Origin of the sequence: Bradyrhizobium archetypum, from assembly GCF_013114835.1 — a bacterium.
Taxonomy (GTDB): domain Bacteria; phylum Pseudomonadota; class Alphaproteobacteria; order Rhizobiales; family Xanthobacteraceae; genus Bradyrhizobium; species Bradyrhizobium archetypum.
This window is the reverse complement of the sequence record NZ_JAAVLW010000002.1, coordinates 743,256-852,583: the sequence shown is the minus strand read 5'-3', so window position 1 is coordinate 852,583 and position 109,328 is coordinate 743,256. Positions and strand designations below refer to the sequence as shown.

116 protein-coding genes and 1 tRNA gene (2 of these 117 cut by a window edge) are annotated in these 109,328 nt (G+C 63.0%); 60 read left to right on the top strand and 57 right to left on the bottom strand.

Features of this window, described 5'->3' with window-relative positions; all coding sequences use genetic code 11:
- Positions 1–435 carry the beginning of a hypothetical protein gene (locus HCN50_RS08480; protein ID WP_171709140.1) on the bottom strand. It extends 780 nt beyond the left edge of the window, so only the first 435 of its 1,215 coding nucleotides appear in the window; the start codon lies at positions 433–435; the stop codon falls past the left edge of the window.
- Positions 436–437: 2 nt separating this feature from the next.
- A complete protein-coding gene (locus HCN50_RS08475) occupies positions 438–1,811 on the bottom strand; it encodes an APC family permease (protein WP_171709139.1) in 1,374 nt (457 codons plus the stop codon).
- Positions 1,812–2,108: 297 nt separating this feature from the next.
- On the opposite strand from HCN50_RS08475, the gene HCN50_RS08470 reads away from it, so the two are divergent.
- Positions 2,109–3,419, top strand: a complete 1,311-nt coding sequence (locus HCN50_RS08470; protein ID WP_171709138.1) for an alpha/beta hydrolase — start codon at positions 2,109–2,111, stop codon at positions 3,417–3,419.
- Between the two features lie 18 nt (positions 3,420–3,437).
- Here the strand turns inward: HCN50_RS08470 and HCN50_RS08465 are convergent, their stop codons facing one another.
- Positions 3,438–4,610, bottom strand: coding sequence for an MFS transporter (locus HCN50_RS08465; RefSeq protein ID WP_171709137.1), 1,173 nt, complete (start codon positions 4,608–4,610; stop codon positions 3,438–3,440).
- 286 nt (positions 4,611–4,896) lie between these two features.
- Here HCN50_RS08465 and thrS point away from each other — a divergent pair, with 286 nt between their 5' ends.
- Together thrS and HCN50_RS08455 are read left to right on the top strand one after the other, a co-directional pair.
- Complete coding sequence (gene thrS / locus HCN50_RS08460) at positions 4,897–6,942, top strand: threonine--tRNA ligase (protein WP_171709136.1); 2,046 nt, start codon at positions 4,897–4,899, stop codon at positions 6,940–6,942.
- A gap of 82 nt (positions 6,943–7,024) precedes the next feature.
- Positions 7,025–7,588, top strand: a complete 564-nt coding sequence (locus tag HCN50_RS08455) for a nitroreductase family protein (RefSeq protein ID WP_171709135.1) — start codon at positions 7,025–7,027, stop codon at positions 7,586–7,588.
- Positions 7,589–7,700: 112 nt separating this feature from the next.
- On the opposite strand, the gene HCN50_RS08450 is transcribed toward HCN50_RS08455, so the two are convergent.
- Positions 7,701–8,771: an RgsD C-terminal domain-containing protein gene (locus HCN50_RS08450; RefSeq protein WP_171709232.1), complete on the bottom strand. Its 1,071-nt coding sequence runs from the start codon at positions 8,769–8,771 to the stop codon at positions 7,701–7,703.
- Positions 8,772–9,005: 234 nt separating this feature from the next.
- On the opposite strand from HCN50_RS08450, the gene HCN50_RS08445 reads away from it, so the two are divergent.
- Positions 9,006–10,064 (top strand): patatin-like phospholipase family protein, encoded by a 1,059-nt coding sequence (locus tag HCN50_RS08445; protein WP_376700261.1) that lies wholly within the window; start codon positions 9,006–9,008, stop codon positions 10,062–10,064.
- A gap of 54 nt (positions 10,065–10,118) precedes the next feature.
- Here HCN50_RS08445 and HCN50_RS08440 read toward each other — a convergent pair whose 3' ends face one another.
- Together HCN50_RS08440 and HCN50_RS08435 are read right to left on the bottom strand one after the other, a co-directional pair.
- A complete protein-coding gene (locus HCN50_RS08440; protein WP_171709133.1) occupies positions 10,119–10,547 on the bottom strand; it encodes a CBS domain-containing protein in 429 nt (142 codons plus the stop codon).
- 190 nt (positions 10,548–10,737) lie between these two features.
- The gene (locus HCN50_RS08435) at positions 10,738–11,535 is read right to left on the bottom strand and encodes a rhomboid family intramembrane serine protease (protein WP_376700271.1); all 798 of its coding nucleotides are present in this window, start codon (positions 11,533–11,535) and stop codon (positions 10,738–10,740) included.
- Positions 11,536–12,151: 616 nt separating this feature from the next.
- Between HCN50_RS08435 and HCN50_RS08430 the strand changes: the two genes are divergently transcribed.
- The 7 genes from HCN50_RS08430 (at position 12,152) to HCN50_RS08400 (ending at position 17,513) form a co-directional block, all read left to right on the top strand.
- The gene (locus tag HCN50_RS08430) at positions 12,152–12,706 is read left to right on the top strand and encodes a PAS domain-containing protein (RefSeq protein WP_171709131.1); all 555 of its coding nucleotides are present in this window, start codon (positions 12,152–12,154) and stop codon (positions 12,704–12,706) included.
- A 229-nt stretch (positions 12,707–12,935) separates the two neighbouring features.
- Positions 12,936–13,712, top strand: a complete 777-nt coding sequence (locus HCN50_RS08425) for a transporter substrate-binding domain-containing protein (RefSeq protein ID WP_171709130.1) — start codon at positions 12,936–12,938, stop codon at positions 13,710–13,712.
- Between the two features lie 21 nt (positions 13,713–13,733).
- The gene (locus tag HCN50_RS08420) at positions 13,734–14,396 is read left to right on the top strand and encodes an amino acid ABC transporter permease (protein ID WP_171709129.1); all 663 of its coding nucleotides are present in this window, start codon (positions 13,734–13,736) and stop codon (positions 14,394–14,396) included.
- Positions 14,397–14,399: 3 nt separating this feature from the next.
- Positions 14,400–15,050, top strand: coding sequence for an amino acid ABC transporter permease (locus tag HCN50_RS08415; protein WP_171709128.1), 651 nt, complete (start codon positions 14,400–14,402; stop codon positions 15,048–15,050).
- On the top strand, positions 15,037–15,765 hold the full coding sequence (locus HCN50_RS08410; RefSeq protein ID WP_171709127.1) for an amino acid ABC transporter ATP-binding protein: 729 nt from the start codon (positions 15,037–15,039) through the stop codon (positions 15,763–15,765). The genes HCN50_RS08415 and HCN50_RS08410 overlap by 14 nt, the downstream gene beginning before the upstream one ends.
- Positions 15,766–15,935: 170 nt before the next feature.
- Entirely contained in the window at positions 15,936–16,553 is a 618-nt protein-coding gene (locus tag HCN50_RS08405) for a PilZ domain-containing protein (RefSeq protein ID WP_171709126.1), read from the top strand.
- A 396-nt stretch (positions 16,554–16,949) separates the two neighbouring features.
- Complete coding sequence (locus HCN50_RS08400; RefSeq protein ID WP_376700260.1) at positions 16,950–17,513, top strand: transglutaminase-like cysteine peptidase; 564 nt, start codon at positions 16,950–16,952, stop codon at positions 17,511–17,513.
- A 130-nt stretch (positions 17,514–17,643) separates the two neighbouring features.
- Here the strand turns inward: HCN50_RS08400 and HCN50_RS08395 are convergent, their stop codons facing one another.
- The gene (locus tag HCN50_RS08395; RefSeq protein WP_171709124.1) at positions 17,644–17,961 is read right to left on the bottom strand and encodes a hypothetical protein; all 318 of its coding nucleotides are present in this window, start codon (positions 17,959–17,961) and stop codon (positions 17,644–17,646) included.
- Positions 17,962–18,097: 136 nt separating this feature from the next.
- Positions 18,098–18,553, bottom strand: a complete 456-nt coding sequence (locus tag HCN50_RS08390) for an Hsp20 family protein (protein WP_171709123.1) — start codon at positions 18,551–18,553, stop codon at positions 18,098–18,100.
- A 240-nt stretch (positions 18,554–18,793) separates the two neighbouring features.
- On the opposite strand from HCN50_RS08390, the gene HCN50_RS08385 reads away from it, so the two are divergent.
- Complete coding sequence (locus tag HCN50_RS08385) at positions 18,794–19,681, top strand: alpha/beta hydrolase (RefSeq protein ID WP_171709122.1); 888 nt, start codon at positions 18,794–18,796, stop codon at positions 19,679–19,681.
- Between the two features lie 155 nt (positions 19,682–19,836).
- On the top strand, positions 19,837–20,343 hold the full coding sequence (locus HCN50_RS08380; RefSeq protein ID WP_171709121.1) for a hypothetical protein: 507 nt from the start codon (positions 19,837–19,839) through the stop codon (positions 20,341–20,343).
- Between the two features lie 832 nt (positions 20,344–21,175).
- Here HCN50_RS08380 and HCN50_RS08375 read toward each other — a convergent pair.
- Complete coding sequence (locus HCN50_RS08375; protein ID WP_171708451.1) at positions 21,176–21,589, bottom strand: hypothetical protein; 414 nt, start codon at positions 21,587–21,589, stop codon at positions 21,176–21,178.
- Between the two features lie 110 nt (positions 21,590–21,699).
- Here HCN50_RS08375 and HCN50_RS08370 point away from each other — a divergent pair, with 110 nt between their 5' ends.
- Entirely contained in the window at positions 21,700–21,927 is a 228-nt protein-coding gene (locus HCN50_RS08370; RefSeq protein WP_171709120.1) for a hypothetical protein, read from the top strand.
- On the top strand, positions 21,924–22,088 hold the full coding sequence (locus HCN50_RS08365) for a hypothetical protein (protein WP_171709119.1): 165 nt from the start codon (positions 21,924–21,926) through the stop codon (positions 22,086–22,088). The genes HCN50_RS08370 and HCN50_RS08365 overlap by 4 nt, the downstream gene beginning before the upstream one ends.
- A 24-nt stretch (positions 22,089–22,112) precedes the next feature.
- Here the strand turns inward: HCN50_RS08365 and HCN50_RS08360 are convergent, their stop codons facing one another.
- Positions 22,113–22,643: a gamma carbonic anhydrase family protein gene (locus HCN50_RS08360; protein ID WP_171709118.1), complete on the bottom strand. Its 531-nt coding sequence runs from the start codon at positions 22,641–22,643 to the stop codon at positions 22,113–22,115.
- A gap of 73 nt (positions 22,644–22,716) precedes the next feature.
- The gene (locus tag HCN50_RS08355; protein WP_171709117.1) at positions 22,717–23,046 is read right to left on the bottom strand and encodes a DUF6949 family protein; all 330 of its coding nucleotides are present in this window, start codon (positions 23,044–23,046) and stop codon (positions 22,717–22,719) included.
- A gap of 279 nt (positions 23,047–23,325) precedes the next feature.
- On the opposite strand from HCN50_RS08355, the gene HCN50_RS08350 reads away from it, so the two are divergent.
- Positions 23,326–24,039: a hypothetical protein gene (locus HCN50_RS08350; protein ID WP_171709116.1), complete on the top strand. Its 714-nt coding sequence runs from the start codon at positions 23,326–23,328 to the stop codon at positions 24,037–24,039.
- A gap of 122 nt (positions 24,040–24,161) precedes the next feature.
- Here HCN50_RS08350 and HCN50_RS08345 read toward each other — a convergent pair whose 3' ends face one another.
- Both HCN50_RS08345 and cysE read right to left on the bottom strand, forming a co-directional pair.
- Entirely contained in the window at positions 24,162–24,380 is a 219-nt protein-coding gene (locus HCN50_RS08345) for a DUF3126 family protein (protein ID WP_171709115.1), read from the bottom strand.
- 124 nt (positions 24,381–24,504) lie between these two features.
- Positions 24,505–25,332 (bottom strand): serine O-acetyltransferase, encoded by an 828-nt coding sequence (gene cysE, locus HCN50_RS08340; protein WP_171709114.1) that lies wholly within the window; start codon positions 25,330–25,332, stop codon positions 24,505–24,507.
- 199 nt (positions 25,333–25,531) lie between these two features.
- On the opposite strand from cysE, the gene HCN50_RS34445 reads away from it, so the two are divergent.
- Positions 25,532–25,873 (top strand): hypothetical protein, encoded by a 342-nt coding sequence (locus HCN50_RS34445; protein ID WP_311967510.1) that lies wholly within the window; start codon positions 25,532–25,534, stop codon positions 25,871–25,873.
- Positions 25,874–25,916: 43 nt separating this feature from the next.
- The gene (locus HCN50_RS34440) at positions 25,917–26,321 is read left to right on the top strand and encodes a hypothetical protein (RefSeq protein ID WP_311967508.1); all 405 of its coding nucleotides are present in this window, start codon (positions 25,917–25,919) and stop codon (positions 26,319–26,321) included.
- A gap of 85 nt (positions 26,322–26,406) precedes the next feature.
- Here the strand turns inward: HCN50_RS34440 and HCN50_RS08330 are convergent, their stop codons facing one another.
- Together HCN50_RS08330 and HCN50_RS08325 are read right to left on the bottom strand one after the other, a co-directional pair.
- Positions 26,407–27,159, bottom strand: a complete 753-nt coding sequence (locus tag HCN50_RS08330) for an alpha/beta fold hydrolase (RefSeq protein ID WP_171709113.1) — start codon at positions 27,157–27,159, stop codon at positions 26,407–26,409.
- Between the two features lie 55 nt (positions 27,160–27,214).
- Positions 27,215–28,372 (bottom strand): hypothetical protein, encoded by a 1,158-nt coding sequence (locus tag HCN50_RS08325; protein WP_171709112.1) that lies wholly within the window; start codon positions 28,370–28,372, stop codon positions 27,215–27,217.
- A 249-nt stretch (positions 28,373–28,621) separates the two neighbouring features.
- On the opposite strand from HCN50_RS08325, the gene HCN50_RS08320 reads away from it, so the two are divergent.
- Together HCN50_RS08320 and HCN50_RS08315 are read left to right on the top strand one after the other, a co-directional pair.
- The gene (locus HCN50_RS08320) at positions 28,622–28,867 is read left to right on the top strand and encodes a zinc-finger domain-containing protein (protein WP_171709111.1); all 246 of its coding nucleotides are present in this window, start codon (positions 28,622–28,624) and stop codon (positions 28,865–28,867) included.
- 7 nt (positions 28,868–28,874) lie between these two features.
- Entirely contained in the window at positions 28,875–30,077 is a 1,203-nt protein-coding gene (locus HCN50_RS08315; RefSeq protein ID WP_171709110.1) for an FAD-dependent monooxygenase, read from the top strand.
- 220 nt (positions 30,078–30,297) lie between these two features.
- Here HCN50_RS08315 and HCN50_RS08310 read toward each other — a convergent pair whose 3' ends face one another.
- Positions 30,298–30,723, bottom strand: a complete 426-nt coding sequence (locus HCN50_RS08310; protein WP_171709109.1) for a twin-arginine translocation pathway signal — start codon at positions 30,721–30,723, stop codon at positions 30,298–30,300.
- 189 nt (positions 30,724–30,912) lie between these two features.
- Here HCN50_RS08310 and HCN50_RS08305 point away from each other — a divergent pair.
- The 5 genes from HCN50_RS08305 (at position 30,913) to HCN50_RS08285 (ending at position 33,124) form a co-directional block, all read left to right on the top strand.
- Positions 30,913–30,999: transfer RNA gene (locus tag HCN50_RS08305), tRNA-Leu, on the top strand.
- Between the two features lie 266 nt (positions 31,000–31,265).
- Positions 31,266–31,568 carry an ArsR/SmtB family transcription factor gene (locus HCN50_RS08300; RefSeq protein ID WP_171709108.1) on the top strand — a complete coding sequence of 101 codons (303 nt, stop codon included), beginning with the start codon at positions 31,266–31,268 and terminating at the stop codon, positions 31,566–31,568.
- Between the two features lie 304 nt (positions 31,569–31,872).
- On the top strand, positions 31,873–32,058 hold the full coding sequence (locus HCN50_RS33560; RefSeq protein WP_235976825.1) for an SRPBCC family protein: 186 nt from the start codon (positions 31,873–31,875) through the stop codon (positions 32,056–32,058).
- A gap of 18 nt (positions 32,059–32,076) precedes the next feature.
- The gene (locus tag HCN50_RS08290; protein WP_171709107.1) at positions 32,077–32,475 is read left to right on the top strand and encodes an MAPEG family protein; all 399 of its coding nucleotides are present in this window, start codon (positions 32,077–32,079) and stop codon (positions 32,473–32,475) included.
- A gap of 91 nt (positions 32,476–32,566) precedes the next feature.
- Positions 32,567–33,124: a TMEM175 family protein gene (locus tag HCN50_RS08285; protein ID WP_171709231.1), complete on the top strand. Its 558-nt coding sequence runs from the start codon at positions 32,567–32,569 to the stop codon at positions 33,122–33,124.
- Here HCN50_RS08285 and HCN50_RS08280 read toward each other — a convergent pair.
- On the bottom strand, positions 33,121–34,236 hold the full coding sequence (locus HCN50_RS08280) for a lysophospholipid acyltransferase family protein (RefSeq protein ID WP_171709106.1): 1,116 nt from the start codon (positions 34,234–34,236) through the stop codon (positions 33,121–33,123). The genes HCN50_RS08285 and HCN50_RS08280 overlap by 4 nt on opposite strands.
- Before the next feature lie 123 nt (positions 34,237–34,359).
- On the opposite strand from HCN50_RS08280, the gene HCN50_RS08275 reads away from it, so the two are divergent.
- Positions 34,360–34,506, top strand: a complete 147-nt coding sequence (locus HCN50_RS08275; RefSeq protein ID WP_171709105.1) for a hypothetical protein — start codon at positions 34,360–34,362, stop codon at positions 34,504–34,506.
- 87 nt (positions 34,507–34,593) lie between these two features.
- On the opposite strand, the gene HCN50_RS08270 is transcribed toward HCN50_RS08275, so the two are convergent.
- Positions 34,594–36,216, bottom strand: coding sequence for an ABC transporter substrate-binding protein (locus HCN50_RS08270; RefSeq protein WP_171709104.1), 1,623 nt, complete (start codon positions 36,214–36,216; stop codon positions 34,594–34,596).
- Positions 36,217–36,493: 277 nt separating this feature from the next.
- Here HCN50_RS08270 and HCN50_RS08265 point away from each other — a divergent pair, with 277 nt between their 5' ends.
- The 8 genes from HCN50_RS08265 to HCN50_RS08230 all read left to right on the top strand — a co-directional run bounded on the left by HCN50_RS08265 (position 36,494) and on the right by HCN50_RS08230 (position 46,860).
- Positions 36,494–37,624, top strand: a complete 1,131-nt coding sequence (locus HCN50_RS08265) for a M20/M25/M40 family metallo-hydrolase (RefSeq protein WP_171709103.1) — start codon at positions 36,494–36,496, stop codon at positions 37,622–37,624.
- Between the two features lie 240 nt (positions 37,625–37,864).
- Positions 37,865–38,806, top strand: a complete 942-nt coding sequence (locus HCN50_RS08260) for an ABC transporter permease (protein ID WP_171709102.1) — start codon at positions 37,865–37,867, stop codon at positions 38,804–38,806.
- 12 nt (positions 38,807–38,818) lie between these two features.
- Positions 38,819–39,709, top strand: a complete 891-nt coding sequence (locus HCN50_RS08255) for an ABC transporter permease (protein ID WP_171709101.1) — start codon at positions 38,819–38,821, stop codon at positions 39,707–39,709.
- A gap of 116 nt (positions 39,710–39,825) precedes the next feature.
- Entirely contained in the window at positions 39,826–41,466 is a 1,641-nt protein-coding gene (locus HCN50_RS08250; RefSeq protein ID WP_171709100.1) for an ABC transporter ATP-binding protein, read from the top strand.
- Positions 41,467–41,695: 229 nt separating this feature from the next.
- Positions 41,696–43,225 carry a M81 family metallopeptidase gene (locus HCN50_RS08245; protein WP_171709099.1) on the top strand — a complete coding sequence of 510 codons (1,530 nt, stop codon included), beginning with the start codon at positions 41,696–41,698 and terminating at the stop codon, positions 43,223–43,225.
- A gap of 5 nt (positions 43,226–43,230) precedes the next feature.
- Entirely contained in the window at positions 43,231–44,403 is a 1,173-nt protein-coding gene (locus tag HCN50_RS08240) for a M20 aminoacylase family protein (RefSeq protein WP_171709098.1), read from the top strand.
- A complete protein-coding gene (locus HCN50_RS08235; RefSeq protein ID WP_171709097.1) occupies positions 44,396–45,820 on the top strand; it encodes an amidase in 1,425 nt (474 codons plus the stop codon). Before HCN50_RS08240 ends, HCN50_RS08235 begins: the two co-directional genes overlap by 8 nt.
- A gap of 149 nt (positions 45,821–45,969) precedes the next feature.
- Positions 45,970–46,860, top strand: coding sequence for a crotonase/enoyl-CoA hydratase family protein (locus tag HCN50_RS08230; protein ID WP_171709096.1), 891 nt, complete (start codon positions 45,970–45,972; stop codon positions 46,858–46,860).
- 134 nt (positions 46,861–46,994) lie between these two features.
- Here HCN50_RS08230 and HCN50_RS08225 read toward each other — a convergent pair whose 3' ends face one another.
- On the bottom strand, positions 46,995–47,969 hold the full coding sequence (locus HCN50_RS08225) for an NADPH:quinone oxidoreductase family protein (RefSeq protein ID WP_171709095.1): 975 nt from the start codon (positions 47,967–47,969) through the stop codon (positions 46,995–46,997).
- On the bottom strand, positions 47,969–48,580 hold the full coding sequence (locus HCN50_RS08220) for a 2-hydroxychromene-2-carboxylate isomerase (protein ID WP_171709094.1): 612 nt from the start codon (positions 48,578–48,580) through the stop codon (positions 47,969–47,971). The genes HCN50_RS08225 and HCN50_RS08220 overlap by 1 nt, the downstream gene beginning before the upstream one ends.
- A gap of 313 nt (positions 48,581–48,893) precedes the next feature.
- Between HCN50_RS08220 and HCN50_RS08215 the strand changes: the two genes are divergently transcribed.
- Positions 48,894–49,916, top strand: a complete 1,023-nt coding sequence (locus HCN50_RS08215) for a methionine synthase (RefSeq protein WP_171709093.1) — start codon at positions 48,894–48,896, stop codon at positions 49,914–49,916.
- A 67-nt stretch (positions 49,917–49,983) separates the two neighbouring features.
- Here the strand turns inward: HCN50_RS08215 and HCN50_RS08210 are convergent, their stop codons facing one another.
- The 3 genes from HCN50_RS08210 to HCN50_RS08200 form a co-directional block, all read right to left on the bottom strand.
- Positions 49,984–50,598 carry a hypothetical protein gene (locus HCN50_RS08210; RefSeq protein ID WP_171709092.1) on the bottom strand — a complete coding sequence of 205 codons (615 nt, stop codon included), beginning with the start codon at positions 50,596–50,598 and terminating at the stop codon, positions 49,984–49,986.
- A 102-nt stretch (positions 50,599–50,700) separates the two neighbouring features.
- A complete protein-coding gene (gpt, locus tag HCN50_RS08205) occupies positions 50,701–51,219 on the bottom strand; it encodes a xanthine phosphoribosyltransferase (RefSeq protein WP_171709091.1) in 519 nt (172 codons plus the stop codon).
- Positions 51,220–51,246: 27 nt separating this feature from the next.
- A complete protein-coding gene (locus HCN50_RS08200) occupies positions 51,247–51,984 on the bottom strand; it encodes a competence/damage-inducible protein A (RefSeq protein WP_171709090.1) in 738 nt (245 codons plus the stop codon).
- 219 nt (positions 51,985–52,203) lie between these two features.
- On the opposite strand from HCN50_RS08200, the gene HCN50_RS08195 reads away from it, so the two are divergent.
- The 3 genes from HCN50_RS08195 (at position 52,204) to HCN50_RS08185 (ending at position 55,564) form a co-directional block, all read left to right on the top strand.
- Complete coding sequence (locus HCN50_RS08195) at positions 52,204–53,622, top strand: circularly permuted type 2 ATP-grasp protein (protein ID WP_171709089.1); 1,419 nt, start codon at positions 52,204–52,206, stop codon at positions 53,620–53,622.
- A gap of 16 nt (positions 53,623–53,638) precedes the next feature.
- Complete coding sequence (locus HCN50_RS08190) at positions 53,639–54,583, top strand: alpha-E domain-containing protein (protein ID WP_171709088.1); 945 nt, start codon at positions 53,639–53,641, stop codon at positions 54,581–54,583.
- A gap of 141 nt (positions 54,584–54,724) precedes the next feature.
- Positions 54,725–55,564, top strand: a complete 840-nt coding sequence (locus HCN50_RS08185) for a transglutaminase family protein (RefSeq protein WP_171709087.1) — start codon at positions 54,725–54,727, stop codon at positions 55,562–55,564.
- Positions 55,565–55,689: 125 nt separating this feature from the next.
- Here HCN50_RS08185 and HCN50_RS08180 read toward each other — a convergent pair whose 3' ends face one another.
- Positions 55,690–57,303, bottom strand: coding sequence for an ABC transporter substrate-binding protein (locus tag HCN50_RS08180; RefSeq protein WP_171709086.1), 1,614 nt, complete (start codon positions 57,301–57,303; stop codon positions 55,690–55,692).
- A gap of 280 nt (positions 57,304–57,583) precedes the next feature.
- On the opposite strand from HCN50_RS08180, the gene HCN50_RS08175 reads away from it, so the two are divergent.
- The 3 genes from HCN50_RS08175 (at position 57,584) to HCN50_RS08165 (ending at position 60,483) form a co-directional block, all read left to right on the top strand.
- Positions 57,584–58,342, top strand: coding sequence for a proteasome-type protease (locus HCN50_RS08175; RefSeq protein ID WP_171709085.1), 759 nt, complete (start codon positions 57,584–57,586; stop codon positions 58,340–58,342).
- Positions 58,343–58,355: 13 nt separating this feature from the next.
- Complete coding sequence (locus HCN50_RS08170; protein ID WP_171709084.1) at positions 58,356–59,120, top strand: SDR family oxidoreductase; 765 nt, start codon at positions 58,356–58,358, stop codon at positions 59,118–59,120.
- 112 nt (positions 59,121–59,232) lie between these two features.
- The gene (locus tag HCN50_RS08165) at positions 59,233–60,483 is read left to right on the top strand and encodes a NupC/NupG family nucleoside CNT transporter (protein ID WP_171709083.1); all 1,251 of its coding nucleotides are present in this window, start codon (positions 59,233–59,235) and stop codon (positions 60,481–60,483) included.
- Between the two features lie 97 nt (positions 60,484–60,580).
- On the opposite strand, the gene HCN50_RS08160 is transcribed toward HCN50_RS08165, so the two are convergent.
- Both HCN50_RS08160 and HCN50_RS08155 read right to left on the bottom strand, forming a co-directional pair.
- Positions 60,581–61,120, bottom strand: coding sequence for a cupin domain-containing protein (locus HCN50_RS08160; protein ID WP_171709082.1), 540 nt, complete (start codon positions 61,118–61,120; stop codon positions 60,581–60,583).
- Positions 61,121–61,329: 209 nt separating this feature from the next.
- Positions 61,330–61,617, bottom strand: coding sequence for an usg protein (locus HCN50_RS08155; protein ID WP_171709081.1), 288 nt, complete (start codon positions 61,615–61,617; stop codon positions 61,330–61,332).
- A 381-nt stretch (positions 61,618–61,998) separates the two neighbouring features.
- Here HCN50_RS08155 and HCN50_RS08150 point away from each other — a divergent pair, with 381 nt between their 5' ends.
- From HCN50_RS08150 to HCN50_RS08130, 5 genes are all read left to right on the top strand, one after another.
- Positions 61,999–62,313: a co-chaperone GroES gene (locus tag HCN50_RS08150; protein WP_171709080.1), complete on the top strand. Its 315-nt coding sequence runs from the start codon at positions 61,999–62,001 to the stop codon at positions 62,311–62,313.
- A gap of 91 nt (positions 62,314–62,404) precedes the next feature.
- Positions 62,405–64,045: a chaperonin GroEL gene (groL, locus tag HCN50_RS08145; RefSeq protein ID WP_171709079.1), complete on the top strand. Its 1,641-nt coding sequence runs from the start codon at positions 62,405–62,407 to the stop codon at positions 64,043–64,045.
- A gap of 419 nt (positions 64,046–64,464) precedes the next feature.
- Complete coding sequence (locus HCN50_RS08140) at positions 64,465–64,911, top strand: phasin family protein (protein WP_235976823.1); 447 nt, start codon at positions 64,465–64,467, stop codon at positions 64,909–64,911.
- Positions 64,912–65,122: 211 nt separating this feature from the next.
- Complete coding sequence (locus tag HCN50_RS08135) at positions 65,123–65,335, top strand: hypothetical protein (RefSeq protein WP_171709078.1); 213 nt, start codon at positions 65,123–65,125, stop codon at positions 65,333–65,335.
- Between the two features lie 52 nt (positions 65,336–65,387).
- Entirely contained in the window at positions 65,388–65,588 is a 201-nt protein-coding gene (locus HCN50_RS08130) for a hypothetical protein (RefSeq protein WP_171709077.1), read from the top strand.
- A 161-nt stretch (positions 65,589–65,749) separates the two neighbouring features.
- On the opposite strand, the gene HCN50_RS08125 is transcribed toward HCN50_RS08130, so the two are convergent.
- The 3 genes from HCN50_RS08125 to HCN50_RS08115 form a co-directional block, all read right to left on the bottom strand.
- The gene (locus HCN50_RS08125) at positions 65,750–66,526 is read right to left on the bottom strand and encodes a Crp/Fnr family transcriptional regulator (RefSeq protein ID WP_171709076.1); all 777 of its coding nucleotides are present in this window, start codon (positions 66,524–66,526) and stop codon (positions 65,750–65,752) included.
- Positions 66,527–67,015: 489 nt separating this feature from the next.
- Positions 67,016–68,158, bottom strand: coding sequence for a tlde1 domain-containing protein (locus HCN50_RS08120; protein ID WP_171709075.1), 1,143 nt, complete (start codon positions 68,156–68,158; stop codon positions 67,016–67,018).
- Positions 68,159–68,490: 332 nt separating this feature from the next.
- Complete coding sequence (locus HCN50_RS08115) at positions 68,491–69,276, bottom strand: DUF899 family protein (protein ID WP_171709074.1); 786 nt, start codon at positions 69,274–69,276, stop codon at positions 68,491–68,493.
- Positions 69,277–69,541: 265 nt separating this feature from the next.
- Here HCN50_RS08115 and HCN50_RS08110 point away from each other — a divergent pair, with 265 nt between their 5' ends.
- Entirely contained in the window at positions 69,542–70,069 is a 528-nt protein-coding gene (locus HCN50_RS08110; protein ID WP_235976822.1) for a FecR domain-containing protein, read from the top strand.
- A 12-nt stretch (positions 70,070–70,081) separates the two neighbouring features.
- A complete protein-coding gene (locus tag HCN50_RS08105) occupies positions 70,082–71,977 on the top strand; it encodes a CHASE2 domain-containing protein (protein ID WP_171709073.1) in 1,896 nt (631 codons plus the stop codon).
- 13 nt (positions 71,978–71,990) lie between these two features.
- Here HCN50_RS08105 and HCN50_RS08100 read toward each other — a convergent pair whose 3' ends face one another.
- From HCN50_RS08100 to HCN50_RS08090, 3 genes are all read right to left on the bottom strand, one after another.
- On the bottom strand, positions 71,991–73,490 hold the full coding sequence (locus HCN50_RS08100) for a glycosyltransferase family 39 protein (protein WP_171709072.1): 1,500 nt from the start codon (positions 73,488–73,490) through the stop codon (positions 71,991–71,993).
- 108 nt (positions 73,491–73,598) lie between these two features.
- Positions 73,599–74,729 carry a glycosyltransferase gene (locus tag HCN50_RS08095; protein WP_171709071.1) on the bottom strand — a complete coding sequence of 377 codons (1,131 nt, stop codon included), beginning with the start codon at positions 74,727–74,729 and terminating at the stop codon, positions 73,599–73,601.
- A gap of 314 nt (positions 74,730–75,043) precedes the next feature.
- On the bottom strand, positions 75,044–75,244 hold the full coding sequence (locus tag HCN50_RS08090) for a hypothetical protein (protein WP_171709070.1): 201 nt from the start codon (positions 75,242–75,244) through the stop codon (positions 75,044–75,046).
- A 392-nt stretch (positions 75,245–75,636) separates the two neighbouring features.
- Here HCN50_RS08090 and HCN50_RS08085 point away from each other — a divergent pair, with 392 nt between their 5' ends.
- Positions 75,637–76,119: a phasin family protein gene (locus HCN50_RS08085; RefSeq protein ID WP_311967476.1), complete on the top strand. Its 483-nt coding sequence runs from the start codon at positions 75,637–75,639 to the stop codon at positions 76,117–76,119.
- 160 nt (positions 76,120–76,279) lie between these two features.
- On the top strand, positions 76,280–77,104 hold the full coding sequence (locus HCN50_RS08080) for a DUF72 domain-containing protein (RefSeq protein ID WP_171709068.1): 825 nt from the start codon (positions 76,280–76,282) through the stop codon (positions 77,102–77,104).
- A gap of 7 nt (positions 77,105–77,111) precedes the next feature.
- On the opposite strand, the gene HCN50_RS08075 is transcribed toward HCN50_RS08080, so the two are convergent.
- Entirely contained in the window at positions 77,112–78,053 is a 942-nt protein-coding gene (locus tag HCN50_RS08075) for a Bug family tripartite tricarboxylate transporter substrate binding protein (protein WP_171709067.1), read from the bottom strand.
- Positions 78,054–78,221: 168 nt separating this feature from the next.
- On the opposite strand from HCN50_RS08075, the gene HCN50_RS08070 reads away from it, so the two are divergent.
- Positions 78,222–78,686: a DUF488 domain-containing protein gene (locus tag HCN50_RS08070; RefSeq protein ID WP_171709066.1), complete on the top strand. Its 465-nt coding sequence runs from the start codon at positions 78,222–78,224 to the stop codon at positions 78,684–78,686.
- A 92-nt stretch (positions 78,687–78,778) separates the two neighbouring features.
- Here the strand turns inward: HCN50_RS08070 and HCN50_RS08065 are convergent, their stop codons facing one another.
- The 6 genes from HCN50_RS08065 to HCN50_RS08040 all read right to left on the bottom strand — a co-directional run bounded on the left by HCN50_RS08065 (position 78,779) and on the right by HCN50_RS08040 (position 84,721).
- Positions 78,779–79,693 carry a PhzF family protein gene (locus HCN50_RS08065; protein WP_171709065.1) on the bottom strand — a complete coding sequence of 305 codons (915 nt, stop codon included), beginning with the start codon at positions 79,691–79,693 and terminating at the stop codon, positions 78,779–78,781.
- A gap of 12 nt (positions 79,694–79,705) precedes the next feature.
- Positions 79,706–81,013 carry an adenylate/guanylate cyclase domain-containing protein gene (locus HCN50_RS08060; RefSeq protein WP_171709064.1) on the bottom strand — a complete coding sequence of 436 codons (1,308 nt, stop codon included), beginning with the start codon at positions 81,011–81,013 and terminating at the stop codon, positions 79,706–79,708.
- A gap of 105 nt (positions 81,014–81,118) precedes the next feature.
- Positions 81,119–82,285 carry an ABC transporter permease gene (locus tag HCN50_RS08055; RefSeq protein WP_171709063.1) on the bottom strand — a complete coding sequence of 389 codons (1,167 nt, stop codon included), beginning with the start codon at positions 82,283–82,285 and terminating at the stop codon, positions 81,119–81,121.
- On the bottom strand, positions 82,282–83,226 hold the full coding sequence (locus HCN50_RS08050; protein ID WP_171709062.1) for an ABC transporter ATP-binding protein: 945 nt from the start codon (positions 83,224–83,226) through the stop codon (positions 82,282–82,284). Before HCN50_RS08050 ends, HCN50_RS08055 begins: the two co-directional genes overlap by 4 nt.
- Positions 83,223–84,008, bottom strand: a complete 786-nt coding sequence (locus tag HCN50_RS08045; RefSeq protein ID WP_171709061.1) for an HlyD family secretion protein — start codon at positions 84,006–84,008, stop codon at positions 83,223–83,225. Before HCN50_RS08045 ends, HCN50_RS08050 begins: the two co-directional genes overlap by 4 nt.
- Positions 84,005–84,721, bottom strand: a complete 717-nt coding sequence (locus HCN50_RS08040) for a TetR/AcrR family transcriptional regulator (protein WP_171709060.1) — start codon at positions 84,719–84,721, stop codon at positions 84,005–84,007. Before HCN50_RS08040 ends, HCN50_RS08045 begins: the two co-directional genes overlap by 4 nt.
- A gap of 707 nt (positions 84,722–85,428) precedes the next feature.
- On the opposite strand from HCN50_RS08040, the gene HCN50_RS08035 reads away from it, so the two are divergent.
- Entirely contained in the window at positions 85,429–86,382 is a 954-nt protein-coding gene (locus tag HCN50_RS08035) for a cyclase family protein (RefSeq protein ID WP_171709059.1), read from the top strand.
- Positions 86,383–86,511: 129 nt separating this feature from the next.
- On the opposite strand, the gene HCN50_RS34215 is transcribed toward HCN50_RS08035, so the two are convergent.
- The 5 genes from HCN50_RS34215 to HCN50_RS08015 form a co-directional block, all read right to left on the bottom strand.
- Entirely contained in the window at positions 86,512–86,634 is a 123-nt protein-coding gene (locus HCN50_RS34215; RefSeq protein ID WP_283812056.1) for a hypothetical protein, read from the bottom strand.
- Positions 86,631–86,843, bottom strand: coding sequence for a hypothetical protein (locus HCN50_RS08030; RefSeq protein ID WP_171709058.1), 213 nt, complete (start codon positions 86,841–86,843; stop codon positions 86,631–86,633). The genes HCN50_RS34215 and HCN50_RS08030 overlap by 4 nt, the downstream gene beginning before the upstream one ends.
- Positions 86,844–87,026: 183 nt before the next feature.
- The gene (locus HCN50_RS08025) at positions 87,027–87,392 is read right to left on the bottom strand and encodes a hypothetical protein (protein WP_171709057.1); all 366 of its coding nucleotides are present in this window, start codon (positions 87,390–87,392) and stop codon (positions 87,027–87,029) included.
- Positions 87,389–88,690 (bottom strand): sulfite oxidase, encoded by a 1,302-nt coding sequence (locus tag HCN50_RS08020; RefSeq protein WP_171709056.1) that lies wholly within the window; start codon positions 88,688–88,690, stop codon positions 87,389–87,391. Before HCN50_RS08020 ends, HCN50_RS08025 begins: the two co-directional genes overlap by 4 nt.
- 186 nt (positions 88,691–88,876) lie before the next feature.
- Positions 88,877–89,965 carry a TRAP transporter substrate-binding protein gene (locus HCN50_RS08015; protein WP_171709055.1) on the bottom strand — a complete coding sequence of 363 codons (1,089 nt, stop codon included), beginning with the start codon at positions 89,963–89,965 and terminating at the stop codon, positions 88,877–88,879.
- 549 nt (positions 89,966–90,514) lie between these two features.
- Between HCN50_RS08015 and HCN50_RS08010 the strand changes: the two genes are divergently transcribed.
- Positions 90,515–90,727, top strand: a complete 213-nt coding sequence (locus HCN50_RS08010) for a hypothetical protein (protein WP_171709054.1) — start codon at positions 90,515–90,517, stop codon at positions 90,725–90,727.
- A 93-nt stretch (positions 90,728–90,820) separates the two neighbouring features.
- On the opposite strand, the gene HCN50_RS08005 is transcribed toward HCN50_RS08010, so the two are convergent.
- The gene (locus HCN50_RS08005) at positions 90,821–91,687 is read right to left on the bottom strand and encodes an SMP-30/gluconolactonase/LRE family protein (protein WP_171709053.1); all 867 of its coding nucleotides are present in this window, start codon (positions 91,685–91,687) and stop codon (positions 90,821–90,823) included.
- 433 nt (positions 91,688–92,120) lie between these two features.
- Here HCN50_RS08005 and HCN50_RS08000 point away from each other — a divergent pair, with 433 nt between their 5' ends.
- Entirely contained in the window at positions 92,121–93,173 is a 1,053-nt protein-coding gene (locus tag HCN50_RS08000; RefSeq protein WP_171709052.1) for an MBL fold metallo-hydrolase, read from the top strand.
- A gap of 43 nt (positions 93,174–93,216) precedes the next feature.
- Here the strand turns inward: HCN50_RS08000 and HCN50_RS07995 are convergent, their stop codons facing one another.
- Together HCN50_RS07995 and HCN50_RS07990 are read right to left on the bottom strand one after the other, a co-directional pair.
- Positions 93,217–93,627 carry a DUF2000 family protein gene (locus tag HCN50_RS07995; RefSeq protein ID WP_171709051.1) on the bottom strand — a complete coding sequence of 137 codons (411 nt, stop codon included), beginning with the start codon at positions 93,625–93,627 and terminating at the stop codon, positions 93,217–93,219.
- Between the two features lie 127 nt (positions 93,628–93,754).
- Positions 93,755–94,636, bottom strand: a complete 882-nt coding sequence (locus HCN50_RS07990) for an AraC family transcriptional regulator (protein ID WP_171709050.1) — start codon at positions 94,634–94,636, stop codon at positions 93,755–93,757.
- Positions 94,637–94,996: 360 nt separating this feature from the next.
- Here HCN50_RS07990 and HCN50_RS07985 point away from each other — a divergent pair, with 360 nt between their 5' ends.
- Both HCN50_RS07985 and acmB read left to right on the top strand, forming a co-directional pair.
- Complete coding sequence (locus HCN50_RS07985; RefSeq protein ID WP_171709049.1) at positions 94,997–96,646, top strand: flavin-containing monooxygenase; 1,650 nt, start codon at positions 94,997–94,999, stop codon at positions 96,644–96,646.
- A 133-nt stretch (positions 96,647–96,779) separates the two neighbouring features.
- Positions 96,780–97,973, top strand: a complete 1,194-nt coding sequence (gene acmB, locus HCN50_RS07980; RefSeq protein ID WP_171709048.1) for a methyl acetate hydrolase AcmB — start codon at positions 96,780–96,782, stop codon at positions 97,971–97,973.
- Positions 97,974–98,069: 96 nt separating this feature from the next.
- On the opposite strand, the gene HCN50_RS07975 is transcribed toward acmB, so the two are convergent.
- The 9 genes from HCN50_RS07975 to HCN50_RS07935 all read right to left on the bottom strand — a co-directional run bounded on the left by HCN50_RS07975 (position 98,070) and on the right by HCN50_RS07935 (position 105,580).
- Complete coding sequence (locus HCN50_RS07975) at positions 98,070–98,459, bottom strand: DUF4189 domain-containing protein (RefSeq protein WP_311967576.1); 390 nt, start codon at positions 98,457–98,459, stop codon at positions 98,070–98,072.
- Between the two features lie 234 nt (positions 98,460–98,693).
- Positions 98,694–100,298, bottom strand: a complete 1,605-nt coding sequence (locus HCN50_RS07970; protein ID WP_171709046.1) for an NTP transferase domain-containing protein — start codon at positions 100,296–100,298, stop codon at positions 98,694–98,696.
- Positions 100,295–101,023, bottom strand: coding sequence for an XdhC family protein (locus HCN50_RS07965; protein ID WP_171709045.1), 729 nt, complete (start codon positions 101,021–101,023; stop codon positions 100,295–100,297). The genes HCN50_RS07970 and HCN50_RS07965 overlap by 4 nt, the downstream gene beginning before the upstream one ends.
- Positions 101,020–101,349, bottom strand: coding sequence for an XdhC family protein (locus HCN50_RS07960; protein ID WP_025589337.1), 330 nt, complete (start codon positions 101,347–101,349; stop codon positions 101,020–101,022). Before HCN50_RS07960 ends, HCN50_RS07965 begins: the two co-directional genes overlap by 4 nt.
- An 11-nt stretch (positions 101,350–101,360) precedes the next feature.
- Positions 101,361–102,566 (bottom strand): vWA domain-containing protein, encoded by a 1,206-nt coding sequence (locus tag HCN50_RS07955; RefSeq protein ID WP_171709044.1) that lies wholly within the window; start codon positions 102,564–102,566, stop codon positions 101,361–101,363.
- A 99-nt stretch (positions 102,567–102,665) separates the two neighbouring features.
- On the bottom strand, positions 102,666–103,574 hold the full coding sequence (locus HCN50_RS07950) for an AAA family ATPase (protein WP_171709043.1): 909 nt from the start codon (positions 103,572–103,574) through the stop codon (positions 102,666–102,668).
- Between the two features lie 49 nt (positions 103,575–103,623).
- Complete coding sequence (locus HCN50_RS07945) at positions 103,624–104,427, bottom strand: FAD binding domain-containing protein (protein ID WP_171709042.1); 804 nt, start codon at positions 104,425–104,427, stop codon at positions 103,624–103,626.
- A 45-nt stretch (positions 104,428–104,472) separates the two neighbouring features.
- Positions 104,473–104,952, bottom strand: coding sequence for a (2Fe-2S)-binding protein (locus HCN50_RS07940; protein WP_171709041.1), 480 nt, complete (start codon positions 104,950–104,952; stop codon positions 104,473–104,475).
- Positions 104,953–105,133: 181 nt separating this feature from the next.
- Positions 105,134–105,580, bottom strand: a complete 447-nt coding sequence (locus HCN50_RS07935) for an SRPBCC family protein (protein WP_171709040.1) — start codon at positions 105,578–105,580, stop codon at positions 105,134–105,136.
- A 160-nt stretch (positions 105,581–105,740) separates the two neighbouring features.
- Here HCN50_RS07935 and HCN50_RS07930 point away from each other — a divergent pair, with 160 nt between their 5' ends.
- The 3 genes from HCN50_RS07930 (at position 105,741) to HCN50_RS07920 (ending at position 108,503) form a co-directional block, all read left to right on the top strand.
- Positions 105,741–107,096 (top strand): 3-carboxy-cis,cis-muconate cycloisomerase, encoded by a 1,356-nt coding sequence (locus tag HCN50_RS07930; RefSeq protein WP_171709039.1) that lies wholly within the window; start codon positions 105,741–105,743, stop codon positions 107,094–107,096.
- Positions 107,097–107,221: 125 nt separating this feature from the next.
- On the top strand, positions 107,222–108,004 hold the full coding sequence (gene pcaD / locus HCN50_RS07925) for a 3-oxoadipate enol-lactonase (RefSeq protein WP_171709038.1): 783 nt from the start codon (positions 107,222–107,224) through the stop codon (positions 108,002–108,004).
- Positions 108,005–108,110: 106 nt separating this feature from the next.
- On the top strand, positions 108,111–108,503 hold the full coding sequence (locus HCN50_RS07920) for a carboxymuconolactone decarboxylase family protein (protein WP_171709037.1): 393 nt from the start codon (positions 108,111–108,113) through the stop codon (positions 108,501–108,503).
- A gap of 99 nt (positions 108,504–108,602) precedes the next feature.
- Here the strand turns inward: HCN50_RS07920 and HCN50_RS07915 are convergent, their stop codons facing one another.
- Complete coding sequence (locus tag HCN50_RS07915; RefSeq protein ID WP_171578229.1) at positions 108,603–108,764, bottom strand: hypothetical protein; 162 nt, start codon at positions 108,762–108,764, stop codon at positions 108,603–108,605.
- A gap of 276 nt (positions 108,765–109,040) precedes the next feature.
- Between HCN50_RS07915 and HCN50_RS07910 the strand changes: the two genes are divergently transcribed.
- Positions 109,041–109,328 carry the 5' end (the start) of an ABC transporter permease subunit gene (locus HCN50_RS07910; protein ID WP_161853718.1) on the top strand. 630 nt of this gene lie beyond the right edge of the window, so 288 of the gene's 918 nt are visible here — the first part of the coding sequence; it begins with the start codon at positions 109,041–109,043; its stop codon lies off the right edge, out of view.

The following is a 109,328-nucleotide window of genomic DNA, read 5'->3' as shown; positions in this document are numbered from 1 at the left end:
CTCGACGTTGTAGAGCGCCGACACCATGCCGCCGCGCGGCAGTCTCGTCAGGTCGGGAACCGAACCGACCGGCTCGAGCGCGCTCAGCACGTAGGTCGAAGCCTTCGAGTGAAAGGCATTGGCATAGAGAAAGTCAGGACCCGAGAACATGTAGAACATGGTCGGCTTCGGCGCCGCCAGATTGGTATCGGCCCAGGCGCGGATCCGTGACAGCTGGCGCTGCTCGAGTTGCCCGAATGCGGTGTCGAAGAATTTGGCGTGACGCTGCCAGGCCGGATCGTTGGTGAGTGGCACAAGTGGCGAAGCCGCCGACGGCATCATGCCCGCCAGGAATTTTGCGGTGTCATCGGCCGTTGCGGTTTGGGCATGAACGGTAGCCGCGGCCGCCAGCAGCATCAGCGCAGCAAGCGTCACCATTCTCAGGGAATGCAGCATATTCATTCCCGACTCGGAGACGCGGCCGCAGGGACATGATCTTCGCGCTTGCGGAAGACGGCGTAAATCAACAACCCCGAAAACATGATCAAAAGACCCAGCAGCGACTGCAAGGGACGTTCGGTCAAAAGGTAGTACATCATGAATCCGGTCACGAGCAGGAAAACCACAGGGGTTAGCGGGTATCCCCAGGCGCGGTACGGCCGCGGCATATCCGGATGCGTGATGCGCAGCTTGATCACCCCGAGCACGGTGAAGAACGAGCAGAACAGAAGCGCGAACTGGATGAAGTCGAGCACGGCCTCGAAGCTGCGCGTAAACAGCATCAGGCTTGCGACCGTGAGCTGAAACAGAATGGCATGGGCCGGCGCGCCGCCGGTCGACCTTCGGGCAAACGTCCGCAGCACCGGAAGGTCCTCGCCCATCGTCATCATGACGCGCGGCCCGATCCACATCATCGCGCTGATCGAGGAGATCAGCCCGACACAGATCATCGCGCCGACGATGCGGCCGCCGAGCTCGCCGAAAATGTAGCTGCCGGAAATGCGGGCGACGTCGAGCTGGCCCGCCAGCTTGTCGATCGGCGCGGTGTGCAGGAACACCGCGTTGAGTGCGACATACAACACCAGCACGATCAGCGTTCCGATCAGCATCGCTCGCGGCACGTTGCGTTCGGGCAATCTCACCTCGCCGATGATGTAGGTCGCCGCGTTCCACCCCGAGAACGAATACATTACGAACACAAGGCTGATCGCGAACGGTGCGCTGATGATGTGGGTGAAGTCTGAAGCTGAAGGCGCAAAGGATATCGGCTGCGCCGTGCCGATCACGAAGCCGCAGACCAGGAAGGCCACGATCAGCACCACCTTCAGGATGGTGGCGATGAGCTGAAAGGTTGACGAATGCCGGATGCCGGCGAGTTGCACCAGCGACACCAGCCAGACCACGCCGACCGCGAGCATCAGCGGCGGCGCATCAGGCAGCACCGACTTGCCATACTCACCGAATGCCATGGCGGCCAGCGCAACCGGCGCGGCGAAGCCGACGGTTGCCGACACCCAGCCCGCGACAAAGCCGAAGGCCGGATGATAGGCCCGGCCGAGCAAATTGTACTCGCCGCTCGAGCGCGGAAACATTGCGCCGAGCTCGCCGTAGGAAAACACGCCGCACAACGCGACGATGCCACCGACGGCCCACAGCAACAGGATCGAAAAGCCGGAGGGGATATCGTTGACCTGAAAGCCGAGGCTGGTGAAGACGCCGACGCCAACCATGTCGGCAACGACGATTGCAACCGCCACCAGAACCGAAACGGTGGAGCCGCTGCTGGAGAGCGAGCCGGGCCAAGCCGGGGTTCCCGTTTCTGATGCCGCCATCTTGGACCGTACCTTCAAGCGCCCCAGCCAAGAGTCGCATGGTGCAGGCTGGCGTCCCCCAATTCAAGCAGTGTTAACAAGGGTTTAAATTGAAGTGCAAAATAGGTCTTATAGTACCGCGACCGGCTACCGTGCCACTACTGGATTGCGAAAAGACGTGACGGTCCCACAATCGCGACACGATTGAATGGTCTCCTCAGGCTTCCGGATGTGGGGAGTTTTTCCGGACGCTTAGTGTCGCCTAACCGCGTGCGAGCTTGACCCCGGTTGATGGTGGATCTTGGGGAATTGGGGTGGATGGTCGGAGCTAATCCGAAATTCCAGGCAATTGATCGGGCCATCCGGCTGGCGTCAGCGGCCGTGCTCCGCCGCGCCTTGCCGCTCCGATGGCACTGGGTCGCGCTGGCTGCGCTGATCGTGCCGCTCTCCTTTGTAATCATTCAGTGCGGCAAGGCACCCGACGCCGGCATAGTGGCGGCGAACACGGAAGGCGCCAAATCCAAGGCCGCCGGGGCCTCGGTTGACGCTTTCGACGACCATGTCCCGGCACCGCAATTCGCCGACCGTTTTCCGAGCGCCAGTGAACGCCTGCCACAGATCGAGCACCAGGTGGCGCTCGCGCCGCAAGCGGAGCCGCGCACGGTGCGTACCGAGCCGGTGAGGGTCGCGTCGCTGACGCCCACGCTGACCCTGCCCCGCACCGAACGCGAAGAACTGACCAAGCTGGTCAGCATGAAGTCATCCGCCTTTCCCTATTTCGGCACCAATCCGCGCTCGGAAGAGCCGTTTCTCAACATCACCAAGGGCGATCGCAAGGGCCACCGCAGCCATAGCGGCCGGGTCTATTGGCAGGACGAGACCTACAACGACAGCCGCGTGCTGGTGCACGTCCCCGAGACGTTCGATGTCAAGAAGCCCGGCGCGATCGTGGTGTTCTTCCACGGCAACGGTGCGACGCTGGAACGCGACGTCCGCGACCGGCAACTGGTGCCGCAGCAGATCTCCGATTCCGGCACCAACACCGTGCTGCTGGCGCCGCAAATGGCGGTCGATGCCGCCGACTCCTCGGCTGGCAAGTTCTGGCAGCCGGGTGGCTTCAAGCGCTTTATCGAGGAATCGGCCAGCCACCTCGCCCGTCTCTACGGCGATCCGAAGTCCGCGCAGGCGTTCGCGAACATGCCGATCGTGATCGTCGGCTATAGCGGCGGTTTTCTGCCGACCGCCTGGAGCCTCGAGGTCGGCGGCCTTTCCAATCGCGTCCGCGGCGTGTTCCTGCTCGACGCCGTCTATGGCGAGCTCGACAAGTTCGCGTCCTGGATCGAGAAAAACCGGACCGGCTTCTTCGTCAGCTCGTACACCCGTTACACCAAGCGGCATGATCTGGAGCTGATGCAAATGCTCCGTGACCGGGGCATCACGTTTACCGAGAGCATGGACGAGCCGCTGCGTCCCGGCAGCGTCGTGTTCGTGCAGACGCCTGACGGCGTCACCCATCGCGATTACGTAACGCAAGCCTGGACCGAGCATCCGGTCAAGGATGTGCTGGTCAAGATGGCGGCAACCCCGGCGCTGACCAGGATCGCCAGCACGCCCTACGCAAACCAATAACCGGCCGCTCCGTCCCCGCTAGGCCTTCCTCGGTTTGGTCAGAATCACCGTCACCACCGCCAGCGCGACGAAGGCGGTGGCGACATAGCCCGAGGCGTGGAGCAGATCGCGCGCATAGAGAAAGCCGCCGGTCGCCGAGCCGATGGCCTGCCCGATGTAGAGCACTGAAGTGTTGAGCGACACCGAGGCCGACGCCAGCATAGGTGCGGCACCGACAAGCCTCACCTGCTGCATCGAATTGGTGGAAGCGAATCCAATGCCCCAGACCGCAACGGAAACAGCCATCAACGGATAGATGCCGGCGCTGAGCGCCCAGCCGCCGAGGCCGGCCAACAGCACCGACGTGAACAGCATGGACGTCTTCCAGGCCCCCCAGGAATCGACGATGCGGGTCGCGATCACCGTGCCGATCACGCCGCACACGCCGTAGGTCGCAAACACCAGGGCGATCGGGTCCGGGCCTGCTCCCGTCAACCGCGCCAGCAACGGACCCATATAGGTGAACACCACGAACTGGCCGGACATCTGCAGCGTCGTGATCAGCAGCAGCAGCAGGATCATCGGATTGCGGCCGATCGCTGCCCAGGTCTTGAGGTCGACCGGCGCGCCCATCAGCCCGCGCGGCAGGCGCCAGGCCAGCAACAGGAAGCTAACGCAGCTTGTCGCACCGATCGCAGCATAGACCCCCTGCCACCCATAGCGGCTGGCGATGAACGTGATCGCCGGCAGGCCAACTGCAGCCGCCAGCGACCAGCCGAGAAAGATGTAGGCGATGGTGCTGCCGCGTTTTTCTTCCGGCACGATCAGCGCAGCCGTTCCCGCCGCCTGCGGCGTGTAAAGCGCGCCGACCGCCAGCATGACCAGGCGAATGGCGAGCAGGCTCGCGTAGTCAGGCGCGAAGGCGGAAGCGATGTTGGTGAGCGCCAGCACAGCGAGGGTAGCGGTAAGCAGCGTGCGGCGCTCGATCCTGGAAGTCAGCCACGCCGTGACAGGCGAACCGATGCAGAGCACGATCGCGCCGAAGGTGATCAGGAGACCCGCGGTGCGGACCGAGACGTCAAGACCGGCGGACAATTCAACCAGCATGCCCGCCGGCGCCAGCACCGAGCAACCGGTGACGAGATTGCCGAGCATCAGGGCGGTGGGAGCGAAGCGGCGTTCGATTTGGACGGGCACGGGTACATGTTTCATGCACATGCATGTACGGTCCGCGCAGTGCCAAGAAAAGGACGCGATGCCGGATTATTTGTCATCGCTGTCATGAGTTTTATTGATTTGACGGCGCTGATATCCGTGCGCAGCCGTGACGGAGAACCGGTCTTCTTTTCCGTGCGATTGGGCCAGATGTAGCTCCCGCAGCCGCCCCCATCACGGCTATTTGGCGAAATTGCCCGATTGCAGGAGCCGAATCGCCTGCTATACCGCTGTTTCCCGCTTACCTGCGCTCGTTCGCAGGAGTGAGCTCAAGGAGATGCCAATGCCTGACAGCAATGCACCCGCATCGGGATTCCAATTTGGCCTTGCGAATTTGAAACCGGCCGAACCCGTGCACAAAGTCACCCTCACCTTCCCCGACGGCGCCAAGCGCGAATACGCCAAGGGGACCACCGGCTTCGATATCGCCAAGGGCATCTCGCCGTCGCTTGCCAAGCGCACGGTGGCAATGGCGCTCGACGGCGTACTCGCCGATCTCAACGATCCGATCTTGCACGATGCGAGGCTCGAACTCATTAGCCGCGAAGATCCCCGCGCGCTGGAACTGATCCGGCATGACTGCGCGCATGTATTGGCGGAGGCCGTGCAGTCGCTGTGGCCGGGCACTCAGGTGACCATCGGCCCGGTGATCGAGAACGGCTTCTATTACGACTTCTTCCGCAACGAGCCGTTCACGCCGGAAGACTTTGCCGCGATCGAGAAGCGGATGCGCGAGATCATCGCGCGCGACAAGCCCTTCACCAAGCAGGTGTGGGACCGCGAAAAAACCAAGCAGGTGTTCCGCGACAAGGGCGAGGCGTTCAAGGTCGAGCTGGTCGACGCCATTCCCGGCGACGAGCCGATCAAGATCTATTTCCAGGGCGACTGGTTCGATCTTTGCCGCGGCCCGCACATGAACTCGACGGGCAAGATCGGCAACGCGTTCAAGCTGATGAAGGTGGCGGGCGCCTACTGGCGCGGCGATGCCAACAACCCGATGCTGACGCGGATCTACGGCACGGCGTTCGCCAAGCAGGAGGAACTCGACGCCTACCTCAAGCAGATCGAGGAAGCCGAGAAGCGCGACCACCGCAAGCTCGGCCGCGAGCTCGACCTGTTCCACTTCCAGGAAGAGGGGCCCGGCGTGGTGTTCTGGCACCCGAAGGGCTGGACCATCTTCCAGGCGCTGATCGCCTATATGCGCCGCCGCCTGGCCGGCGACTACGACGAGGTCAACGCGCCGCAGATCCTCGACAAGGTATTGTGGGAAACCTCGGGCCATTGGGACTGGTACCGCGAGAACATGTTCGCGGCGCAATCGGCCGGCGACGAAGCCGAGGACAAGCGCTGGTTTGCGCTGAAGCCGATGAACTGCCCCGGCCATGTGCAGATCTTCAAGCATGGCCTGAAGAGCTATCGCGACCTGCCCTTGCGCCTTGCCGAATTCGGCGTGGTGCATCGCTACGAGGCGTCGGGTGCCATGCACGGCCTGATGCGCGTGCGCGGCTTCACCCAGGACGATGCGCATGTGTTCTGCACCGAAGCGCAGCTGGCGGAAGAGTGCCTCAAGATCAACGAGTTGATCCTGTCGACCTATGCCGATTTCGGCTTCGACGGCGAGCTGACGGTGAAACTCTCGACCCGGCCGGAGAAGCGCGTCGGCACCGACGAGATGTGGGAGCATGCCGAGCGCGTGATGGCGACGGTGCTTGCGGAAATTCAGGCCAGCGGCAGCAACCGTATCAAGACCGCGATCAATCCGGGCGAAGGCGCGTTCTACGGGCCGAAATTCGAATATGTGCTGCGTGACGCCATCGGCCGCGACTGGCAATGCGGCACCACGCAGGTCGACTTCAACCTGCCGGAACGGTTCGGCGCGTTCTACATCGATACCGACGGCTCCAAGAAGACGCCGGTGATGGTCCATCGCGCGATCTGCGGCTCGATGGAGCGCTTCATCGGCATCCTGATCGAGCACTTCGCCGGCAACTTCCCGCTGTGGCTGGCGCCGACCCAGGTGGTGGTCACGACGATCACTTCCGAAGGCGACGAATACGCCAAGGTGGTCGCGGCTGCCGCGCGGCGCGCCGGCCTGCGCGTCGAGATCGACCTGCGCAACGAGAAGATCAACTACAAGGTCCGCGAGCACTCGCTGGCGAAGATCCCTGCTCTTCTCGTCGTCGGCAAGAAGGAAGCCGAAACCCATTCGGTCTCGATCCGCCGGCTTGGCAGCGAAGGCCAAACCGTGATGCCGACCGACGAGGCGCTCGCCGCGCTGGTCGAGGAAGCGACCCCGCCGGACGTGAAGCGGGCGCGGGCGGCTGTCTGATCATAATCGGTCTAAATCGGCTTCCGCTGGACCGGCTGTGCCACTATCTGTGCCGCAGCCATCTCCGACGAACGAGAACGTTGTGCCCGACGCCATTGAACTTCTGAAGATCCGCCGCTCGGTCAAGCCCCGCGATATGAGCGGCCCCGGCCCTTCGGCTTCCGAGCTCGATACCATCCTGACGATAGGGGCGCGGGTGCCGGACCACGGCAAGCTGACGCCGTGGCGCTTCATCGTGTTCGAGGGCGATGCCCGGGCGCGGGCCGGCGACGTCATCGCGCGGGTGTTTGCGAAGAAGAACCCGTCGGCACCGGCCGCCGACATCGAGGTGGAGAAACGCCGGCTGATGGATGCGCCGTTGGTGATCGCCGTGGTCAGCTTCACCCGGCCGCATCCGAAGGTGCCGGCCTGGGAGCAGGAACTGTCCGCCGGCGCCAGCGCGATGAACATCGTCACTGCCGCGACCGCGCTCGGCTATGGCGCCGCCTGGCTGACCGGCTGGTTCGCGTTCGACCGCGACGTGCTGGACGGGCTGGGATTGAAGGCGGATGAAAAACTCGTGGGCTTCATTCACATCGGCACGGCGTCGAAGCCCGCCGAAGACCGCCCGCGCCCGGCGCTGTCCGATATCGTGACGCGGTTTTAGTCCCGTGACCGTCATTGCCGGGCTTGACCCGGCAATCCATCGACCCTGAGAAAACTCCTGCGAAGAGGATGGATGCCCGGGTCAAGCCCGGGCATGCCGATCGCGCGAAAACTCAGCGCGCGATGACCTCGACCTCGGCGTCGACGCCGTTGACAACGTTGAAGGGCCGCTCGAATACCTTGCCCTCGTTCTTGGCGATCGCGCGGTATTCGCCCTCGGACAGCACCACGCGCGGAAACGCGCCGATCGATTCCTTGATGACGTCGCCACCCGGCGTGATCACCGACCAGGCGGTATTGGCAAGCGCTTCCCCGCCCCGATCGCTGACGAGTTTCAGCGTAATCACCGCGGCACGGTGCGAAACCGTCACGTCCGTGAGCTTGCCGGCCTGGACGCGGATGTCAGAGCGTACGACCGAATTGGCATCGCCATAGTTGGAGATGATGTAGTAGGTCCCCTCCGGCAGCAGCGCGACATCGCCGGCGGGGACGTTCGGAAGCAGCGGGCTACGTTCGGAGCCCTCGAACTGGCTGCCCTTGTAGATCGCGAACGAAATCTGGTTCGGCGGAATCTTGCTGGAGCCGACGCGGCCTTCGATGCGCAGTCCGCCGGCGGGCAGCACGAAGGCCACGCGATCCGTCTCGGCCTTCAGGCTGACCGTGCGTACCGCGCTGACCAGGCCGAGCGCGACGTGGACGACGTAATTGCCGGGCGGCAACACGATGTTCGGGGTCGCGCCGCGTTCCTCGCGGACCAGCTTGAACGTGCCGGTATCGTCGGGCTTGTCGGCGAACACCCGCCATACCAGCCCGCCATTGATGACCGGCAGATCCTTGCCGTAGCGCGCCGTCAGCGACAGCACCGCCTGGTTTGCCGGTGAGGCGCCTGGCGGCGGCGCCACCGGTGGCACGGTTGTGAGCTGCGGCTGAACGAGGGTGGGCTGGGTCAGCGGCCCGGGAAGCGGCGGGATCGCTCCCGCTCCGGACGGCGGCGCCAGATTCATGGCGGGCCCGGTCTGGGCGTCCGGAACCGCGGCGGGCGGTACCGGTGGTGGCCGGTCCGAGAACCACTGGGCCGAGAGCGGGGCCGGAAGCAGCGTGACCAGCACCAAGGCGAGCATCAGCGCCGGGAAAGGCCATCCGCCCCGCCCGTATCTGCCGATACCGTCACCCCGCGCAATCATCGGCATGCTTTTCACCGAAAACGCGGCAAATTCAAGCCACCAACGGCCGGCTCGGCCCCCGGAAGGTTACGGAACCGGGAGTAACACTCGATATGTTGATCCCGAGGTCGCGGCCCGGTCATAATGCCTGTCTAGGCCGTCTTGGCGGGGCATAAACCATGCTTCCCAATCGGAATGGAATTTCTGGCGCGGCCACGCCGCGGCGAATATCCTTGCAGCCGCAGGAGACTTTGCGTGTTGGATAGTTGGATGGGCCGCGGCCAAAAGAGCTCCGATGCCGACGACAAGGTGGGGCTCGGTACTATCCGCCGGCCGGTGATCGGGCTGGCGCTGGGCGGCGGCGCCGCGCGCGGCTTTGCCCATATCGGCATCGTCCGGACGCTGGTGGCCCACGGCATCGTACCCAACGTCGTGGTCGGAACCTCGATCGGAGCCGTCGTCGGCGGGGCCTATGCCGCCGGACATCTCGATACGCTGGAAGAATGGGCGCGCAGCCTGCAGCCGCGAACCGTCCTCTCCTATCTCGATATCCGCCTGAACGGCTCGGGCCTGATCGGCGGCGCCAAGCTTGCGACCCAATTGGAGGCCGCGCTCGGCCAGAGCCTGATCGAGGACCTGCCGGTGAAATTCGCCACGGTGGCGACCGAAGTGCGCACCGGCCACGAGATCTGGCTGACCCACGGCCCGATGGTGGATGCGATGCGTGCCTCCTACGCGCTGCCGGGCATATTCTCGCCGATACTGGTTGGCGACCGCTGGCTGGTCGACGGTGCCCTGGTCAATCCGGTGCCGGTGTCGGCAGCCCGCGCGCTCGGCGCGGAGATCGTCATCGCCGCCAACCTTTCCAGCGACGTCTTCGCGCATTCCACGACGATCTATTCCCACGGCCCGACACCCGGCGTTTCGGTCACGGTGATGCCGGAAGCGGTGCCCGAACCCGAGCCACGGAAGCGCGGCATCGGAAAGTTCTTTTCCGCCGAGCGTACCATGAAGCGTGAGTTCTTCGGCGGCGGCGGACGGCCGGGCATCTCCTCGGTCATGGTCGATGCCTTCAACATCATGCAGGACCGCATCACCCGCGCACGGCTTGCCGGTGATCCGCCGGATCTCCTGATCTCGCCCCGCGTCGGCAAGATCGGCTGGTTCGATTTTCATCGCGCCGACGATCTGATCGCCCACGGCGTCAAGGCGGCCGAGCGCGCGATCGATTCAATCCAGGAGGCGATCCACATTCTGGCGCCGCCACCGGCAGGCAAAGCCGTCGGAGCGGTCGAAAAGGCCGAGAAGGAATAGTGAAACAGGGCCACCGCGGGATCGCACCTACGGTCGGTCACCGCGAATGCATCGTCAGGCCGTCTTGATGTAGTCGCGCAGCGCTTCCTGCTCGGCCTCGTATTCCTGGACGCGGCGCTTGACGATATCGCCGATCGAAATCAGGCCCACCACCTTGCCATCCTCGACCACGGGCAAATGGCGGAACTTGCCGAGCGTCATCATCTCCATGATCGCAGCGACGGTGTCGGCCTCCCGGCAACTCACGACCTTGCGCGTCATCACGGCGCTGACCGGCTCCTCGATCACCCTGGCGCCGCGCTCGCCCAATGCCCGAACGATATCGCGCTCCGACAGAATGCCCTCGAGACGTCCCTGATTCATCACCAGCACGGCGCCGATCTTGCGTTCGCCGAGGATCTTGATCGCAGCCGAAAGCTTGGCATCCGGCTCGATGCTCGTGATCTCGTGGCCTTTGGTGTCGAGAATCGAACGTACCGTCATTGTCGCCTCCCTGAATCCGTGCGTGCCACCAGGGCCCGACTTGTTCGCGAGTCTTCAATCAACAGTTCCGCGCCGGTTTCGTTTCAGGACGCGGTCTACAAGCGCGGCTGGCGTGGCACGGCAGCGGCGTTGGCTTGCGCTACAACTTGTGGGGATGATGAATTAAATCAACGCTCGCCGCAAGCGGCGATCAGACGCGGCCAGGTTCATCGGGCGATGAAGCATCCGCCGCATGCGGTATCCCGCGCCGCACCGGATCGAACAGCGAAAACAGCATCAGGCCGGCGAGAAATCCGCCGATATGCGCCTGCCAAGCGACGGTGGCGCCTTCAGCGCCGATCGAAATCGAGCCGAGGCCGAAAATGATGTTGACGCCAAACCACACCGCCAGAAATCCGAGCACGCGCGTGTTGCGCAGCGCCCGGCCAAGCGACAGCGCCGGAACCTTGGCAGCAGCGTCCGCATCGCCGCGTCTGAATGACAGAAAACTTCCCCGCACGAAGGCGAAGCGGATGGCGGCAGCCATGGCGCCCGATACCGAGGCCGAGGCGCCGATCATCGGCGCGATCGCATGCTCGTGGGTAACGAGATGCGCCAATGCGCCCGCCGCCGCTGTTACCGCCATGAACAAAAAAAACCTGATAGGGCCGAACCGGCGCGCCAGCGCGCTGCCAAACGGCAGCAGCCACAGCACGTTGAAGCCGATATGGCTGAGATTGGCATGCAGCAGCGAATAGGTGACGAAGGTCCAGACCTTGGCCCCGGTCCCGCCTGGAAACGCGATCTTGAGCAGCGTGGAATCGTAGCGTTTCGGAATGAAGCCGAAGACGTCGATGGTCCAGTTCTCCACCTCCACCGGCAGCAGCACCCGCAAATGAATCACAGCGATCAGCGCGATATAGGCAGTTAGCGCGCCCGGCAGCGTCAGGATCGGCTCACGCGGGGTGTCCGGCGGCTCGACCCGGTATGAGTAGGACTGGGATTCCAAAGGGTCCAGGACCTTGGCTGGCAGCTTCGCGGCGTATGGGCCCAGATAGGCGGCTTTACCCACCCTGTGCAAGTGCACAATCGTACCTATTCGCGTGTCCCGGACGCGGCGCGGCGCGGAGTGACGCGACGCTGAGCCGGGACCCAGGCGGCTGCAGTGAGTCCCGGCTCTGCGTCGCAACGCTTATGCGTTGCGCGTCCGGGACACGAAATCTGCACAATCAGCAACGAAACAATCAACAACGAAAAGGGAGAGCTCTGAGAAAGCTCTCCCTTGTCCTGCTGATCTTTTCGCGCCCCTGGAGGCAGGATCACATCCCCGCCCCTCCCCGCGCGATGACCAAACTGTTTGACGCCATCCGTGTACCAACTGCGCCGAGAACTCGGAGATAAACCGGCGCCGTCCGATGCGTTCCACACTATCCACGCCGCTCGGTCCTCGCCAACCTCATAGTTAATTTAAGGTTAACAACGCAAAGCCGCGCCGCGCGCGGCCAAAACGCGTTGGCGGCATGGACGCTGCAAAGCCTGTCCTGCACAACACGCCAGGGAAGGCGTGTTGCGCAAAAGCGGGACAGAAATGTCTCGCCAGGCAACCCGGGGGCGAGGATTAAGAGATGAAACACCCATCGAGCCGCGAGTTCTACGCCTATTGGGATGCGAAGCGCGGCGATGCGCGGGCGCCGGACCGCAGCGAGATCGAACCCGGTGCGGTGCGCGAACTGCTCGGCGATATTTTCGTGCTGTCCTACGATAGCGACGCCGGCTACCCGTTTCGCGTCGCCGGGACGCGGGTCTGCGCCCTGCTCGGCCGCGACCTGAAGGACACCAGCTTCTCCGCCCTCTTCACCCCGGACAACCGCCGCGAGATCGAAGACATCGTCACTTACGTCGCGGAAGAAATGCTGGCGGCGATTGCCGGTATCACCGCAACTTCGGAGGACGGAACGACGGCGCATCTGGAGTTGCTATTGCTGCCATTCAACAACCGCGCGCATGCGCCGATCAGCCTGACCGGATTGCTGGCGCCGTTTGAAGACGACCTCGGCGCGATCAGGGATTTCAAGATAACGTCGTGGCGCTATCTGCACCGCCCGCAAAAGCTGGTTCCTCGCGCCTTGCGCAAGCTCGCCATCGCGCGCGGCTTCATGGTGTATGAGGGTCTGCGGTAGTTACAAACCGCCGAGTATATCGAGCGCGGCGGCACAACGCATGGTCGCGTGATCATGCTCGAAAACGACCCACAAAAAGCCTCCAAAAAAAGCACGACCAAGCATTGCCTAAATGCGAGGCGTCAGGCAGGGTCGCTCCACGACGTGGAGCCGGGCCACATCAGGCGAATGAGACGCACCGAGAGAAATCCCGGAGGCGCGTATTTGCCGTAACCTCGGAGACCTAAGTATGCTGTTCAAGAGACTAATGCTTGCCGCCGCAATTGCCACTGCTGCGGTGGCGACGCAGGCCCATGCCGATGCGCTCGATTCGATCATGAAGTCCAAGGTGATCAAGATCGCGGTGCCGCAGGATTTTGCGCCGTTCGGTTCGGCCGGGCTCGACCTCAAGCCGCAGGGCTACGACATCGACATGGCGAACCTGATCGGCAAGGAGCTCGGGGTGAAGACCGAGATTATTCCGGTGACCAGCGCGAACCGCATTCCCTATTTGCAGACCAACAAGGCCGACCTCGTGATCTCCAGCCTCGGCAAGAACGAGGAGCGTGAAAAGGTCATCGACTTCTCGATCGCCTACGCGCCGTTCTTCTCCGGCGTGTTCGGTACCAAGGAGATCGCGGTTGCGAGCGCCGCCGACCTCAAGGGCAAGACCATCGGCGCCACCCGCGGCGCGATCGAGGAGCAGGCGTTGACCGCCATGGCACCGGACGCCACCGTCAAACGTTTCGAGGACAACAACGCCACCATTGCTGCCTTCGTGTCCGGGCAGGTCGATCTGATTGCCACCGGCAACACGGTCGCCGCCGCGATCGCCGAAAAAGTCCCGGCCCGCGCCCCAGCGCTGAAATTCGTGATCAAGGACAGCCCCTGCTATGTTGGGCTCAACAAGAACGAGCCGGCGCTGCTCGCCAAGGTCAACGAGATCATCACCAAGGCCAAGGCATCCGGCGAGATCGGCAAACTGTCGGAGAAGTGGCTGAAGGCACCGTTGCCCCCCGGCTTCTAATGTAACGCTGGGACGCCCGCAGTGTCTTACAAGCTGCAATTCGCCGAGCTGCTTCCCTACTGGAGCGTGCTTCTGTACGGGCTGGTCTTCACGATCGTGTTGACGATCGTGTCGACGGTGGCCGGCGTCGCCGTTGGCACGGCGGGCGCCGCGGCGCGCACCTTCGGTCCCGGCTGGCTCGGCCGCATCGTTGCGGTGTATGTCGAGCTGATCCGCAACACGCCGTTCATCGTGCAGTTGTTCTTCATCTTCTTCGGCCTGCCGGCTCTGGGGTTGAAGCTGAGCGAGACCACGGCCGCCTTCCTCGCCATGGTGATCAATCTCGGCGCCTACTCGACCGAGATCATCCGCGCCGGCATCGAGGCGGTCCCCAAAGGCCATATCGAAGCCGGGCTCAGCCTTGCCATGACCAAATGGGAAGTGTTGCGCCACGTCGTGCTCAACCAGGCTTTTCGCAAGATCTACCCGGCGCTGTCGTCGCAGATCATCATCGTCATGCTCGGCTCGGCGGTGGTGTCGCAGATCTCGGCGGAAGACCTCACCTACGCCGCAAACTATGTAGCGTCGCGAAACTTCCGCAACTTCGAGGTCTATCTGCTGGTCGCGCTGGCCTACCTCGCTCTGGCGATGCTGACGCGCTCGGCCTTGCGCGCGCTCGGCCGCGTCATCTTCAAGGCGAGGTGAACCGTGCTGCAGTTCAGCTTCTGGGACATCCTGTCGAACCTGCTGGTCGCCACGCAGTGGACCATCGTGCTGTCGCTGATCGCGTTCTTCTGCGGCGGCATCGTCGGGGTGATCCTGTTGTTCATGCGCACCTCGCGGATCGCGCCGCTGGAATGGTTCACCAAGATCTACATCGAATTCTTCCAGGGCACGCCGCTGTTGATGCAACTCTTCCTGTTCTTCTTCGGCATTGCGCTGTTCGGCGTCGAGGTCTCGCCGTGGATGGCCGCGACGCTGGCGCTGACGTTCTGGACCAGCGCGTTCCTCACGGAGATCTGGCGCGGCTGCGTGGAATCGATCCCCAAAGGCCAGTGGGAAGCTTCCTCCAGCCTTGCGCTGAGTTACATCGAGCAGATGCGCTACGTCATCCTGCCGCAGGCCTCGCGGATCGCGGTCGCGCCGACGGTGGGTTTTTCGGTGCAGGTCATCAAGGGCACAGCGCTCGCCTCCATCATCGGCTTCGTCGAGCTGACCAAGGCCGGCACGATGCTCAACAACGCGACCTTCCGGCCGTTCCTGGTCTACTCGCTGGTCGCGCTGATCTATTTCTGCCTGTGTTTCCCGCTGTCGTGGTGGGCGAAGAAAATCGAAGGCCGCCTCAATGTCGCTCGTTAGCATCCGTGACGTCAGGAAGAGTTTTGGCCAGAACGAGGTACTGAAAGGCGTCTCGCTCGACATTGCCAAAGGCGACGTGGTGGCGATCATCGGCCGCTCCGGCTCGGGCAAGAGCACCCTGCTCCGCTGCATCAACGGCCTGGAGACCTATCAGTCCGGCAGCATCGTTGCGGACGGCATCGAGGTCGGCGGCGCGGCTACCAATCTGCGCGAGCTGCGCCGCCATGTCGGCATGGTGTTCCAGCAGTTCAACCTGTTTCCGCATCTGACAGCGGCCGAAAACGTCATGCTGGCGCCGACCGTCGTCAACAAGGTGTCGAAGGCGGAAGCTCGCATCACTGCCGCCGAAGTGCTGGCCAAGGTGGGACTGTCGGAAAAGATGGACGCCTATCCGAGCGAGCTTTCCGGTGGCCAGCAGCAGCGCGTCGCCATTGCCCGGTCGCTGGCGATGCGGCCGAAGGTCATGCTGTGCGATGAAATCACCTCGGCGCTCGATCCCGAACTGGTCAATGAGGTGCTGCGTGTGGTCGAGCAATTGGCGCGCGAGGGCATGACGCTCATTCTGGTCACGCACGAAATGCGCTTCGCGCGCGACGTCGGCACCAAGCTCGTCTTCATGCACCACGGCAAGGTGCATGAGGAAGGCGTGCCGAAAGAGGTGTTCGCCGCCCCGCGAACCCCAGAGCTGCAGCAGTTCGTCGGCCAGGTCGGCTGATAGCGCGAGGGATTTGTCCGGACGCCTTGTCGTATCGCCATAGCGGAATGCGGCGATACGACCAATCCGCGGTGAATACCCGCTCTGCTGCAACCGCCGCTAACACATCGTTAACCCTGTCAGCCTTAGGGTCTTTCCGACGCCGAAAGACCGGCTGTCTGGTGGCGAAGATGTCGTTTGCGCAAAAGAAAACAGTTACTGTCCCGTCCGCAGAGGAGCGGCGGCGCTTTCAGCGCGTCAAGGTGCACCTGCTCGGCCGCTACATGCTGCCGGATCGGCGCGAATTTCCTTGCCAGATTATTAACATGTCGCCGGGCGGACTCGCGCTGCTGGCGCCCGGTATCGGCAATGTCGGCGATCGCGTGATCGCCTATCTCGACCATATCGGCCGCGTCGAGGGCAAGATCACCCGCATCATCGACAACGGCTTTGCCATGACGGTCGGCGCGACCGCGCGCAAGCGCGACAAGCTCGCCGCTCAGCTCACCTGGCTCGCCAACCGCGATATCCTCAACCTGCCGGAAGACCGCCGCCACGACCGTATCGTGCCGCGCAACCCGATTGCGCTGCTGACCCTCGAGGACGGCAGCAAGATGACCTGCCGCATCATCGACCTGTCGCTGTCGGGCGCCGCAATCGCCGCGGAGAACCGCCCGCCGCTGAAATCGCTTGTCATGCTCGGCAAGGTACAGGCCCGCGTGGTGCGAAACCTCGAGGAAGGTTTCGCGCTCGAGTTCGTCCACGAGCAGATTGCCGAGACGCTCGAAGAAGCAGTTACCGCGCGGTAAAGCGCCGACCGGCAAAAATCCCCGATTTTTCAGCCTCAAGAGGCGGTATCTGCATTGCCGGATGCCGCCTTTCGCCGTTCGGCGCCGGCCAAACTCGGTTAACGCGGGGCGTTTTTGTCGGCACATCCGCTGCGATTGCAGTGCCACACAGATTAATCGATAAAATTTGAATCGATTGCAGTTGTTTCAAATTTTATTCGAGTTCTATTCAAGTATAGATCGAATTAGCCGCAAGCTTTACTAGCATTCACCTCAAATGTACTTGCCTGACTTAGCTGCAGCGCAAATCCTTTGTGCGAAACGTGGTCCCAACAAGAAACGGGGGCCGCAATGTTGTTCAGGGGACAGGGAAAGGGACTGGCTGTTATTGCCGTCCTGTTGGGGATGAACGCTTCGATGAGCGTTTCGGCGAAAGCCGGTGACGCTCTCTACGCCAGCCTTGGCGAGGCCGCACGTTCGCCGATCGGCTGGGTCGAATTCTGCGCCGAGAACGCAAGCGAGTGCCGCGGCGGCGCCTCTCAGCCGCGCGACATCGTGATGTCGCAGACAGCTTGGCGGGATCTGCTGCGCGTCAACAAGTGGGTCAACGAGACGATCAAGCCGATCACCGACATGGATCATTGGGGTGTGATCGAGAAATGGTCGTTGCCGACGGACGGTTACGGTGACTGCGAGGATTATGTGCTTTTGAAGCGCAAGATGCTGATTGATGCCGGATGGCCGCGCGAGGCGCTGCTGATTACGGTGGTGCGCGACAAGAAGGGCGAAGGCCACGCGGTGCTGACGGTGAAGACCGACAAGGGCGAGTTCGTTCTCGACAACCAGAACGAAAACGTCCTGGCCTGGACCGAGACCGGTTACCGCTTCGTCAAGCGCCAGTCGCAGAGCGATCCTAATGTCTGGGTCTCGCTCGGTGATAGACGCCCCGCGGTAGCCACCGCCTCGTCACGCGACCGATAACGAGAGAAGGAATTTAGGAACCCGCGACCCGGTCACATCCCCACCCCTCCCCGTCCCAGACCGGTTCGCGCGCGGCCAGGCTTCCCCCAAAGCCTGGCCGCAACGTTTTTGGATAGGGGTAGCTTCAAGCCTACGCGGCGAGCGCCACGCGCGATGTCGATTTTTGCCGCATCGGCTTGCCGCCGGGCGGTCCGGGCGGTTTATGGTCGAGCATCGAGAGCGCGTCGAGCACCTCGTCGATCGTCACGATGCGTCTTGTGCCAGCCAGTTCGCGCAACGCGGGATTGGACGTCACCGCCGCCGCATCCGACGCCCAGGACGCCAGGATCGCGCGCTTTTCGGCGAGCGAAAGCGCAGCATCGGCGACCACGTCGCGCGGATGGTCGAACACGGTCGCTGGATGCAGCACAGCATTCAGATCAAAGACATTGTCTGCATCATCGATCATCATCTTTATCCTCCGCAAAGCTGGAAACGCTGCTCTTCTCCCTCGCCCCCATTGCGGAACAACCTTCTCCCCGTGAAGAACGGGGAGAAGGAGAAGAGCAACCTCTCACCTTGGTGCCTTTACGCGAGCAACGTGCTTACGCCGCCTTCGCCTCGATCTGCTGGACGTTGCTCGGCGTGACGCCGTTGATCGCGATCTGGCGCGGCTTCATGGCCTCCGGGACCTCCCGGAACAGCTCGATGCGCAAGAGGCCATCCTCGAACGAGGCGCCCTTCACCTGCACATGGTCGGCAAGGCTGAACTGGCGCTTGAACGGGCGCGCCGAGATGCCCTGATAGAGATATTCGCGCTGGCCCTTGTCGGCCTTGCGGCCTTCAATCGTCACCGTGTTCTGCTCGGCGGTGACGGAAATCTCATCGACCGAGAAGCCGGCGACGGCGAGCGAAATCTGATAGCGGTCTTCGCCCAGCCGTTCGATGTTGTAGGGAGGGTAGTTATCCTCGCCCATGCGTTGCGCAGTTTCAGCGAGGTCGAAAAGGCGGTCGAAGCCGATGGTCGAGCGCCAGAGGGGTGAGAAGTCGTATGTGCGCATAGCCAAATCCTCCAGAGAGCAAGTTGGTTACGAGCGGCACCGGACACGACCGGTGCCCGTCTCCCGACCGGGCCCATCAGGCGCCCGGACCGCTTTAGCGGCGGCAGCAAAAAAATTGGAAAACCGCGATTTGGTTTCAAGGGCATCCAAAAAATTTTTGCGCTTGCCTCGTCGCCGCTGCTTTTTGCACTGCAGGAACGATGCGATGATGGACGGCTTCATGGGAGGGAGGGCTGTGCCTTGGCCTACAGCGAAATCGACGCCATCCGCGCATTACTGGGCTCGAAGCCGCGACCGGTCGGCTGGTCGGAGCGGCGGCAGCGCCTCGACGAAGTCGGATCGACGTGGCCGGTCGCACCCGACGTAACCTGCGAAGCCATCGATTGCGACGGCGTACCGGGCGAATGGTCGGCCGTTCCCGGCAGCGAGCTTTCGCGCGTGCTGCTGTATTTCCATGGCGGAGGATACTGCTCCGGCTCGATTGTCAGCCACCGCCGCCTAGTGACGGAGGCCGGCCGGGCGGCACGCATGCGAACGCTTGCGATCGATTACCGGCTTGCCCCCGAACATCCCTACCCCGCCGCCCACGAAGACGCGCTCACCGCGTGGCGCTTTCTGCGCCGGCAGGGCGTTGCGGCGACAAGCATTGCGGTCGGCGGCGACAGCGCCGGCGGCAACCTGACGCTCGCGCTGATCAACCGGCTGCGGGCGTTGGGCGAGCCACTGCCGGCCTGCGCGTGGCTCGTCTCGCCCTGGACCGATCTCACAATGTCAGGCCGCACGCTCGCGACCAAGGACGCAGTCGACCCGCTGATTCACAAGACGTATCTCGCCGAACTGGCCGACGCCTATGCGCCAGCATCCATCGATCGCCGGGACCCGCTGATCTCACCGCTATTCGCCGATCTCGCAGGTCTGCCGCCGGTCCTGATCCAGGTCGGATCGGCCGAAACCTTGCTGGCCGATGCCGTGCGGCTTGCCGAGGCCGCGGGGTCGGCCGACGTCGATGTAACGCTGCAGATCTGGCCGCACATGATTCACGCCTGGCCGGTCTGGAATGCAAATCTCGAGGACGGCCGTCGCGCGCTGGCCTGCGCCGGGCAATTCATCTGCACCCACATCCGTTAGCCCGGCGTCCCGCCGGGCCTTTCAGTAGCTAACCCCCCGGCCGAGAAGCGGTTTTGCCCGCGATCCCAGGCTTAGGCCGGCAAATCCCCGGTTTTAGCAGCAGCGCGGCTGTGCTATCTGGGAACCCTTGGAATCACGTCCGGATTTGGAGTCGCATGATCGAACTCGCCCCCCGGAGTGCCAGCCCCATCGCGCGTCTCGGCGGACAGCCGATTGCGATCGCCGCTGCGGCCCTCGTCATTGTCGTGCTTGGAGTAAGCTCTATTGCCCTGTGGCGCGCCTATACCGGCAGCGCGCCTGAGACCGATCGCGCGGTCGCGGCCCGGCAGTTGCAGGCACGGGCCGCGCAGGCGTCCGAACAACTGGTCGAGAAGACCAAGGGCCTGGAAGCGACGCAGCAGGAATCGATCGATCAGCTGCAGCAGGTGCAGGATCAATTGCTGGCGGTGCGCCGCCTGCTCGCCACACAGCAGGCCGACACCAAAAAGCTTGCCGAGCAGGTCGGAACGCTGACGGAAGCGATCGACGGCCTGCGGCATTCCTTTGCCAGCGCGCAGGCCTCCGACTCCGCAGCCGATTCCGCCCCACGTAAGCGGTCAGGCAAGGCACAACCCCGCTCGAACAGGGCGGCAAACCGCGGCCGCGCCAGGACACGCGGCTAATCGGTCTGACGATGCTGGACGATCATCCCGTTCGGCGGGCTGATGCGGCTGACCGATGATCCGGGGGCGCCGGGCCTCCATAGATGGGAGCCCACAAATTCCGCCCCGCGGTGCGGCTTGGATTCCGGGATATTTTCCACCGTTGCGAGGCGGCTTGCCGCAACTTTTTTCCGTGTTTGTGAACTGGTTCACAAATGCCCGCGAGAATCCCGGGCATCCTGTAGTTCACCGGATGGCGTGAGCCGATTTCAATATCCGGGGCTGGCAAGGTCGTTGACGGTATACTGCGTCGACGGCCTTGTTTTTTTGTGCCCGATTTGGGATCTTGCCCGGCCCCGACCGGCCGGCACCCCAACGAGGTGATTTGCGTTCGTGCCGGCTTGCAAGTTGAAGAAGATACGCGATCGATGCTTGGCAGGCCGCGCGGGACATGAGCGCGTGATACTGTCGAAATCTGACTTATCCGACGCGATTGCTCTTGCGGTACGGCCTGGACACCTAGTGCAGCTTGGACATTCTCTGTTCGATCTCCCAGAACATCCAGACGAAGGCCGCACCCAAACCAACCACGATACAGATGAATAGCAACGTCAATGCCGGGACTGTGAGCATGTTCGACATCCCGTGATGCGATGCCAGCGCGGCATACCAGCGGAGGGGAATACGACTTCGGTTCTGGAGCGTATCGCCCCCGTGATTTGCCCTCGAAGTGCTCGACGCTTTCGGCGTCAGATCCTCGAGGATCCCGGCTCAAATCTAGAACGAGTTCTCGGAGATGGCTGGTGCTATTTTGCCCGCTGCCCTGCGACCGGACGTCGCTCGGACATGACCGTCAGCAGCCGCGGCAAATGCCCTTTATCTTGCGGTCGACGGTCTTGTTTTCTTCGTTGATCGCAGCGTCATCACCTGTTCTGCCCGATCTTGCAGAGCCCGTCGTCACTCCCCCGCCTGACGACTGGGCGGTGCCGGCAGAGTTGGTGCCGGGCGGAGGCGGCGCCGCAAGCCTGGACGGGTTCGCCCCGCCGCTTTGATCTCCGCCGGCATTGTTCAACCCGCGCGGACTAGTGGTATCGGACGGCGCGCCAGTAATGCCTTGCGCGCCCGTGCCTGCCGAGCCCGCGCCCGGAGAACCGGCGGTGCCGCCGCTGCTGGACGACCCGCCCGCGCTCTGCGCAAACGAAGTGACCGGGCATGTCAGGATTGTGATCGCCGTAAGTGCGGCGGCTGCTGTAGACGCCAGCTTCATCGGAAATCTCCTTTTCGAAGCAACGACAGCGCTCAGACCTTGTTCCTGCCGGAACGATTCCCCTGCCAGATCATTCAATCACATCCGCTCGATGCACGGAGTGGTCAAGCTTGCGCAAATTGATCGCCTTCGACGACGACACGCTCGACAAGCTGACCCAGCTTGCACGCGACCGGATGGCGACATTTCAGGAACTAGCCGACGAAGCCTTTGCCGACCTGCTCAAGAAGCACGGCATTCCCATCGACCTCAAGGATGCGCTGCGAAAGAGTGCAAGGGTTTCGAAGGACGCGACTTCGAAGAACACAAGATCGAAAACCGCAAGGGCGCCATCATGAATTCCGACCCGGATCCTTTCGAGCAAGGCCAGCGCGCCGCACGCGAGAATATTCCGGCGGAAGCCAATCCGTATCAGGCTGGCAGCGAGGAGTATGCGCTCTGGGCCGCCGGTCATGAAAAGGTCGCCGGCCCGCGCGAGGCGAATGAGAGCGGCCGATAGGGAACCAGAAGAAGGCTTGTGATTTCAGCCGATCTTCTTCAGCCCTTTTTTGAATCGGGGCCCGTTGAGCGCGTAGAATTTCGCGGCACTTCCCATCGCCGTCACCTGTTCGGGCGACAATGTGCGGATCACGCGCGCAGGCGAGCCGATGATCAGAGAATATTCGGGATACTCCTTGCCTTCGGTGATGACCGATCCCGCGCCGACAATGCTGCCGCGGCGTATCCGGGCGCCGTTCATCACGATCGAGCCCATCCCGACCAGCGCGTCGTCCTCGAGCGTACAGCCATGCAAGATGACGTTGTGGCCGACCGTGCAGTTCTTGCCAATCGTGAGCGGAAAGCCGCGGTCGGTATGGCAGGTGGAATTGTCCTGCACGTTGGAGCCCTCGCCGAGCTCGATCCACTCATTGTCGCCGCGCAGCACCGCACCGAACCACACGCTGGCCGAGTCCAGAAGGCGCACCTTCCCGATCACGACGGCGGTATCTGCGATGAAGTAGTTTCCGTTCGCGGGGAGTTCAGGGCCCTGCCCGTCGAGTTCGTAGATCGCCATGATACACAGGTCTCCGTTGGCGGAGACCTTGGCACAGCCGCTGGTACGGGATCAAGCGAGCAGGCTCGCCTTCTCAGACCAGCAAGCCCGCCGCACGCAGCGTCATCAGGAAGAACGTGCCGGACATCATGCTCCAGAAGCCGGAGAGCACGGTCGCCATCATCACGAATTCGAAGCGCCGGCGCTCGATCTTCGCGCCACGCAGGGTGTTGCGCATGATGATGAACGGTGCGGCGAAAACCAGAAACGGCACGGCCGCAAACGTCTTCGGCGCCACGCCTTCCCCGAGGAGCCCGAATCCCGCCGGTCGCTCTGCCATCGCCTGATAGCCGCTGGCGAGCGCGCCTGCGAACGCAAAGCCGATGCAAAGGGCAAACAGGGAATTCAACGCATCGGGCGACATGACACTTCCGCTACTCGACAAACCGAGCCCTGCCTTCGCAAAATTGGCCGGTGGCCGCCACAGCATCCTTAAGGAAGGGTTAACAACCGCGCGCCGGGACCTCGTTTGCGCATGGCTTTCTCGGCCGAACAACCGCGATATCATGCGGAAATCATCCGCCCCGTGGCATATTCGCGGGATGATTCGCCCAGTTCCTTCCTCGGAAACGATCCCGTCCGAAAGCGTCAGTCTGTCTTTCGGGATCGTGCCCGAGCCTCGAACTCGACTGATGCTTCGTTCATGACCTTGCTTTCGACCGCCCAGCACCTCGCCCGCGATACCCGCAGGGATCCGCGCTCGCACATGATCCTGATCATGGCAGCGGTTGCTATCGCCGCGGCCGCCATTGCACTGGTCGCTTATTTGCTGTGGCCGACCTGGGTCGCGCTTCCCGCAAGCGCTCCAGACAGGTTGCCGGTCAGCGTCGGCGCCACGCTCTTCAACGTGCCTACGGCCGCGATCCGCCGCAAGATCCAGCGCCACTCCGGTCCGCAGGAAAGGGTCGATCTCAGTTTCATCTTCCCGTCGCTTGAACCGCCGGATGCGCCGAAACACGTCAGCGCGGATACGATCGAGGAGAAGGCACAACCGATCGACCGGATCTTCATCTCGATATCAGCTCACCACGACGCACTGGCGCCGGACATGCGGACCCGCACGATCTATCCGCGCTACCTCGAGCAGGCCGCGACACCGATGGATGACGGATTGACGATGCGCGCCTTTCGCGACGGCTCGCCTTACGCCAACGAAGACCTGTTCTCCGCCCCGTCGCCGGGTCTCAACGCGCGCTGCACGCGCGATGGCCTGACGCCCGGCATGTGCCTGAGCGAGCGTCGCGTCGACGGCGCCGACCTGACATTTCGCTTTCCGCGGAGCTGGCTGTCGCAATGGCGCGACGTTGCGAATGCGATGGACCGCCTGACGGCGCAGATGCGCGGGCCGAGGGGATAGGCCCGATTCTGTGGGTGGGCAAAGGCGCGTTTGCGCCGTGTCCACCCCAACAACTCATAATACGGGAAAGACATTGGTGGGCACGATTGCTTTGCCCACCCTACGGCATCGTGGGGTGCGCCTTAGCCGATGTCCGCCAGATCTTCCTCGAGGATCGCCATCTGAAACTGGAACGAGCGATCGTCGTCCTCGTCATCGACGAACAGCACGCCAACGAACTCCTCACCGATATAGACCTCGGCGGAGTCGTCCTTTTTCGGCCGCGGCACGACGCGGATCTTGGGATTGCCGAATACACGCTTGAGATAAGCGTCGAGCTTCCTGACTTCCTGAACGTCCACGGCGGTCTCCAATCGGATTCTTTGAATTGCCGGGGGGTTTTTAGGACGAGACGGCGCAGACTACCAGCCGTAACTTCACAAATACGACTGGGAGAATGTGAGGAGAATCAAAGCCCGTGGAAAATCAAAGCCCGATTGCGCCGAGCATCTGATCCATGGTGCGCGATGGCTCCGCACAACCGGCTTCGCCGACGATCTTGGCGGGAACGCCGGCCACCGTGACGTTGTGAGGCACCGGCTTGACCACCACCGAGCCCGCGGCGATGCGCGCGCAATGGCCGATCTCGATATTGCCGAGAATCTTTGCGCCCGCCCCGATCAACACGCCGTGGCGAATTTTCGGATGACGGTCTTCGTTCTCCTTGCCGGTGCCGCCGAGCGTAACGCCGTGCAGGATCGAAACGTCGTCCTCAATCACGGCGGTCTCGCCGCAGACAAAGCCGGTCGCGTGATCGAGGAATATGCCGCGGCCGATCCTGGCAGCGGGGTTGATGTCGGTCTGAAACACCGCCGACGAGCGGCTCTGCAGATAGTAGGCGAAATCCTTGCGGCCCTTTTGATAGAGCCAGTGCGCCAGACGATGCGTCTGCAGCGCATGAAAACCCTTGAAGTAGAGCAACGGATCGATGAAGCGCGAGGTTGCGGGATCGCGATCGTAGACCGCGACCAGGTCGGCACGGAACGCATTGCCCATATCAGGCTCGTCGCGCAGCGCCTCATCATAGGTCTGGCGGATCAAGTCGCCCGATAGCGCCGAATGATCGAGCCGCTCGGCGAGACGATGCACGACCGACTCTTCGAGGCGATCGTGATGCAGCACGGTCGAATAGATGAAGGATGCGAGCTCTGGTTCGCGGCGCACGATGTCCTCCGCCTCGCTGCGGATGCGGTCCCAGATCGGATCGAGTGCGGCGAGCTTCGACGCTTGCGGATTGACTTGATGCACTGCCATGATTGCTCTCGCAAATTCACTGATGTAGTTGCTCTTATAGCACGGCGGGCGGACGGCTGTCCCCGGCAGGCTTCGGCAACGTACCCCCCGCCGGACGCCCCGTGGGGTCAAGGTGGTCAGCGAATTCGGGAAATCAAGCCGGCCGGCGTCCAACTATCGGTGAATTCGGCGGCCCCGCCGTTCGGTGGATGCTGCCCTGATGGGGGAAAGCCACAGCAGCACGCAAATATTGCGGGCGCGGACCGCTGCGGACTCGCGGTCTGCGTGGATCGCCGCCATCGCCATCCCATTGATGTTGCTGGCCCCCGCCCTGTGGAATGGCTATCCCCTGCTCCAGTGGGACACCGGCGGCTACCTGGCGCGGTGGTACGAAGGCTACCTGGTGCCGAGCCGCTCCACGACGTTCGGCCTCTATCTTCACTTCGGCGAGGATTCCAGCTTCTGGATCAACCTCGGCTTCCAGGCGCTGACAACTCTGTGGATCCTGCAGTTGACGCTGCGCGTGCTCGGCATGCCGCAGCCGTTGCGCTCCTGGCCATGAGCGCCGTGCTGGCCTGACCACCGCGCTGCCCTGGCTGGCCAGCATGCTGCTGACCGATATTTTCGCCGGCCTGTCGGTGCTTTCGCTTGTCATCCTGGTCGCGCATGGGAAATGGACTTCGATCCCGGACAAATGCCTGTTGTTCGGCCTCACCGCTTTCGCCGCAGCCACGCACAGCGCGACGCTCGCGGTGCTGCTCGGACTATGCTGCCTCGGCCGGATCGCACGTCCCTTTCTGCGCGGGCGAATTTCGGTTTCCGGACTGACGCAGGGCAGCCTCACGCTCGTCGCCGGAGCCGTGCTGCTGCTATCGAGCAATTTCGCGCTGTCCGGGAAACTGGCGTGGAGGCCCGGCGGTTACGGCGTCGCCTTCGGACGGATGCTGCACGGCCACGTCAGCCATACTCGGCAACGCGTTCATCTGCGCCGTGATATCAGGCCCACATGATCGCTACGGCGCGCGGATGGCGTGGCTTGCGACCATGGTGGTGCTGATCGCGGCGATCTGGCTCTTCACCGGCGAGCGCGATCGCTCATTGCCGGCGTGACAGGAAATCGGTGACGCCGACCTTATAAACCTTGTCGCCGACCGCGCGCATGTGATCGCGGTTCGGAATATCGAGCACTTCGGAGCCCGGAATGATCTTCCCCAGCGCGGCCGCGGAGCCTGCGATTTCATCCTTGGTGCCGACCGCGATCAAGACCGGCACGCCGATCCCGGCGGCCTCTTCCGTTGTCATCAGCCGCCGCGAGCCGCGCAGGCAGGCGGCAAGGGCGCGGCGGTCGGAGCGGGTCTGATCGGCAAATGCACGGAAGGTGCGCCCGACCGGATCGGTAACGTCCTCCAGCGACGGCGCTTCCAGCGCGATGGCCACGTTTTCGCCGGGGCCGCCGCCTTCGATCAGTCCGATCCCGATGCCGCCGAGAATAGCCGAGCGCAGGCGCTGTGGCTGCTCGCGCGCCAGTATCGCCGTCATGCGCGAGCCCAGCGAATAGCCCATGATGTCGGCGCGCTCGATTTCCAGATGATCCAGTAGTGCGATGACGTCACTTGCCATCGTCGCAATTTCGTAAGCGGCGGAATCATAGAGTTTTGCGGAATCGCCGTGGCCGCGATTGTCCAGCGCAATCACGCGGCGGCCGTCTTTCCTCAAGTCGGAAACCCAGGTCGGATACACCCAATTGACGTTCTTGCTGGAGGCAAAGCCGTGCACGAGAACGATCGGATCACCCTCGCCTTCGTCGAGATAGGCAATTTCGACAGCGCCGTTGTGAAAACTCGGCATCATCACTTCCACTTTTTCGGGGATCGGAACCGGCGGGCTTGCAATAACGGCAAGTCTAGCCCTGCGCTAGGGCACCTGCCAGAGCGGGACTGGGCGGCAGGCATGCCGCCGCCTGTGTTCTCAAACGCCGCGCCTTCTTGCGACGCAGCCACGCTTCGGTGGCGCGCTCGGTGGTCGCCTTGATCGATGAGAGAAAACCGAACAGCGCCAATATCGCTGCGAACACCCACATTGTCAGATTGAAGGCGCCGGCTGCCAGCAGCAGTGCGCCGCGGCCGAGCACCTTCAGAATGGCGCGGGTCTGGCCGCCCTTGGATTCGGCAAGCCGCGCGGCGCGGGCGACATCCTTGGGCCCCTGGGCGATGCGCAGCGTGTCGAGGGCTCCGCGTGTGCCGGCCTTCTCGCCGACACGCCCAACGTCTTTCGCCAGCCGTACCAGCGCGCCGGCCTTCTCAGCGCGGAACGCCGCCTTGATCGCGCTGATGGTCTCGCCAGGCCGCAACACCGAGCCCTTCGCGACCGCCTGCTGCAGCACCGGCGCATCGACGACCTCGCGCGCGGAACGGCCGGCCCATTTCGTCAGCCCCTCGCCCAGCCGCCCGACCTTGCGGGCATCCTTGACCACGGAAAGCCCGGCGCGCACCGGTCCGAGACCGCCGACGGATACGTAGGTCGCGGCGGTGACCGCAAGCCCGACTGTGGCCAGGCCCAGCACCAGCCGGTCCACCTCCTCGCCGGTCGCCATGTGCTTGCCTTCACGCACGACGTCCCTGATGTCGCCAAACACAAAGAGATCGCCGGCAACCGTGCCCGACAGGCTCGCGACGTCGTCAGCATTGCCGGTCACCAGACCGGCGGCAAAGCGCTTGGCAAAATGCGACGCCGAGCCTGCGTCGGCAACGGCATCGCCGACACGCTTCGCAAGTTCGTCGCTGATGGGAATGCCCTTGTCGCGGGCGAGCTCGACGAAGCTATTGGCGAGATCGGAATCGCCCTCCGCGAGTGCGGCCTCGATGTTGTCAGCCACCAGCGCCTGATTGCTCCGCAGGGCGGAATTGATGTGGAGATCGGACAGCACGGCCGGGTCGTCCTGCGCCGCCAGAATAGCGCCGGCCTCGCGGGCATGCGGCCACAGCGCGGCGGATACCGCCACGCTGAGCGCCAGGCACCCCAACGCGCCTGCCAGGGCCGAACCGAACCGCAATCGCCTCATCCAAAAAAGCCTAATGTTTTCGTCATTCTCAAGATGGTATGCCGTTTTTAAGACACAACTGCCCCGACGAAAGAAGGGCTTTTCTCCGACGACAAGATTGTGTCGAATTTGCATGAGCAAATGTGCGGCGGGGACATCCCGAATCGGCTCTAGGAATCATCGGCACCCCCCACTATGGTGCGCGGCATTTCGAAGCTGCTGCGTCGCGTTGATTGCGTGCGCCTATCGTTGCTATCCAAGGTGAAACTGATGTCCGACCATGTCGTCCCGCATTTTCAGAACGACGCCGGAGTCTCGGTAATCGAGATCGGCTCGCAGGAATTCATGTGTGTGGGCGCCAACCCTCCGTTCGACCATCCGCACGTGTTCCTTGACCTCGGCAACGACAACGAAATCATCTGCCCGTATTGCTCGACGCTGTACCGCTTTGCCCCCGACCTCGCCGCGGGCGAGGCCCGGCCGCCCGAATGTGTCCTGAGGGACAAGGTCGCCTGATCTTTCGGTGGCTGCCGCGCGCACCATCATCGTTGCTGGTGCCGGGATCGGGGGATTGACGGCGGCGCTTTCGCTCGCAGCGAAGGGTTTTCGCGTCATCATCCTTGAAAAGGCTGAACGGCTGGAAGAAGCCGGTGCCGGTCTGCAGCTCTCGCCCAACGCCAGCCGCATCCTGATCGATCTCGGCCTGCGGCCGCGGCTCACCCCGCGCGCCGTGACGCCTGAGGCCATCAACATCATGAGCGCGCGTGCAGGCGGCGAGATCGCTCGCATACCGCTCGGCGAAGCTGCCGGCCTTCGCGCCGGGGCGCCCTATTGGGTGATGCACCGCGCCGACCTGCAAAGCGCGCTGCAGGCAGCAGTCAATGATCATCCGGACATCGACCTGCGGCTCGGCTGTCAGTTTGAGGACGTGACCTCGCACGCCAAGGGGCTGACGGTGCTGCAGCGTCGCGGCAATGCACGGCAACAGGAGCTGGCGGCGGCGCTGGTCGGCGCCGACGGCATCTGGTCCGCAGTGCGGAACCATTTGTTCCCGGAGGTGCAGCCGCAGTTTTCCGGCCTGATCGCCTGGCGCGGAACCCTCGACGCAACGACGTTGCCGCGCGAATATACCGCACCGCGGGTCCAGCTCTGGATGGGACCGGGTGCCCATCTGGTCGCCTACCCGATCTCGGCGGCGCGGCAAATCAATGTGGTCGCGATCGTGCCGGGAACCTGGAACAGGCCGGGCTGGAGCGCGCCCGGCGACGCCAACGAACTCAAGACCGCGTTCGCCTCGCGGCGCTGGCCTGCGACCGCGCGGATGCTGATCGGCGCCGTGGACGAGTGGCGGCGCTGGGCGCTGTTCACGCTGCCCGATATCGGCGAATGGACCGAGGGCGCCGTCGCCCTGCTTGGCGACGCCGCGCATGCGATGCTGCCGTTTGCCGCGCAAGGCGCCGGCATGGCGATCGAGGACGCCGCCGTACTCGCCAAATGTCTGAGCGAGGCCCCGAGCAACAATATCGCGGGCATCCCGGCAGCGCTGAAGCGCTATGGCCGGCTGCGGCGCGGCCGCGTGCTTCGGGTGCAGCGCACCGCGCGCCAACAGGGACACATCTATCACCTCACCGGACCGCTGGCGCTGGCGCGCGACCTCGCCATCAAGATGATGGGCCCGCAGCGCATGCTGGCACGGCAGGACTGGATCTATGATTGGCGGGTGTGAGCCGGAATTTTGTAACCCCGCGACACCCTATTATTTTAGTATTTTAGCATGTTTCGGAAAACCGCTTCACACTTTTCCGGATCATGCTCTGGAGCATGATGAGATCAGGTTCGGCCCGCTGCTGCATTGAGCCCAAACAAAATATCAAAACAACCCCATGCAAAGTAGCCGTCAAGGGCCGGCGTAGCAGGCGATCGACTGAACCTAATCTCGTTGAACTCTAATTCGCCGCCCGCTTCGCCTTCGCGCGGCCGGCCTTGCCGGCCGGAGCCGCAGCGGTCGGTGGCGCCTCCGGCTTCGATTCCACGCACCTGTTCTTCTGCCAGGCTTCATCGGCCAGCTTCGATTGCCCTCGCAATGCAATGTATTCGTTGCGGTAGGCGAGTTCCGCCACCACGGGGCCGGCGACGCCGGTCTCGGCCTTCGTCATCAATCCCTGCAATTCCGCCGTACGGCCGGCGAGCGTCTTGCGCTCTGTTTCAAGCTGCTTGCAATCGTAGAGGTCGTATTTGGCGGGATCGGCGAAGGCGGGCGCGATCGTGTCGCTCATCCCGGCGCAGCCGGACAGGCCCGCCCCAAGCGCAACCAGCGTCAGCGCGGCAAGGCTCCGCGAAAATAACCGTCGATGGGACAGCGAGTTGGGCATCGGACCTTCGTTAAGTGGATAATCTTGAGATTGCCTAAAGCCCGCCGCAGGTAAACACCCCAAGTGTCCGCATTGAGGCTTTGCTTCTGAACCCGCGCTCACTTAAAGGTGGGGAGCGTTTCGGCCGGAGATCATCGCCAATTCCACTTCTCCGGAAAACGCGCTAAGTATCTGATCTTCTGAGACTAAGCGGACGTGGCGGAACTGGTAGACGCAAGGGACTTAAAATCCCTCGATGGCAACGTCGTGTGGGTTCGAGTCCCACCGCCCGCACCAGCCTTCGCGAAGCGCGTGAAGGCTGCCGCGCCGAAGTCCCCAGGGCGGAGGCGAGCCTGAGGCCGCGAGCTACGGCTGGGCAAGCAACGGGTCATCGCGTTTCGCAAATTGACAGACGTTGGTGGCCGCTTGCCTGTCCATCCCGGACGCAACAACGAAACCCGCCATTGTCGGCCAGTTCAATCCCATCCGACGCACTCGATGTACCAAAAAGGCAGCACGCACATCACGGTTTACATGCCATAAGTGTTCACTAATGATTAGTCATGGCTAATAACAATCAGAGAGCTATCACCGCGCTTGCCGATCCAACACGGCGTCAGATCTTTGAGCTTGTTGCCAAACGCCCGCAATCCGTTGCCGACCTAACGCGGGCGCTGCCCGTCAGCCAGTCCGCGGTCTCGCAACACCTCAAGATTCTCAAATCGGCGAAGTTGGTTCGCGCAGAAGCGGCTGGAGCGCGCAACATCTATCGCGTTGACCCGGCAGGGCTGGGCCAAATGCGGGCGTGGCTTGATCGCCAGTGGCGGGATGCACTGGACGCCCTCAAGATCGAAATCGACGATTAAGGAGCAAGAGTGATGCCGAAGATAAAGCCTCCGCCTGTTTGCCGTTCGGTGACCGTCACTGTTCCTCCGCACCAACCATTCAAGGTGTTTACGTCGGATATCGGCCTATGGTGGCCAGCGTCGCACAAGATCGGCAAAGCACCCCTCAAATCGGCCGTGATCGAACCAAGGACGGGCGGATGCTGGTACGAGGTGGGAGAAGACGGCAGCGAATGTTTGTGGGACGACGTGCTGGGCTGGGAGCCGCCCCTCACGGCTTGTGCTGGCGTGGCGTATCGGAGCTGACTGGCAATTTGATTCCTTGTTGCTGACCGAGGTGGAGGTGAAGTTCGTGCCAACAGAGAACGGCGGCACGAGGATAGAGCTGGAACATAGACTGCTCGAGAATATAGGAGAGAAAGCAGAAAGTATCCGGGATCGGTTTGAATCGGAGCATGGCTGGGCCGGCATTCTTGGTCGCTATGCAGCCGCCACCAAATCGGGCCATTGAAAACGCTGGGGACCCAAAATGCATTCCTATTTCCATGTTGCGATCGTCACACTATTGACAGCGCTGCTTTGCTTCGGAATGGCGGCACAAGTCGCCCGCACACGGGTCAAGGTTGGCATATTCGCGCCTGCCATGACCGGCGATCCACTGCTCGAGCGCACCATTCGCGCGCACCTCAACACGCTCGAATGGATGCCGATATTCCTTCCGTCCCTGTGGCTTTTCGCGCTGTACTGGAGCCCGCTGGGAGCGACCATTCTGGGAACAGTTTGGATCGTCGGCCGGATTGTGTATTTCATTGGCTATCGAAGTGCCGCAAAGAGCCGCTCTCCAGGCTTCTTTATCCAGGCCCTTGCCGCATTTGCGCTGCTGCTTGGCGCGCTCGGCCGCATTGTCTACCTTGCAGCGACGACCTAGATGAACGCCATAGTGGCTGCGACCAGACGTTCGCTTGGTCGCTGAACCGTCCGTACCCGGGGTGCATTTGCCGCAGATCGGCCTTTTCGAGATGCGTCGGCTGGAGATGCTGAGCAACACCATCTTCGGCGTTGCGATGACGCTGCTCGCCTATGATCTGCCGAAAGCCAGCAGCTTTGCCGGTGCGCCCGACTGGCACGATGTGGTTCGGGTCTATGCTCAGCCGGTGATCGCACTGACCATCAGCTTCGTCGTCGCCGGGCTGTTCTGGTTCAGCCATCACCGGCGGTTGGCGGTGGCGCCGGAAGCCGGACGCGGCGTGGTGTTTCTCAACCTGTTCTTTCTGCTCTCGATCATCCTCCTGCCTGTGACCAACGGTCTCTATGGCGCGTACCGGCTCGACGACGTGGTCGCGGTGATCTACGGCTTTCACCTGCTGGTGATTGCAACGCTGAACGCGGTGCTGTGGGTTCTGGCGCTACGCGGCCGCCACCATCCACAATTGTTGGCGCCGGCGCTGTTTCCCGTTTTCGTGTTTGCGCTCGGTATCTTTGCGGCGTTCGCCGCGCCGCAAATTGCGCAGTTTGTCTGGTGCCTGGCCTTTCTCGCGCCCTTTGCCGGCTGGCTCGCCGCGCGTCGCTCCGGCTAGCGCACCTTTGCTTGGCTGACCGTGAGCAGCCGGCTCGCCTCCTCCGCAATCATGCGCTCCATCTTTTCCTGAAATTCCTTGCGCGGCAGGCCCGGCGCGATTGGCGGCAGGAACGAAAGCGTGACAGTACCTGAATGCATGATCAGGGTCTTCTTGCCCCAGAACAGGCCAGAATTACATGCTGCCGGCACCACAGGGGTTTCGAGATTGGTGTAGAGCGCGGAGATGCCGGCCGACTGGAACGTCACGGGCTCATCGATCGCCTGCCGCGTGCCTTGCGGAAACAGCAGCACCTTGCGCCTCTCCCCGATCGCGCGCCTTGCTTCGTCGACCATCTGGCGCAGCGCATGGCGGCCCGCCGAGCGATCGACCAGGATCATCGGATAGCGCTCAAGAAACCACCCGACCAACGGCAGCTTCCTCAGCTCCTTCTTGGCGACGATACTGGCATCGGGGAAAATCGCGCACAGCGCCGCGGTCTCCCACAGCGATTGATGATTGCACGCAATGATGCAAGGGCCGTCGGGAACATGCTCACGCCCCTCGACGCGATAGTCCAGCCCGATCACGTACTTCATCAGAAACATGATGCCGTTGGCCCATATCTGAGAGACCGCACGCACCGTCGCGCTGCTGGCATTGAACAGCGCCATGAACGGCACCGACAACGAAACGACGACCGTCAGGATCACGACGGCGGCATCGAATAATATAGACCTCAGATAATGCAAACGTCCGTTCCCTCGGGGCCTCAGGTACGGGCTTCCAATAAGCACTTTTCCCGGGTTGCACAATTCCGCTCGTCGCGCCGAAATAGCTTCACCATGGATCGGCCCGATTGCCCCGTTCAGGATCGCCGCATGCCCGCCAGCGAACAAGTCGCGATTCCACCGCATCTCGTCTTTGATGCCATCACCGCCGGCCCGCCGGGAGCGCCGCTGGTGTTGTTGCTGCACGGTTTCGCGGAATCGATGCATTGCTGGCGCGCGCAGCCCACGGCGCTTGGTGTCTGGGGCGATGCCGACGATACCGTCGGCCGTACCGCCGCCGAAGGCACCGTCGATTTCATCGCCGCGCCCTATCGCTTCGAAGTATTGCGCGGCGTCGGCCATTTTGCAGCGGATCAGGTGCCGGAGCGGGTGTGCGAATTACTGTTAGAACATCTCGCAACGCATCCGGCGTGAGGAACGCATTCCGCTCGAAAATGTTGTCATGCACAAAATGGAGTATGACTGATGGCCAGTGAAGAAGCCTTGGACAAGCCTGCCGCAAACGGGCGCGAACCAACCCGAAATGAACACTCAGAGCAATCGCAGCCGCCACAGATCCAGCCGCCGCTGCTGAACGAAGGGCCGGAACTGGAGCGCGACAGCCACTGCTAAACGCCGACAGCCACTGCTGACGATGGAAACAAAAGCGCGACGGAGAGACAAACCTCCGTCGCGCCTTTTTGTTGCCTGAACCGCGCTCTACTCGCTCTTGTCGATGTTCCAGAACACCGGCGTTGCCGGGCCGTCGACGACGCCGGTGAGCGATTTGCGCCAGCCGCTCGGGATCAGGTACTGGCCGAGCGGGATGTAGATCACCTGTTCATAGGCCTGCTTCTGGATCTCGGCAGCGATCTTCTTCTGCTCGTCCGCAGAGGCCGAGCGCGCGAACTTGTCGCGGAGCTCTTCGATCTTGGCGTCTTCTGCCCAGCCGAACCAGCCACCGTTCTTGCCGCGGCCGCCGACTGAAGCGTTGGCCACGGGATTGGAGACGTCGGCGGCGACCCAGTTGGTGAAGAACATGTTCCAGCCACCTTCCTTCGGCGGCTTCTGACTGGCGCGACGGGTCACCACCGTCTGCCAGTCGGTGGCTTGCACGTCGACCTTGAAGCCGGCTTCACGGAGCAACTGCGCCGCGACGATCGGCTGCGCCTTCAGCGTCACCACGTCGCCGGGCGCCATGATCACGATCGGCGTGCCGTCATAGCCGGACTCGGCGAGCAGCTTCTTCGCCTCCGCCATGCCATTGCCCTTGACCAGGGTCTCGGCACCGACGTCGGTCTCCAGCGGCGTATCGCAGACAAAGATCGCGCCGCAGACCTTCTGATATTTGGCATTGCCGACCAGCGCGTCGAGCACGTCCTTCTGCTTCATGGCCAGGAAGGCCGCGCGGCGAACCTTGACATTATCGAAGGGCGGATAGAGGAAGTTCATCCGACCCAGCGTCTGGAAGCCGAACTTGTTCAGGACGTCGATCTTGATGTCCTTGTTCGCCTCCAGCACCGGCAGCAGGTCGAAAGGCAGATTCTCCATGAAGTCGATATCGCCCGACTGCAGCGCGTTCACCGCGGTCTGCGCGTCCGGCATCGTGATCCATTCGACACGATCGACCTTCACCACCTTGCCACCCGCGGTCCAGCTCGGCGGCTCCTTGCGCGGCACATAGTCCGGATTCTTTTCATAGACCGCCTTGACGCCCGGCTGGAATTCGGCCTGCACGAACTTGAACGGACCGGATCCGACCTGCTCCTTGATCTGCTGGCCCGCGGGGGTTTCGGCGAGCCGCTTCGGCATCATGAACGGGGTGTAGGACGACGGCTTGCCGATCGATTCCAGCACCAGGCCGTAGGGCTCCTTCAGCTTGAGCGCAAAGCTCTTGGCGTCGATCGGCTCGATGCTGGCGGTGAAGTCCATCAGCTTCTGGCCCATCGTGTCGTTGCGGCCCCAGCGCTTTAGCGAGGCGACGCAGTCCTCTGCCGTCACCGGCTGGCCGTCATGCCACTTCAAGCCGTCGCGCAGGGTAAAGGTATAGGTCAGCTTGTCATCGCTGACTTTCCAATCCGCCATCTGCGGCTGGATCTTGAAATTGGAATCGGTCGCCAGCAGCGTGTCGTAGACCATGTAGCCATGGTCGCGGGTGATGTAGGCGGTGGTGAAACCGGGATCGATGACGCGAAGGTCGGAATGCATCACCGCGGTGATGGTCTTCTTTCCGGCGGCAACCGCCTGCGAGCTAAGAGCTAGCGACGTCAGCGCCGCCGATAGCGCAAGCGCCGACAAAGCCGACACTATCGTGGGACGTTTCCAACGCATGATGTGGAACATTCGATCTCTCCTGACGTGAAACTGGTCAAAGTCCGCTGATTCATTATGCATGCGGTTCGTTATTTGGGCGAACTAACACGCTGTAAATCCTGACTATTTGAAGACTTGCATCAAGCGCGCGGCGCGTCAATCGGCTTTGACAGCGCAACACCCTGCGGATCCGACTCCGCCATGCGCTCATGTTTCACTTTACAAATCCGCGGCAGATCATTCTCGTAACGACACCGGGCCACGCCGGCTGTTCGATAATCAACCTAAGAACCCTCAAGAGAAATCCATGAACCCAGCCAATCTTCCCTTTGATTCCGAGGCCATGCTGCAGGGGCTGCGTAGCTGGGTGGAATGCGAAAGCCCGACCTGGGACAAGAGCGCGGTTGAGCGCATGCTGGACCTCGCCGCACGCGACATGGCAATCATGGGTGCGACCATCGAGCGCATCGCCGGCCGCCAGGGTTTTGCCGGCTGCGTCCGTGCCCGCTTCCCTCACCCCCGGCAAGGCGAGCCCGGCATCCTGATCGCCGGCCACATGGATACCGTGCATCCCGTCGGCACGATCGAGAAGCTGCAATGGCGGCGCGAGGGCAACAAATGCTTCGGCCCGGGCATCTTCGACATGAAGGGCGGCAATTACCTTTCGCTGGAAGCGATCCGGCAGCTGGCGCGCGCCGCTTTCACGACGCCGCTGCCGATCACCGTGCTGTTCACGCCCGACGAGGAAGTCGGCACGCCATCAACCCGCGACATCATCGAGGCGGAAGCGGCGCGCAACAAATATGTGCTGGTGCCGGAGCCCGGCCGCCCCAATAACGGCGTCGTCACCGGCCGCTACGCGATCGCGCGCTTCAATCTGGAAGCGATCGGCCGGCCGAGCCACGCCGGCGCGACGCTCTCCTCCGGCCGCTCCGCGATCCGCGAAATGGCACGCCAGATTATAGCGATCGACGGCATGACGACCGAAGATTGTACGTTCTCGGTCGGCATCGTGCATGGCGGCCAATGGGTCAATTGCGTCGCCACCACCTGCACCGGCGAGGCGCTGAGCATGGCCAAGCGCCAAGCCGATCTCGACCGCGGCATCGAGCGGATGCTGGCGCTATCGGGCACCAGCAACGACGTGACCTTCACGGTCACGCGCGGCGTGACCCGCCCGGTCTGGGAACCCGACGCCGGCACCATGGCGTTGTATGAAAAGGCGCGTGGGATTGCGGCAGAGATGGGCCTCAGTTTATCCCATGGCAGCGCCGGCGGCGGCTCCGACGGCAATTTTACCGGCGCGATGGGCATCCCGACGCTCGACGGGCTCGGCGTCCGCGGCGCCGACGCCCATACGCTGAACGAGCATATTGAGGTCGATAGCCTCGCCGAACGCGGCCGGTTGATGGCGGGACTCTTGGCGACGCTGGAGTAAGGATGGTCTATCTGCCGTCATTGCGAGGAGCGAAGCGACGAAGCAATCCATAGTCCCGCAAAGGAAGAATGGATTGCCGCGCTGCGCTCGCAATGACGGCTCCACTTTCCCCACCGCCTAGCTGCATCGCAAAAAACGCAGGCGCAATGGCACGGGACTTGCTGAAATGTTACGCTGGTGGCGCGGACATCACGTTTAGAACCGGCGCTGCCCAATTCACTTAACAACTAACGGATCAAGATGCTCGGATATCTGCTTCGCCGCATTCTCGCCGCCATTCCCGTGATGGGCGTGGTCGCGCTGTTTGTGTTTCTCCTGCTGCGGCTGACGCCTGGCGATCCCGCTGCGATTCTGGCCGGCGACAATGCGACGCCCGAACAACTCGAGCGTATCCGCACCACGCTCGGCCTCAATGAGCCGCTCTATACCCAGTTCTTCACCTGGATCGGCAAGCTGTTGCAGGGAGATCTCGGCACGTCGCTGATTTCCAACGTACCGGTGCTGACGATGATCAGCCGGCGTATCGAGCCCTCGATCTCAATCGCGCTTTCCACCATCGTCCTCGCCATTCTGGTTGCGGTGCCGCTCGGCGTGATCGCGGCGTGGAAGCACGGCACCTGGATCGACCGCTTCGTCATGGGCCTGTCGGTGGTCGGCTTCTCCGTGCCGGTGTTTGTGATCGGCTATCTGCTGATCCAGATCTTCGCGATCGACCTGCGCTGGGTGCCGGTGCAGGGTTTCCGCAGCATCACTGCGGGCTTTGGCCCGTTCTTCGAGCGCATCATCCTGCCGACCTGCACGCTCTCCTTCATCTACGTCGCGCTGATCGCACGCATGACGCGGGCGGCAATGCTGGACGTGCTGGGTGAGGATTATGTCCGCACGGCGCGCGCCAAGGGCATCAGCGAGACCGGCGTGCTCTTGCACCATGCGCTACGCAACGCCGCCGTTCCCGTCATCACCGTGATCGGCACCGGCTTTGCGCTGCTGATCTCCGGCGTCGTCGTCACCGAGAGCGTGTTCAACCTGCCGGGCATCGGCCGCCTCACTGTCGATGCGGTGCTGGCGCGCGATTATCCCGTGATCCAGGCGATGATCCTTCTGACGTCGCTGATCTATGTCACCGTCAATCTCCTGATCGACCTCGCCTACACCCTGCTTGACCCCAGAATCCGCTATTGAGGCCCGCTACTGATGGCGATCGAAACCCTTCCCGAACCGTCAATCCCGGTCACCACGCCGTTCCGGCCACGATTGGGATTCCTCACGGCGACGCCGATCATCGCGGTGGCGACCATTTGCCTTGGGCTGATCATCGCCATGGCGATCGCAGCCCCCCTGCTCGCGCCGCATGATCCGCAATTGCTGGCGCCGGCGCAGCGGCTGAAACCATCCAGCGTGCAATTCCTGCTCGGCACCGATGCCTATGGCCGTGACCTGCTGTCACGCATCATCTATGGCGGCCGGATTTCGCTTCTGATCGGCCTGGGAGCTGCGATCTTCTCGATCAGCATCGGGCTTGTGATCGGCCTCGTCTCCGGCTTCTTCAAATGGGTCGATGCCGTTATGATGCGGGTGATGGACGGCCTGATGGCGATTCCATCCATCCTGCTTGCGATCGCCGTGGTGTCGCTGTCCGGCGCCAGCCTGATGACGGTGATGGTGGCGATCACCATTCCCGAGATCCCGCGTGTGGCGCGGCTGGTGCGCTCCGTCGTGCTGTCGGCACGCGAGGAGCCTTATGTCGAGGCCGCGATCTCGGTCGGCACCAGCCTGCCGAAAATCATGTGGCGGCATTTGATGCCGAACACGGTGGCACCGCTGATCGTGCAAGGCACTTACGTCGCCGCCTCCGCCATTCTAACCGAGGCGATCCTGTCGTTCCTCGGCGCCGGCATCAGCCCGGAAACGCCGACCTGGGGCAACATCATGGCCGAGGGCCGCGCCTACTTCCAGGTCAAGCCGTCGCTGATCTTCTGGCCGGGCCTGTTGCTGTCGATCGCAATTCTGAGCGTCAATCTGATCGGCGACGCCGCCCGCGATGCGCTCGATCCGCGCATGAAGCAGCGGGAGGCGGGCAAATGACCAAGACCTCACCCCGTCCTTGCGAGCGAAGCGAAGCAATCCATCTCGCCGCACTGAGAAAGATTGGATTGCTTCGTCGCTGCGCTCCTCGCAATGACGCCTGAAAGAGCAGCAGCATGACCAACATCATCCTCGACATCGACAACCTCGTCGTTAGCCTGGGCAAAAATCCATCCGGCCAGCGCATCATCGACGGCGTCTCCTTGCAGGTGCGCGAAGGTGAGACGCTGTGCGTGGTCGGCGAAAGCGGCTCCGGCAAATCGGTGACCTCGCTGACCGTGATGGGCCTCCTGCAAAAGGGCGCGCTGGTGCCGACCGGCGGCAGCGTCAAGCTGGTCGGCGAGGAACTGCTCATCGCCACCGAACGGCGCCTGCGGCAATTGCGCGCCACAAGGATGGCGATGATCTTCCAGGAGCCGATGACCGCGCTCAACCCGGTCGTCCCTGTGGGGCGCCAGATCGACGAGGTGTTGCGCGCCCACACCGATCTCGACGCCCGCGCGCGGCGTCAGAAGATCCTGGCGATGATGGAGCATGTCCGGCTGCCCGACGTGGAGCGAATCTTTGCCTCCTACCCGCACCGATTATCCGGCGGACAGCGCCAGCGCATCATGATCGCGATGGCCTTGGTGCTCGAACCGAAACTCCTGATCGCGGACGAGCCGACGACTGCGCTCGACGTCACCACGCAGAAGCAGATCCTGACCCTGATCCGCGACCTGCAGCGGGATCACGGCACCGCGGTGCTGTTCATCACCCACGACATGGGCGTGGTGGCTGAAATCGCCGACCGCGTCGCGGTGATGCGCCACGGCCGGCTGGTCGAGACCGGCACGCTCGACACCATCCTGCGCACGCCGACGATGGAATATACCCGCAATCTGCTCTCGTCGGTGCCGAGCCTGGTGCCACGGGCGCCACGCGCGGAGACCGATGAGCCGGTTGTGCTGGAAGCCAACGAGCTCGGCAAGGTCTACCGCGAGCGTTCCTTCTTCGGAAAGGCGCGCGAAGTCGCCGCCGCCAAGGATGTTACCCTCACGCTGCGCAAGGGCCGCACGCTCGGCATCGTCGGCGAAAGCGGTTCGGGCAAATCGACAGTGGCACGTTGCATCGTCCGCCTGATCGATCCGACTTCCGGCGGCGTGCGGCTGGCAGGCCGCGAAATCTCCGACCTGTCGCGGCGGCTATTGCAGCCGCACCGCAAGAAGATCCAGATCATCTTCCAGGACCCTTATCGTTCGCTCAATCCGCGCGTCACCGTCGGCGAGACCATTGCCGAGGGCCCGATCAATTACGGCATGCCGCGTGCGGAGGCGCTGGCGAAGGCGCGCGAACTGCTCGAACTGGTTGATCTGCCGGCGGATGCGGTCTCGCGCTATCCGCATCAATTCTCCGGCGGCCAGCGCCAGCGCATCGCGATTGCACGCGCACTTGCGCTCGATCCTGACGTTCTGGTTGCGGACGAAGCGGTATCCGCGCTCGACGTCTCCGTGCAGGCGCAGGTGCTCGAACTGCTCGACGAAATCCAGAAGCGGCTCGGCATCGCGCTTCTGTTCATCACCCACGATCTTCGCGTCGCGGCGCAAATCTGCGACGACGTCGCTGTGATGCAGCATGGCCGGATCGTGGAACAGGGCCCGGCCGCGCAGGTGCTGACCCACCCGCAACAGGCCTATACCAAGGCGCTGCTCGATGCGGCCCCGGGTCGGGGCTGGGATTTTGCCAATTTCCGGCCGGTGGAAGTGGCGGCGGATTAGCGCGAAGGCTCTCCCCGTCATTGCTGAGGAGCGAATGCGACGAAGCAATCCATCTATCCGTTATGCCGAGAGATGGATTGCTTCGCTTTCGCTCGCAATGACAGGGCTAATTGCAGTGCAAGACAATTACTAACGCCCACGCGGCATGCAAAACGGAATTGCTTCAATCCTTGCACTTGCCACGATGTCCCGCTTAACGTCCCCCAACCAAAACACTGGCTGAGACACTATGACCCGCATCGCCGTCGGCGGCTTTCTGCACGAGACCAACACGTTCGCGCCGACCAAGGCGACCTACCAGGATTTCGTTCACGGCGGCGGTTGGCCGGCCATGGCGCATGGGCCTGACGTCCTCAAGGTCATGCGCAAGATCAACGTTGGCCTCGCCGGCTTCGTCGAGGCGGCGGAGGCCAATGGCTGGGAGCTGGTCCCGACCATCTCCGCAGCCGCCAGCCCTTCGGCGCACGTCACGAAGGATGCGTTCGAACGCGTCATGAAGGAGATGATCGACGGCATCGCCAATGCCGGGCCTATCGATGCCGTCTATCTCGATCTGCACGGCGCCATGGTGACCGAACACTACGACGATGGCGAAGGCGAAATCCTCGCCCGCGTGCGCAAGCTGATCGGCAACGACCTGCCGCTGGTCGCAAGCCTCGATCTCCATGCCAATGTTTCGCCCGAGATGATCGCCCATGCCGATGCGCTGATCGCCTACCGCACCTACCCTCACATCGACATGGCCGACACCGGCCGCGCCTGCGCCAGGCACCTCGCGCTGTTGTTGAAGAGCGGGCAGCGCTTTGCCAAGGCGTTCCGGCAATTGCCGTTCCTGATCCCGATCAGTTGGCAGTGCACCAGCGACCAGCCGACCAGGGGCATCTATGAAAAGCTCGCGGCGCTCGAAAATGATGCGGTGCCGACACTGTCGTTCGCGCCCGGTTTCCCGGCAGCGGATTTTCCCCATTGCGGGCCCAGCGTGTTTGCCTATGGAAGGACGCAGGCCGATGCCGATGCGGCAGCCGACGGGATCGTCGCGCTCGTCGAGGGCCATGAGGACGATTTCGACGGCCGCATCTATGCGCCGGACGACGGCGTGCGTCTGGCGATGGAGCTGGCGAAGGCCGCGCGCAAACCGATCGTCATCGCCGACACCCAGGACAACCCTGGCGCAGGCGGCGATTCCGATACCACGGGCATGCTGCGCGCGCTGGTGCGCAACAAGGCTTCCGCCGCAACCGGCGTGATCTACGATCCGGAATCAGCCAGGGCCGCGCATGCGGCGGGCGCCGGCGCCACGGTGACCCTGTCGCTGGGCGGCAAGTCAGGCATAGCGGGCGATGCGCCTTACAAGGAAACGTTCGTCGTCGAACAACTGTCCGACGGCAAGTTCGTGGCGCCCGGTCCCTATTACGGCGGCCGCGACATGGACATGGGCCCCTCGGCCTGCCTGCGCATCGGTGACGTCAGGGTCGTCGTCGGCTCCTACAAGGCGCAGCTCGCCGATCAAGCGATGTATCGCTATGTCGGCATCGAACCGACTGAACAGAAAATCCTGGTCAACAAGAGCTCGGTGCATTTTCGCGCCGATTTCGAACCGATCGCCGAAAAGCTTTTGATCTGCGCGGCGCCCGGCGCGATGCCGGCCGATACCGCGGCCCTTCCCTGGACGCGGCTGCGTCCGGGCATCCGCATCAAGCCCAACGGCCCGGCCTTCATGCCTTCAACCCAATCATTCAAATCGTCAGTCACGGGATAACAGACATGCCCACCATCGAACGCATCGACGGCTACGCCGAGGAACTCACCGCCATCAGGCGGGATCTGCATGCCCATCCCGAGATCGGCTTCGAGGAAGTGCGCACCTCCGGCATCGTCGCGGAGAAGCTGAAGGGATGGGGCATCGAGGTGCATCGCGGCCTCGGCGGCACCGGCGTGATCGGCGTGCTCAAGGGCAAGGGCAATGGCGGCAAGCGCATCGGGCTGCGCGCCGACATGGACGCGCTGCCGATGGAAGAGAATACCAACCTGAAATGGCGCTCGACCATTCCCGGCCGCTTCCACGGCTGCGGCCATGACGGCCACACCACCATGCTGCTCGGCACCGCGCGCTACCTGGCCGAGACCAGGAATTTCGACGGCACGGTGCATTTCATCTTCCAGCCCGCCGAGGAAGGGCTAGGCGGCGCGCGCGCCATGATCAAGGACGGCCTGTTCCAGAAGTTTCCCTGCGATGAGGTCTACGGCCTGCACAACGCGCCGGACCTGAACCACGGCGAGATCGCCATCCTGCCCGGGCCTGCGATGGCCGGCGCCGACTTCTTCGATATCACCATCCAGGGCTACGGCGCGCATGGCGCGATGCCGGAGCGCTCCAAGGACGCGGTGGTCATCGCGACCACGCTGGCGCAGGCGCTGCAGACCATTGTCAGCCGCAACGTCGATCCCTTGAAGGCGGCGGTGCTGTCGGTCACGCAGATCCATGCCGGCTCCGCCAACAACGTGATCCCTGGCGAGGCGAGGCTCGGCGGCACGGTGCGCGCCTTCGACGACGGCGTGCGCGCGCTGGTCCGCGACCGCATGCGCAAGATTTGCGCCGGCGTTGCCGCGACGTTCGAATGCGAAATAACCATCGACATCCGCGACACGTTCAGTGTCCTCGTCAACCAGGAAGAACAATCCAGGGTGGTCGAAGCGGCGGCCAAGACGATCGTCGATCCCGCCAGCGTCTTCACGCGCTCGATGCCGAAGATGGGCAGCGAGGACTTTGCCGACATGATGCAGGAGGTACCCGGCGCCTATTTCTGGATCGGCCATGACGGCTCGGTGCCGGTGCACAATCCCGGCTACGTCCTCGACGACAAGATCCTGCCGATCGGCGCCAGCGTATTCGCCCGCATCATCGAAACCCGTTTGCCGGTAGGTTCGCATGCATAAACCAGCATCCGAAGAAGAGATCACCTCGCTGCATGACCTTTCCGCGGTCGACCTGATCGCCGGCTATCGCGCCAAGCAGTTCTCGCCCTCGGAAGTGCTGGAGGAAGTCATCGAGCACGTCGCGGCGTGGGAGCCGCACATCAAGGCGCTCTATCTGTTCGACCCCGACGGCGCGCGTGCGGCCGCAACGGCATCGACCGACCGCTGGCAGCGGGGCGAGCCGACCGGCACGCTCGACGGCGTGCCTGTTACCATCAAGGACAACATCGCTACCAAGGGCCAGCCGATTCCGCTCGGCACCGCCAGTATCCGGCTGGTACCGGCTGAGCGGGATGCCCCGCCCGCCGCGCGCTTGCGCGAGTCCGGCGCGATCATCTTCTCCAAGACGACCATGCCGGATTACGGCATGCTGTCGTCGGGTCTTTCGAGCTTCCATCCCCTCACCCGCAATCCCTGGGACCTCACCAAAAATCCTGGCGGCTCTTCCGCCGGCGCGGGCGCCGCCGGCGCGGCCGGTTATGGCCCGCTGCATCTTGGCACCGACATCGGCGGCTCGGTGCGGCTGCCGGCCTGCTGGTGTGGCCTCGTCGCGCTGAAACCCAGCCTCGGGCGGGTTCCGATCGATCCGCCCTATGTCGGCCGCGTCGCAGGTCCGATGACCCGCACCGTCGACGATGCGGCGCTGATGATGTGCGTATTGTCGAAGCCGGATCGCCGCGACGGCATGAGCCTGCCGGCCGACAGTACCATTCCCTGGAAAGCGCTCGACAAGTCACCACGCAAGCTTCGCATCGGCCTGATGCTTGATGCCGGCACCGGTCAGGCGCTGGAAAGCGAAGTGCGAAGCGTTGCCGTCAATGCGGCCAAGGCGTTCGAATCAGCCGGCGCCGTCGTGACCGAAGTCGACGGCATCCTGACGCGCGAGATGCTCGACGGGCTCGATAATTTCTGGCGGGCGCGGCTGTGGGACGACCTCTCAAAACTTTCGCCCGAGGAGCGCGCCAAGACACTGCCCTACATCCACAAATGGGCGGAAGCCGGCGCAAGACTTTCCGGCGTCGACGTCATCAGGGGCTTTAACGCCACGATGGCGATCCGCGCCGCGGCTGCAAAGCTATTCCACGAACTCGATTACGTGATCTCGCCAGTATCGCCGGTGGTGAACTTTCCGGCCGAGTTTGCATCCCCCATCAACGATCCCGACAGACCGTTCGAGCACATCTGCTATACCGTGCCGTGGAATATGTCGGAGAATCCGGCCATCTCGATCAATGGCGGCTACGACAAGAACGGCTTCCCGATCGGCGTGCAGATCATTGGCCGACGCTTCGATGATCTCGGCGTGCTCGGCATGGCCAAGGCGTTCGAAGGCCTCCGCGGTGCGCAGCGGCCGTGGCCGTCGCCGCCGGGGAAGTAAATTCGCCTTGTCTCCGTCATGGCCGGGCTTGTCCCGGCCATCCACGTCTTTACGCTCGATGGACAAGAAAGACGTGGATGCCCGGCCCAAGGCCGGACATGACGATGCGTTAAGCAGCCAAACAAGAACACACAGAGGAAACCCAGTCCATGGCGTATGAGACCATCAAGTACGAGGTCGACGACCAGATTCTTACCATCACGCTGAACCGGCCCGACAAGCTCAACGCTTTCAACGCCACCATGCAACAGGAGCTGATCGCCGCTTTCGATGCCGCCGACAGGGACGACAACATTCGCGCCATCATCGTGACCGGCGCAGGCCGCGGCTTCTGCGCGGGAGCAGACCTCTCCTCCGGCGCCAATACGTTTGACCGCGACGCGCGACGTGGGCCGGTGAAGCGGCTTGCCAGCGGCGCGGTCGACTACAGCGATCCGCAGGTGCGCGACGGTGGCGGCCAGGTGACGCTGCGCATCTTCAAGTGCCTCAAACCCGTCATCGCCGCGGTCAACGGCCCGGCGGTCGGCATCGGTGTCACCATGCAGCTTGCGATGGATATCCGCATCGCCTCGGAAGCCGCGCGCTTCGGCTTTGTGTTCTCCCAGCGCGGTATCGTGCCGGAAGCCGCCTCGAGCTGGTTTCTGCCGCGCATTGTCGGCATCTCGCAGGCGCTGGAATGGTGCTATTCGGGCCGCGTCTTCCCGGCGCAGGAAGCGCTCGCCGGCCGCCTCGTCAGCAAGGTCGTGCCGCCGGATGATCTCCTGCCGACCGCCCGCGCGCTCGCCAGGGAATTCGCCGCCAAGACCGCACCGGTCTCGGTCGCGCTGATCCGGCAGATGATGTGGCGCATGCTGGGCGCCGACGATCCGATGGAGGCTCACAAGGTCGACAGCCGCGGCATCTATGCCCGCGGCCGCTCGGAGGATGTCAAGGAGGGCGTGGTCGCGTTCCTGGAAAAGCGCCCGGCGCAGTTCAAGAACAAGGTTTCCACCGATATGCCCGACTATTTCCCGTGGTGGACGGAGCGGCAGTATAAATAAGCGCGGTCATCCCACCTGACGCTGTCGTCACCCGCGAAGGCGAAGGCGGGTGACCCAGTAATCCGAGACCAGCGTGATTGAACCGATGAGCCGCCGCGTACTGGATGCCCCGCCTCGCGGGGCATGACGGGAAACTACCCCATCACCAACGCCACGCGCCCGATTGCCTTGCGCTCGATCAACAGCCGCATCGCCTTCGCATAATCTTCCAGCGGCAGGCGATGCGAGACGTTGGGGCGGATTTTTCCGGCTTCCGCCCATTCCGTCAGCGCCTTGATCCTGATCTCGCCGAGCGCGGGATTTCTCCGCACGGCTTCACCGGCGCGAACACCAAGTACGCTTGCGCCCTTGATCATCAAGAGGTTGGTTTTCGCAACACCGATGCCGCCGGTGAAGCCGATGATCAAGAGCCGCGCGCCCCAATTGATGCAGCGCATCGAGCTCTCGAACACCTCGCCACCGACGGGATCGAACACGACGTCGGCCCCTCGCCCATCGGTGACGCGCTTGACGGCTTCGCGAAACGGCTCGCGGTCGTAGCGGATGAGGTGATCGGCGCCCCTTGTCTTGGCGATCGCCAGCTTCTCATCGCTCGAAGCGGTGGCAATGACGGTCGCGCCCAGCAGCTTGCCGAGTTCGACGGCGGCAAGGCCAACGCCGCCGGCGGCGCCATGCACCAGCAGCACCTCGCCGGCTTGAAGCTGCCCGCGGTCGATCAGCGCGTGATAGGCTGTGCCGTGACCCGCCAAAAACGTCGCGCCCTCGGCATAGTCGAACGTCGATGGCAACTTCACGAGCTGCGAGGGTGTAACGACCACTTCATCGCAATAGGCGCCGTGGCGCATCTTGACGATCACCCTGTCGCCGACCGCAACGCCCTGCGCCTCACTCACTTCGATCACGTCGCCGGCGGCTTCGACGCCCGGCGTGAAAGGCAGCGGCGGCTTGAGCTGATATTCGCCCGCCGCCATCAATATATCCGGGAAATTGATCCCGGCGGCACGGATGGCGACGCGCACCTGCCCTGGCGCCAGCGGCACGGAAGCAAATGTTTCCAGGCGCAGCTTCTCCGGCGGGCCAAGTTCGCGGCAGACGACGGCCTTCGGCATCAGGCAGCCTGCGCCTTCAGACGCTCCAGCGCCTCGCGGATCAAGGGCATCCGGTCGTTGCCGAAATACATATCGGTCTTGCCGACGAAGATGGTGGGCGAACCAAAACCGCCGCGCGCCATCACCTCGTCCGTATTGGCCTTGAGCTGGTCCTTGATCGTCTGCTGACCGATGCCGTCGAAAAGCTTGACGTGATCGATGCCGACCTTCTTGCAGATCTCCGTCAGTACCGAATCCTGCGAGATGTCCTTGTCCTCGCCCCAATAGGCCTCGAACACCGCGCGCGCGAACGGCACCATATCCTTGCTACCGAGCCAAATGCAGCCACGCATTGCTTTGACGCTGTTCACCGGAAATACCGTCGGCGGCATCTTGATCGTGAGCCCGGCGGAGCGCGCCCAGTCGGCTAGGTCCTTCTTCATGTATCGCGCCTTCAACGGCACCGGCGTCTCGCGCGCGGCGTAGACGCTGGGGTTCACGGTATTGAAGATGCCGCCCACCAGTATCGGCCGCCAGATGATCTCGACGCCGAGCTCTTTGGCGAGCGGCTGGATGTTGTGAAAGGCGAGATAGGTCCAGGGGCTGGAGCAGTCGAAGAAGAATTCAAGCATGAGGTTTTCCTTTGCGTTGCCCCTGATCCTGAGGAGCCGCGCGGCGGCGTCTCGAAAAATGCAGGCCCGTCTTTGGCCTCATGGTTCGAGACGTGCTTTGCGCTCCTCACCATGAGGGGATAGATTATTTCCTTCCCTAGGGAAGCTCGAGATCTTTCAGTCGTTCGGCGTCAGCGCGTAGTGCAGGTCGATCATGGCTTCCCCAGCTGCCGAAGTGCGGGATATCCCCGGCAGTGGCGACTTTCGTTGTTCTGTACCTTGACCATAAGACATGGCAAACAGGCGCTCAATCAGAACCCATCGGGAGGCTCCCATGCTGTTTCCAACCACCATTGCAGGCTCTCTGCCGAAGCCGGAATGGCTGGCCGAGCCCAACATGCTGTGGGCGCCCTGGAAGTCGAAGGGCGATGAGCTGGCCCGCGCCAAGCGCGACGCGACCATGCTGGCGGTAAAGCTGCAGGAGGATGCCGGCGTCGATATCGTCACCGAGGGCGAGCAGGCCCGCCAACATTTCGTCCACGGCTTCCTGGAGAAGGTCGAGGGCATCGATTTCGCCCACAAGGTCGAGATGGGCATCCGGAACGACCGCTACAAGGCGATGGTGCCGCAGGTGACAGCGCCGCTGACGCTGAAGGGCCGCGTCCATGCGGACGAGGCCCGCGTCGCCCGCACCCACACCACCCGCAAGCTGAAATTCACCCTGCCCGGCCCGATGACCATCGCCGATACCGTCGCGGACAAATATTACGGCGACAAGGTCAAGATGGCGTTCGCCTTCGCCGAACTGCTCAACACCGAGGCCAAGGCGTTGCAGGCCGACGGTGTCGATGTGATCCAGTTCGACGAGCCAGCCTTCAACGTTTTCATGGACGAGGTCTCCGACTGGGGCATCAAGGCGCTCGAGCGCGCCGCCGAAGGGCTGACCTGCACCACCGCCGTGCACATCTGTTACGGCTACGGCATCAAGGCCAATACTGACTGGAAGCAGACGCTCGGCAACGAGTGGCGGCAATATGAGGACATCTTCCCGGCGATTGCGAAAAGCCCGATCCAGCAGGTGGCGATCGAGTGCCGCAACTCGAAAGTGCCGCTGGATCTCCTGGCGCTGCTGCCCGGCAAGGTCGTGCAGGCCGGCGTGATCGACGTCGCCAGCGACACGGTGGAGACGGCCGAGGATGTCGTGAAGGTGATCGAGCAGGTCGCGAAATTCGTGCCGCTCAGCAACATCGTCGCAACAACCAATTGCGGCATGGCGCCAATGCGGCGGGATATTGCGGAAGCGAAGCTGGCGGCGCTCGGCGCGGGGGCGAAACTCGCGAGGGAGCGGCTGGGGTGATGCTTCCATTCCCTCTCTCGCTTGCGTGGGAGAAGGCAGACCGTGCGAGCCGCATCGCCTCACTAGACTAACTGGCAGTCGGATGGAGTATCGGACGATATCCGGCGCCAAGCGCGCGCAGCGTTGACGGCGGCGTCAGCAGCATTACGTCCCCGATTGTGCCTTCAGCCTCGCGATAACCGGCCACAGACCACTGCAGCGCCCTGCCCTGCACGATCAGAAATGTCTCTTCGCCCCGTAGCACCATCGCGCCATCGGGCAATTGCGCGACCGGCATCGGCAGCGGATGCAGCCGTTTTCTGCCACCCTCCAGCCGCTCGCGGTGCAGGATGTTATCCATCTCTCGCGCGCGAATGTCCGCAACGCCGTTGCCCTTTTCCCAGCAGCTACGAAATCGGTTGGCGTCGTCGCGGCGGCAGAAGAAGCATGGGCGGTGGCCGGCGGCGAAGGCCGTGGCTTCATCGAGAAAGAACAGTTCGGTCCAGCTCCGCCGCTCCATCACCGGCCGCCGCCAGCCCCTGAACTCGCAGAGGCAGGTGATCCAGGCCGGGCTCGACCAGCGCCTTTTAAGCAGGGTCTTGGTCGCGGGATCGTGGATGATGCCGCGGTTGCCGGTGAACAGGCCGCGATGCGCCGTTGCGATGATGTCGCCGGTGGGGGTGACGCGGTTTTGCAGGGGCATGTGAACGTTTCATCACACTCCGTCATTCCGGGATGGTCCGAAGGACCAGACCCGCAATCTCGAGATTCCGGGTTCGCTTCGCGCCCCGGAATGACGAGGCAGTCACGGCCGGATCGGCGGTTGGTACGAGAGCGCGGTGTCCCAGGGGAAATGGATCCAGGTGTCCTGCGACACTTCGGTGATGAACGTGTCGACCAGCGGCTTGCCCTTCGGCTTGGCGTAGACCGTGGCGAAATGCGCATCGGGAAGCATCTGGCGCACCATCCGCCCGGTGGCGCCGGTGTCGACGAGGTCGTCGACGATCAACAGTCCCTTGCCGGTACCGCCGCCGAGTCTGGCGACATCGGCGGACACGCCCTTGAGTACCTGCAGGTCGCCCTGGCTGGTATGGTCATAGCTCGCAATGCAGACGGTATCGATCACGCGCAGGCCGAGCTCGCGCGCCACGATCGCCGCCGGCACGAGACCACCGCGGGTGATCGCGACCACCGCGTGAAACGGCCCGACCTCGTTGAGCCGCCAGGTCAACGCCCGGCAATCCCGGTGAAACTGATCCCAGGAGACCGGAAAGGGCCGGCCCGCCTTCGCCTCGGCGCTCGGTTCGGAATTGTTGTCTGCCACCTTGCTTCGCCTCGTTTTGCCGGTCTGCTACCGCGCCACGTTCAATCCCGCCAGCATTTCCTTCACCGCGGCCATCGCGGCGTTGAGCTTTTCGGGATCGCGGGAGCGGACGACGAGATTGGTGTTCGGCCTCTTGTCCTCGTCCATGAACGGGTAACTGCCGATGATGGTGTCGGGGTGAGCTTTGGCAATCTCCCGCAGTGGCCCGCCGATATCGCCCTCTCGCGCATTGGCCGTCACCGAGTCGGAGAGCATCCGCACGCCCGACTTCAGCTTGGGGGCGACGATGTCCATCATCGCCTGCATGATCGATGGGATACCGGCCATCACGATGACATTACCGAGCTTGAAGCCGGGCGCCAGGATGGTGGCGCTCTGGATCAGCTCCGCGCCGTCGGGCACCCGCGCCATGCGCAGCCGCGCCTCGTTCAGATCCTGCTCGCTCCAACGCTCGCGGAAACGCGCCACCACCTCCGGATGATGGTCGATCTTGACGCCGAAGGCCTTGGCGACGCTGTCGGCGGTGATGTCGTCATGAGTCGGCCCGATGCCGCCGGTGGTAAAGACGTAAGTGTAGCGATTCCGCAGTGCATTAAGAGCGTCGACAATGTCGCTCTCGTCATCGGCGACGATGCGGACTTCCTTGAGGTCGATCCCGATGTTGGTCAGGTATTCGGCGATGAAGCCGATATTCTTGTCCTTGGTCCGGCCGGACAGGATCTCGTCGCCAATGACCAGAATACCCGCCGTGACGATCTCGCTCATGACTTCTCCCCACCTGTCCCCGTACCTTGCGCAAGCAACGCATTGATGTCACGGGATTTGCTGCCGAAATAAGCACCCGGCAGCCCTTTTTTAGGGCAGCGCGGCGGGCTACCCACACGAAATGCCGCCAGCCAATGCATATCGCGCTGGCCCGAGCCTTGCTACCATCCCGTGAAGTCATGCACTGTGCCGCATGGCGTCGAGAGATAGTCAGGGTTTATGGCAGTTGCCTTTGATGAAATGAACGGGCCCGGCGGCGACCTCCGTCCGGCCTATCGGGAGCTCTCCCGCTGGCTGAAGGAGACGCCTCCGGACGCCCTGGAATATCGCCGGCAGGAGGCGGAACTCCTGTTCCGCCGGATCGGCATCACCTTCGCCGTCTATGGCGACGCGGAAGCGCAGGAGCGGCTGATCCCGTTCGATGTGATCCCGCGGATCATATCGGCCAAGGAATGGGCCACGCTGGAAAAGGGCCTCAAGCAGCGGGTCCGCGCACTCAACATGTTCCTGCGCGACATCTACCACGGCCGCGACATCCTGCGGGCCAACCTCATCCCCGACGACCTGATCTTCCAGAACCCGGTCTTCCGCCCCGAAATGAACGGCCAGAGCGTGCCGCACGACGTCTACGTGCACATCGCCGGCATCGATATCGTCCGGGTCGACGCCGACAATTTCATCGTGCTGGAGGATAATGCCCGCACGCCGTCCGGCGTCTCCTACATGCTGGAAAACCGCGAAATCATGATGCGGTTATTTCCGGATTTGTTCGCCCGCCACCGCGTCGCTCCGGTCGAACGGTATCCCGACGAACTGCTCGCCGCGTTACGCTCGGTGGCGCCACTGTCCGCCTCGGCGGAGCCGACGGTCGCGCTGATGACGCCCGGCGTCTACAATTCCGCTTACTACGAACACTCCTTCCTTGCCGACAAGCTCGGCATTGAACTCGTCGAAGGGCGCGACCTCATCGTCAAGAACGACGAGGTGTTCATGCGCACTACCGAGGGCTTGAAGCGCATCGACGTGATCTACCGCCGCGTCGACGACGACTTTCTTGACCCCCTCACCTTCCGCCCCGACTCGGCGCTCGGCGTGCCCGGGCTGATGTCGGCCTATGCCGCCGGCAACATCACGCTGGCGAACGCGGTCGGCACCGGCATTGCCGACGACAAGGCGATCTACTCCTACATGCCCGAAATCGTGAAATTCTATCTCGGCGAAGAGCCGATCCTGAAGAACGTGCCGACCTGGCGCTGCCGCGAGCCGAAGGACCTGTCCTACGTGCTCGATAATTTGAGCGACCTGGTGGTCAAGGAAGTGCATGGCTCCGGCGGCTATGGCATGCTGATCGGCCCCGCCGCGACAAAAGCAACGATCGAGGCGTTCCGCGACAAGCTCAAGCGCGAGCCGCAAGGTTTTATTGCCCAGCCGACGCTGGCGCTCTCGACCTGTCCGACCTGCACCGCGTCCGGCCTCGCGCCGCGCCATGTCGACCTGCGGCCGTTCGTGCTGACGGGAAGCAAGCACGTCACCATCGTGCCGGGCGGGCTGACGCGGGTGGCGCTGAAGGAAGGCTCGCTCGTGGTCAATTCCAGCCAGGGCGGCGGCACCAAGGACACCTGGATACTGGACGAATAGAGAGCGTAACCTTCGCATGCTGTCGCGCACCGCCGAGAACCTGTACTGGCTGGCCCGCTATGTCGAGCGCGCCGAATATATTGCGCGCACCATCGACGCGACCTTGCGCGTCACCGCGTTGCCCGCCGCCTATATCGGCAAGACCAATGAGTGGGAATCGGCGCTTTTGACGGCCGGCGTCAGCACGAGCTTCTACGAGGTCTATCCGGAAGCCAGCGAGCAGAACGTCGTCGAATATCTGGCGTTCTCGCCGGCGAACCCCTCCTCGATCAAGAACTGCATCGAGGCGGCGCGGCTCAATTCGCGTTCGGTGCGAACCGCGCTGACGTCGGAGATGTGGGACACCATCAATTCGGCCTGGCTCGAATTGCAGGAAGTCTGGGGCAAGGGCACGTCGAGCCGAGAGGAATTGGCGCGCTTCCTGCGCTTCGTGCAGGAGACCTCGCTGCGCTTCGACGGCTCGGCCTACCGCACCATGCTGCGCAACGACGCCTACTGGTTCTCGCGGCTCGGGCTGCATCTGGAACGCGCCGACAACACCGCCCGCATTCTCGACGTCAAATATCATGTGCTGCTGCCGGAGGAGGAGCACGTCGGCGGCCCGCTGGACTATTATCAATGGACCTCGATCCTGCGCTCGGTGTCGGCGCTGACTGCCTATCACTGGGTTTATCGCGAGACGCTGAAGCCGTGGCTGATCGCCGACCTCCTGATCCTGAACGATACGCTGCCGCGGTCGCTGATGAGCTGCTACAGCAACCTCGTGCGCAACCTCGACCAGATCGGCGTCGCCTATGGCCGCCAGGGCGCCGCCCAGCGCCACGCCCGCGGGGTACGCAACCGGTTGGAACACAGCCATATGGACGATATCTTCCAGCACGGCGTCCACGAGTTCATCCAGGAATTCATCGCGGACAATTCAAGGCTGGGCGAGATCATCACCAGGCAGTATTTGATTTGAGATTGCGGACGAACGAAACCAAACGCCGTCATGGCCGGGCTTGTCCCGGCCATCCACGTCTTGTTATGCCGATCCAGCAAAAGACGTGGATGCCCGGGACGAGCCCGGGCATGACGATCCGAAGCACTATCCGGGTACCCCATGCGCCTGCGAATTGCCCATACCACGAGCTATCGCTACGAGCCGCCGGCCACGGGCGTGATCCAGGTCCTGCGCATGACGCCGGGCAGCCATGACGGGCAATACGTCGCCGAATGGCAGATCGACGTCTCGACCGACTCGCGCCTCGACATGCACCAGGACGCCTTCGGCAACGTCACCCATGTTCTCACCCACGGCCCGATCGCCGATCTCACCATCAAGGTCGAGGGGCTGATCGAGACCCACGATACCGGCGGCGTGCTGCGCGGCACCGACGAGCGGTTCCCCGCGAGCCTGTTCCTAAGGTCGACCGCGCTCACTGCCGTCAACCCGGCGATGGCGACATTCGCCCGCGAGCTGCGTTCGGAATCCGACGGCGACGTGCTCGGCTTCCTGCATGCGCTGATGGTGCAGATCAACGAGCACATGACGTTCGATGAGGATCCCACCAACTCGGGCACGTCGGCGGCCGAAGCCTTTGCTCTGAAGCGCGGCGTCTGCCAGGACTATGCGCACATCTTCATCGCCTGCGCCCGCTCCGGCGGCGTGCCGGCGCGTTTCGTCTCCGGACACTTCCTGCGCTCTGACGGCTTGATACACCAGCAGGCCGGCCACGCCTGGGCCGAGGCCTTCGTGCCTGACCTCGGCTGGGTCGGCTTCGATGCCGCCAACGGCATCTGCACCACCGACGCCCATGCCCGCGTCGCCATCGGGCTCGACTATCTCGGCGCAGCTCCGGTGCGCGGCACCCGCTATGGCGGGGGCGCGGAAACGTTGACGGTCGCGGTGAGGGTCGAACAGGCCGGGCGGCCGGGCCAGTGGCAGAGCCAGTCGCAGTAGAACCCGCAAGCTCGACCTCATCCTGAGGAGCCGCGAAGCGCGTCTCGAAGGATGGGCCGCGGGTACATCGGGGCCACGTGGTTCGAGACGCGCGAAGACGCGCTCCTCACCATGAGTGGTGAGATTTATTTATCCAGCCACACCTCCTCGAACCGCAGATTGTTGTACTGGCTGTTGGCGTGGGGCCGGAAATTCTTCACGTAGGGCTGCCAGCAATTGCCGGCCGACGAGTGCAGGATGATCGGCCGCGCCGCGTCCTCGACCAACAGCCGCTCGATCTCCCAGACCATCTTCTTGCGCTTTTCCTTGTCGAGCTCGCTCGATTGCGCCGCCAGCAGCCGGTCGACCTCGGCGTTGCAGTATTGGGTATAGTTACGCTCCGACTTGCAGGAATAATTCTCGACGATGTTGCCGTCGGGGTCATCGACGCTGACGCCGGTCAAGTTCAGCCCGATCGTGTAGTCCTTCTTTGCCAGCCGCGCGTACCAGCGCGGCGTGTCGAGGATGTCGAGTTCGCCTGTGATGTAGATCTTCTTGAGCTGGTCGGTCAGGATCACGGCGGGATCGCGATAGGTCGGCAGGTTCCTGGTCTGGATCTTGATCTGCAGCGGCTTGGCGTCGCTATAGCCGAGCTTCTGCATGATCGCCTGCGCCTCGGCGATGTTCTTCTCTGTATCAGGACCGTAGCCCGTGAGCTGCGACACCATTTCCGGCGGCATGCCCCACTCGCCCTCGGGCTTGGCCAGCATCGCACCGCCCATGCGCGCCAAGCCCTCCATCAGGATCGTGTTGAAAGGTTTTCGGTCCAGCACGAGCGACATCGCTTTGCGGATCTCCGGATTGTCGAACGGCGGATTGACGCGGTTGACCATCAGGTTGATCTGCACTCCCGTGGTCGTCATCTCGCAGATCGCGTGCGGCGCCCGCGCCTTCATGTCCTTCATCAGGGGAACGCTGACGTCGGAGGGAAAGGTGATGTCGTATTCGCCGGTCGCAAATGCCAGCATGCGCGTGGCGCGGCTGTCGATCATCCGGAACGTGATCTCGTCGAGATAGGGGCGATCTTTCTTCCAGTAATCGGGATTGCGTACGAGACGGACGGATTCGCCGCGCCTGAATTCGACGAATTTGAACGGCCCGGTGCCGATGGGCTTGGTGCGCATTACCTGCTGCGGCACATGGCAGGGATAAACCGGCGAAAACGCGCTCGCCAGCAGCACCGGCAGACTCGGCTGCGGCTCGCTCAGCTCGAACGTCGCTTCGTAGTCGCCGTTGATGGAAACATCCTGCAGCTTGCTGTACCAGACCTTGCGCGGGTTGCGGTGAAAGTCCTTGGTCTCGCCGCCCTTCCCGATCAGCATCCGCCAGGTGCACTGCACGTCCTTGGCCGTGAACGGCTGGCCGTCGTGCCATTTCACGCCCTGCCTGAGTTTGAAGGTCAGCTTGGTGTTGGTGGAATCCCACGACCAGCTTTCGGCCAGATCCGGGATGACTGTATCGATACTCTCATGGACCTTGGCCGGATCGAACACCACGAGGTTGTTGAAGATGGCCGCAAACGGCGTCACCGAGGCAATCGTCGCTTCCTCATGCAGCGAGGTCGAGGGCGGATTGTCGTTGTGATAGAGCCTGAGCGTGCCGCCCTTCTTCTGCGCCATGGCGGGGAACGCGGAAACTGCGATGAGGCAAATTAGCGCGATGGCTGCGGCTGGTTTGAACAGTGACCGCGTGGCGCGCATGCTAGCCTCCCAGACTTGTTGTTCTTGCTTTTTGTTCTTGTCGAACAGCCAGAGTGCCGGAGGCCGCCGGCTTAATCAATACTCGCAGTTTCGGTAGTTCGGAGCTTCGCAGCCTTGCTCGGCAACCACATGACCGCGACGGACCCGATTCCGCGCCGATTTCCGCATGCGTTCCCCATCCGGCGGGCGCATGCCGCGCCACGGGGAATGGGGGTTGGATGCCCCCCCGAAATTGGCTACTAGTTTGGCCGCCGAAAACGGATGCGTTCGGGGACTTTGAATGACCTATTGTTGCGGAATTCTGGTGCGGGACGGTCTCGTCATGATCGCGGATACCCGCACCAATGCCGGCCTCGACAATGTGTCGACCTTTCGCAAGCTGCATATTTTCTCAAACCCCGGCGAGCGCATCATGGCGATTGCCAGCGCCGGCAATCTGGCGATCAGCCAGTCCGTGCTGTCGACCCTGACCGAGGGCTTCGCAGATCCCAACACCGGCGAGGTCGAGACGCTGATGAACGCGCCGACCATGTTCCAGGCGGCGCAGCGTATCGGGCGAGCGATCCGCCTGGTCCATGCCACCGAAGGCCCGGCGCTGCGGTCCGAAGATGTCTCCTTCGACGTCTCCTTCCTGTTCGGCGGGCAGATCAAGGGCTCGCGGATGCGGCTGTTCATGGTCTACACCGCCGGCAATTTCATCGAATGCACCACGGATACGCCCTATTTGCAGATCGGCGAGCACAAATACGGCAAGCCGGTGCTTGACCGCGCGATGCATTACGATGTCGAGCTCTATGAGGCGCTGAAGACCGGCCTGATCTCGATGGATTCGACCATGCGCTCCAACCTCGGCGTCGGCCTGCCGATCGACATTCTGGTGGTGCGCACCGATGCCTGCGAGGCCGATCTCAACCACCGCATCGAGGCGGGCGAACCCTATTTCCACGATCTGCGCTCGCGCTGGTCGGCGGCCTTGCGGGCGGCCCACCAGAATATTCCAAGACCCCCCTACAAATCCGAAACAGAAACCAAAAACTGAAGGCGAGGAAACAATGGCCGACGCAACCAACAAGATCGCACTCGTGACCGGTGCCGGCACCGGCGTCGGACGCGCCGCATCACTGGCGCTGATGAATGCCGGCTACATCGTCGTGCTCGCCGGGCGCCGCATGGAGATGCTGGAGGAAACCAAGAGGCTCGGCGACAACGTCGGCAAGAGCATGTGCGTTTCCGCTGACATGACCAAGCCCGATTCGATCGCGGCGCTGTTCGCCAAGGTGAAGGATACCTACGGCCGGCTCGACGTGCTCTTCAACAATGCCGGCATGGGCGCGCCGCCGGTCAATTTCGAGGACCTCAGCCTCGAGCAGTGGCAGGCGGTGGTGAACACCAACCTCACGGGCCCCTTCCTGTGCACCCAGCACGCCTTCCGTATTATGAAGGACCAGAACCCGCGCGGCGGCCGCATCATCAATAACGGCTCGATCTCCGCGCATGCGCCGCGGCCGTTCTCCGCGGCCTATACTTCGACCAAGCACGCAATCACCGGCCTGACCAAGGCCTCCAACCTCGATGGCCGCATGTACGACATCGCGGTCGGCCAGGTCGATATCGGCAATGCCGCAACCCCGATGACCGACCGCATGGTCGCCGGCCCCGGCGTGATGCAGCCCGACGGCACGATGAAGCACGAGCCGCGCATGGACGCGAAGGCGGTCGGCGACGCCGTCGCCTACATGGCGAGCCTGCCGCTCGATGCCAACGTGCTGTTCATGACGGTCATGGCGACCAAGATGCCATTCGTGGGACGGGGCTGATCGAATCCACCCGCGTCGTCCCTGCGAACACGCGGACCCATACTCCGCAGCGCTGGCTGGGTTTTCACAACTCGGCAAGGCTGGCATAATCGCTGCCGGGTTTGGGGGATTCATGCTGCAACTGCAATCGGCTTTTGGCGTGCTGGCGTTGCTGGCGATCGCATGGGCCTGCGGCGAGAACCGCCGCGCCGTGTCGCTCCGTCAAGTGGCGATCGGGCTGGCGGTCACCATCGTCACCGCGCTGGTGCTGCTCAAGCTGCCGCCGGTGGCAAAGGCGTTCGGCGCCATCAACGATGCCGTCAACACCATCGCGGCGGCGACGCGCGCCGGCACCTCCTTCGTGTTCGGCTATGTCGGCGGCGGCGCATTGCCGTTCGATCTCAAGGCGCCGGGCGCGGATTTCGTGCTGGCGTTCCAGGCGCTGCCGATCGTGCTGGTCATGAGCGTTCTGACGACCTTGTTGTTCTATTGGCGCGTCTTGCCGCCGATTGTGCGCGGCATGGCGCGGCTGCTGGAGCGCACGCTCGGCGTCGGCGGCGCGGTTGGGCTGTCGACTGCGGCCAATATCTTTCTCGGCATGGTCGAGGCGCCGCTGTTCATCCGGCCCTATCTCGCGCAGCTCACGCGCAGCGAATTGTTCCTAGTGATGACCGGCGGCATGGCCGGCATCGCCGGCACCGTGCTGGTGCTCTACGCCACCTTCCTCGCGCCGCTGATCCTGGACGCGGCTGCGCATTTTGTCATCGCATCCGTGCTGGGCGCGCCGGCCGCTATCCTCGTCAGCCTGATCATGGTGCCGGAGACTTCCGATAAACGCACCGGCGGCTCGCTTGAAGATCCCGACATGCACGCATCCTCGACCATGGACGCCATCGCCAAGGGCACTGCGGCGGGGCTCGAATTGCTGCTCAACATCGTCGCGATGCTGCTGGTGCTGGTGGCGCTGGTCTATCTCGTCAATGCAATCCTCGGACTGTTGCCCGAGATCGGCGGTGCAAAAATTTCGCTGCAGCGACTGCTCGGCTACCTGATGGCGCCGGTGTGCTGGCTGATGGGCCTGCCCTGGGGGCAGGCCGTCACGGCCGGAAGCCTGATGGGTACCAAGACCGTGCTGAACGAGCTGATCGCCTATCTTGAGCTTTCAAAGCTCGGCGCCGATGCGCTCGACCCGCGCTCGCGGCTGATCATGCTTTATGCGATGTGCGGTTTTGCCAACTTCGCCAGCCTCGGCATCATGATCGGCGGTCTCGGCACCATGGCACCGGAGCGGCGCGAGGAGATCAATGCGCTCGGGCTGAAGTCGATCGTCTCGGGCACGATCACGACGTGCCTGATGGGGGCGGTGGTGGGGGTGATGACGTGACGCTCTCTCCGTCGTTCCGGGGCGACCGTCAGCGTCGAACCCGGAACCTCGAGACCGGGTTCGATGCTTCGCATTCGCCCCGGAATGACGCCGAAGGTTACGACGCCAACTCCACCGTCTTGAAATCCGCCGGCAAGATCACTTCCAGCAGTTCGACGTCGTCGGAATAATCCATAATCAGGTGCTTGATGCGCGGCGGCTGGGTCCAGGCGCTGCCTTCCTTCATCAGCGTCTCGCCCTGCCCTTCCATGTAGGTCTTCACCCAGCCCTTGAGCACGTAGACCATCTGAAATTCGACGTCGTGGTAGTGCAGTTTTGAAACTTCCGCGGGATTGCAGGGCCCCTGCAGGCGGATCACATGCGCCTGCGCCAGACCATGCGTCGCATCCTTGATGCCGAGGTCGCGGTATTTTGCGTAAGCGCGCAGGCCGTCGGCCTTGAAATCTTCTTCGCGGTGATGGCTGATGGCGATGGTCTGCTTCGGCCGCGCCTTTCTTGCCGGCTTGGCCTTCGACACGCGTCCTTTGGATTTGATGGTCTTGCGGACTGCGGATTTTGCGGCTGCGTTGTGACCCGACCATTTCTTCTTCACGGCGGGCTGCGCCGCGGGTCGTGATGCCACTTTCCTTTTGGCCATGGGTGCCTCCCTTTTTTGATTATCGCGGGAGGCTAACACGAATTCGATTCGATCGGGTGGGCAAAGGCGCATCGCGCCATGCCCGCCATCCTCTGTCAGACCTTATCCTGAGAAGCCTGCGCGGCAGGCGTCTCGAAGGATGAATGGCACCACCAGGGCTGCATGGTTCGAGACGGCACTGGCGCGCCTCCTCACCATGAGGGTTGACTTCAATGCAGCCTGAATACGCCGTCGACCGCGCGCAGCTCAGCCGGCTTGATCAGCTTGGAATGCGCAACCGTTACGGAAAACAGCGGGCCATCAAGCTTTTCCTGCCAGAAAGCGAGGAAATCCTTCAGCGCGGGGAATTTCGGAAACAGATCGTAATCCTGCCAGACATAGGTCTGCAGCAATGAAGGGTGATCCGGCATCCGATACAGGATTTGCGCCGTCGTCAGCCCGTAACCCAGCACCTGTTTCCGGAAGTCGTCGGAAACAACTCCAACCCGCGAGACCATGCCAATACCTCCATTTCAGGAGCGCATTGTCGTGGTGGCCACACACCGAGCCACCCCGGCGGAGATGCGCTCACATGAGAGAAATGTGACGCACGATACCAACCTATCACAAGCCTAAATGTTTAATGATGTGTTGAAAATTCGCGCGTTAGCAGCAGCTTACCGCACGTGCTAATAGGGGCATGGGAGCGCCCGCCACCGGGATTAATCATGCCGAACAAAATTGGCAGGCGGTGTGCCTGAGTGCTAATTTTTCTGCTAGAAGCCCTTGTCCCCCGAACAAGTCTGGCCTAAATCACCCGCAGCCGCGCTGGCACTCGCTGGCACGGACTGCCAAAATTCCAAAATTCGACAACATTCCCAAATGTTTAGGAGGACTGCATGAACTTCCGTCCGCTTCACGACCGCGTCGTCGTCAAACGCATCGACGCAGAAGAGAAGACCGCTGGCGGCATCATCATTCCGGACACTGCCAAGGAAAAGCCCTCCCAGGGCGAAATCGTCGCCGTCGGCCCCGGCGGCCGTGACGAAACCGGCAAGCTGATCCCGATCGATCTCAAGGTCGGCGACCGCGTGCTGTTCGGCAAGTGGTCGGGCACCGAGGTCAAGATCGACGGCCAGGAGCTCCTGATCATGAAGGAGTCCGACATCATGGGCGTGCTCGACGTCTCCGCCACGAAGAAAAAGGCCGCCTAAGCTAGTCGCCTGCCACGCTCACCCTGAGGAGCGCCCGCAAGGCGCCTCCCCGACAGGGTGAGAAACAAGCATCAACTCAGGGAAACCAGATATGTCCGCTAAAGAAGTTAAATTCGGCGTCGACGCCCGCGACCGCATGCTGCGCGGCGTCGACATTCTCGCCAACGCCGTCAAGGTGACGCTCGGTCCGAAGGGCCGCAACGTCGTGCTCGACAAGTCGTTCGGCGCTCCCCGCATCACCAAGGACGGCGTCACCGTCGCCAAGGAGATCGAGCTCGACGACAAGTTCGAGAACATGGGCGCCCAGATGGTGCGCGAAGTCGCCTCCAAGTCCGCTGACGCGGCCGGCGACGGCACCACCACCGCGACCGTTCTGGCAGCCGCGATCGTCCGTGAAGGCGCCAAGTCGGTTGCTGCCGGCATGAACCCGATGGATCTGAAGCGCGGTATCGACCTCGCGGTGGAAGCCGTGGTCGCCGACCTCGAGAAGAACTCCAAGAAGGTCACCTCGAACGACGAAATCGCCCAGGTCGGCACCATCTCCGCCAACGGCGACGCCGAGATCGGCAAGTTCCTCGCCGACGCCATGAAGAAGGTCGGCAACGAGGGCGTCATCACGGTTGAGGAAGCCAAGTCGCTCGAAACCGAACTCGACGTCGTCGAGGGCATGCAGTTCGACCGCGGCTACATCTCGCCCTACTTCGTCACCAACGCCGACAAGATGCGCGTTGAAATGGACGACGCCTACATCCTGATCAACGAGAAGAAGCTCTCTTCGCTCAACGAGCTGCTACCGCTGCTGGAGGCCGTGGTGCAGACCGGCAAGCCGCTGCTCATCGTCGCCGAAGATGTCGAAGGCGAAGCGCTCGCCACCCTCGTCGTCAACCGTCTGCGCGGTGGCTTGAAGGTCGCGGCCGTCAAGGCTCCGGGCTTCGGCGATCGCCGCAAGGCCATGCTGCAGGACATCGCGGTTCTGACCGGCGGTCAGGCGATCTCCGAAGATCTCGGCATCAAGCTCGAGAACGTCACGCTGCAGATGCTCGGCCGCGCCAAGAAGGTGATGATCGACAAGGAGAACACCACGATCGTCAACGGCGCCGGCAAGAAGGCCGACATCGAGGCCCGCGTGCAGCAGATCAAGGCACAGATCGAGGAAACCACCTCGGACTATGACCGTGAGAAGCTGCAGGAGCGTCTGGCCAAGCTCGCGGGCGGCGTCGCGGTGATCCGCGTCGGCGGCGCGACCGAAGTCGAGGTGAAGGAGCGCAAGGATCGCGTGGATGACGCGATGCATGCGACCCGCGCGGCGGTCGAGGAAGGCATCGTGCCGGGCGGCGGCGTCGCCCTGCTCCGCGCCACCGAGCAGCTCAAGCGCATCAGGACCGCCAACGACGACCAGAAGACCGGCGTCGAGATCGTGCGCAAGGCGCTGTCTGCGCCGGCCCGCCAGATCGCGGTCAACGCCGGTGAAGACGGCTCGGTCATCGTCGGCAAGATCCTCGAGAAGGACCAGTACAACTACGGCTTCGACTCGCAGACCGGCGAGTACGGCAACCTGGTCTCCAAGGGCATCATCGACCCGACCAAGGTGGTCCGCACCGCGATCCAGAACGCGGCTTCCGTCGCGGCTCTCCTGATCACGACCGAGGCCATGATCGCCGAACTGCCGAAGAAGAACGCTCCGGCAGCCGGCATGCCCCCCGGCGGCGGCATGGGCGGCATGGACTTCTAAGGTCCGGTAAGGTCCGGCCTCGCAAGGCGAATACAAGAAACGCAAAACCCCGGCAGAAATGCCGGGGTTTTTGTTTTGCAGAGGGTTTTGGTGCTCGCCCTAACGCGAGTGAACGTCGTTTTTCTTGCAACGCTACGCTGAAGTGAAGTCTGCCTGCTCTCTGAGATATCCTTGTTATGCACAACACGCCACAAATATACGTTCGTTTGTATTGACAAACCCCGAAAAAATTTTTCGCGAGAGTCGCAATTCGAACCGACGCTCTCGTTCTCTTAGCGCAAAGTCGTAGTGGGTAAGGGGCTAAATCAAAGCTCATCCAAAATCTGAATCAACACGGAGCGCGAGCTCTCGTGACGCAAGCGAGCGTTGCGGAGAATGCTTTCGCTTGGGAAAGGTAATGCTGCGTGAGTGAAAGCGAAATGAAAGCGACGAACGGAACCAATGCCTTCTTCGGGATGCCGCTGCTGGACTTCTCGAAGATCGCCTTGCCTGGCATCGGCGGCAACGAGCAGGTCCTCGCCCGCGCACAGGAAGGCTTCGAGAAGATCAGGACCGCCTCGGACGAGATGACCGAAGCGCTGCGCGAGACCTGGTCAAGCAATGCCAGAAGTGCGACCGACTACGGGATGAAGGTGTTTGAACTCTCAAACGCCAATGCCGCCTCGGCGCTCGATTTCCTGATCCATCTCTGCGCTAGCAAATCGGCGGCCGACGTTTTTACGTTGTCAGCCGCGCAAACCCGCAAGGCGTTCGAAACCGCTTCCGACCAGAACAGGGAATTATGGACGCTTGCCCAGAAGCTTGCGACCGAAACGGGTGAGCCGGTCAGGAAGCACTTCAGCAAGGTTCTTCACAAGGCAGGCTAAAAAGCCCGCAGATTTCACAACCAGGAAACGTTTTGAGGAGAGATCCGGCCGGTTGGACCAAGCCAGGTGAGCATAGGAGGCCCCCCACCAGCCCCTGCTCTACCGAACGAGGTGCGCGGATGCCCCCAAGTCACCTGCACCGACGACAGGCGCACTCCAACCGGCCGGTGCTTTTCGCACCAACACAATGGGCAATCGCAAGGAGGGCGACATGGGTATGGTGATGGTCAAATGTCCGGAAACCGGACATCCGATTCCCACAGGTATCAAGACTGATCGCGAGAGCTTCGGCCGGCGTCCCGTGTTTTTCTCTCGCACGCGTTGCGTGATCTGCCACACCGATCATCCCTGGTTTGCGCGCGAAGCGTGGGTCGACGAGCCGAGCATCCGGGTGCGGCATCGGGGCGCAGCCTCGCCGTCGTAATCCTTGACGCCGATCAGCCGATGACTGCGATGAGGGGGACACGATGCCGCGCATGCAAATCTCAAACGAGACATCCGCCGAGACATCCACCTGGCTGCTGCAGGCCAAGGACATCCTTGATGAGGCACGACGGCTAAAGCCGGGTCCGGAGCGCAAGGAGTTGCGCGAGACGGCGAAGGTGCTGCGAGAAATTGCGAAGCTCGAGGCACGATCCGCGCAACCGGACGAACGTGACTGGCCGCGGGATACCTGACTTCGGGACGCACACTGACCTTATCTTGGGACGGCTGCCACGCAGCCGTCTCGAAGGACGGGCGGCGATGGGTTACGCGCGTCAGCTAGCCCCTTCCCCTCCACGGAGCTTTTCGGGAACGCCGCAGCGGAAGATACGAGGTCAAGGGATCGCGCGAGCGCTCACCGGACACCACCCGACTTTCTTCCAGGGGTGCGCCCGTCTTCGAACGGAATCGGCGCGCGAGATTGGTCCGAATTCGCCGAGAAAATCTCCTCGACCTCAAGACGCATGACCCGATGGCATTCGCAAGCTACCGCGGCGAGCCGCACCCGATCGATCTCGATCAGGCCTCGCCGATCGGATCTGATCGCCCCGCGCGCGCGCAGATTGCGCATCACCAGCGTCACGGTCGTACGCCGCACGCCAAGCATTTGCGACAACGCGTGCTGGGTTAGCGGGAGCACATCTTGATCGACGCGGTCCCGCAGTTGAAGCAGCCACCGTGCCATGCGCATTTCGACCGGATGCAGCGCATTGCAGGCCAACCCGAGCTGGAACTGTATCAACATCGCCTTGATGTGATTTTGAACCATGCGTCGGATCGCGGGGCTGCGGTTAAAGACGCCGTAAAACCGCGATGCAGGGATGCGAGACGCGGTGCCGGCCGCGCGAACGACGGCCGTCGTGGCCGAAGGTGATGGCCCGAGCACCGAAAGCATGCCGACGGCTCCCTCACGCCCGATTGCCGCGGTGGCGACCGTGTGCCCGTCCGCCATGTCGATCATCAGCGTGATGGCGCCGCTGTGGGGGAAAACCACGTACTCGATATCGTCACCCGCCCGCGAAAGGACCGCGTCCTGATCGAGTGCGACCAACTCAAGTTCGGGCTCTAGCAGATCGTGGTCCAGCGTCGGCAAAGCTGCAAGAAGGCGATTGCCCGTGCCGCGGCGAGACATCACTGCGGAGAACCCGCGGCGATGCGTCTGCGGCGTTCTCCATTTGGAGTGTCGCGAAACGACCGTCTCAACATAGATAAAATCTGCATTCTGTACGCGTATTCACAACGCGCTCTCATCCCTAAAATAAACTCCAAACGCTCGGTGCCGACGCGAACCTTCTGCCCGCTATGCTCTGAGAAATTAGATGCAAATGGGCCGCCGGACGCAACCGCAAAAAACGCATGGGTAACACCGTAAGCTTACGGGAGACACGCGGTTCCAATTCCATTGCGGGCCGGCATTATAATGCAGCGAAGGTAATGCAGCCACTGTGTTGCGCTATTGCACCGCCGTTCCGATCGATACGTCAAGCGCCACCCCTCGGTGGCCTTCCACGCAGCGAGGAGTGAAGCGACGAACAATCCATGCTTCGGCTAAGCGGCGCTGTGGATTGCTTCGCTTCGCTCGATGACGTGGAGAGGGTTCGCTTTCGCAGACGATTGACGATTACTGAATCTTCGCGAGCACCGCGAGGCGGCGGATGCCCTTGTTGCGATAGGCGTCGAGGAAAGCGTAGTAGTCCTTGAAGGAGACGCAGCCGTTGGACTGTCCGCTCGGCCCAAGCATATAGGTGTGGGCGAGCAGTCCGTCGCGGTTGAAGATCTTGTCCTGGCCGCCGATCGGCGTCAGCCGCAGCGCCGGCACGCCGTGAAACAGCGCCTCGCGCGGCTTCAGTTCGTAGATGTGCGGCGGCGTTACGCCCTGCATCCGCACATGCGCGGAGCGAACGTCATCCATCTTGGAGCCCAAACCGGAATGGGCCTCCAGCCTGGTGCCATCGGGGAGGTAGACCGTTTTCGCGGAAATATCATAGACCGCTGTCTGCCGATCATAGGGCGGTGAGCCGCCGAGCATCGGGTTCTGGCTGCGGGTATCGATGATGCTTCCGGTGACGCTGGCGTCGGCAGAGGCATAGGCCAACAGCGCGTTCGACGGCTGCTTACCCCACAGCTTCTCGACCATGTTCGACCTGTCGGTCGAGCCGATCGACATCACCGCCGCCTTGGCGCGTTGCGCCATGTCGCGAAGCGGGTTGGTCGGCGCCTTCGCGGGCTCCTGCGCTGCCGGTGCCGGGACATTGAGCGCAAGCTGGGTCGCCGGGGCCGCAACCTTCGGCTTGGGTGTTTCGGCGCGCTTGGGCGTCTCGACGGCCTTTGGCGCTTCTGTCGGCGGCTGGGCTTCCGCCAGTTTCGCTGTTTCGACGGGCTTGAACTCGGCTGCCCGCGAGAGCTCGCCTTGTGCGGCCGCGGCAGCGAACCTTTCGCTGAACATCAGCGAACTCGCGACGTTCTCCGGCGCCGGCATCACCAACGGGCGTTGCTCCAGCGATGCGAAGATTTCGTTGAAGGCCGGCTGCATTGGGTGGATCGCGACCACACTGGAATTCTTGACCGCGGGCGCCTCGAAAGCCGCGCTGTTCACGGACGGATAGATGCTCGCGCCGATCACGTTGCTGTAAACGGTCCAGGCGCAGCCCAGCACGAGGCCTGCAACCGCGACACCGCCGAGGAAGTATTGGGGAATGGCTTTACGGGAGGATTTCCTGCGGTTTTGAGCCGCAGGGCCGAACGCACGCGTACGCTTACTCATTCACACAACGCCCAGAACAATTCCACCAAGTCCCCAATTGATGCTGCGTCCGGAGACGTCCCTGCAGCATCTCGCAGAGGCACCGAGCGTCATTAAGGCGAATTTTAGTTAAATCCGGCTTAAACGCAGGCGGATGTAAGGCAGGTGCAAATCCATGGAACTATTGGGGAAATTGTCCCCGTAATGATCCGGAATTTGGACCCAAACAGGGACATCCGGCGTCGGCTCGCACCGGGTGTCCCATATCGGGCCAAGTTAGGCCTCAATCCGTGGAACGGGCCGAATTCATTCTCGCCGGCGCCATCGCCACCACGGACGAACGCAGCGTGTGCTCACCTTGATCGAACCGGCGTGTTCGGCCAGCACCTCCGGCGGTAGGCCATCGGACTTTCATCAAGGTCCACCTCAGCGCGTCGTGAGCGCTGGTAGCTCAGCCGCGGATACCAATCCTTGCCGCGCCCTTCCGGCGTGGTGTCGAGAATGGTCCACAGCGGATCGATGTCGGGTGCGCCGCGCGGATCCTGTCCGGGGTCGGCGGTCGAAGAACCCATTTCGCCGGACCAGAAATGGCGGATGCTGCCGTCGCGGCGCGTGAACACGTTATAGCCGGGCGCGTCCGCATCGGTCGCACTGACATAGTCGCGCGTGTAATCGCCCGACACATCGGAATAGATCCGGTGCCGCGTCCAGCCGCGTGCCTTCTTCGCCGCGGTCAACCGCGCAATCGGGGAGCGTGCCACGAACACGAAGGCGATGCGCTGCTCGACATCGGGCAGCTTGCTTTCCCAGGTGCTCATGAACGAGGTGCACATCGGGCACGGCTGCTCGCGCTGCGGGCCGAACATGTAGCTGTAGATCACGAGTGTCTGCTTGTCGCCGAACAGGTCCGACAAGGTTGCCTTGCCGCTCTCGCCTTCGAATTCATAGTTCTTTGTTACCGCGCCTCCAGGCGGGAGCGCACGGCGCAATGCGGCTACGCGCTCGATGTGGCGGCGCAATTCGATCTCTTCCGCCAGCAATTGCTCGCGGGCGCGGCGATATTCGGCGCTCTCGTTGGGAAAGCGCACGTTGTTTGCGCGTGCAAGCTCGGCGGCTGGTTTCAGTGCGGAACCGGACATGGCGATACCTCCTGTTGGACTGGACCATTGGAAGACGTTCCACGCCTTGCCGGACCGACAGCACGAAAAAAACGGCGCTAAACCGGCGGTTTCATCTCGTTTTGGCGGATTTTTTGGCCTGTTTCACGCATTGCAGCTATCCCCGAACCTTAATCGCGGCGCGTAGACACATTATCGCCGGCCATCGGCTTTGCACTGGAGGGCGTGATACGGTACCGTATCACCCTTATTCGCTATATTCGCCCGTACCCAAGGGGAAGCTGCCATGACCATGATGCTGGCACGCGTTGGATCGATCGCCTTGGCAGGTGCGCTGCTGCTACTTGCCGGGCCTGCGGCGGCCCAGCCGGCAGCATCAGGCTGCACGTCCGCACCGACGGCTCAGGGAACACAGACCTTGCGTTGTGAGAGGGCGATCACGATCGTGGCCGAGAGCGGTGCCAAGTTCGAGCTGAGTGATCGCAACCGCGACGGCCAGGTCGATTCTGTCGAACTCAGTAACAAGGCGCTGCTGCTCGAGGTGCCGAAGAAGCCGGGCCGCACCCGGTTTGACGTGATCACGCCACAGGCGATTGCCGCCGTGCGCGGGACCAAATGGACGGTCGATGCCGAAGGCGGAAAAACTTCCGTCTTTGTTGTCGATGGCCGGGTAAGCGTCGCGCGCCCTGGCGGCCGAGGCAGTGTCGTGCTTGGCGCCGGCGACGGCGTCGACGTCGAGACAACGGGCGACCTGATCGTAAAGCGCTGGCCGCCGGCGCGCGTTAGCGCCCTGATGGCAAGATTGGGACAATAGAAGCCAGGCAAAATGAGCCGTCGACGTCTTCATATTCTGGTTGCATTGCTCTGCACGGGATTATGGGCAGGCGCGATATGGCTCGGCCATTCGAGCGGCCATATGCGGTTTCTCGACCGGCTCGAGTCGGCATTGACCGATGTACGAACGCTGGCGCGCGGCGTAAAGGCGCCGCCGGACCTCGTCACGATCGTCGCGATCGACGATACCCTCGTCAAGCTCGGCGGCACTTATCCGTTGCCGCGAACGGAGATCGCCAGGATCGTCGAGGCGATCGCGCGGCTGGAGCCGAAGGTCATTGCCGTCGACCTGCTGCTGATCGACAAGGGACCCGCCGATGGCGATGCGGCGCTCGCGAAATCGTTCGCGGCGCGACCGACCGTGCTTGCCGCGGCGGCAGTATTTTCCAACACCGTTCAGCCGTCTGCGGAGAGCGACGGTCCACTGACCCGCCTGCCGAAGGCCAACCGCTTCCTGTTGCCGCTCCCGGCATTTGCCGAACACGCGGAAGTCGGCATTGCCAACGTGGCGACGGGCCAGACCGGCACGCCTTTATCGGTGCCGATGCTGTTCCGGACGCGCGACAATATCGAATTGTCGTTTCCGCTTCGCGTCGCCTCCGTCGCGATCGGCCAGAAGCTGACCATTGAGCCCGACCGCCTGCTGTTCGGCGACCGGCCGATTCCAACGGCTTCCGGTTACACCCTGCCGATTTCCTATTATGGCCCGCGTCAGACCATTCGCACCATCAGCGCCGCCAACCTGATCGACGGCGATGTCGACAAGGAAGCCATTGCGGGCCGGATCGTCGTGCTCGGCGCGACCGCAATCGGCGCCGGCGACTTTTTTCCGACGCCGTTCGATTCGCTGATGCCGGGGGTGGAAATCATCGCTACCGCGATCACGCATCTGGTCGCAGGAGACGGCATCGTTCGTGACCGGCCGGTCCGCATCGCCGACGCCATCACCACGATCCTGCTGCCGGTGCTGCTGGTCGGATTGTTGGCCTGGCGGCGAAACGCGATCGGTCTGGTTACGGTCAGCGCGGTGATTCTGGCATGGGCGGCCGCGAACACAATTGCTTTCGCGCACGGCATCTGGCTTGACGCCGCGACGACCATCGCCGCCGTAGCGCCGCCGCTGATGCTGTTCGGCGGGATCCAGCTATGGTCGGGCCGGCGCAGCGCCCAGCATCTCGCCACGCAAAACAAGCTGCTCGAACAATTCCATACACCGGGCTTGCAGCAATGGCTGAAGCGCGATCCTGACTTCCTGCTGGCGCCGGTCCGGCAGAATGCCGCCGTCGTGTTCGTCGACCTGTCCGGGTTTACCTCGCTCAGCGAGACGCTCGATCCCGATGCTACCCGGGGTCTGCTGAAGGAGTTTCACGCCCTGGTCGACAAGGAAGCGACGCGCTGCGGCGGCGTGATCACAAGCTTCCTCGGCGATGGAGCCATGATTCTGTTCGGCCTGCCGGAGGCGGCGCCCGACGATGCCGCGCGCGCGGGGCAATGTTCGATCGCGCTCTGCGTGAAGACCGAACGCTGGATCAAGGCATTGCCGCCGGCGATCGCCGCTCGGATCGGATTCAAGATCGGTGCGCATTTCGGACCGATCGTCGCCTCCCGGCTCGGCGGCCGAAACCATCAGCACATCACTGCGACCGGCGACACCGTGAACGTGGCAAGCCGGCTGATGGAAGTAGCGGCCCGCCACGATGTCCGGCTGGCGCTGAGCGACACGTTGCGCATCGCGGCGGAAGGCGCCGGCGCGCGGCTGAAAACCGGCAGCCTCGCCGGTCCTGTCGATGCGCAGATCCGCGGCAGGTCCGGCTCGCTCAAGGTCTGGCTGTGGCGGAACGAACATTCCAGGCCGGATCAACGCGCGCATCCCGACGCCGCCGAGTGATTGATGCGCCGCCTTATTGCAGTTCCGGCGGAGGCGTGCGGTCGAATACCTCACCCTTCGGCCCCTGCAGGAGATGGAGCGCGTAGGTTTCGACCACCAGGGGACCGCGCTTGCGCTCGACTTCGCCGACCTTCCCGACGCGGGCGAACCTGTCCTTTAACGGTGCGTCGCCCGGCCAGAGCTCGCGTACATAAAGCAGCGGTCCGGCGAGCTGCGCTGCGTCGGGCTCGGGCATGTTGATCCAGCGGATACGCTGGCTCTGCTGCGCGACGCACGTCCCCTTCGGCAGGTGGAAGGCGAGCCAGCCGGTGGTGCCGTAATCCGAGGCCAGCACGCAGGTGGCGCCCGTTTGCGCCCTCGCCGCTTCGATCGCGGCGGCCGTCTCGCGCCAGCCGATGCCGATGCTGCGCACTGTGGCGTCGCGACGATAGCCCGACAGCAGTCCAGTATCGGCCTGCACGACGAGCAGCACGAACATCACGACGCCGCCCGGCGCCGCCCAGCGCCGGCAGAAATCAACAAGGTGCTGCCAGTGCGGCGCCCATTCGACGAGATGCGCGGCGACGGCGGCAGCAATGGCAAACGCCGGATAGACCGGCGCAAACCAGTTGGCCTCGACGCGGGCATGCAGCGAATGCCAGACGAAATAGGCGACGATGATCCAGAACATCACATTGAGGAGCGCACGCGCCGGCGGCGCGCCGACCCGGCGGCGGAGCAGCGCGTAAAGCCCCATCGCGCCGAGGATCCATACCAGCGGCGTCGCAAACGCGATCTGCGTCGGAAGCAGTTCGGCGATGTAGACCGGGCGGAAATCCTCGATCCGCGCCCGTCCCATTTGCTTGATGAAGGAGACCCAGTGGTGCTCGGCGTTCCAGAGAATGACCGGCGCGAACAGCAGGAGCGCGACGAGCCCGCCGAGATAAAGCCAGGGCGAGATCAGCCAGTGCCGCAGCTTCGGAACGGCGATCAGCCAGATCAGGATGGCGGGCCCGAAGAACAGCGCGGTGTATTTCGACAACAACGCGCAACCCGCGGCGGCACCGACCGCGAGCCACCACGCGCCTTGGCCGGTGTGCAGCACCTTGGCGAGCGCAAACATTAGCAGACTGGAAGCCACCAAGAGCGGCGCGTCAGGCGTGACGATCATGGTGCCGACCGCGGCCATCAGCGTAATGTTCAAGAGAATAGCCGACGAGGCGGCCACGCGCCGGCTGCCGAATAGGATGGCGGCCGCCTGATAGATCGCCCAGCTCATCGGCAGCGCTAGCAGGATCGAAACCAATCGGACGCCGAACTCGGTATCGCCTGCGATCATCGTGCCGAGCCGGATCACCACCGCGACCATGGGCGGATGATCGTAATAGCCGCCGGCGAGGTGCTTCGACCACATCCAGTAATAGGCTTCGTCGAAGGTGATCGGCGTGAACGCCGCGGCGATCAGGCGCAGGCCAACCAGCGCCAGGATCGCAAGACCCGTGTTGAGGGCAATCCGCGCCTCGTTCGGGGTCATTTTGGAGCCCTCTCCATTCTGATCAGATCAGAACCGGGCTCCAGTGTATCGTTCTGACGCGTTTTCTTCACGCGAACCGGTATCCACTTCGCTTGAAAACGCTATCGGTTATCGCCTGCGCCAGACGAACAGGCCGGACATCGCATAGTTCCAGACCACGCCCATCAGCGCGCCGGCAAGGCCCGCGAGCCACCAGATCGGCTCCTGGTCGAATACCGCGAAGGCAACACCGACATTGGCGAGCAGCCCGACGCCGCAGACCAGATAAAACAGCAACAGGCCGCGCAGGATCGCAAATCCCTTCAGCCGCTGGTCGCGATAGGTGAGGAAATTGTTCAGGATGAAATTGCTGGTCATCGCGACCAGCGCACCGGCGGCTTGCGCCTCGGCAAACGGCTCCCTGAAGAGTTCGTGCGCGATGAACAGCGCCACCAGATGCACGACAAGGCCGGTGCCGCCGACCATCGCGAACAACAGGAAACGCAGCGACACCAGATCGTGCGTCAGCTTGGCCAGCACCAGACCGAGGAAATCCAGCGCCACCATGGAATCGAGCTTGCTCTCGCCATGCTGGCGCGAACCGAACGTATAGGGAATTTCGACGGTGCGCAGCTTGCCCTGCGCGGTCGCGATGATGTCGAGCAGGATCTTGAAGCCCTGGGTCGAGAGCTGCGGCGCCAACTGCTCGAAGCGGTCGCGCCGAATCATGAAGAAGCCGCTCATGGGATCGGCGATCTCGACCTTCAGCGTGCGCTTGGCGACCTCGGTCGCAAGCTGACTGGCCCCTGCCCGCTGCTTGTTGAAGCTGTCGGCGCTGCCGCCCTCGATATAGCGGCTGCCGACCACGAGTTCGGCCTCGCCGCTGCGCAATAGCGCCACCATCTTCGGTAGCTGCGTTTCGTCGTGCTGCAGGTCGGCGTCGATGACGGCGGCATAGGGCGCGCTGGAGGCCAGGATGCCCTCGATGCAAGCGCCCGATAGTCCGCGCCGCCCGATCCGGCGGATACAGCGGACACGGGAATCCTTGCACGCCAAGGCCCGTACCACTTCCCAGGTCCCGTCAGGGGAATTGTCGTCGACAAAGACCACTTCCCAGGCAATGCCGGCCAACGTGGCTCCCAGCCGCCGATACAGCACGGTCACATTGTCGCGCTCGTTGAAGGTCGGGACAACGACGGAAAGCTCAGGCAAACCGGCCTGCGACGGGGTTTCGGAGCCCGGTTTGATGGCGTCATTCATGACCGGCAGCGTATATCCGCAGCCGGTTGACATGCCAAGGCGAGCTTCAGGAACGAGGTGACTGAACGATGAAGCGGAGGCGAGATCGTCCCGGTACCTGTCCGACGCGGGGCGAATCAATAGCCGCTGCCGGATTGGAATCCAGGGCCCACTTCGCTTGAAAATGCTCTGAAAATGCCAACGACCACGAACAGAGGGTGCGCGTACATCCGGCGCAGCCAAACTATTCATGGTCGTCCCAGCGCCGGAGCTCTAACGCATCAACGTCGCCGTTAGGCACCAGATAGGAATGCCTGGGGCCTTCCGCAAGGGCACTAGTTCGGCACCTCGCGAATCACCGGCCCGCGCGGGGCCGGCGTCGCGGGAACCGGCTGCAGCGCCGGCGCGGGTTGCTGGAGGCTGGCCGGCTTGGCGGGCTTGCCATATTGGCCGATCGGCCCGTAGGCGATCGCAACCACCATCACGATCGACGCGACAATGGCTCCCAAAAGGCCGGCGACTGACTGCGAATTCATACTCAATTATCCCCTACGCCTGACCGGGAACTGATATCATGGAAAAAGCGCGCGGAGGAATAGTCTCGGTATCAGCGGCCGCCAATACCGGCCCCGGGGCCAACGTCCAAAATCTCACCACGCGAGCGCCCTGCAACGGACAAGCAAGAACCGCGATTCCATCGTAAACATGGCGGAGTCTCGGCCTTTGGGTTGAAAGGGAATAGGGGAAAAAGATGTCGAATACAGATCAGGGCAAAGCGCCCGGGAAATCCGGACGGCGCAATCGGAAGGGAGAGCGGGGCAAGAAAGCCGCTCCCCAGGAAAGCCCGACCGTGAGCCCGGCGCCGGTTGAATTGCAAAGCCCGGATCAGGATCGTCAGCCGAAGCCGGCTCGCGCGGAGAGTCCTCAGGTGGATCAGCCGGCCGTCGACGAGTCAGTCGATGCCGTTGCCGTCTCGCCCGAGCCGCAGCCGCCGGCCGAGGCGCCCTCGCCGACGGAGCCCGAGCCGGCCGAGCCCGCGCCAACCGAGGCCGCATTGGCCCAGCCAGCGCCGGCCGAGGCCGCCGCATCGGCCCCGCCAGCGGCAGCCGAATCCCCGGCCGAGCCCGCGCCGGTGAGCCTGCAGACGATTGCCAACGCCTATCGGGACTACACCAGGAAATCGATCGAGGAGTTCGGGTCCTTTGTCGAGCAGCTCAGCGGCGCTCGCTCGCTCGACAAGGCGATGACGGTTCAAAGCGAATTCATGAAGCGGGCTTACGAGACCTCGGTCGCGGAGTCGCAGAAGATCTGCGAACTTCACAATCGGCTCGCCAGGCAGACCCTCGACCCATTCAAGGGGCTGGCAGGCAAGCCGCCGGCGACGCACGGCAAGTCGCAAAGCTCGCGCTAACGGCTTGGCGCAATTGAACGAGGCAAAAGGCTCCGATTTCCGGAGCCTTTTTTGTTCAAGGGCTAAGTCCATCGGTCGGCGCCCTGGCAAACTGGCCAATCAGGGCCGCTTTGGCTAACATCGGTCCGAGCCTCCCCCTCAATTTTCCGACGAGTCTCCCGTGAGCAAGCCTGCCAAATCGACCGCAAAAAACAGCGGCAGCATCTATATCGGCATCGGCGGCTGGACCTTCGAGCCGTGGCGCGGGGTCTTCTATCCGGAGAAGCTTGCGCAGGCGAAGGAGCTATCCTACGCCGCATCGAAGCTGACCTCGATCGAAATCAACGGCACCTATTACGGATCGCAGAAGCCGGAGAGTTTTCGCAAATGGGCGCGTGAGGTGCCCGACGGGTTCGTGTTTTCGTTGAAGGGACCGCGCTTCGCGACCAACCGCCGTGTGCTGGCCGAGGCCGGCGACTCCGTAAAGCGCTTCTATGATTCCGGCGTGATGGAACTTGGCGACCGGCTCGGTCCGGTGCTGTGGCAATTCGCCCCGACCAAAAAATTCGACGGGGCCGACTTCGGCAAGTTTCTCGAACTCCTGCCGCGCAAGCTCGAGGGACGCGCGCTGCGTCATGTGGTCGAGGTGCGGCACGACAGTTTCTGCGTGCCGGAGTTCATCGCCCTGCTACGCGAGTTCGAAACGCCCGTCGTGTTTGCCGAGCACGGCAAATATCCGGCGATCGCCGACGTTGTCAGCGACTTCGTCTATGCGCGGCTGCAGAAGGGCAATGACGAACTCAAGACCTGCTATCCGCCGAAGCAGCTCGACGCCTGGGCCAAGCGTTTCCAGGCGTGGGCCAGTGGCGGCGAGCCTGACGATCTGCCGCGGGTCGACAAGGCCAAGCCGAAGAAGATGCCGCGCGACGTGTTCGCCTATGTGATCCACGAGGGCAAGATCCGCGCGCCGGCGGGCGCGATGGAGCTGATCGAGCGCGTCAAGTAGCCCGAGCTCAGTCGAGCCTGATGCCGGCCTCGCGGATCAGTTTCGTCCAGCTCTCGTATTCGGACGCGACGAAGGCATCGAGCCTGTCGTCCGGCAGATCCCACGCCTCCCCGCCGCTCTTCTCAAAACGCTCCTTCAGTTCCGGCAGCGCGGCGCGGATTTCGCGACGCAGTTTGGCGATGGCCTCCGGCGGCGTCCTGGCGGGCGCGAAGATGCCGAGCCAGGAATCGACATCAAGGCCGGAGACGCCGGCCTCCGACATGGTCGGCACATCGGGCGCCAGCGGGCTGCGCTTCGACGACAGCACCGCGATGCCCTTCGCCTGTCCCGATTGCACGTAAGGCAATCCGGCGGCGATCGAATCGAAAAACAGGTCGATGCGGCCCGCCAGCAGATCGGTAAAGGCCGGCGGCGAACCCTTGTATGGTATCTCCTGGAATTTCACGCCGGCCGCCTTCATGAATGCGGCGGCGACCAGATGCTGGCCCGTGCCGACGCCGGCCGTCGCAACCGAAATCGAGCCCGGGCTGGCTTTCGCGGCTGCAACGATGTCCTGCAGCTTGCCATGCGGCAGATCCTTGCGGCCGACCATCACGTAACCGAACTTGTAGATCAGCGCGACCGGCACGAAGTCCTTGCGCGGATCGTAGCCGAGCTTGGAGTAAAGCGCCGAATTGAAGGCCATGTTGGAGAGCCCGCCGACCACCAGCGTGTAGCCGTCCGGCTCGCTCTGGCTTGCCGCCTGCGTGCCGACCACGGTGCCGGCGCCTGGCTTGTTCTCGACCACGAAAGCCTGCCCCATCCGCTTCGACAGCGCGTCCGCAAGCTGGCGGCCGACCAGATCGTAGCTGCCGCCGGGGCCGATCGGGACGATGATTTTCACCGGGCGATCGGGATAACCGGACTGGGCGTGCGCTGCGGCACCACCCAACACGATGAGCGCGAGCATCCATGCTAGCGAGCGGCAAATTCGATTCATCGCATCCCCCCGTGACGACGGCCATCGACTGGCTCTTTCCGGGAACTATGCGATATGAGGCCTCTGTCGGCAACGCGGATGTAGCAATCGACCGACCGTTACAATAGCCTTGCGCAGCGACATAACGTCTGGATCGAGATGGCCCGCAGGACCAAACGCCTCTTCACCATCGGCTACGAGCAGACCCCGGCAAAGGCGGTGCTCGATGAGCTCGAGGCCGCCGGCGTCAAGCTTTTGGTGGACGTGCGCGCCGTCGCCTCCTCGCGGCGGCCCGGCTTCTCCAAGAATCAGCTCGCCGCGGGTCTCGATGAGCGCGGCATTTCCTATCTGCACCTCAAGGGCCTCGGCACGCCGAAGTCCGGCCGCGAGGCCGCGCGCAGCGGCAAGTTCGATCTGCTCCACCGGATTTATTCCAAGCATTTGAACACCGTGCAAGCCAAGGAGGAGCTCGACGAGCTGTCGGCGCTGGTGAAGCAAGCGGGCCCGGTGTGCATTCTCTGTTATGAGCGCGACCATACCCATTGCCACCGGCAATGGATCGCCGAGATCATCGAGGAGCGCGACGGCGTGAAGGTGGAGAATCTGGTCGCGCCGTTGCAGTGATAGGGTCATTCCGGGATGGTGCGTCAGCACCAGACCCGGAATCTCGAGATTCCGGGTTCGATGCTTACGCATCGGCCCGGAATGACACGCCATCACCCCTTGCCCTCAAACCGGAACGTTCCCTCCATCATCTTCACGCAAGCGCCGCCGACATGGATGGAAACGACCTTGCCATTCTCTTTGCGGACGCGCGTCAGCAACAGGCTCGGCCGGCCCATGTCGACGCCCTGCCCGATCGTCAATTTCAGTTCGCCGTCCTTGGTATCGTCGAGATCGGCGAGCAGCGCGGCTGATGCCGCCGTCGCGCTGCCGGTGGCTGGGTCCTCGGATAATCCACTCGAGCCGGGATGGAACATCCGCGCCTGCAGGTCGCATGGCTTTTCGCCTGCAGGCACGTCGCGCGTATAGAAGTAGACCGCATCGCTGCCGTCACAGGGGAAGGTTTTTGCGAACGCTTCGGCATTCGGTTGCGCGCGGCGCAGCGCATCCCGCGAAGCAACTTCCACCGCGAGGAAGGCAAGGCCGACCGAGATGATCTGCGGCGGATGGCGATCGGTCTTGACGTCGCCAGCCGACAGCGAGAGACAGGCGGCCGCCTGTTCGACACTGACATGCGACATCCGTTTCAACGGCTGCGGCGCGGTGAATTCGGTGCTGACGACCCTGCCTTGCTCCGTCATGATCTCGACCGGCACGAGCCCTGCCTTTTCCTCGAACAGCAACCGTGCCGGCGGCTTTTCCGCCAGCGTGGCCAGCACGAAGGCGGTACCGACATTGGGATGGCCGGCGAAGGGGATCTCGCGGTTCACGGTGAAGATACGAACCTGCGCGTCGTGGGCGCGATCGGCCACCGGCAACACGAAAGTCGTCTCGGAATAATTGAACTCGGCGGCAATCGCCTGCATCTGTTCGGTCGACAGGCCGCCGGCATCGAGCACCACGGCGAGCGGATTGCCGCCGAAGGGGCGATCGGTGAAAACGTCGACAGTGATATAACGCCGCTGCATTCCGCTACTCCCTTATCCCAACCGCCACACAGCCATCGGCCGCTCATAGCCCCTGACCTCGACCTCGCCGAGCGAGACGGCGTCGCCGCAGGCTTCGCCAAGCGCGTTGCGAACCGCCTCTGAGATCAGGAATTGCGAATCGAAATCCTTGTTGAGCGCTTCGAGCCGCGAGGCAAAGTTCACGGTGTCGCCGATCACGGTGTATTCCTTGCGCCGGGGTGAGCCGATATTGCCGGCGACGACCTCGCCGAGGTGAATGCCGATGCCGATGCGCAGCGGCCAGCTCGTCTCCTCGTTGATCCGCGCATTGGCTTCCAGCATCTCGCGCGCCGCGGCGACCGCCCGGTGCGCCGGGTCCGGCGCTTCCAGCGGCGCGCCGAACAGCGCCAAAAATCCATCGCCCAGGAATTTGTTCACGATGCCGCCGTGGCGGTCGAGAATGTCGACCAGCACCGCGAAGGCGCCATCAAGCCGAGTCACGACCTCCTGCGGCGTGCGGCTGCGCGCACCTGCCGTGAAGCTGCGGAAGTCAACGAACATGACGGCGACACGGCGGATGTCGCTATCCGTCTTGGTGCGCTCGGCCATCAGACGCTCGACCACCTGCGGTGAGACGTGCTGGCCGAACAAATTGGTGATGCGGTCGCGCGCGGTCGCCGCCATGATGCTTGCCTCGAACTGCCGCCGCAGTTGCATGCCGACTGCGCCGGCGAGCATACCTCCGACCAGGAGTATCAGGCTGCGTGCGGCATGATAGAAGACGCTGGCCTCCTGGCTGGGATCCGGATGATAGAAAATCGCCATCGCAAGCAGCTCCGCCGCGGCGACGAAGCCGGTGAAGGTGGAAAGCCAGAAATCCAGCCTCAACGTCGAAAGGATGATGAAGATGAAATAAGTCATCGGGACCACGAATCCGAGCGCGGCCACAGATCCCATGCTGTTGATATGCAGCGCCAGCGCAACCGTCGGCATCGAGGTCTCGATCAGCGCGCCGAGATAACGCCGGAATATCGGGAGGTCGCGGCCCTGCTGCCTATGCCGGGTGATCGCCCCGTGCACCCAAAGCTCGAACAGGATGAACGGCAGCATAACCGAATAGAGATAGTGTGGCTTCAGATTGCCGTGCCAGACCTGACTCACCTTCTCAGGCGCTAAAAAGTAGACGGTCCAGAGAATCGCGAACAACAGGAGGGTCGTTCCGATCAGCGCCTTGATGCGGAGCAGCTCGGTCGCCATCACTTCCTGCATCAGCGCGCGCTGGAAATCAGCCGATACGCCTGAGTCTTGCTCTTTGTTCTTCCTGCCCAAGAACGCTGCCATTCTAGCCCCTTGTCATTCCGGGGCGCCTCGAAGAGGCGAACCCGGAATCTCGAGATTCCGGGTCTGGTCCTTCGGACCATCCCGGAATGACCGCAAGATATAACCTCAATCAAGCGTGCGACGGAAGCGTGTCACCGCGATCGTCATTGCCACCAGCATCAGTACAAAGAGTGCAATCGTGTCGTACTGCAGGTTGGAGGGCTCCGCACCCTTCAGCATGATGGCGCGGACGATGCGGATGTAATGGGTCAGCGGCAGTCCTTCGCCGAGATATTGCGCCCAGACCGGCATGCCCGCGAACGGAAACATGAATCCGGACAGCAGAATGCTGGGCAGAAAGAACATCATCGACATCTGCATCGCCTGCAACTGATTCTGCACGAGTGTGGAGAAGGTGTAGCCGATCGACAGGTTGGTGGTGATGAACAGCGTCGTCAGCGCCGCCAGCAGCAGCACGCTGCCGAGAATCGGCACCCCGAACAGCAAGACTCCGATGCTGACGATCAGCGAAGCCTGGATGAAGCCGACGATGACATAGGGGATGATCTTGCCGAACATCACCTCCACCGGCTTGATCGGCATCGACAAGAGATTCTCCATGGTGCCGCGTTCGACTTCGCGTGTCACCGACAACGCGGTGAAGATCAGCATGGTCATGGTGAGGATGGTGCCGACGAGGCCCGGCACGATGTTGAGCCGCGATTCCGCGGCCGGGTTGTAGCGGGCATGCGCCCTGATCTCGAACGGCATCGCGGGCGGATCCCCGATATGGAGATCATGGGCGAGCGCGGTCTGCATCACCATGCCGAGCGCGCCGAGCGCCGAGCCGGCTGCGACCGGATCCGTGGCGTCGGCCGCGACCAAGAGCGCCGGACGGTCGCCGCGCCGCACCGCACGCTCGAAGCCACGCGGGATCTCGACCCCGAACAGCACCTTGCCGGACTGCAGGAGATCGTCGAATTCGGCGACGCTGTGCACTTCGCGGGTGAAGCGGAAATAGCTGGTGTTCTCCAGCGCCTTCAGCACCGAGCGCGCCAGGTCGCTGTCCTCCTGGATCAATACCGCCGTCGGCAGATGGCGCGGCGTGGTGTTGATGGCGTAGCCGAACAGCAACAGTTGCATGACCGGAATCATCACGATCATCGCGAACGAGACGCGGTCGCGGCGGAGCTGGATGAATTCCTTGACCAGCATGGCGTAGCTGCGCCGCCAGAAGCCGAAGGAAGGCTCCCTCGCCTCGCCAGCGGCATGAACGGTGTCGGTTGCACTCATTGGAAATTATCCTTTGAGCGGTTCATGAGATCGATGAACACGTCTTCCAGCGACGGCTCGCTGGCCTCCCAGCGCCATCCGCTCTTATCGCGGTAAGGAGCAATGGTCGCTTCAAGCGCGGACTTGTCGCGCCCCGAGACGTGCAGGCTGGTGCCGAATGGCGCCACCATGTCGATGCCGGGCTTGCCGGCGAGCTCGGCCGCAAGTCCGTTGAGATCGTCGCCGGAGACCGTCCAGGTCGACAACGCCGACTTCGCGATCACCTCGTCCACCGTGCCGTGCGCCAGCAGGTGACCGTAGGCGATGTAAGCGATCTCATGGCAACGTTCGGCCTCGTCCATGTAATGGGTGGAGACCAGGACCGTCAGCCCTTCGGCGGCGAGCGCGTGGATCTCATTCCAGAAATCGCGCCGCGCCTTGGGATCGACGCCGGCGGTCGGCTCGTCCAACAGCAGCAATCGCGGATTGGGCAGCGTGCAGGCACCGAGCGCCAGCCGCTGCTTCCAGCCGCCCGAGAGCTCGCCGGCGAGTTGCTCCTCGCGGCCGTTCAGGCCGATGCGCTGGATCATCTCGCGTGCCGCGCCCCGTGCGTCGCGCAGCCCGTACAGCCGCGCGACGAATTCGAGATTCTCGCGCACCGAGAGGTCCTGATACAGGCTGAAGCGCTGCGTCATGTAGCCGACCTGGCGCTTGATCTTGTCGGCGTCGCGGCGGATGTCGTAGCCGAGACAGGTGCCCTCGCCGGCATCCGGCGTCAGCAGCCCGCAGAGCATTCGGATGGTGGTAGTCTTGCCGGAGCCGTTGGGCCCGAGGAAGCCATAGATTGAGCCGCGTTTCACCTGCATCGAGAGGTCATGCACGACCTCGCGGCCGCCGAACGACTTCGAAAGGCCTTCGACATTGATGGCAATGTCGGGGGTTGATGCGGGCGCTGCATTCATCGCTTGTCCGCCACCGGCGTTCTTGGATTGAGGAACACGCTGATCGGCTGGCCGACGCGCAAGACGTCGGGCCGGCTCGGCCGCGCCTGGATCAGGTAGACCAGCTTGTTGCGCTCATCGAGGCTGTAGATGACTGGCGGGGTATATTCCGCCGTCGTCGCGATGAAGTAGATTTTCGCGGTGAGATCGGCCGCGCAATTGTCGCAGGTCACCCTCACCTCGTCGCCGATCGCAAGCTTCGGCAGTTCCGTCTCCGGCACAAAGAAGCGAATCTTCATGTTGCCGGGCGGCATGATCGACAGTACCGGCCGCTGCGCCGGCACCATCTCGCCTTCGCGGAAATAGATCTGCTGAACGGTGCCGCCGACCGGCGCAAAGCCGCTCCGCCGCGCCAGCCGGGTCTGGGACGTGTTGACGCGGGCTTCCGCGACGCGCAGCGCCGAGGTTGCCGAGTCGAGATTGGCCTGCGTGCCGGAGCCCGTCTTGCTCAGCGACGCCGCGCGGTCATAGGTCTGCTGCGCGTTGGCAAGCGTCGCTTTGTTCTGGTTGAGGTCGGCCTGCTGCAGATCGTCGTCGACCGAATAGAGCTGCATGCCGGGCTTGACCTCGTCGCCCTCGCGCACGTTGAGTTTGATGACACGGCCGCTTTCGTCGGGGCTGACGAAGATCATGTCGGCCTCCACCCAGCCCTGAAAGCCCGGATCCCTGCGCTCCTTGCAGCCCGCGAGCACGGCGGCGAGTGCCAGCGCGGCCAGGATCGTTATCGTTCGCGACGAAGTCATGCTGTTCTCCGTTCGCCAAAAATCAGATCGAGATGCACCCGGAACATCGCGATCGCGTCCAGTGGCGCGTGCTTGCTGAAAAGGCTCTGCCAGATCACAGCGATCAGCGCGGGCGCCACCAGGATTTGGGGAAACTGTGCCAGCTTCTTCTGCTTGATTTCGCCGCGGGCGATGCCGAGCTCGATCATGGCCCGCATCCCGGCGAGACCGCGTGTGATGACCTCGCGGTAGTAGAAGTCTGCAACCGCCGGAAATCGCGGCCCTTCGGCCACGATCAACCGGATAAGATCGCCGCGGCGGGTGGATGCCACCTCCGCGATGAAGGTGCGGGCGAAGGCCTCGACCATGTCACGCACCGACGCGCCGGGCGCAGGCGGCGTCGAACTGAGCCGGATGACAAGCGGAACGATGGCGGTGCGGATCAGTTCCTCGAACATCGATTCCTTGTCCTTGAAATGCAGATAGATCGTGCCCTTGGCGACGCCGGCGCGTTTGGCGATGTCATCGAGCCGCGTCGCCGCAAATCCGCGCGCGATGAACTCGTCCATCGCCGCCTCGATGATGGCCCCGCGCCGCTCGGCAGCGCGTTCGGCGCGATTGGAGGGCAGTTTCGACCGTGAGGGCGCCAGATCGGTTGATGCCCTCGCCCGGGCCCGACGATGGGCAGGCTTGGGGGCTGATTTCCGGGAGGCTTTGGCGGCTTCATTTGTCATGTCGCATTTATGACTGACCGGTCAGTCATTGTCAATTCGAAACTCGCTGCCCCGCCGCTCACTTGGGCGTGACTGACGTCAGCGAAACGCAGATCGCCCTGCAAGTACCGGAACATTCTGCGCCTCGCCCACGTGCCGTCATATCCCATGCATGCGGGATGTCGCCGTCGCCCATCCACGCATTGCGAGCGCCAGCGAAGCAATCCATTTCGCCGCTTGCTGAGGCATGGATTGCTTCGTCGCTTCGCTCCTCGCAATGACGCCAAGGTGCCTACCTCGCGCGAAGTCGTCATACCCTCGAATGCGGGTATCCAGTACGCCGGGACTGATCGGTTCAATCATTGACGTCTCTGGAATACTGAATCGCCCGGTCAAGCCGGGCGATGACCGGTGAATGTGCGTCGGCGTTCTCGCGGCGCCTGGCACCGGACTTTGCCAGTCTCACCCTCGAAATGGAGGGTGCAGGGAACGCCGGGTGCCGGCTAGCACCCGCGGTCTCGTGTCAATAAGCGCTGGGAGATGCGCACACGAGCATACAGCCGAAGCAGTCCAGCACTCCCTGAGTGATGGGTTGACGGCTTATGCCGTGCTCTCCCTGGAGATTGCATACCATCCGGACACGCTATCGGACTTGAATTGGCCGCGATCGCATCCGCATTATTTGTTCATGGGCGCCATAGCCAGAGCGCTCTCTTGGGAGGAATGAGATGAAAGCATTCACATTGGGTGCGGCGATCGCGCTCGCGTTTTCCGCCGCGGCTTACGCGCAAGCACCGAGCTGGACGGTACCGTCCGAGAGCCAACGCTGTCCGTCGAAATGGGGCGCGGCCGACGAGCGCGGTTCGGCCAATCACCAGAAGCCCGCGGCCGTGCTGAACGCTGCCAAGCTCATCAAGACAGGCGAAGTGATCGAGCTGGCGCACGTGCTCGGTCCCAACATGGCGTTCTTCGGAACACGGCGCTTCGACATGCACACCAAGCGCACATTCATGAACCAGTTTTCCAACATGCGCGGCTCGAACGAAGAGATCATCATCACCGAGCTCGGACAGGTCGGCACGCAGTTCGACGGCTTTGCGCACCAGACCCATCTCAATAGCTGGTACAATTGCCAGAAGGTCGACGAGAACACCGACCGCACCGGCTTCAAGAAGTTCGGCATCCACAATGTCGGCGCGCTGTTCACGCGCGGCGTCCTGATCGACGTCGCCGCCTTCAAGGGCGTCGAGATGCTGGACGACAATTACGAGATCAGCGTGGGCGATCTGGAAGGCGCTCTGAAAAAGCAGAATCTGACGCTGCAGCCCGGCGATGCCGTCATCATCCACACCGGCTGGGGCAAGCTCTACGGCAAGGACAATCCGCGTTACGTGAAATCCTGCCCGGGCATCGGCGTACAGGCCGCGCTTTGGCTTGCCACCAAGGACCCGATGCTGCTCGGCGCCGACAACTGGCCGGTCGAGGTCGCGCCCAACCCGGACAAGCAACTGTCGCTTCCCGTGCACCAGATCGCACTCGTGGTGAACGGCATCCACCTCCTGGAGAATCTCAAGCTTGATGAGCTAGCGCAAAAAGGCGTCGGAGAATTTGCCTTCGTGATGCAGCCGCTCAAGATTCAGGGCGGCAGCGGCTCCACGGTATCGCCGATCGCGGTGAGATAGCGGTGGTGTTTACGTAGCGGGTAAGACCCGGATGTCGCTTCCGCCTTCCTCTTTGAGCTACGGCGGACAAGCCGTTCATCCGGGCTACGCTGCTGGCTGTTTCGGCGCGTCCTGCTCACGCCAACCACGCTACTCCTCGGTCGGGCCGCGAAGCAGGCGGCGAAGCTGCTGGGCTTCGTGCCACGTCGCGTAGGCCTCCTTGCCGAAGCGGCCGAGCGTGGTTGCGAGTTGCACGATGATGAGCGTGATCATGGCTGACGGCCTCCGCTCGCGAGCAGGCGCCCGATCTCGCGCTCTGCGTCGTCGGTCAGAGTGAATCCGCGGGCGGCAAGATACTGCTCGACAAGACGGTCGGCGCGACGCTGCCGGGCTTCGAGTTGAACGCGCAACAATCGGGAGAGAAATGAGGGCTTTTTGGTCGGGGTAGAAAACCAGGCCCCAGTGGTGAGTACGTTCGCCATGGATAGCTCCCTTGTCGGAGTTGTCCTTGGGCGAATTTCCTTCCTGACGGGGAGATGAGTATTGGTGCCGGCGAATGCGAGATCGATTAGCCCGCATAGCAGCAACATCAAATACGCATGGTCCGCCGAGCCCACGCGAATCATCGACGCCCGGAGATTGCCGCTTAGGTGAATCCAAACCGCTCACTTCGCGAACGGATTGACCCAACCTCCCCTTCCCGCCGGCGCGCGCGGCGGATAGGCCGCCTCCAAGTAGTTCAGGACCGTGTCGCGGTCCTTCTCATCGAGCGGCGGCATGCCGTGGCGGCGGACCATCAGGTTGATCGAATCCTCCCACTGCGCGCGCGTCATGCCCTGCTGCGCGACCAGGCGAAAACCGTGGCAGGCGGTGCAGGCGTAGAAGGTCTCATTGCGGCCTGCGCCCGCGACGAAGTCCTCCGGACTTTCATCCCGCGGCGCGAAGGCCGTTTGCGCCATCGCCGGCGCAGTCCAGAGCGCACCGGCGACAACCAACCACACCAAGCCGAGCCATGCAAAACGCTGCATCATCCGACCAGCACCGCGATGCGGTGCATGGCATTGCCGCCATAGCCTTGCGGATTCCAGAAGCCGGCCTGGTGCGGCTGCATGACGCCCTTGGAATCGGTGGCGCGCGCCCAGATCTCGAAATAGCCGTCGGTCGGCAATTTGATGGTCGCCGTCCAGCGCTGCCAGTCATATCTGTTCTTCGGCTTTTGCAGCGTGGCGCGCTGCCAGCTCGCCCCGAAATCGGTCGAGAGATCGACCTGCTTGACGGTGAGATCGCCGGCCCACGAGGCGCCGCGCAGTTTCAGCTCCTTGGTTCCGGCCGCGAACTTCGCGCCGTTGGCCGGATTGGTGATGATCGAGCGCACCGGCATCGATTCCACAATGCGGAAATTCGCCGGATCGGCCTTGCCGCCGGGCACCATCGGCTTGATCGCGGTGCGGTAGGAAAACTCGGTCATGCCGGGACCATCGTGCTCGCGGTCGCGAATGGTGATACGCGTCAGCCATTTCTGCGAGGCCGAGCCCGCCCAGCCCGGCACGATCAGGCGCACCGGCCCGCCATGGATGTTCGGCAGCGGTTGGCCGTTCATGGCCCACACGATCATGGTATTCGGGTCCATCGCCTTCTCGATGCGCACGCCGCGCGAGAGGCTCGGCTTGTCGGGGTCGCCGGACAGATGCAGGTCGGCGGCATAATGCGCGGTATACTTGGCTGTCGGCTTCAGCCCGGACTTTTTGAGCAGATCGGCAAGCGGCACGCCGGTCCATTCGGCGCAGCCCGCGCCGCCATTGGTCCACTGATTGCCGCGCGCCGGCGGTGAAAACCCGGAGCGGCCATTGCCCCCGCATTCCAGCACCATGCGCCGCGTCACCGCCTTGTACTTCGATTTCAATTCGCCGAGGGTGATCTCGATCTTGTTGTTGACCTCGCCGTCGATGGTGATCTTCCAGGCGTCGGGCTCCTTGGTTTCCTCGGGGATTTGGCCGTTGTTGCGGATGTAGAATTTTTCGATCGGCGTGGTGTCGTCGTCGAGCAGGCCTTCCGGCGTCTCCGCGACCAGCGGCTTTTCGCCGAGCACCACGAGCCCCTCATGCTTGCCGGGATATTTCAGGTATTGCGGTCCCTTAGCAGGTCCAGGTGCGGCAGGCGGAGCCGCTTGCGCGTGGGCCTGGGGCATGCCGAGGCCGCCGCGCCAGAGCGGTAGCGTACCGCCGACGGCCGCGCCGAGCGCCGCCAGGCCTGAACTGCCCAAAAATCTGCGCCGGCTGGTATCGAGGTTGTTGCCGCCAGCCCCATTGCCCACGGTTTGCCGCGCCATGACGTCCTCCCTTGTCGCCCGCTTCCGGGCTTTCTTGGTCGGGCTTCCCACCGGAAGCCCGACTGGAAGGAGTATTTGCGTTTTGCGCGCGCACCGCAAGATGCGCCGGGGGCGCAGGCTGACACTTCTGCAATGGCTTGCTGGCCCAAACCAGCAAGCCATTTCCACTCTCGCGGCCTAGCGAGCTCAGCTCTTGCGCGTTTTGCTGAGGAGATAGTTGTCGTAATAGTTTTCCGCGATCTGCGTATAGAACAGCACTTCCTTCATGTACGCGTCGTGGCTCTCCTTTGTCTTCTTGAAGAGCGGGCTCTTCTCGGCGATCTCGTTCAGATGGTCCTGGGTCGCCCTGTAGCAGGCTTCCAGGACCGGCTGCGGGAACGCGCGCAGCTCCGCCCCGTTGGCGACCAGCCGCTTCAGGGAGGTTGGATTGACGCTGTCGTATTTTTCGATCATCCACGCGCCGGCCGCTGCGCCGGCCTGGTTGAGCACCGCCTGGTACGACTTCGGAAGCGCGTTCCACTTGTCCTCGTTCACGGCCATGTGCAGCATGGCGCCGCCTTCCCACCAGCCGGGGAAGTAATAGTATTTGGCCACCTTGTAGAAGCCGAGCTTCTCGTCGTCGTATGGACCGACGAATTCCGCGGCATCGATGGTGCCGCGCTCAAGCGCCGGATAGACGTCACCGCCCGCGATCTGCTGCGGCACCACGCCGAGCTTGGCGAGCACATGGCCGCCCATGCCGGCGATGCGGAATTTGAGGCCCTTGAGATCGTCGACCGTTTTGATCTCCTTGCGGAACCAGCCGCCCATCTGCGTGCCGGAATTGCCGCACAGGATCGCATGCGCCTTGAACGGCTTCAGCGCCTCGTTGCAGAGCTCGGCGCCGCCGCCGAACGACCACCAGGAATGCTGATGCCGATGGTTCATGCCGAAGGGCGCGCCGGTCGCATAGGCCAGCGCCGGCTCCTTGCCGATGTAGAAATAGAGCGGCGTCTGCGCGATCTCGACGGAGGCGGTGCTCACGGCATCGAGCGCCTGCAGGCCAGGCACGATCTCGCCGGCCGCAAAGGTCTGGATCTGAAACTTGTTGTCGGTAGCGTCGGCGACATATTTCGCGAAGGTCTGCGCCGTGCCGAAGATGGTCTCGAGCGATTTCGGGAAGCTCGAGGTCAGGCGCCACCTGATCTCGGGCGAGACTTGCGCAATCGCAGGGGCCGCCACCAGCGTCGTCGCGCCGACCACGGCGCTGCCCTTGAGGAACGTACGGCGTTTCATGTGTGCTCACTCCATTCGATTGCAGGTCAGTGGCGCAGGGCGCGCGCAAAGCGCCTTCCGGGACCATTCGGCCCCGATCATAGCGAACTTCGCCGCGGGCGTGGAAGCGCGACGTTGCCTCTGACATGGCGAAAACCCGGCTTGGCGGAAGCATTCGCATTTGCGGCCTTGGCGCAGGGCGGATCGGAGAAGCCGCCAGGACAATCCGCCCGGCATCGGCGTCAATTTATCGCTCGACACCGCGCGCAAACCTTGCGAAAATTTTCAAAGTGCAACCGCCCCACAAGGCAGGCGGACATGCTTGTCGCTCCAGCACTGTTCGCCACCTGGGGTGTTGCGTTGGCCGGCGATGTACTGGCAGCAATCATAATCGCCGTGCGCTGAGAGACCCGTATCGATGTCTATCGAGGCATCGCCCGATCGCTGCCATGTCAACGCAGGAAACGGCGGAGACCAGCCATGATCAGTATCGAAGAAGCCCCGAGCAAGCTCGTTCTGCGAAGAGGCGCAGAAGCGGGGTAAACAAGATCTCATCCAGGGAGCAACAACATGACCCCACATACCCACGAGGACCCTTCCACTGGGTTGATAGAGCGGAATCCCTTCGTCATCGCGGAGGATACGATGCCGCCGCGAGACCCTGAAGAAGACGATGACGACGAAGAGGAAGAGGACGAGGACGAGGACGAAGAAGAGGACGAGGACGAAGCGCCGGTCGTACGCGAGCCGGACGAAGACGAAGCAAGATACGTTGACGCATGACTACCACGCGGTTGGCGTCATGCGTGGTTCCTGACCATCATGGCCGAAGCACGCTTCAACAGAAGCCACGCCGCGCTCAGGCGCGGCGCACGCCTAGTGTGGATCGATCTTGTACGCCACAACAGTGCCATCCATCATCATCGGGATGATGACGATGCCATCCGGCCCCATCCCGAGATCGGCGCTCCCCTTCGCGAGCGGAAGGAGGCGCGTCGCTGTGCCATTGCTCGCGATGCGGAACAGCCCGCCGGTCATCCAGTCGGTGACGAGATAGCCGCCCTTGCCATCGGGTTCGACGCCGTCGAGATTGCCGACTGGTGCCGAGCTTCCAAGATCGGACACTTTCTTCGTCGCGAGATCGACCGTCTTCATGTGGCCGGGCACCTTGGTCGCGAAGTCGGGAGCCATTTTGCCCCACGATGCGACCACAAGCCGGCCCTCCTCGACGAGAAGCCCGTTCGGATTTTCGAGCGCGTCATCCTGCGTCAGGAGGGACAGCTTGCCGCCGTCGAGCACCCAAATGCTGTTTGACACCATATCGGAAGCGTAAATCCGTCCACTCTTGTCAGCCGCAAGGTCATTCAAAAATTTGGATCCGGGTGCCTCGAAGCGGTTCACGACTTCGGCCTTGGCGAGGTCGATTTCCGCGATCCGGTCCACGTCTGCGACGTAGAGCTTGCCATTGGCAAGCGCCAGCCCGGTCGGACTGTCGAGTCCCTTGACCCATTCCATTGTAACGACCTTTCCATCTGACCCGAGCCTTGAAACGAAGCCGTTGCCATCCTTTTTCATCGGATCGCCGTTGACGTTCGACACATAGATAGCCCCCGCAGCTCGGTCGAAGATCGCCGATTCGGGGTTCTTGAAACCACTCGCCTCCCACAGCTTCTGAGGTTCCGCGGCGCCGGCACTGAAGGTAAGAACAGCTAACATTAATGCGGAGAGCTGAGGTGTCCTCATGGTAGCCTCCTCGTGCTGCCCCGACGAACGAACAAGCCTGTTACGGCAGATGTTCCTCGCTCTTTTTGAAATTGCGCAGCCGCCGGGCCAACAGTTCTGGGTTTGCTCGAACGCCTGGCTGGGAAGCTTCAGGCATCCGCGATCTTGTCGATCACCTTGCTCTCGGCGCTACGCCGAGTTTCGTAGTGACACCTGCAAAGCCTGGGCGTAGTTTTTCCGGTGCGCCAAGCAGCGGGCAAAAGCACCGGGCAAAACGCCCTGATCGAAGCGTCCCGAATGGCTTTGGGACGGCGACCGGTCGGTCAACCGAAGCCGGCGTTGGGCGCCAGATATCATCTGCACGACGGCGAGCTTGACGCAGGAGCCCAATCGCAAAGTCGCGCAGGCCGCTACAAGCAAGCGCAAATGGGGGCCTCGAAGAGGAGGAACTTCCATGAACCTTCGCACAACTTTGTTTCTTGCGGCCGCACTTGCCGGCGCTGCCGTCCTGGCCGCTTCGACGCGTCTCGCGGCGGCTGAGCCCACCGCCCAGATCACGATCCTCTATGACGCTTTCGGCACCGATGCGGCGATGAAGAAGGATTGGGGCTTCTCAGCGCTGGTGGAAATCTCCGGCAAACGAATCCTGTTCGACACAGGCAACGATGCGGACACCTTCGCAGCGAACGTCAAGGCGAAGAACATTGACCTCACCAGCATCGACTTCGTGGTGCTGTCACACCGCCACTCCGATCACATGGCTGGCCTGAACCATGTTCTAAGCGCAAATCCGACGGTGAAGATCTATGCGCCCAAGGAAGGGTTCGGGATCTATGGTTCGTCGCTGCCATCGACCTTTTACCGGAAGGACGAATCCTTACCATCGGAGATGCGCTACTACGACGGCAGGCCGCCGGAGGTCATGAAATTCGGCGCCGCCTGGCAGCGAGCCAATATCGAGCTTATCGACAAGATAACGGAAATCGCCCCCGGCATTACGTTGCTAGCGCTTGTGTCCGACGTCCCTGGCACGAGGGAGCTCAAGGAGCTGTCCCTGGCCGTGAATACACCAGACGGCGTCGTGCTGGTGGTCGGCTGCTCGCACCCTGGAATCGAAAAGATCGTCGAGGCGGCGACAGCCATCAATCCAAAAATTCGTTTGATCGCCGGCGGCTTCCATCTCGTCGTCGCAACGGACGAGGTCATTGCCAAGGCCGTGGCAACGCTCAAGGACACGTTCAAGGTAGAGAACATTGCTCCGGGCCACTGCACCGGTGAGCCGACCTTCGCGGCGTTGAAGCAGGCTTACGGTGATCGATACCTCTATGCGGGTGTTGGCACCTCTCTGCCGTTGTCGGGACCCGGCATGGGCGCTGGCGGACGACGTGGCGAGGGACCGGTGTTCCAAGAGGATGATCTGGCGAACTATCGGAAGCTGGCCCAACGAGAGAACCCATTTGGCGTTCTAAAGGCACGGAATTTACGAGCAGAGCTTTCGCGCCCATGAAGGCCCGTAACCGCCTGAGGACCTCGCGCTGAAATATCACGCGCTAGCCGTGAAACTTCAGTCCGTCGACGATCTTGTCGATCACCTTGCGCTCGGCGCGGACAGCTAGCCCGACCAGATTGAGCTCGGCGCGGATCACGCGCCTAACCACCTCGCGGTTCGCGGCGTCATGCGTGGTCTTGAACATGTCCTCGGTATAGACCGCAGGCATGACGTTGCGCGCCAATGCCCGTTCCAACGCGCGGGATAGCGCCGCCCGGTCGGCGCCGTAGATCAGGATCGGCTGGCCGATCAACGACAGATATCTCGTGCCCGATGCGTCGCCATAGGGCTCGCCGATGCATTCCGGAAACGCCGCGGCGATGCCGCCGGCGAGGAAGGATGCTACGTTGAGCTTCTGCCACGCTTCGAGATCGGTCCGGATCACGACCGCGATCTTGGTGTCGAATTGCATGAATTTCCCCAAAGATGTCATTTGCGGAATGCGCCAAGAGGCACAAACCCCGGACGCACGATTGCGCAGCCTTCCGTTCGGCCGACATTCTATGTCGACCGAACACAACCTCTATCTTTATCGCCATTCACTGCTGTCTGCGATATTCGGCCGGCGTGATGTTCATGTGCCGGCGAAAGACCCGGTTGAGATGGCTCTGATCGGCAAAGCCGCTCAGAAGGGCGATCTCCTTGAGCGGCAGACGATCTTGACGCAGATGCTGGCACGCACGTTCCACCTTGCGTTTCAAGACATAGGCATGCGGCCGGGTTCCGTAGTGCGCCTGGAATTTGCGCGCGAACTGAACCGACGTGCAGTTGCAGATGCTGGCCAATTCCTCGAGCGTGATGTTCCGGAAGATGTTTTGTTCGATGTACTCTTCGATCAGCCGCGCATGGGCTGGCCTGAAACGTCCCTGCGAGCAGGGCAACTTGAACTGTACAGAGGCGTATTTCCGCAAGATGTGCACGTTGGCCTGAAGCGCCAGCGCATCGTAGCAGAGCCGCCCGCCCGGCCCGCCGGCGGTCACCTCCTGAACCATTTGATCGCTGATCCAAGCCAATACCGGGTCTTCTGCGCGCACCAGATCATGGAGTTCAACGCGCTCCGCGTCGCGGTCGAAGGCTTCGCTTGCCGTCTTCATCATGAGTGCGGGCGAGATGTAGAAATGAGACACTTCGATATCGTGTCGCCATACCCAGTTCGAAGGCTCCGCACGCGTCAGCAATGTCGTCACGCCACGGCCGACGTGATCCTGCTTCCATGGTCCGCTAACGCGACGGTTCATGGATGTCGCGCCTTCCCGATAGTTGACGATCAGGTAATTCTCCGCTCCCGGGACCAGGATCTCGGACGGGGCGTAGCGGAACACCCTCAGGCGAAACTCCGGCATGCCCGTCGCCGCGCTGTCCAACTTGAGTTCGCCGCCGGCATATTGCGGAAGCTCCTCCACCGTGATCAATCGGCCCATCGCGTACCTCCCCGCGTCTGGAAGTTTTGGGGCGGTTGACCGCTCTATTCTTTAGCCAGACAGCACCGGCGAGCATAGGACCGTTTTGCAATTTGCCAAGGGCCAATGCAGACGGCGCTCCAACTCCCCGCCATTTCGTTCAAAGGAATGCGGAATTCATCCAAGCCGCGAACGCTGGACGGCCACTAGCTTCCCCATCCAGCACGGGCAAAGCAGCGAGCAATCCAGAAGAGACGCAGATCCGAGCGTCCGGCCGTCTGTTCTGCCGTGAACGATACCAGGCGACGCGTGCGCCGTCCGTCTCACGACGGGCGAACGAGGTCGCGCGTCTATCAACAACGAATGCCAATGGAGGGAAGCATGACCCAAGCAGCAATGGAGTCACGGAGAGGTAACGGGAAGCAGATGACGGCGACCTTCGATGCCGTGGTCATCGGAGCCGGTGTCGCCGGGCTTTACCAATTGTACCGTCTGCGCGAGCAGGGATTGAACGTGAGAGTAATCGAATCCGCCTCCGGCGTCGGCGGCACATGGTATTGGAATCGCTACCCTGGCGCGCGCTTCGATTCGGAAGCCTATATTTATCAATACCTGTTCTCCGAACAGCTCTACAAAGGATGGAGCTGGAGCGAGAAATTCCCTGGTCAACCCGAAATCGAACGTTGGCTGAATTACGTCGCCGACCGCCTCGATCTCCGCAAGGATATTCAGTTCGACACGACCGTCGAGCGCGCGCATTTCGACGAGGCAACACAGCGTTGGACGGTTTTGACCAACAGCGGCGATACGATCGACGCCCAATTCCTCATCACCTGCTGCGGCATGCTCTCGGCACCGCTGGCATCGAGGTTTCCGGGGCAAGAGACGTTCAAGGGTGAGCTATTCCATACGGCGCGCTGGCCCAAGGAGGGCGTCAGCCTTGCCGGCAAGCGGGTCGGCGTGGTGGGCAACGGGGCGACCGGCATCCAGGTCATCCAAACGATCGCCGGTGACGCCGGCCATCTGAAGGTCTTCATCCGCACGCCGCAATACGTCATCCCGATGAAAAATCCCAAATACAGTGCTGCGGACGTCGATGCCTACAAGGCACGATTCCAGTTTTTCACCAAGCAGCTGCCGAGCACGTTCACCGGCTTCGAGTATGATTTCGAGCACGCCTGGGCCGATCTCAAGCCCGAGCAGCGCCGCGAGGTATTGGAGGAATGCTGGAATGATGGCTCGCTGAAGCTGTGGCTGGCCTCCTTCGGCGAAATGTTCTTCGACGAGGAGATCAACCGGCAGATATCGGAATTCGTGCGGGAGAAGATGCGTGCGCGGCTGCAGGATCCGAAGCTGTGCGAGCTGCTCATTCCGTCCGGGTCCGACTACGGGTTCGGAACGCATCGCGTGCCGCTGGAACAGAACTTCCTGGAGACCTTCCATCGTCCCAATGTCGAGATCGTCAGCGTCAGGGCCAATCCGATCGAGCGCGCGATCCCCGTCGGGCTGCAGACGGCAGACGGGACGGTCCACGAACTCGACGTCATCATTCTGGCAACCGGGTTCGACGCCGGAACAGGCGCGTTGACGCGCATCGACATCCGCGGCCGGGGCGGAAGGGCATTGAAGGACGAATGGAGCACGGATATCCGCACCACCATGGGCCTGCAGATTCACGGCTACCCGAATCTGTTCACGACTGCCGTGCCGCTCGCTCCCTCGGCTGCCCTGTGCAACATGACAACCTGCCTCCAGAAGCAGGTCGAATGGATCGACCATTGTATCAAGTACCTGCGCAGCAGGAATCTGAAAGTCATCGAGCCGACCAAGGATGCGCAAGACCAATGGGTGGCGCATCACGATGAGACCGCCAATGCGACGCTCATTGCCAAGACCAACTCCTGGTATCTCGGCTCGAACGTTGAAGGCAAGCCGCGGCGGGTGCTGTCCTACACTGGCGGTGTAGGCACCTATCACCAGAAATGCAACGAGGTCGCCGCGAGCGGCTATCCGGGCTTCACCATAAAATGAGCGCGGCGCCCCGGGCGCCGTGACAACGGTGCTGTCGCGCGCGGCCGCCACGGTTGCGCGTGCGGCCGGGCGCAAGCTCCGGGTGGCGCGATGTGTCGATCGAAAGCATTCATAGGAACAACGGAGAATGAGGATGAGCACCCATTTCAATGTGACGGCAAACGCCGTTCTCGAGGAGGTCGTTGCGTCAAACCCGGGCGTCCCCGGCGTGGTCGCGATGGTCACGGACCGCCATCGCAACATCTACGAAGGCGCGGCCGGCAAGCGTCGTCTCGATCAGGCGGCCGATATGACGACGGACAGCGTTTTCGCCATCTTCTCGACGACCAAGGCGATCACCGGCACGGCGATCCTGCAGCTCGTCGAACAGGGTGAGCTTGATCTCGATGCCCCTGCCAGGACGTACACGCCCGACATCGGCAAGCTTCAGGTCATCGAAGGCTTCGATGCCAACGGCGAACCAAGATTGCGTCCCCCGAAGCGCGATGTGACCACGCGCATGCTGATGGTCCACACCGGCGGCTTTGGTTACGACTTCTTCAGTCAAACCTACAACCGCTTGGCACAGGAGAAGGGCCAGCCCAGCGTCATCACCTCGTCCAAGGCGTCGCTGATGACGCCGCTGCTGTTTGATCCCGGCGACAAATGGGAATACGGAACCAATCTCGACTGGTGCGGTCAAATCGTCGAGGCCATCACCGGAAAACGGCTCGGCGAGGTGTTCAAGGCGCGCATATTCGAACCTCTCGGGATGAGCAACACGGCGTTCGACCTCACCGAGGCGATGCGCGGAAAGCTGGCCGGGATGCATGCACGGGGCGCCGATGGCTCGCTCACGCCGATGGACTTCGAGCTTCCCGCCGATCCGGAAGTTCACATGGGCGGGCATGGCCTTTATGCCACCGTCGGCGACTACATGCGCTTCATCCGCATGTGGCTCAACGATGGTGCGGGCGAGAATGGTCGCGTGCTAAGGCCTGAGACCGTACGCATGGCGGCGCAGAACCACTTGGGCGACAAGAAGGTGACGGCCCTACCCGGAGTAATCCCCTCGCTGTCCAATGACGCCGAGTTCTTCCCGGGCCAGTCGAAGTCGTGGGCGCTGACGTTCATGATCAACGACGAACAGGCGCCGACCGGACGTCCGCCCGGTGCGCTCGGCTGGGCCGGCCTTGCCAATCTCTTCTACTGGATCGACAGGGCGAATGGGTTCGGCGGATTCTGGGCCACGCAAATTCTGCCGTTCGGCGATCCGGCTTCGTTCGTCGGTTACATGAACTTCGAAACAGCGTTCTACGACAGCCTGAAGCTGCGAAAGGCAGGCTAGCTTCGCTAGTTGGATGGATGCATCAGGTTGCGTCGCTTAACGTGAGCGACGCAGCATTCTCATGTCGTCGGCTTTTTGAGTGCACGCCTCTTGACGCTACCCCTTGGCGTCGCAGGCCCAGGCGCGGATGACGCATTCCTTGCCGCCGAATTCGTAGCACTTTTTGGTCGCAGCGTTGAGCGAGCTCGAAATACTCGGCTTGACGGCGTAGCCGTGGGGACCGCAGGGATTGGTCATGTCGACGGCGAAGGCGGCGCAGGCGCGCCTCATGGTGAGGGCCGTGCAGGCGCCCTTGCATTGCTTCAGCGCGGCGGCGCGTGCCGTTTCCACGACGGGATAGTCATAGGCCTGGCCGTAGGCGCCGCATTTGCCCACGGCGAAGGCGCCGGCCGCCCATGTCCTGTTGATATAACTCGAGACGGCCAATATCAGCGTCAATGCAACGACGAATAGCGCGCGGCGCCGCGCCGCGACGGTCGAAACAATCAAGATCCCCTCCCCCGAGGTAACGGGAAGAATGTAAGTCGGGGCAGTTTCAACTTGGTGAATGGAGGATTGAGAAAGGAAGGCGGCAGTCTTTCCAGGGTGTCGTCCCGGCGAATGCCGGGATCCATAACCCCAGGAGGTCATTTTGCGAAGACTGGTGCTCCAGCTTGCTCCAACAACTCGATCCTGCGGTTATAGGTCCCGGCTCAAGGCCAGGACGACAGCGGTGTTTGCTTACGACCGTCGCGCCGCTTCCAGCGCCTGGGGCGTATCGATATCGAGAAACGCGCTTGGGCCTTCGACCGGGACTTCGGCGACAGCCTCGGTGTGCTTGGCGATCAAATGGCGGGCGCCGACGTCGCCTTCGAGCGTCATCAACTCCTTAAAGAAACGCCGCGACCACAGCACGGGATTGCCGCGGCGGCCGTCGGCGACGGGGACTGCGATCAGGTGGCCGCGGTCCGGCGCAAAAATTTCGATGAGCTGGTCGATCAGCTTGGCATCGATCAGCGGCATGTCGCCGAGGCAGACGATCGCGCCGTCGGCCTTGTCTGAGACCGCCGCGATGCCGGCCTTGACGGAGGAAGCGAGGCCGCCGGCGAAATCCGCATTGCGGACGAATTTTAGGTTGAGGCCCGCCAGCGCTTGCTCGACCAGATCGGCCTGATGGCCGGTGACGACGATCACTTCGGATGCCTTCGAGGCCAGCGCCTGCTCGGCGACGATCCGTACCAGCTTCTTGCCGTCGATTTCGGCGAGCAGCTTGTTTGGACCGCCCATCCGGGTCGAACGGCCGGCGGCGAGCACGATGGCCGTGATATTGCGGTTGGCCTCGGCGTCGATATTGGTGCGCGGCTGCGGCCGCGTCACGATTTCCATCAGGAGGCCGCCGACACCCATGCCGGTGAGCTCGGCCCGCGTCACCTTCAGCCCGGCGAGCAGCCGCATCAACACCCAGTCAAAGCCGTTCTCCACCGGCGAGCGCGCGCAGCCAGGCGCACCCAGCACCGGCACGCCGCCGGCGCTGCCGATCAGGAGCAGATTGCCGGGATCGACCGGCATGCCGAAATGCTCGACCGCACCGCCGATTTCGGTGATCGCAGCCGGAATCACGTCGCGGCGGTCGGCGATCGCGGAGGCGCCGAACACGATGACGAGCTCGGCGCCGAGGCCGAGCAATTCCTTGATGGAGGCGGCCAGCGCCGCCTCGTCATGCGGCACGCGCCGTTCGGCGATGATAGTCGCGCCGGCCGGCGCCAGCCGCTCCGCCGTCACACGCAACGTCTTGTCGATGACTTTTGCCGCGAGCCCGGGCAGCAGGGTTGAGACCACACCCACACGCTTGATCACGTAGGGCGCAATCCGCAGCGTATCCTTGCCCGCCACCGCCACGGCCGCATCGCGCAGCCTTGCCTCGACGCCGAACGGGATCAGCTTGACGGTCGCGATCATCTCCCCTTCGACCACCGGCTTGAAGGCCGAGAGCGTCGCAAAAGTGATGGCCTCGTCGACGCCGTTGATGCGGTCGACCGCGGCGCGGTCCACCACCAGGACGCCGGCTTGCGCCGCGAATAGATTGGCGCGGCCGGTGAAGGCGCGCTCGACGGTGACGCCCTCGCCGGCAACGGCCTGCGCGATGCTGGCGGCGGCTTCGTCCTCGGAGACGTCGCCCTCCTCCAGGCGCACCACGACAATTTCCTTGACGCCGGCCTTGTTGAGCGCCTCGACCTCTGCGGGGCCGATCGTGGTGCCCTTCTTGAGCACCAGCGAACCCTGCCGCAGCGTGTGCACGGTGACGCCGCCAATCGCGTCGGCCGGACTGGCGGGACCGAACTTCATGCCGCCTGCACCTTCGCGGTTTGCTTCTCGCCTTGCTTCAGGCCTTCTTTGGGCAGCCGCAGCTCGGCGGTGATTTCGGCCATGATCGCGACCGCGATCTCGGACGGCGATACCGCGCCAATCGAAAGCCCGATCGGGGCATGGATGCGCGCGATGTCGGCGTCATCAGCGCCCTGCGCCTTCAGCCGCTCCGCGCGCTTGGCGTGAGTCTTTCGCGAGCCGAGCGCGCCGATATAGAAGCAGTCGCGCTCGAATGCATGCAGCAACGCCGGGTCGTCGATCTTGGGATCATGCGTCAGCGCGACAAACGCCGTGTAGTGATCGATGTTGAGCGGCGGCAGCGCCACATCGGGCCATTCGGCGATCAGCGGCACGTCGGGGAAGCGCTCGGGGCTTGCGAACGCCGTGCGCGGATCGACCACCGTCACGTCGTAGTCAAGCGAGCGAGCCAGCGGCGCCAGTGCCTGGCTGATATGGACCGCGCCGACGACGACGAGCCGCGCGGTCGGCGCGTAGACATTGAGGAACAGCTTCTTGCCGCCACTCTCGATCATGCCGCTCTTGCCCATGCGGAGCTGCTTGGAAAGTTCGGCGCCCAGCGGATCGGTGGCGATGTCCTTGGCTTTGACCAGCCGCTGATCGCCAGTGGCGACATCGGTGACAACGATGACCGGGCGGCGTGCGGCGCGCTCGGCATTGAGCTGTGTGAGGGTTTCGAGCTTCACGATTGCCCCACCTTTTCGACGAAGACGCGGATGGTGCCGCCGCAGGACAGGCCGACATTCCAGGCGGTCTCGTCGGCCACGCCGAACTCCAGCATCTTGGGCTTGCCGCTGGCGATCACGTCCAGCGCCTCGGTCACGACAGCGCCCTCGACGCAGCCGCCGGAGACCGAGCCCAAGAACGTGCCGTCATCGTTGATGACGAGGCTGGAGCCGGCCGGCCGCGGTGCCGAGCCCCAGGTCTCGACCACGGTCGCGAGCGCCACGCCGTGGCCGGCCTTCTGCCAGTTCTCGGCGGCCTGCAGAATGTCTTCGTCGCGGTTGAGCATGGGATGCCCTTTCAAGCTGCTGAGCGGATGCGGCTCATGTGGTGCGGCGGGGGCGGCGCCGAAAGCGCCTCGATCAGCCCTTCCATCGACGTCAAGTTATGCACCGGGCGGAATTCGTCAACGTGCGGCAGCATCATTTTGATGCCCTGTGCCTTGGCCTCAAACCCGCTGTAGCGCAACAATGGATTGAGCCAGATCAGGCGGCGGCAGGAGCGGTGCAGACGGTCCATCTCGAAGGCGAGCTTGGCGTCGGCCTCGCGCTCGAGCCCGTCGGAGATCAAGAGCACGATGGCGCCCTGCCCGAGCACGCGCCGGCCCCATAACTTGTTGAAAGAGTGCAGCGAGGTGGCGATCCGAGTGCCGCCGGCCCAGTCCTCGACCGACGACGAACAGCTCGCCAGCGCCTCGTCCGGATCCTTGGCCCGCAGCGCGCGCGTCACATTAGTCAGCCGGGTGCCGAACAGGAATACCGAGACGCGCTTGCGCGCATCGGTGATAGCGTGGAGGAAATGCAGGAACAGGCGGGTATATTCGCTCATCGAGCCCGAGATATCCAGGAGCGCCACGATCGGCGCCGGCTTCTCGATCCGCCCGAGCTTTCTGATCTCGATGATCTCGCCACCCGTGCGCAAGGAGCTGCGGAGTGTGCGGCGCATGTCGAGCCGCAGCCCTTTGGCGTCGGGCTGGTAACGGCGGGTGCGCAGCTCGGCCTGCGGCAGCTTCATGTTGGCAATGGCGCGGGTGACCTCGGCAATCTCCGCCGCGCTCATCTGCGCAAAATCCTTTTTCTGCAGGATCTCCTTGTCGGAGACGGAGAGCCGCAGTTCCTGCTGCTCGACCTCCTGCGTCTCATCGCGCATCGAAGGCTGCGCCAATGCCTCCTGCACGCGGCGTGAGGCCGGCGGCGGCTTCTTCTTGGCATGGTCCGGCAGCGGCACCGAATCCAGCATGTGCTTCCAGTCTTCGGCGGCGCGGAAGAACAGGTCGAAGGCCTGCGCAAAGATCAGCGCATGCTCGTGGCGCTTGACGAAGATCGCCTCCAGCGTGGCGTAGACGTCGGCGCGGCTGCCGATCTCGATCATTTGCAGCGCGTCGAGCGCGTCGATGACGGCACCGGGGCCGACCGGAATGCCGGCCGCGCGGAGCGCGCGGGCGAAGCCGATGACGTTGTCGGCCATGTGCCCGGTCGGGGGATTGAGGTGGTCGATGGTCGTCATGGTGCAACTAACCTCCGCCGTCATTCCGGGCACGCGAAGCGTGAACCCGGAATCTCGAGATTCCGGGTTCACGCTTCGCGTGCCCCGGAATGACGACGGCTACGTCTCGCTCGTCGCTTCCTTCAAAACCTTCTGCAGCGTGTCGCCCTGCATGCGCGCGATGTCGTCCTGGTATTTCAACAGCGCGCCCAGGGTATCTCCGACCAGTTGTGGCGTGAGCGAGCGGGCGTCGAGCTCGGTCAGCGCGGTGGCCCAGTCGATGGTCTCGGCGACGCCCGGCGACTTGTAGAAGTCTTGGTCGCGCAGCGCCTGCACGAAGTGGACGACCTGCTGCGACAGCTTTGCGGAAATGCCTGGTACCCGCGACTTGACGATCGCCAGTTCGCGCTCGGCTTCGGGATAATCGACCCAGTGATAGAGGCAGCGGCGCTTCAGCGCGTCGTGGATCTCGCGCGTGCGGTTCGAGGTGATGATGACGATTGGCGGATGCGGCGCCTTGATGGTACCGAATTCGGGGATCGTGACCTGGAAGTCGCTGAGGATTTCCAAGAGGTACGCCTCGAACGCCTCGTCGGCGCGGTCGAGCTCGTCGATCAACAGCACCGGCGCGCCGGCCACATCTGGCTCCAAGGCCTGCAGCAGCGGGCGCTTGATCAGAAACCGCTCGGCAAAGATGTCCGACGACAATTGCTCGCGGTCGGTATCGCCGGCGGCTTCGGCGAGTCGGATCGCGATCATCTGCGCCGCGCTGCTCCACTCATACACGGCGGAAGCGACGTCGAGCCCCTCATAGCATTGTAGGCGGATCAGCTTGCGCCCGAGCGCCGCCGACAGGACCTTTGCGATCTCGGTCTTGCCGACGCCGGCCTCGCCTTCGAGAAACAGCGGCCGACCCATGCGCAGCGACAGATAGGTCACCGTCGCCAGCGAGCGCTCCGCGAGGTAGCCGCGCGAGGTCAGGAGTTCGAGCATCCCATCGACGGATTTGGGCGGCGCCGATGCACTCATGGGATAGCCAATCTTGATGAGCCGGAAACAGGCAAACGGGTCGGCAAACCTACTTCGCCGTCGCGGCTTCGACGGCGCGCCGTGTCAGCACGCCAATGAGGTGCGCGCGGTATTCGGCGCTGCCGTGCAGATCGCTGTTCAGCCCTTCGGGCGACGCCGAAATGCCTTCGAGCACCTTGTGCGAGAAGCGCTTCTTCAAAGCCTCCTCGAACGCGGTGGCGCGGAACACGCCGTCCGAACCCGCGCCGGTTACCGCCACGCGTACGTCCGACGGCCGCCTGGCGACGAACACACCGACCAACGCATAACGCGAGGCCTGGTTGCGGAATTTGATATAGGCCGCCTTCTTCGGCAGCGGGAACATCACCCTGGTGATGATCTCGTCGTTCTCCAGCGCCGTCGAGAACAGGCCCTGAAAGAATTCCTCCGCTTTCAGCCGGCGCTTGTTGGTGACGATGGTGGCGCCGAGCGCGAGCACCGCGGCCGGGTAATCCGCGGTCGGGTCGTTGTTGGCGAGCGATCCGCCGATCGTGCCCTTGTGCCGCACCGCGGGATCGCCGATTCCGCTGGCGAGTTCGGCGAGTGCGGGAATCGCTTCGCGCACCGTGGCGGAATTCGCGACGTCGGCATGCGTGGCGGTCGCGCCGATCACCAGCGAGCGGCCCTTCATCTCGATGGCGTTGAGCCCTTCGATATGGGAGAGGTCCACCAGATGCGGCGGGCTGGCGAGCCTTTGCTTCATGACCGGCACCAGCGTATGGCCGCCGGCGATCACCTTGGCGTCCTCGTTCTTCACCAGCAGGTTGGCGGCCTGCCGCACGGTCGCCGGACGATGATATTTGAATTCGTACATGAGAACTTCCTGATCGCTACTCGCGATGAAATCGATTGAGCGAAGTTACGCGGATTTGGCCATCGCCTTGGCGCCGGCGGCGATCGACGTCACGATGTTCTGATAGCCGGTGCAGCGGCACAGATTGCCCTCAAGCTCCTCGCGAATGACATCGTCCGAAAGGTCGTGGCCCTTGCGATTGACCAGGTCGACCGCGGTCATGATCATGCCGGGGGTGCAGAAGCCGCACTGCAAGCCGTGATGCTCGCGGAAGGCTTCCTGCATCGGATGCAGCGGCGCGCCGTCGGCGGCGAGGCCTTCGATGGTCCGGACCTCGTGCCCATCGGCCATCACCGCAAGCGTGGTGCACGACTTGACCGCCTTGCCGTCGAGATGCACGACGCAAGCGCCGCATTGCGAGGTATCGCAGCCGACATGGGTGCCCGTCAGCCGGAGATTTTCCCGCAGAAACTGGACCAGCAGGGTACGGGGATCGATATTGGCGTTTACGGGATTACCGTTCACGATCAAGGAAATCTTGGCCATCAGCACTCTCTTGGGCTGCACCGCCGCAGTATCGGCCGCGCAGGCGTTTATAGTCATTCCAAAGGTCATAATATGGGCCCTCCCGGTAATGAGCAACCTCAGGAGCCCCTCGTCTGGGGCATGGCCTGAGCGACTTGACGGGACTAGCCGACACGGCCCGCGGGATTGGGACGAGCCAGAATCAGCCCTGCACGGCCTTGCCGAAATTGGCAAAGAATTCGTCGGCCAGTTTCTTGGCTGCGCCGTTGATCAGGCGCTGTCCGAGCTGGGCCAGCTTGCCGCCAATCTGCGCCTCGACATTGTAGCTCAGGAGCGTACCGCCATCCTTTTCGGTGAGCGCGACCGTCGCACCACCCTTGGCAAAGCCGGCGACGCCGCCCTCGCCTTCGCCCGAGATCTTGTAGCCGTTGGGCGGGTCGAGATCGCTGAGCGTGACCTTGCCCTTGAAGCGGGCCGAGACCGGGCCGACCTTCATCTTGGCAGTGGCGCGAAAGCTGGTTTCATCAGTCTTTTCCAGCTCCTCGCAGCCGGGGATACAGGCCTTCAGCACTTCCGGATCATTTAGTTTGTCCCACACGGCCTCGCGCGATGCCGCAAGCTGGACTTCGCCGTTCATCGTCATGGCCATGGGAGTGCCTCCTAGGATCGCGTCAGCCTGATATTCCCCCCAAGTAAAGCACGCCCGGGCCAAAAGGAAGGGCAATGAGCGAAACAACTTCGCACGTGCAACAAGGACAAGCGACAAGGGCATTGGCATTGACTGGCCGGAATGGTTAGGTCGCATGCAAATGAGCACGTCCCTTTCCCCCTTGCTTGCTCCGATGCTGTCGAGCGCTGCGATGCGCGCGGTGTGCGACGATGCCGCGGCCCTGCAAAACATGCTGGATTTCGAGGCCGCGCTGGCGCGGGCCGAAGCCGCGCTGGGGGTCATTCCGGCTGATGCGGCGGCAGCGATCACGAATGCGTGCAAAGCCGAATCATTCGACCTCGCCGCACTGGCTGATGCGGCGACCAGGTCCGGCAATCTCGCGATCCCCCTCGTCAAGACGTTGACATCCAACGTCGCCAGGACGGACGCCGCGGCGGCGCGTTACGTGCATTGGGGCGCGACCAGCCAGGATGTCATCGATACCGGCACCATGCTCGGCCTGCGCGCCGGGATCGATGTGCTGCTCGCCGACGTCGCGCGCGCAATCACAGGCTTTGCGGGGCTGGCGCGCCAGCATCGCCATACTCCGGTGGTTGCCCGCACCTGGCTGCAGCATGCGCTGCCGATGCCATTCGGCCTGAAGCTCGCCGAATATGCCGCAGCCCTGCACCGCTCACGGGCGCGGCTCGAGCGCTTGCGCGAAGAGGCGCTGGCGCTGCAATTCGGCGGCGCGGCCGGCACCCTCGCTGCCCTCGGCGACAAGGGATTGCAGGTGGCAGACCGGCTGGCTGGAGAGCTGAAGCTGCCCTTGCCTGACGCGCCCTGGCACACCCACCGCGACCGCATCGCGGAAGCGGCCTCGGTATTCGCGATTCTTGCCGGCACCTGCGGCAAGATCGCGCGTGACGTTTCGCTGATGATGCAGACTGATGTCGGCGAAGCGTTCGAACCATCGGGTGAAGGCCGCGGCGGCTCCTCCACCATGCCGCACAAGCGCAATCCTGTGGCGGCGGCCAGCGCGCTTGCCGCGGCCGCCATGGCCCCCAATCTCGCCGCGACGATATTTGCTGCTCAGGTGCAGGAGCACGAGCGCAGCGCCGGCCCCTGGCACGCCGAATGGCCGACGCTGCCGACGCTGATGCTTGTCACCTCGGGCGCGCTCGCCGCGATCGTCGATATCGCCGAAGGGTTGGAAGTCGACGCCGCGCGCATGCGCAAAAATCTCGGCGCGACCGACGGGCTGATCATGGCGGAAGCGGTGGCAATGCGGCTCGCCGAAAAGATCGGCAAGAGCGACGCGCATCACCTGGTCGAGGCCGCGAGCAAGCAGGCGGTCAAGGACAAGAAGCATCTGCGCGAGGTGCTCGCCGCGGATTCGAAAATTACCGCGCGGCTCGGCACTGATGAAATCGCTGAACTTTTCGAGCCGATGGCCTATCAGGGCGCCTCGCAGGCGCTGATCGACCGTTTGCTGGCTTCGCTGGACGAAGCGTGATGTTGCTGACGAATCTCTCCGATGTCGTTGCCGGGCTTGACCAGGCAATCCATCATCCAGGATAGATTCAATTCTTGAGATGGATGCGCGGATCAAGTCTGCGCATGACAGCGGAGACTAGACCCATGCCGATGATCGACGCCGACGGATGCCTGCTCAACGTATCCGTCGAAGGCCGCGACGGCGGACCGACGCTGATGCTGTCGAATTCGCTGGGCTCCACCATGCAGATGTGGGAGCCGCAGATGAAGGCGTTGACGCAAGTGTTCCGCGTCATCCGTTACGACCGGCGCGGCCACGGCAAATCGAGCGTGCCGCCCGGACCCTACTCGCTGGAACGCTTCGGTCGCGACGTGCTGGCAATCCTCGACGACCTTAACATCGCGAAAACGCATTGGTGCGGCCTGTCGATGGGCGGCATGGTCGGGCAATGGCTCGGCGCCAACGCGCCCGACAGGTTCGGCAAGATCATCCTAGCCAACACCACCTGCCATTACCCGGACCCGACGCGCTGGCACGAGCGCATCAAGGCGGTGAAGGAAGATGGCATCGCCGCGGTCGCCGACACCGTGCTGGCAGGCTGGCTGACGGCGGATTTTCGCGAGCGGCAGCCGCAAGTCGCCGCCAACATGAAGGCGATGATGCTAACCACGCCGGTCGAGGGCTACATCGCCTGCTGCGAGGCGCTGTCGACGCTCGACCAGCGCGAGCTGCTGCCGAAGATCAAGAGCCCGACGCTCGTCATCGCCGGCCGCCACGACATGTCGACGACGATCGCCGACGGCGAATTCATGCGCAGCCGGATTCCCGTCGCCAGCATGACCATTCTCGATGCCGCGCATATTTCAAATGTCGAGCAACCGCACGCCTTCACCGACGCGGTGATCGGGTTCTTGACGCAACGGTAGAAGATCGCAACCAGGGCCGCCATTGCGAGCGAAGCGAAGCACTCCATTTCACCACTTGCGGATTGCTTCGTCGCTTCGCTCCTCGCAAGGACGGGAGGAGACATCAATGGACGACAACCAACGCCGCGACGACGGCATGGCGCAGCGCCGCAAGGTGCTCGGCAATGAATGGGTCGACAAGTCGATCAAGAACCGCAACGCCTTCAATACCGACTTCCAGGATCTGATCACCCGCTATGCCTGGGGCGACATCTGGACCCGGCCGCATTTCGACCACCGCACCCGCCGCGTGCTGGTCATCGGCACCATGGTGGCGCTCGGACAGTGGGATGAATTCCGCCTGCATGTCCGTGCGGCGCTCGCGGAAGGCGGCTTCACGCCCGACGACATCAAGGAAATCCTCTTGCAGCAGGCGATCTATTGCGGCGTGCCGGCGGCCAACCACGCCGTCAAGGAAGCGGGCGCGATCATCGCCGAACTGGGTTTGCTGAAGAGCTAGCCGGGCGCCATTCCCGCGTCCGGGACACGAAGTTGGCAGCGCACAAAAGAAAAGCCCCACCTTTTCGGCGGGGCCTTTTCTGTTCTGGCATGTGCCCTTTTACTCTGGCATCTGCCGTGGATCCTGACTGGGCTTTTGTCCCTGACGTCCCGGATCCTGCTGCTGCTGGCCGGGCTTCTGGCCGCCGCCCTGCTGCTGCTGTCCGGGCTTCTGACCCGGGTTCTGGTTCTGCTGACCCGGGTTCTGGTTCATCTTACTCATCGAGGGATCTCCGTTGTTGAGACCGTAGCCTGAATTAACGGAGAGTCACAGGGTTGGTTGCAGCGGAACAGCGGTTCCGATGCGATCATCGGACGGCAAAGCCGTGTCCGGACTGTGGCGCTGGAACCGCTGCGCAAAAACTAGCTCTGTACAAGCCAATTAAGCCGCAGCCGGTGCTGTTGCCGGCCCCGGTTCCCACCTGTTAGAAAACGACACGACGCGTCGTCATGGGCTGCCGGAGCTCTCGCCGCGTCCTCGTGCAAAAAACGGCAGCGCATGGATTATTTCGCCCAGCAACTGATCAACGGCCTCGTGCTCGGCTCGATCTACGGCCTGATCGCGATTGGCTACACCATGGTTTACGGCATCGTCGGCATGATCAATTTCGCCCATGGCGATATTTTCATGATCGGCGGCTTCATCGCCCTGATCACCTTTCTGATCCTGGTCTCGTTCGGACTGACCGCCATCCCCCTGATCTTGCTGGTGGTGCTGCTGGTCTCGATGGCTATCACAGCGCTCTATGGCTGGACGGTGGAACGCATCGCCTACCGGCCACTGCGG

What these genes read in the sequence shown, in the direction of transcription:
- HCN50_RS08155 (WP_171709081.1), bottom strand. Translation starts at nt 61,617, where the DNA reads ATGGTCTCGCGGGTTGGAGTTGTTTCCGACGACTTCCGGAAACAGGTG.
- HCN50_RS08185 (WP_171709087.1), top strand. Translation starts at nt 54,725, where the DNA reads ATGCGCCTGCGAATTGCCCATACCACGAGCTATCGCTACGAGCCGCCG.
- HCN50_RS08365 (WP_171709119.1), top strand. Translation starts at nt 21,924, where the DNA reads ATGAATTCCGACCCGGATCCTTTCGAGCAAGGCCAGCGCGCCGCACGC.
- HCN50_RS08255 (WP_171709101.1), top strand. Translation starts at nt 38,819, where the DNA reads ATGGCGATCGAAACCCTTCCCGAACCGTCAATCCCGGTCACCACGCCG.
- HCN50_RS08195 (WP_171709089.1), top strand. Translation starts at nt 52,204, where the DNA reads ATGGCAGTTGCCTTTGATGAAATGAACGGGCCCGGCGGCGACCTCCGT.
- HCN50_RS08290 (WP_171709107.1), top strand. Translation starts at nt 32,077, where the DNA reads ATGCATTCCTATTTCCATGTTGCGATCGTCACACTATTGACAGCGCTG.
- HCN50_RS08025 (WP_171709057.1), bottom strand. Translation starts at nt 87,392, where the DNA reads ATGATGCAGCGTTTTGCATGGCTCGGCTTGGTGTGGTTGGTTGTCGCC.
- cysE (WP_171709114.1), bottom strand. Translation starts at nt 25,332, where the DNA reads ATGGCAGTGCATCAAGTCAATCCGCAAGCGTCGAAGCTCGCCGCACTC.
- HCN50_RS08150 (WP_171709080.1), top strand. Translation starts at nt 61,999, where the DNA reads ATGAACTTCCGTCCGCTTCACGACCGCGTCGTCGTCAAACGCATCGAC.
- HCN50_RS08120 (WP_171709075.1), bottom strand. Translation starts at nt 68,158, where the DNA reads ATGAGTAAGCGTACGCGTGCGTTCGGCCCTGCGGCTCAAAACCGCAGG.
- HCN50_RS08125 (WP_171709076.1), bottom strand. Translation starts at nt 66,526, where the DNA reads ATGTCTCGCCGCGGCACGGGCAATCGCCTTCTTGCAGCTTTGCCGACG.
- HCN50_RS08200 (WP_171709090.1), bottom strand. Translation starts at nt 51,984, where the DNA reads ATGAGCGAGATCGTCACGGCGGGTATTCTGGTCATTGGCGACGAGATC.
- HCN50_RS08325 (WP_171709112.1), bottom strand. Translation starts at nt 28,372, where the DNA reads ATGAGGCGATTGCGGTTCGGTTCGGCCCTGGCAGGCGCGTTGGGGTGC.
- HCN50_RS08475 (WP_171709139.1), bottom strand. Translation starts at nt 1,811, where the DNA reads ATGGCGGCATCAGAAACGGGAACCCCGGCTTGGCCCGGCTCGCTCTCC.
- HCN50_RS07940 (WP_171709041.1), bottom strand. Translation starts at nt 104,952, where the DNA reads ATGGCCAAGATTTCCTTGATCGTGAACGGTAATCCCGTAAACGCCAAT.
- HCN50_RS08380 (WP_171709121.1), top strand. Translation starts at nt 19,837, where the DNA reads ATGATCGAACTCGCCCCCCGGAGTGCCAGCCCCATCGCGCGTCTCGGC.
- HCN50_RS08405 (WP_171709126.1), top strand. Translation starts at nt 15,936, where the DNA reads ATGTCGTTTGCGCAAAAGAAAACAGTTACTGTCCCGTCCGCAGAGGAG.
- HCN50_RS08400 (WP_376700260.1), top strand. Translation starts at nt 16,950, where the DNA reads ATGAGCGTTTCGGCGAAAGCCGGTGACGCTCTCTACGCCAGCCTTGGC.
- HCN50_RS08115 (WP_171709074.1), bottom strand. Translation starts at nt 69,276, where the DNA reads ATGTCCGGTTCCGCACTGAAACCAGCCGCCGAGCTTGCACGCGCAAAC.
- HCN50_RS08070 (WP_171709066.1), top strand. Translation starts at nt 78,222, where the DNA reads ATGGCCCGCAGGACCAAACGCCTCTTCACCATCGGCTACGAGCAGACC.
- HCN50_RS08040 (WP_171709060.1), bottom strand. Translation starts at nt 84,721, where the DNA reads ATGACAAATGAAGCCGCCAAAGCCTCCCGGAAATCAGCCCCCAAGCCT.
- HCN50_RS07930 (WP_171709039.1), top strand. Translation starts at nt 105,741, where the DNA reads ATGAGCACGTCCCTTTCCCCCTTGCTTGCTCCGATGCTGTCGAGCGCT.
- HCN50_RS08060 (WP_171709064.1), bottom strand. Translation starts at nt 81,013, where the DNA reads ATGGCAGCGTTCTTGGGCAGGAAGAACAAAGAGCAAGACTCAGGCGTA.
- HCN50_RS08330 (WP_171709113.1), bottom strand. Translation starts at nt 27,159, where the DNA reads ATGCCGAGTTTTCACAACGGCGCTGTCGAAATTGCCTATCTCGACGAA.
- HCN50_RS08050 (WP_171709062.1), bottom strand. Translation starts at nt 83,226, where the DNA reads ATGAATGCAGCGCCCGCATCAACCCCCGACATTGCCATCAATGTCGAA.
- HCN50_RS08375 (WP_171708451.1), bottom strand. Translation starts at nt 21,589, where the DNA reads ATGAAGCTGGCGTCTACAGCAGCCGCCGCACTTACGGCGATCACAATC.
- HCN50_RS08440 (WP_171709133.1), bottom strand. Translation starts at nt 10,547, where the DNA reads ATGACGGTACGTTCGATTCTCGACACCAAAGGCCACGAGATCACGAGC.
- HCN50_RS07990 (WP_171709050.1), bottom strand. Translation starts at nt 94,636, where the DNA reads ATGGGCCGATTGATCACGGTGGAGGAGCTTCCGCAATATGCCGGCGGC.
- HCN50_RS08390 (WP_171709123.1), bottom strand. Translation starts at nt 18,553, where the DNA reads ATGCGCACATACGACTTCTCACCCCTCTGGCGCTCGACCATCGGCTTC.
- HCN50_RS08190 (WP_171709088.1), top strand. Translation starts at nt 53,639, where the DNA reads ATGCTGTCGCGCACCGCCGAGAACCTGTACTGGCTGGCCCGCTATGTC.
- HCN50_RS08450 (WP_171709232.1), bottom strand. Translation starts at nt 8,771, where the DNA reads ATGATTGCGCGGGGTGACGGTATCGGCAGATACGGGCGGGGCGGATGG.
- HCN50_RS34445 (WP_311967510.1), top strand. Translation starts at nt 25,532, where the DNA reads ATGGGGGAAAGCCACAGCAGCACGCAAATATTGCGGGCGCGGACCGCT.
- HCN50_RS08240 (WP_171709098.1), top strand. Translation starts at nt 43,231, where the DNA reads ATGCCCACCATCGAACGCATCGACGGCTACGCCGAGGAACTCACCGCC.
- HCN50_RS08265 (WP_171709103.1), top strand. Translation starts at nt 36,494, where the DNA reads ATGAACCCAGCCAATCTTCCCTTTGATTCCGAGGCCATGCTGCAGGGG.
- HCN50_RS08260 (WP_171709102.1), top strand. Translation starts at nt 37,865, where the DNA reads ATGCTCGGATATCTGCTTCGCCGCATTCTCGCCGCCATTCCCGTGATG.
- HCN50_RS08210 (WP_171709092.1), bottom strand. Translation starts at nt 50,598, where the DNA reads ATGCCCCTGCAAAACCGCGTCACCCCCACCGGCGACATCATCGCAACG.
- HCN50_RS07955 (WP_171709044.1), bottom strand. Translation starts at nt 102,566, where the DNA reads ATGACGACCATCGACCACCTCAATCCCCCGACCGGGCACATGGCCGAC.
- HCN50_RS08090 (WP_171709070.1), bottom strand. Translation starts at nt 75,244, where the DNA reads ATGAATTCGCAGTCAGTCGCCGGCCTTTTGGGAGCCATTGTCGCGTCG.
- HCN50_RS08230 (WP_171709096.1), top strand. Translation starts at nt 45,970, where the DNA reads ATGGCGTATGAGACCATCAAGTACGAGGTCGACGACCAGATTCTTACC.
- HCN50_RS08350 (WP_171709116.1), top strand. Translation starts at nt 23,326, where the DNA reads ATGACCTTGCTTTCGACCGCCCAGCACCTCGCCCGCGATACCCGCAGG.
- HCN50_RS08285 (WP_171709231.1), top strand. Translation starts at nt 32,567, where the DNA reads ATGCGTCGGCTGGAGATGCTGAGCAACACCATCTTCGGCGTTGCGATG.
- HCN50_RS07960 (WP_025589337.1), bottom strand. Translation starts at nt 101,349, where the DNA reads ATGCTCAACCGCGACGAAGACATTCTGCAGGCCGCCGAGAACTGGCAG.
- HCN50_RS08270 (WP_171709104.1), bottom strand. Translation starts at nt 36,216, where the DNA reads ATGTTCCACATCATGCGTTGGAAACGTCCCACGATAGTGTCGGCTTTG.
- HCN50_RS08470 (WP_171709138.1), top strand. Translation starts at nt 2,109, where the DNA reads ATGGTCGGAGCTAATCCGAAATTCCAGGCAATTGATCGGGCCATCCGG.
- HCN50_RS08235 (WP_171709097.1), top strand. Translation starts at nt 44,396, where the DNA reads ATGCATAAACCAGCATCCGAAGAAGAGATCACCTCGCTGCATGACCTT.
- HCN50_RS08180 (WP_171709086.1), bottom strand. Translation starts at nt 57,303, where the DNA reads ATGCGCGCCACGCGGTCACTGTTCAAACCAGCCGCAGCCATCGCGCTA.
- HCN50_RS08105 (WP_171709073.1), top strand. Translation starts at nt 70,082, where the DNA reads ATGAGCCGTCGACGTCTTCATATTCTGGTTGCATTGCTCTGCACGGGA.
- HCN50_RS08465 (WP_171709137.1), bottom strand. Translation starts at nt 4,610, where the DNA reads ATGAAACATGTACCCGTGCCCGTCCAAATCGAACGCCGCTTCGCTCCC.
- HCN50_RS07970 (WP_171709046.1), bottom strand. Translation starts at nt 100,298, where the DNA reads ATGAAGTTCGGTCCCGCCAGTCCGGCCGACGCGATTGGCGGCGTCACC.
- HCN50_RS07945 (WP_171709042.1), bottom strand. Translation starts at nt 104,427, where the DNA reads ATGTACGAATTCAAATATCATCGTCCGGCGACCGTGCGGCAGGCCGCC.
- HCN50_RS07920 (WP_171709037.1), top strand. Translation starts at nt 108,111, where the DNA reads ATGGACGACAACCAACGCCGCGACGACGGCATGGCGCAGCGCCGCAAG.
- HCN50_RS08220 (WP_171709094.1), bottom strand. Translation starts at nt 48,580, where the DNA reads ATGCTTGAATTCTTCTTCGACTGCTCCAGCCCCTGGACCTATCTCGCC.
- HCN50_RS08140 (WP_235976823.1), top strand. Translation starts at nt 64,465, where the DNA reads ATGAAAGCGACGAACGGAACCAATGCCTTCTTCGGGATGCCGCTGCTG.
- HCN50_RS08000 (WP_171709052.1), top strand. Translation starts at nt 92,121, where the DNA reads ATGAACCTTCGCACAACTTTGTTTCTTGCGGCCGCACTTGCCGGCGCT.
- HCN50_RS08165 (WP_171709083.1), top strand. Translation starts at nt 59,233, where the DNA reads ATGCTGCAACTGCAATCGGCTTTTGGCGTGCTGGCGTTGCTGGCGATC.
- HCN50_RS08065 (WP_171709065.1), bottom strand. Translation starts at nt 79,693, where the DNA reads ATGCAGCGGCGTTATATCACTGTCGACGTTTTCACCGATCGCCCCTTC.
- HCN50_RS08130 (WP_171709077.1), top strand. Translation starts at nt 65,388, where the DNA reads ATGCAAATCTCAAACGAGACATCCGCCGAGACATCCACCTGGCTGCTG.
- HCN50_RS08020 (WP_171709056.1), bottom strand. Translation starts at nt 88,690, where the DNA reads ATGGCGCGGCAAACCGTGGGCAATGGGGCTGGCGGCAACAACCTCGAT.
- HCN50_RS08310 (WP_171709109.1), bottom strand. Translation starts at nt 30,723, where the DNA reads ATGCCCAACTCGCTGTCCCATCGACGGTTATTTTCGCGGAGCCTTGCC.
- HCN50_RS08245 (WP_171709099.1), top strand. Translation starts at nt 41,696, where the DNA reads ATGACCCGCATCGCCGTCGGCGGCTTTCTGCACGAGACCAACACGTTC.
- HCN50_RS08035 (WP_171709059.1), top strand. Translation starts at nt 85,429, where the DNA reads ATGAAAGCATTCACATTGGGTGCGGCGATCGCGCTCGCGTTTTCCGCC.
- HCN50_RS34440 (WP_311967508.1), top strand. Translation starts at nt 25,917, where the DNA reads ATGCTGCTGACCGATATTTTCGCCGGCCTGTCGGTGCTTTCGCTTGTC.
- HCN50_RS08015 (WP_171709055.1), bottom strand. Translation starts at nt 89,965, where the DNA reads ATGAAACGCCGTACGTTCCTCAAGGGCAGCGCCGTGGTCGGCGCGACG.
- HCN50_RS08410 (WP_171709127.1), top strand. Translation starts at nt 15,037, where the DNA reads ATGTCGCTCGTTAGCATCCGTGACGTCAGGAAGAGTTTTGGCCAGAAC.
- HCN50_RS08075 (WP_171709067.1), bottom strand. Translation starts at nt 78,053, where the DNA reads ATGCTCGCGCTCATCGTGTTGGGTGGTGCCGCAGCGCACGCCCAGTCC.
- HCN50_RS08160 (WP_171709082.1), bottom strand. Translation starts at nt 61,120, where the DNA reads ATGGCCAAAAGGAAAGTGGCATCACGACCCGCGGCGCAGCCCGCCGTG.
- acmB (WP_171709048.1), top strand. Translation starts at nt 96,780, where the DNA reads ATGAGCACCCATTTCAATGTGACGGCAAACGCCGTTCTCGAGGAGGTC.
- HCN50_RS08395 (WP_171709124.1), bottom strand. Translation starts at nt 17,961, where the DNA reads ATGATCGATGATGCAGACAATGTCTTTGATCTGAATGCTGTGCTGCAT.
- HCN50_RS07995 (WP_171709051.1), bottom strand. Translation starts at nt 93,627, where the DNA reads ATGCAATTCGACACCAAGATCGCGGTCGTGATCCGGACCGATCTCGAA.
- HCN50_RS07935 (WP_171709040.1), bottom strand. Translation starts at nt 105,580, where the DNA reads ATGGCCATGACGATGAACGGCGAAGTCCAGCTTGCGGCATCGCGCGAG.
- HCN50_RS08430 (WP_171709131.1), top strand. Translation starts at nt 12,152, where the DNA reads ATGAAACACCCATCGAGCCGCGAGTTCTACGCCTATTGGGATGCGAAG.
- HCN50_RS34215 (WP_283812056.1), bottom strand. Translation starts at nt 86,634, where the DNA reads ATGATCACGCTCATCATCGTGCAACTCGCAACCACGCTCGGCCGCTTC.
- HCN50_RS08110 (WP_235976822.1), top strand. Translation starts at nt 69,542, where the DNA reads ATGACCATGATGCTGGCACGCGTTGGATCGATCGCCTTGGCAGGTGCG.
- HCN50_RS07915 (WP_171578229.1), bottom strand. Translation starts at nt 108,764, where the DNA reads ATGAGTAAGATGAACCAGAACCCGGGTCAGCAGAACCAGAACCCGGGT.
- HCN50_RS08215 (WP_171709093.1), top strand. Translation starts at nt 48,894, where the DNA reads ATGCTGTTTCCAACCACCATTGCAGGCTCTCTGCCGAAGCCGGAATGG.
- HCN50_RS08045 (WP_171709061.1), bottom strand. Translation starts at nt 84,008, where the DNA reads ATGACTTCGTCGCGAACGATAACGATCCTGGCCGCGCTGGCACTCGCC.
- HCN50_RS08055 (WP_171709063.1), bottom strand. Translation starts at nt 82,285, where the DNA reads ATGAGTGCAACCGACACCGTTCATGCCGCTGGCGAGGCGAGGGAGCCT.
- HCN50_RS08425 (WP_171709130.1), top strand. Translation starts at nt 12,936, where the DNA reads ATGCTGTTCAAGAGACTAATGCTTGCCGCCGCAATTGCCACTGCTGCG.
- HCN50_RS08355 (WP_171709117.1), bottom strand. Translation starts at nt 23,046, where the DNA reads ATGTCGCCCGATGCGTTGAATTCCCTGTTTGCCCTTTGCATCGGCTTT.
- HCN50_RS08250 (WP_171709100.1), top strand. Translation starts at nt 39,826, where the DNA reads ATGACCAACATCATCCTCGACATCGACAACCTCGTCGTTAGCCTGGGC.
- HCN50_RS08170 (WP_171709084.1), top strand. Translation starts at nt 58,356, where the DNA reads ATGGCCGACGCAACCAACAAGATCGCACTCGTGACCGGTGCCGGCACC.
- HCN50_RS08100 (WP_171709072.1), bottom strand. Translation starts at nt 73,490, where the DNA reads ATGACCCCGAACGAGGCGCGGATTGCCCTCAACACGGGTCTTGCGATC.
- HCN50_RS08095 (WP_171709071.1), bottom strand. Translation starts at nt 74,729, where the DNA reads ATGAATGACGCCATCAAACCGGGCTCCGAAACCCCGTCGCAGGCCGGT.
- HCN50_RS08300 (WP_171709108.1), top strand. Translation starts at nt 31,266, where the DNA reads ATGGCTAATAACAATCAGAGAGCTATCACCGCGCTTGCCGATCCAACA.
- groL (WP_171709079.1), top strand. Translation starts at nt 62,405, where the DNA reads ATGTCCGCTAAAGAAGTTAAATTCGGCGTCGACGCCCGCGACCGCATG.
- HCN50_RS08280 (WP_171709106.1), bottom strand. Translation starts at nt 34,236, where the DNA reads ATGGCCGACGCCGCGCAATACTTCGAAGCGATAGGGCGCGGCGATGAA.
- pcaD (WP_171709038.1), top strand. Translation starts at nt 107,222, where the DNA reads ATGCCGATGATCGACGCCGACGGATGCCTGCTCAACGTATCCGTCGAA.
- thrS (WP_171709136.1), top strand. Translation starts at nt 4,897, where the DNA reads ATGCCTGACAGCAATGCACCCGCATCGGGATTCCAATTTGGCCTTGCG.
- HCN50_RS08135 (WP_171709078.1), top strand. Translation starts at nt 65,123, where the DNA reads ATGGGTATGGTGATGGTCAAATGTCCGGAAACCGGACATCCGATTCCC.
- HCN50_RS08225 (WP_171709095.1), bottom strand. Translation starts at nt 47,969, where the DNA reads ATGCCGAAGGCCGTCGTCTGCCGCGAACTTGGCCCGCCGGAGAAGCTG.
- HCN50_RS08360 (WP_171709118.1), bottom strand. Translation starts at nt 22,643, where the DNA reads ATGGCGATCTACGAACTCGACGGGCAGGGCCCTGAACTCCCCGCGAAC.
- HCN50_RS08005 (WP_171709053.1), bottom strand. Translation starts at nt 91,687, where the DNA reads ATGAGGACACCTCAGCTCTCCGCATTAATGTTAGCTGTTCTTACCTTC.
- HCN50_RS08010 (WP_171709054.1), top strand. Translation starts at nt 90,515, where the DNA reads ATGACCCCACATACCCACGAGGACCCTTCCACTGGGTTGATAGAGCGG.
- HCN50_RS08030 (WP_171709058.1), bottom strand. Translation starts at nt 86,843, where the DNA reads ATGGCGAACGTACTCACCACTGGGGCCTGGTTTTCTACCCCGACCAAA.
- HCN50_RS08175 (WP_171709085.1), top strand. Translation starts at nt 57,584, where the DNA reads ATGACCTATTGTTGCGGAATTCTGGTGCGGGACGGTCTCGTCATGATC.
- HCN50_RS08320 (WP_171709111.1), top strand. Translation starts at nt 28,622, where the DNA reads ATGTCCGACCATGTCGTCCCGCATTTTCAGAACGACGCCGGAGTCTCG.
- HCN50_RS07950 (WP_171709043.1), bottom strand. Translation starts at nt 103,574, where the DNA reads ATGAGTGCATCGGCGCCGCCCAAATCCGTCGATGGGATGCTCGAACTC.
- HCN50_RS07985 (WP_171709049.1), top strand. Translation starts at nt 94,997, where the DNA reads ATGACCCAAGCAGCAATGGAGTCACGGAGAGGTAACGGGAAGCAGATG.
- HCN50_RS08275 (WP_171709105.1), top strand. Translation starts at nt 34,360, where the DNA reads ATGGCCAGTGAAGAAGCCTTGGACAAGCCTGCCGCAAACGGGCGCGAA.